The organism is Bacillota bacterium (genome assembly GCA_012842395.1).
In the GTDB taxonomy this organism is placed as follows: Bacteria; Bacillota; SHA-98; order UBA4971; family UBA4971; genus UBA6256.
This window is the reverse complement of record DUSX01000020.1, coordinates 1-115343: the sequence shown is the minus strand read 5'-3', so window position 1 is coordinate 115343 and position 115343 is coordinate 1. Positions and strand designations below refer to the sequence as shown.

At 62.1% G+C, this 115343-nt stretch carries 81 protein-coding genes, 5 tRNA genes, 5 pseudogenes and 3 riboswitches (1 of these 94 running past the window's edge); of the genes and pseudogenes, 54 read left to right on the top strand and 37 right to left on the bottom strand.

Annotated elements, in window-relative coordinates:
- The 5 genes from folP to GX515_07645 form a co-directional block, all read left to right on the top strand.
- On the top strand, nt 1-1047 hold the 3' portion of the coding sequence (gene folP / locus GX515_07665) for a dihydropteroate synthase (GenBank protein HHY32877.1). 177 nt of this gene lie to the left of the window's left edge; only the last 1047 of its 1224 coding nucleotides appear in the window; its start codon lies beyond the left edge, outside the window; it ends in the stop codon at nt 1045-1047.
- Nucleotides 1037-1408: a dihydroneopterin aldolase gene (folB, locus tag GX515_07660; protein ID HHY32876.1), complete on the top strand. Its 372-nt coding sequence runs from the start codon at nt 1037-1039 to the stop codon at nt 1406-1408. Before folP ends, folB begins: the two co-directional genes overlap by 11 nt.
- On the top strand, nt 1408-2889 hold the full coding sequence (locus tag GX515_07655; GenBank protein ID HHY32875.1) for a biotin--[acetyl-CoA-carboxylase] ligase: 1482 nt from the start codon (nt 1408-1410) through the stop codon (nt 2887-2889). The genes folB and GX515_07655 overlap by 1 nt, the downstream gene beginning before the upstream one ends.
- Nucleotides 2890-3118: 229 nt before the next feature.
- The gene (locus GX515_07650) at nt 3119-3562 is read left to right on the top strand and encodes a DMT family transporter (protein ID HHY32874.1); all 444 of its coding nucleotides are present in this window, start codon (nt 3119-3121) and stop codon (nt 3560-3562) included.
- A gap of 710 nt (nt 3563-4272) precedes the next feature.
- Nucleotides 4273-6489, top strand: a complete 2217-nt coding sequence (locus GX515_07645; protein HHY32873.1) for a hypothetical protein — start codon at nt 4273-4275, stop codon at nt 6487-6489.
- Nucleotides 6490-6597: 108 nt separating this feature from the next.
- Here the strand turns inward: GX515_07645 and GX515_07640 are convergent, their stop codons facing one another.
- Complete coding sequence (locus GX515_07640) at nt 6598-7449, bottom strand: DegV family protein (protein HHY32872.1); 852 nt, start codon at nt 7447-7449, stop codon at nt 6598-6600.
- 183 nt (nt 7450-7632) lie between these two features.
- Here GX515_07640 and GX515_07635 point away from each other — a divergent pair, with 183 nt between their 5' ends.
- A complete protein-coding gene (locus GX515_07635) occupies nt 7633-9456 on the top strand; it encodes a glutamine--tRNA ligase/YqeY domain fusion protein (protein HHY32871.1) in 1824 nt (607 codons plus the stop codon).
- Nucleotides 9457-9581: 125 nt separating this feature from the next.
- Here GX515_07635 and GX515_07630 read toward each other — a convergent pair whose 3' ends face one another.
- Both GX515_07630 and GX515_07625 read right to left on the bottom strand, forming a co-directional pair.
- A complete protein-coding gene (locus GX515_07630; protein ID HHY32870.1) occupies nt 9582-9992 on the bottom strand; it encodes a type II toxin-antitoxin system VapC family toxin in 411 nt (136 codons plus the stop codon).
- The gene (locus tag GX515_07625) at nt 9989-10345 is read right to left on the bottom strand and encodes a hypothetical protein (GenBank protein ID HHY32869.1); all 357 of its coding nucleotides are present in this window, start codon (nt 10343-10345) and stop codon (nt 9989-9991) included. Before GX515_07625 ends, GX515_07630 begins: the two co-directional genes overlap by 4 nt.
- Nucleotides 10346-11003: 658 nt before the next feature.
- Here GX515_07625 and GX515_07620 point away from each other — a divergent pair.
- The 8 genes and pseudogenes from GX515_07620 to GX515_07585 all read left to right on the top strand — a co-directional run bounded on the left by GX515_07620 (nt 11004) and on the right by GX515_07585 (nt 22843).
- Nucleotides 11004-12374: pseudogene (locus tag GX515_07620) on the top strand (S8 family serine peptidase).
- Between the two features lie 1056 nt (nt 12375-13430).
- Nucleotides 13431-13970 (top strand): annotated as a pseudogene (locus GX515_07615) (PKD domain-containing protein).
- Between the two features lie 285 nt (nt 13971-14255).
- Nucleotides 14256-16643: pseudogene (locus GX515_07610) on the top strand (PKD domain-containing protein).
- A gap of 315 nt (nt 16644-16958) precedes the next feature.
- A pseudogene (locus GX515_07605) lies at nt 16959-18035 on the top strand (PKD domain-containing protein).
- A gap of 141 nt (nt 18036-18176) precedes the next feature.
- Nucleotides 18177-19583, top strand: a pseudogene (locus GX515_07600) (PKD domain-containing protein).
- 147 nt (nt 19584-19730) lie between these two features.
- Entirely contained in the window at nt 19731-20189 is a 459-nt protein-coding gene (locus GX515_07595; protein HHY32868.1) for a T9SS type A sorting domain-containing protein, read from the top strand.
- 154 nt (nt 20190-20343) lie between these two features.
- On the top strand, nt 20344-21216 hold the full coding sequence (locus GX515_07590; GenBank protein ID HHY32867.1) for a UPF0164 family protein: 873 nt from the start codon (nt 20344-20346) through the stop codon (nt 21214-21216).
- 415 nt (nt 21217-21631) lie between these two features.
- Nucleotides 21632-22843 carry a DUF362 domain-containing protein gene (locus GX515_07585; protein ID HHY32866.1) on the top strand — a complete coding sequence of 404 codons (1212 nt, stop codon included), beginning with the start codon at nt 21632-21634 and terminating at the stop codon, nt 22841-22843.
- Between the two features lie 103 nt (nt 22844-22946).
- Here GX515_07585 and GX515_07580 read toward each other — a convergent pair whose 3' ends face one another.
- From GX515_07580 to GX515_07560, 5 genes are all read right to left on the bottom strand, one after another.
- Entirely contained in the window at nt 22947-23681 is a 735-nt protein-coding gene (locus GX515_07580) for an energy-coupling factor transporter transmembrane protein EcfT (protein HHY32865.1), read from the bottom strand.
- On the bottom strand, nt 23653-25494 hold the full coding sequence (locus GX515_07575; GenBank protein HHY32864.1) for an ABC transporter ATP-binding protein: 1842 nt from the start codon (nt 25492-25494) through the stop codon (nt 23653-23655). Before GX515_07575 ends, GX515_07580 begins: the two co-directional genes overlap by 29 nt.
- 87 nt (nt 25495-25581) lie before the next feature.
- Nucleotides 25582-26841, bottom strand: a complete 1260-nt coding sequence (locus GX515_07570; protein ID HHY32863.1) for a hypothetical protein — start codon at nt 26839-26841, stop codon at nt 25582-25584.
- Between the two features lie 135 nt (nt 26842-26976).
- Nucleotides 26977-28026 carry a hypothetical protein gene (locus GX515_07565; GenBank protein ID HHY32862.1) on the bottom strand — a complete coding sequence of 350 codons (1050 nt, stop codon included), beginning with the start codon at nt 28024-28026 and terminating at the stop codon, nt 26977-26979.
- A gap of 46 nt (nt 28027-28072) precedes the next feature.
- On the bottom strand, nt 28073-29572 hold the full coding sequence (locus tag GX515_07560; GenBank protein ID HHY32861.1) for a hypothetical protein: 1500 nt from the start codon (nt 29570-29572) through the stop codon (nt 28073-28075).
- 301 nt (nt 29573-29873) lie between these two features.
- A riboswitch (molybdenum cofactor riboswitch) is annotated at nt 29874-30004 on the bottom strand.
- Between the two features lie 546 nt (nt 30005-30550).
- Nucleotides 30551-30663, top strand: a riboswitch (TPP riboswitch).
- A gap of 239 nt (nt 30664-30902) precedes the next feature.
- Here GX515_07560 and cytX point away from each other — a divergent pair.
- The 11 genes from cytX to GX515_07505 all read left to right on the top strand — a co-directional run bounded on the left by cytX (nt 30903) and on the right by GX515_07505 (nt 49390).
- A complete protein-coding gene (gene cytX / locus GX515_07555) occupies nt 30903-32171 on the top strand; it encodes a putative hydroxymethylpyrimidine transporter CytX (protein ID HHY32860.1) in 1269 nt (422 codons plus the stop codon).
- 62 nt (nt 32172-32233) lie between these two features.
- On the top strand, nt 32234-33100 hold the full coding sequence (gene thiD, locus GX515_07550; GenBank protein ID HHY32859.1) for a bifunctional hydroxymethylpyrimidine kinase/phosphomethylpyrimidine kinase: 867 nt from the start codon (nt 32234-32236) through the stop codon (nt 33098-33100).
- A gap of 334 nt (nt 33101-33434) precedes the next feature.
- Nucleotides 33435-34274, top strand: a complete 840-nt coding sequence (gene thiM / locus GX515_07545; GenBank protein ID HHY32858.1) for a hydroxyethylthiazole kinase — start codon at nt 33435-33437, stop codon at nt 34272-34274.
- A 233-nt stretch (nt 34275-34507) separates the two neighbouring features.
- Complete coding sequence (gene thiE / locus GX515_07540) at nt 34508-35176, top strand: thiamine phosphate synthase (GenBank protein HHY32857.1); 669 nt, start codon at nt 34508-34510, stop codon at nt 35174-35176.
- A 1-nt stretch (nt 35177) separates the two neighbouring features.
- Complete coding sequence (locus GX515_07535) at nt 35178-36623, top strand: thiamine-monophosphate kinase (GenBank protein HHY32856.1); 1446 nt, start codon at nt 35178-35180, stop codon at nt 36621-36623.
- 791 nt (nt 36624-37414) lie between these two features.
- A complete protein-coding gene (gene brxF / locus GX515_07530; GenBank protein HHY32855.1) occupies nt 37415-37870 on the top strand; it encodes a BREX-3 system P-loop-containing protein BrxF in 456 nt (151 codons plus the stop codon).
- Nucleotides 37863-41474 carry a hypothetical protein gene (locus GX515_07525; protein HHY32854.1) on the top strand — a complete coding sequence of 1204 codons (3612 nt, stop codon included), beginning with the start codon at nt 37863-37865 and terminating at the stop codon, nt 41472-41474. The genes brxF and GX515_07525 overlap by 8 nt, the downstream gene beginning before the upstream one ends.
- 24 nt (nt 41475-41498) lie before the next feature.
- The gene (locus GX515_07520) at nt 41499-44045 is read left to right on the top strand and encodes a site-specific DNA-methyltransferase (protein HHY32853.1); all 2547 of its coding nucleotides are present in this window, start codon (nt 41499-41501) and stop codon (nt 44043-44045) included.
- 3 nt (nt 44046-44048) lie between these two features.
- The gene (locus GX515_07515) at nt 44049-46964 is read left to right on the top strand and encodes a DEAD/DEAH box helicase (protein ID HHY32852.1); all 2916 of its coding nucleotides are present in this window, start codon (nt 44049-44051) and stop codon (nt 46962-46964) included.
- A complete protein-coding gene (locus GX515_07510) occupies nt 46964-48511 on the top strand; it encodes a PglZ domain-containing protein (GenBank protein HHY32851.1) in 1548 nt (515 codons plus the stop codon). Before GX515_07515 ends, GX515_07510 begins: the two co-directional genes overlap by 1 nt.
- Before the next feature lie 60 nt (nt 48512-48571).
- A complete protein-coding gene (locus GX515_07505) occupies nt 48572-49390 on the top strand; it encodes a hypothetical protein (protein ID HHY32850.1) in 819 nt (272 codons plus the stop codon).
- 220 nt (nt 49391-49610) lie between these two features.
- Here the strand turns inward: GX515_07505 and GX515_07500 are convergent, their stop codons facing one another.
- The 4 genes from GX515_07500 to GX515_07485 all read right to left on the bottom strand — a co-directional run bounded on the left by GX515_07500 (nt 49611) and on the right by GX515_07485 (nt 53019).
- Nucleotides 49611-50576 (bottom strand): alpha/beta hydrolase, encoded by a 966-nt coding sequence (locus tag GX515_07500; protein ID HHY32849.1) that lies wholly within the window; start codon nt 50574-50576, stop codon nt 49611-49613.
- A 407-nt stretch (nt 50577-50983) separates the two neighbouring features.
- Nucleotides 50984-51142 (bottom strand): hypothetical protein, encoded by a 159-nt coding sequence (locus GX515_07495; GenBank protein HHY32848.1) that lies wholly within the window; start codon nt 51140-51142, stop codon nt 50984-50986.
- 2 nt (nt 51143-51144) lie between these two features.
- A complete protein-coding gene (locus tag GX515_07490) occupies nt 51145-51522 on the bottom strand; it encodes a nucleotidyltransferase domain-containing protein (protein HHY32847.1) in 378 nt (125 codons plus the stop codon).
- A 252-nt stretch (nt 51523-51774) separates the two neighbouring features.
- Nucleotides 51775-53019, bottom strand: a complete 1245-nt coding sequence (locus GX515_07485) for a hypothetical protein (protein ID HHY32846.1) — start codon at nt 53017-53019, stop codon at nt 51775-51777.
- Between the two features lie 340 nt (nt 53020-53359).
- On the opposite strand from GX515_07485, the gene GX515_07480 reads away from it, so the two are divergent.
- The 6 genes from GX515_07480 (at nt 53360) to GX515_07455 (ending at nt 59747) form a co-directional block, all read left to right on the top strand.
- On the top strand, nt 53360-53587 hold the full coding sequence (locus GX515_07480) for a hypothetical protein (protein ID HHY32845.1): 228 nt from the start codon (nt 53360-53362) through the stop codon (nt 53585-53587).
- 58 nt (nt 53588-53645) lie between these two features.
- Nucleotides 53646-53993, top strand: coding sequence for a hypothetical protein (locus GX515_07475; protein ID HHY32844.1), 348 nt, complete (start codon nt 53646-53648; stop codon nt 53991-53993).
- Nucleotides 53994-54741: 748 nt separating this feature from the next.
- Entirely contained in the window at nt 54742-55965 is a 1224-nt protein-coding gene (locus GX515_07470) for a DNA repair exonuclease (protein ID HHY32843.1), read from the top strand.
- Nucleotides 55962-58694, top strand: a complete 2733-nt coding sequence (locus tag GX515_07465) for an AAA family ATPase (protein ID HHY32842.1) — start codon at nt 55962-55964, stop codon at nt 58692-58694. The genes GX515_07470 and GX515_07465 overlap by 4 nt, the downstream gene beginning before the upstream one ends.
- Before the next feature lie 186 nt (nt 58695-58880).
- Nucleotides 58881-59270: a hypothetical protein gene (locus GX515_07460; protein ID HHY32841.1), complete on the top strand. Its 390-nt coding sequence runs from the start codon at nt 58881-58883 to the stop codon at nt 59268-59270.
- 306 nt (nt 59271-59576) lie between these two features.
- Nucleotides 59577-59747, top strand: a complete 171-nt coding sequence (locus GX515_07455) for a hypothetical protein (GenBank protein HHY32840.1) — start codon at nt 59577-59579, stop codon at nt 59745-59747.
- A 22-nt stretch (nt 59748-59769) separates the two neighbouring features.
- Here the strand turns inward: GX515_07455 and GX515_07450 are convergent.
- The 3 genes from GX515_07450 to GX515_07440 all read right to left on the bottom strand — a co-directional run bounded on the left by GX515_07450 (nt 59770) and on the right by GX515_07440 (nt 62994).
- A tRNA-Leu gene (locus GX515_07450) sits at nt 59770-59857 on the bottom strand.
- Nucleotides 59858-60386: 529 nt separating this feature from the next.
- Nucleotides 60387-61553, bottom strand: a complete 1167-nt coding sequence (locus GX515_07445; protein HHY32839.1) for a carbohydrate ABC transporter substrate-binding protein — start codon at nt 61551-61553, stop codon at nt 60387-60389.
- Between the two features lie 388 nt (nt 61554-61941).
- Nucleotides 61942-62994, bottom strand: coding sequence for a glycosidase (locus tag GX515_07440; protein ID HHY32838.1), 1053 nt, complete (start codon nt 62992-62994; stop codon nt 61942-61944).
- 569 nt (nt 62995-63563) lie between these two features.
- On the opposite strand from GX515_07440, the gene GX515_07435 reads away from it, so the two are divergent.
- From GX515_07435 to GX515_07380, 12 genes are all read left to right on the top strand, one after another.
- Nucleotides 63564-64118: a helix-turn-helix domain-containing protein gene (locus GX515_07435; GenBank protein ID HHY32837.1), complete on the top strand. Its 555-nt coding sequence runs from the start codon at nt 63564-63566 to the stop codon at nt 64116-64118.
- A 419-nt stretch (nt 64119-64537) separates the two neighbouring features.
- Nucleotides 64538-65188: an NAD(P)H-dependent oxidoreductase subunit E gene (locus GX515_07430; protein ID HHY32836.1), complete on the top strand. Its 651-nt coding sequence runs from the start codon at nt 64538-64540 to the stop codon at nt 65186-65188.
- Nucleotides 65189-65373: 185 nt separating this feature from the next.
- Nucleotides 65374-67338, top strand: a complete 1965-nt coding sequence (nuoF, locus tag GX515_07425; protein ID HHY32835.1) for an NADH-quinone oxidoreductase subunit NuoF — start codon at nt 65374-65376, stop codon at nt 67336-67338.
- A 163-nt stretch (nt 67339-67501) separates the two neighbouring features.
- Nucleotides 67502-69526 (top strand): 2Fe-2S iron-sulfur cluster binding domain-containing protein, encoded by a 2025-nt coding sequence (locus GX515_07420; GenBank protein ID HHY32834.1) that lies wholly within the window; start codon nt 67502-67504, stop codon nt 69524-69526.
- Nucleotides 69527-69643: 117 nt separating this feature from the next.
- Nucleotides 69644-69931, top strand: a complete 288-nt coding sequence (locus GX515_07415) for a (2Fe-2S) ferredoxin domain-containing protein (protein HHY32833.1) — start codon at nt 69644-69646, stop codon at nt 69929-69931.
- Between the two features lie 144 nt (nt 69932-70075).
- Nucleotides 70076-71968, top strand: a complete 1893-nt coding sequence (locus tag GX515_07410) for a PAS domain-containing protein (protein ID HHY32832.1) — start codon at nt 70076-70078, stop codon at nt 71966-71968.
- Nucleotides 71937-73103 (top strand): SpoIIE family protein phosphatase, encoded by a 1167-nt coding sequence (locus tag GX515_07405; protein ID HHY32831.1) that lies wholly within the window; start codon nt 71937-71939, stop codon nt 73101-73103. The genes GX515_07410 and GX515_07405 overlap by 32 nt, the downstream gene beginning before the upstream one ends.
- A 315-nt stretch (nt 73104-73418) precedes the next feature.
- A complete protein-coding gene (locus GX515_07400; GenBank protein ID HHY32830.1) occupies nt 73419-74108 on the top strand; it encodes a TetR/AcrR family transcriptional regulator in 690 nt (229 codons plus the stop codon).
- Nucleotides 74109-74308: 200 nt separating this feature from the next.
- Entirely contained in the window at nt 74309-76795 is a 2487-nt protein-coding gene (locus GX515_07395) for an RND family transporter (protein HHY32829.1), read from the top strand.
- Between the two features lie 84 nt (nt 76796-76879).
- Nucleotides 76880-77725, top strand: coding sequence for an outer membrane lipoprotein-sorting protein (locus tag GX515_07390; GenBank protein ID HHY32828.1), 846 nt, complete (start codon nt 76880-76882; stop codon nt 77723-77725).
- Between the two features lie 203 nt (nt 77726-77928).
- On the top strand, nt 77929-79338 hold the full coding sequence (locus GX515_07385) for a hypothetical protein (GenBank protein HHY32827.1): 1410 nt from the start codon (nt 77929-77931) through the stop codon (nt 79336-79338).
- Nucleotides 79339-79835: 497 nt separating this feature from the next.
- Entirely contained in the window at nt 79836-80546 is a 711-nt protein-coding gene (locus tag GX515_07380) for a lipid-binding SYLF domain-containing protein (protein ID HHY32826.1), read from the top strand.
- A gap of 236 nt (nt 80547-80782) precedes the next feature.
- Here the strand turns inward: GX515_07380 and GX515_07375 are convergent, their stop codons facing one another.
- Entirely contained in the window at nt 80783-81850 is a 1068-nt protein-coding gene (locus tag GX515_07375; protein ID HHY32825.1) for a hypothetical protein, read from the bottom strand.
- A gap of 12 nt (nt 81851-81862) precedes the next feature.
- Nucleotides 81863-82099, bottom strand: a complete 237-nt coding sequence (locus GX515_07370) for a DUF5320 domain-containing protein (GenBank protein ID HHY32824.1) — start codon at nt 82097-82099, stop codon at nt 81863-81865.
- Between the two features lie 608 nt (nt 82100-82707).
- Between GX515_07370 and GX515_07365 the strand changes: the two genes are divergently transcribed.
- Nucleotides 82708-83232, top strand: coding sequence for an ECF transporter S component (locus tag GX515_07365; protein ID HHY32823.1), 525 nt, complete (start codon nt 82708-82710; stop codon nt 83230-83232).
- A 107-nt stretch (nt 83233-83339) separates the two neighbouring features.
- A complete protein-coding gene (locus GX515_07360; protein ID HHY32822.1) occupies nt 83340-83858 on the top strand; it encodes a hypothetical protein in 519 nt (172 codons plus the stop codon).
- Between the two features lie 264 nt (nt 83859-84122).
- Here the strand turns inward: GX515_07360 and GX515_07355 are convergent, their stop codons facing one another.
- The 6 genes from GX515_07355 to GX515_07330 form a co-directional block, all read right to left on the bottom strand.
- Nucleotides 84123-84422 carry a spore coat protein gene (locus tag GX515_07355; GenBank protein ID HHY32821.1) on the bottom strand — a complete coding sequence of 100 codons (300 nt, stop codon included), beginning with the start codon at nt 84420-84422 and terminating at the stop codon, nt 84123-84125.
- A 111-nt stretch (nt 84423-84533) separates the two neighbouring features.
- Nucleotides 84534-84743 (bottom strand): hypothetical protein, encoded by a 210-nt coding sequence (locus GX515_07350; protein ID HHY32820.1) that lies wholly within the window; start codon nt 84741-84743, stop codon nt 84534-84536.
- Nucleotides 84744-84807: 64 nt separating this feature from the next.
- A complete protein-coding gene (locus GX515_07345; GenBank protein ID HHY32819.1) occupies nt 84808-85137 on the bottom strand; it encodes a 4Fe-4S binding protein in 330 nt (109 codons plus the stop codon).
- A gap of 54 nt (nt 85138-85191) precedes the next feature.
- Nucleotides 85192-85956, bottom strand: a complete 765-nt coding sequence (locus GX515_07340; GenBank protein ID HHY32818.1) for a pyruvate oxidoreductase subunit gamma — start codon at nt 85954-85956, stop codon at nt 85192-85194.
- Between the two features lie 205 nt (nt 85957-86161).
- Nucleotides 86162-86905, bottom strand: coding sequence for a 2-oxoglutarate synthase (locus GX515_07335; protein ID HHY32817.1), 744 nt, complete (start codon nt 86903-86905; stop codon nt 86162-86164).
- Between the two features lie 178 nt (nt 86906-87083).
- On the bottom strand, nt 87084-88169 hold the full coding sequence (locus GX515_07330; protein ID HHY32816.1) for a ferredoxin oxidoreductase: 1086 nt from the start codon (nt 88167-88169) through the stop codon (nt 87084-87086).
- Nucleotides 88170-88625: 456 nt separating this feature from the next.
- Here GX515_07330 and GX515_07325 point away from each other — a divergent pair.
- Nucleotides 88626-88713: transfer RNA gene (locus GX515_07325), tRNA-Leu, on the top strand.
- Between the two features lie 247 nt (nt 88714-88960).
- Here GX515_07325 and GX515_07320 read toward each other — a convergent pair.
- From GX515_07320 to GX515_07285, 8 genes are all read right to left on the bottom strand, one after another.
- Nucleotides 88961-89803 carry a hypothetical protein gene (locus GX515_07320; GenBank protein ID HHY32815.1) on the bottom strand — a complete coding sequence of 281 codons (843 nt, stop codon included), beginning with the start codon at nt 89801-89803 and terminating at the stop codon, nt 88961-88963.
- Nucleotides 89804-90191: 388 nt separating this feature from the next.
- Nucleotides 90192-91400, bottom strand: coding sequence for an FtsX-like permease family protein (locus tag GX515_07315; GenBank protein ID HHY32814.1), 1209 nt, complete (start codon nt 91398-91400; stop codon nt 90192-90194).
- Nucleotides 91397-92167 carry an ABC transporter ATP-binding protein gene (locus tag GX515_07310; GenBank protein HHY32813.1) on the bottom strand — a complete coding sequence of 257 codons (771 nt, stop codon included), beginning with the start codon at nt 92165-92167 and terminating at the stop codon, nt 91397-91399. Before GX515_07310 ends, GX515_07315 begins: the two co-directional genes overlap by 4 nt.
- Before the next feature lie 79 nt (nt 92168-92246).
- Entirely contained in the window at nt 92247-93782 is a 1536-nt protein-coding gene (locus GX515_07305) for an efflux RND transporter periplasmic adaptor subunit (GenBank protein HHY32812.1), read from the bottom strand.
- Nucleotides 93779-95341: a TolC family protein gene (locus GX515_07300; GenBank protein HHY32811.1), complete on the bottom strand. Its 1563-nt coding sequence runs from the start codon at nt 95339-95341 to the stop codon at nt 93779-93781. Before GX515_07300 ends, GX515_07305 begins: the two co-directional genes overlap by 4 nt.
- Entirely contained in the window at nt 95338-96501 is a 1164-nt protein-coding gene (locus tag GX515_07295) for a TolC family protein (protein HHY32810.1), read from the bottom strand. The genes GX515_07300 and GX515_07295 overlap by 4 nt, the downstream gene beginning before the upstream one ends.
- A gap of 493 nt (nt 96502-96994) precedes the next feature.
- Nucleotides 96995-98812: a cell wall metabolism sensor histidine kinase WalK gene (locus GX515_07290; GenBank protein HHY32809.1), complete on the bottom strand. Its 1818-nt coding sequence runs from the start codon at nt 98810-98812 to the stop codon at nt 96995-96997.
- The gene (locus GX515_07285) at nt 98813-99442 is read right to left on the bottom strand and encodes a response regulator transcription factor (protein ID HHY32808.1); all 630 of its coding nucleotides are present in this window, start codon (nt 99440-99442) and stop codon (nt 98813-98815) included. It lies immediately after the preceding gene.
- A 661-nt stretch (nt 99443-100103) separates the two neighbouring features.
- On the opposite strand from GX515_07285, the gene tdh reads away from it, so the two are divergent.
- From tdh to GX515_07260, 5 genes are all read left to right on the top strand, one after another.
- Nucleotides 100104-101141, top strand: coding sequence for an L-threonine 3-dehydrogenase (gene tdh / locus GX515_07280; protein HHY32807.1), 1038 nt, complete (start codon nt 100104-100106; stop codon nt 101139-101141).
- 510 nt (nt 101142-101651) lie between these two features.
- A complete protein-coding gene (locus GX515_07275; protein HHY32806.1) occupies nt 101652-102836 on the top strand; it encodes a glycine C-acetyltransferase in 1185 nt (394 codons plus the stop codon).
- Nucleotides 102837-103135: 299 nt separating this feature from the next.
- Nucleotides 103136-103211: transfer RNA gene (locus GX515_07270), tRNA-Met, on the top strand.
- A gap of 71 nt (nt 103212-103282) precedes the next feature.
- A tRNA-Met gene (locus tag GX515_07265) sits at nt 103283-103359 on the top strand.
- Between the two features lie 65 nt (nt 103360-103424).
- Nucleotides 103425-103500: transfer RNA gene (locus GX515_07260), tRNA-Lys, on the top strand.
- 90 nt (nt 103501-103590) lie between these two features.
- Here the strand turns inward: GX515_07260 and GX515_07255 are convergent.
- The 6 genes from GX515_07255 to GX515_07230 all read right to left on the bottom strand — a co-directional run bounded on the left by GX515_07255 (nt 103591) and on the right by GX515_07230 (nt 107797).
- Nucleotides 103591-104778, bottom strand: a complete 1188-nt coding sequence (locus tag GX515_07255) for a site-specific integrase (GenBank protein HHY32805.1) — start codon at nt 104776-104778, stop codon at nt 103591-103593.
- Between the two features lie 567 nt (nt 104779-105345).
- On the bottom strand, nt 105346-105675 hold the full coding sequence (locus GX515_07250) for a hypothetical protein (protein ID HHY32804.1): 330 nt from the start codon (nt 105673-105675) through the stop codon (nt 105346-105348).
- Between the two features lie 112 nt (nt 105676-105787).
- Nucleotides 105788-106012 carry a hypothetical protein gene (locus GX515_07245; protein ID HHY32803.1) on the bottom strand — a complete coding sequence of 75 codons (225 nt, stop codon included), beginning with the start codon at nt 106010-106012 and terminating at the stop codon, nt 105788-105790.
- 109 nt (nt 106013-106121) lie between these two features.
- On the bottom strand, nt 106122-106613 hold the full coding sequence (locus GX515_07240; protein ID HHY32802.1) for a hypothetical protein: 492 nt from the start codon (nt 106611-106613) through the stop codon (nt 106122-106124).
- Between the two features lie 98 nt (nt 106614-106711).
- Nucleotides 106712-107152 (bottom strand): hypothetical protein, encoded by a 441-nt coding sequence (locus GX515_07235; GenBank protein ID HHY32801.1) that lies wholly within the window; start codon nt 107150-107152, stop codon nt 106712-106714.
- A gap of 156 nt (nt 107153-107308) precedes the next feature.
- The gene (locus GX515_07230; protein ID HHY32800.1) at nt 107309-107797 is read right to left on the bottom strand and encodes a hypothetical protein; all 489 of its coding nucleotides are present in this window, start codon (nt 107795-107797) and stop codon (nt 107309-107311) included.
- A gap of 92 nt (nt 107798-107889) precedes the next feature.
- Nucleotides 107890-108017: riboswitch (SAM riboswitch) on the bottom strand.
- Nucleotides 108018-109315: 1298 nt separating this feature from the next.
- Here GX515_07230 and GX515_07225 point away from each other — a divergent pair.
- From GX515_07225 to GX515_07215, 3 genes are all read left to right on the top strand, one after another.
- Nucleotides 109316-109792: an EVE domain-containing protein gene (locus tag GX515_07225; protein ID HHY32799.1), complete on the top strand. Its 477-nt coding sequence runs from the start codon at nt 109316-109318 to the stop codon at nt 109790-109792.
- Between the two features lie 86 nt (nt 109793-109878).
- Nucleotides 109879-112416 carry an adenine methyltransferase gene (locus tag GX515_07220; GenBank protein ID HHY32798.1) on the top strand — a complete coding sequence of 846 codons (2538 nt, stop codon included), beginning with the start codon at nt 109879-109881 and terminating at the stop codon, nt 112414-112416.
- A 1153-nt stretch (nt 112417-113569) separates the two neighbouring features.
- A complete protein-coding gene (locus GX515_07215; GenBank protein HHY32797.1) occupies nt 113570-115138 on the top strand; it encodes an IS1634 family transposase in 1569 nt (522 codons plus the stop codon).
- Nucleotides 115139-115343: the final 205 nt, after the last annotated feature.

Sequence of the window (115343 nt, the reverse complement as noted above, 5' to 3'; positions counted from 1 at the left end):
GTCGCGTCGCTTTCCACCGACTCGACGGACGTCCTCCTCATGGGCACAGTGGCCATCCTGCGGCGCGCCGCGGAAGGGCTCGCGCGGCAGCCGTTCGGCCTTCGCGAAATCGCCAGCGAGATCCTTGACGTGCTCGAGGACGCGGTCGACGTCCCGGAAGCCGCGGGGCTCAAGGCGCCCGCGGAGTGGCGAACGCTCCGGCTGCGGGGGCACGTGCTCGAGCTGGGCAGGAAGACCTACATCATGGGCATTGTGAACGTCACGCCCGACTCGTTCTCCGACGGCGGACAGCACGCGACGGTCGATGAGGCCGTGTGTCACGCCAAGCGTCTCGTAGATGAGGGCGCGGACATCATTGACATAGGTGGCGAGTCGACGAGGCCCGGCGCGGACCCGGTCCCGCTTGAGGAGGAGATCCGCCGCGTCATCCCCGTGGTCGAACGCCTTGCCGGAGAGCTTGCCGTCCCGATATCGGTGGACACCTACAAAGCCGAGGTCGCCGAGGCGGCCGTTGCTGCGGGAGCCCACATGATAAACGACATTTCCGCGCTGCGCCTGGACGAGCGCCTCGGCGAGGTCATCGCGCGGGCGGGGGTCCCGGTGGTGCTCATGCACATGAAAGGCGTTCCCCGCAATATGCAGGAGAATCCGCGGTACGACTCGGTCATCGGAGAGATCCTCGGTTTCCTGCGCGATGCCGTGGCGCGGGCCCAATCGTGCGGCATACGCCGCGAAAACATCGTCATCGATCCCGGCATCGGCTTTGGGAAGACGGCAGCCCACAACCTTGAGATCCTCAGGCGGCTGGGGGAGTTTCGCAGCCTTGGCCTCCCCTTACTCGTGGGGACGTCACGCAAGTCTTTCATCGGAAAGGTGCTCAACCTCCCCGTCGACCAGCGGGCGGAGGGCACCGCCGCTACGGTGGCGCTCGCTGTGGCATCCGGAGCGGACATAGTCCGCGTTCACGATGTGCGATATATGGCAAGGGTGGCTCGGATGGCGGACGCCATCGTAAGAGGAGGGGCTTGGCGTGGCGGTGTCGACTGACAAGATCGTCCTGCGCAACATGGTGTTCTACGGGTATCACGGGGTTTTCCCGGCGGAGAAGGAGCTTGGCCAGAGGTTCGAGGTCGATGTCGAGCTGGTCACCGACCTCTCCAGAGCTGCCCAGGCTGACGACCTCGACGCGGGCGGGATCAATTACGTGGACGTGTACACGCTCGTCAAGGAGATCGTAGAGGAGCGGGAGTTCAACCTCATCGAGGCCCTCGCAGAGACGATCGCGCAGGAGATCCTGTCAGCTCATGACGTGGACGAGGTCACGGTGAGGGTTCGCAAGCCCGAAGTCGCCATTGGAGGCGTGCTCGATTGCGTCGAGGTGGAGATCGTTAGGAGGCCCGAGGGCTGATGGCAGCCGTCGCGTATCTCGGGCTTGGCTCCAATCTGGGCGACCGCCGCGGGTATATCGCGCGCGCCCTGAGAATGCTCGGCGAATCCGGCCGCGTTAGGGTGGAGAGGGTATCCTCTCTTTACGAGACGGACCCTGTTGGCTACACCGAGCAGGGGCGCTTCCTCAACGCCGTCGCTGCAGTCTCGTGTGACCTTCCCCCCACCGAGCTGCTGCGCCTGTGCCAGGCGGTCGAGGCGAGCCTCGGGCGCGAGCGGGTCAGAAGATGGGGCCCGAGGACCATCGACATAGACATCCTGCTTTACTTCTGTGATTTCGCCGGGCGCGGCCTGACAGGGCCGGCACGTTCCGTGACGGTGCAATCACCGCAATCACCGCCCTCCTCGCCGTCCTCGACACCTCCAGCCCCGGGGGGCGACGACGAGGGCCTTCAGATCCCTCATCCCCGCATGTGGGAGCGGGGCTTCGTCATCGTGCCCCTAGCTGAGCTAGCCCCCGACCTCACGGGCCCCGACGGACGGAGCGCCGCCGAGCTCGCCCGTGACCCGAGGATGCGTGAGGGAGTGCTTCTCCGCATGGCCGGCCCATGGTGGCTGAAAGAGAGCAGCACGACGCAACAAATGGCTTTCGCTCAGGCGGCGTGCCGGGCAGCCGGCGGGCGCACCCGCCCTGCCGACCCTACCGGCCCCGTCGGCCTGTGCTGGGACGTGCTTCGTTTCGCAGAGGTCGACTCCACGAACGAGGTCGCTAAGCGCATGGCGGACGCGGGAGCGCCCGAGGGCACGTGCGTCGTGGCCGAGGTCCAGACGGCAGGGCGCGGCAGGATGGGGCGCGTGTGGCACTCGCCCAAAGGCGGGATGTGGCTCTCGACGGTGCTCCGACCTGCGCTTCCCCCGCGCGACGCTGGCAAGCTTTCGCTTGTCACTGGCGTAGCCGTGACCCAGGCCGTCCGCGAGGTGGCGGGCCTGCCTGCGATGATGAAGTGGCCGAACGATGTGGTCCTGCACGGCAGGAAGGTGGGCGGCATCCTCGTGGAGAGCAAGTGGACCGGAGAGACGCTGGACTACATCGTGGATGGGATAGGCGTGAACGTTGCGGTTGACGTGGCTGCATTGCCGCCGGAAGCGCGGTGCATCGCAGGCACGCTCGTGCCGCCCTCGGACCCAGAGGGCGCGAGTCTTCGCGAAAGACTCCTCGAAGCGATCCTGGACAAGCTCGGCCTTTTCTACAGGCAGTTTTTATCCGCTGGGTTTTTGGGGATACTTGAGAAGGCCAGGGTTTACTGCGACACCCTTGGGCGCGAGGTGGAGGCCACGTGCCCGGGGGGAGGCCTCTTGCGCGGAATGGCTGTGGCTATCGACGCCGACGGTGCGCTGGTGATAAAGACACCTTCGGGCGACGTCCGGTTGGTCTCGGGTGATGTGACCGTCCGCGGTGCCGGTGGGAGCTACTCGAGCCGAGCCCGCCAATTCGACGCCTAAGTATGGCGCCATGAGTTTCCGTCTCCTTTCTTGACGGCGAAAGGGTTGCCGGTGCTTGAACGACGGGGCGTGGAGAATTCGGCTATCTCGCGCGCCGAATTCGAACGAGGCGCGCCGCAAGCGCGCCGTCCCCGGAGAGCAACACCGGCAACCCTGGGTAGGACCCCTCCGCAGAAAAGCAGCGCGAACTCTGGCAAACGGGGACCTATGTGGGGTGTCGACTCGGAACATGACCGCCAAAGTCATTCCCCTTCTCATAGCCCTCATCTCCGGGGTATCCATGGCGATCCAGGGGTCGATCAACACCAGGCTCAGCAAGGTTGTGGGCCAGTGGGAGGCCGTATTCGTGGTGCACGTCGTCGGGCTCGCGGGCGTGTCTTTTCTCCTATTCGCGCTGAATATGGGACGCGGCGACCTCGGACGGATCATGAAGGGCCCGTGGTACACCCCGCTCGGTGGCATCATCGGCGTGCTCATCGTGTGGGGCGTGATGGCGAGCATACCGAAGCTGGGGATGGCGGCGGCGACCACATCGATAATCGTTGGTCAGGTCCTTACAGCCTTGCTCATAGACCACCTCGGCCTTTTTGGCCTCCGCGCGATGCCTTTTACGTGGCTGAAGGGCCTGGGCCTCGTGCTCCTCGCGGCGGGGGCGAGACTTCTCCTCGGATGACACGCATGCGGGAAGCGGCAGAACAGGCCAGTTCACGGGCGGCATATAAATATCGGCGATGGCAGGAAATACTAATGCATCGTCGAATACTCTTTCTGGTAAAAGCAACATGCTCTGTTCTCGCTGTGGTTGAGCCCGGCTGCCACCACCTTTGTTGCTCGTGGCGATGGGGCGGCATAGTCACCCCTTGAATTGCGTCAAGAGTCACAGCTACCGCTGGGCCCGGATAATCGCTCTCGGCCAGAGGCGGGCTGGCGGGGAGAGCCTGGAGCACCACTGTCCGAGCAGTGGGTGAAAGCGAAAGGTTTCCGGGCAGCGCTTGCTTGGACCGGTAGCGGCGAAATCCACGACCATCGGTGGTCCTGGTCCGATGCTGCAGAAGAGGCCCTGGATGCTGATGGTCGTCGTGTGTTTGCCGGCACGGGCTCTCGCGTGTGGAGCTTACGCCTTTCGCGTCCGCGACCGCGTGGTTCTCGGTTGAGGTTCGGGTACTCCAGGCCCGGACTCCCCGCCAGCCGAACGACGGCAAGAGGGGGTTCGAGAAGTAGCGAGGTAATGCCACTGTGACTTCAGCCAGACGCCGAGACAGGGGACAACCGGGTGTACATCGCGCCGTGCTCCCGGGAGCAGTGCGCCAACCCCTGGAGTTATGCTGGGTTCCTCTCTCAAAAGATCTTCTCGCACTTGATGGCCCTAGAGACTGGGTGGTCTTGTACCGTGAGCTGCTCCGCATCGTCGTCCTAGCCAGCCAGGCAGACCACGCTTTGCTCGTGGAGGTCGATGCCACCGCGGTGTCGGCAGGCCGGCCTGTGTTCAATGTCTACCCCGAACCTGCTTCGGAAGGAGAGGGACGGCTATGGGCGTACGCAGCAGGGTACATAGCCTCCGCCGTCCGGGAGGGCGACGAGGCGCGTCTGCCGCGCGATCTCAAGGACGCGCTGGATATAGGGTCGATGGTAGTCGTCCCCGTCCTCGTCGAGAGCGGATCGTGTGCCGCCGTCGCGGTCTTTCGTGGAACGTCCTCGCCGCCGTTTGGGCCCGAGGCGAGCCAACTCCTGCAGGGCCTTGCGGACCAGGTCCCGGACGTTGTGCGGCGCGCAACTCATGACGCGGAGATCCGTCCGAGAGCGTCCCGCTTCATGAGGCTCGTGCAGGCATTGGGTGCTCTTCGAACCGCCGGCCGGTTGTGCTGTCTCCTGGATGCGGCTGTGCTCCTCCTCGGAAGGGCTGGGGCCGGCGAGGCTGCCGTGTTTCGAGTCTTCAATCCCGAGTTGGGGGAACTCGAGGTCGTGGCCTCGTCAGGGCGACCGCGTTCTCCAAAGGCGACGGATCCGGTGCCGGCGTCCCGCTGCCGCGCAATCACGGGCCTTGCAAGTTCAGGTATGGGGCGAGGCGTCGGCGGCGTCGGCGTCTCGGGCCGCGGTGAGTGGCCGCGGTGCCCGCTGCTGTGCAGCCACAAGAGGCATGCGGACGACGGGGTCTTCTGCGTGCCGGTGCGGTGTGGACGGGACGTCGTGGGCGTCCTGGAGCTTTGGATGCCTCTCGGAGAGATGCCGGGTGAAGGGGACGTGCGCCTTGTAGAGGCGGTTGCCACGGCCATTGGGAGGGCCTTCGCCGAAGCGGGCGTCGTCGGTGGCACGACTTTTGAGTCCGGGCCCGAAACGGACCTTGTAGAGAAGTTCGCCGTTGTCAGCAAGACATCAAGCGATCCCGCTCACGTGGCGAAGGTCCTTCTCACGCTGCTCCGCGCCGCTGTTCCGTTCGACGTGGGCGCGATTGCGGAGCGCCTCGGCGATATCGACGCGAGAGAGTTCGCGGTCCTGCAGTCGTGTTCGTTCCCTGCCGCGCCGGGGCGGGCCAATGGCGGGCCAGAGCACCATGAGGCCCCTGGAGGCACGGTGGGTTCCAGGGCTTCTGCACCGCGGGGAGGCATTCCGCAGGCGGTGGCCGACGGGCCTGATGCGGAGGCGTGGACGCGCCAGGTATTGCAACGCGCGGGAATGTTCGGGAATGCCGTGGGGATGAGGCGGTTGTATCTGCCCCACACGCGCTGGCAGGTGGGGCTCGTTGTGCCGCTTACAAGCGCCGGCTCCGTGGGAGCTGTCCTGGTGTTGGGCAGGACGGCCGCGGATCCGTTTTCCCAGGATGAATTGGAATGCCTCGACGGTGTGCGCGAAGCCATCGCTGAGCTCTGGGAGAACATGGCGCTGAGGACCCGTCCATTGGCAGACACTGCGCAGGAGGCAATGGCTGAGCGGATCGCGACTCTCGAGCAACTCGCCGCGGGCGCTGCCCACGAGATCAAGAATCCCCTGTCTGTGATGAAGGGCTACCTCCAGGTAATGCAGTCTGATGAGAGCGCCTCGGAGGCGATCAAGAACCGGATAGACCGTCTGCTCCGCCAGATCGAGCAGATCGGCGCGGTCGTCGAGGAGTTTGCGCAGATCGCCAAGCCTCTCACCGGGGAGCTCGCGCCGCTTTCCGTCACAGGCTTGCTTGAAGAAGTGCTCGAAGTGATCGAGCCTCAGGCGTCGAACATCGGGATAACAATCGTGAGGGCCTACGCCGAGGACACGCCCGAGGTGATGGGCGACGGCGGCAAGCTGGAGCAGGTGTTCCTGAATCTCTGCAGGAACTCCCTCGAGGCGATGGCCCCCTTGGGCGGGGGCGAGCTGCGAGTTTCGACCCGGACCGCGGAGGATGGGCGTTTCGTCGAGGTCGAATTCCGTGATACCGGGCCGGGTATGAGCGCCGAGATCATGTCGCGCATCTTCCGGCCATTCTTTACCACGAAGAAGCATGGGACAGGCTTGGGGCTTACCATATCCATGCAGATAGTGAGGCAACACGGCGGCACGATCCGGGTGGAGAGCTCTCCCGGAGCCGGCGCTACGTTCACCGTCGTGTTGCCCACCGCACCAAGGTAACGGAGGCGCCCTTCGGCTGCATGCCTCGCCGTGCCTCGCGGCGTATCCTGCTCATGCCCTCTTCCAGGCCCTCCCTGAACTGAGGGCGTTACCTGGGCGTTACGGAAGTCACTCGACTATGTAGAGGATACCGATGGTGTTCGGGCCGCAGTGGCTCGCCACGACAGCACCTGCGGTGGTTTCCAGCACTTCCCTCACCGCCGGAGCCGCTTCGCGGATCCCGTCCATCAGGTAGAGCGCGTCTTCGTGGCAGCCGGTGTGGGTCACAAAGACGCGGTCCGGAACGAGGTGGGACGAGTTGGCCCTGAAGTCGCCGAGCAGCGTGTCGAGGGCCTTCTTTCTCGTGCCTCGCACTTTCCCCGCTACGACCATGCCCCCGTCGACCACGGCTATCACCGGCCGGATCCGGAGCAGGTTTCCGACGAGCGCCTGAACGCCGGAGCATCTTCCACCCATCCTGAGGTAGTCAAGGGTGTCGATGATGAAAGACGTCCTCACGCGAGGGATGACGGCGGTGACGGCCGACGCTATATCGCGAGCCGTCTTGCCGGCCGCCGCCAGCTCGCATGCGAGAAGCACCTGGAGGCCGATACCGGTGGAAAGGTTGGCCGAGTCGATGACTGTAACCTTCCCATCCGGAAGGTCGGCCGCAGCGAGCTTGGCGGTGGGGGTTCCCGACGAGAACTTGCTGGAGATCCCTATGTAGACGACTTCGTCCGAATCCTTCAAGGCTTCTTCGAAGACGCGGCGGAAATGCCCGAGGCTTGGGGCCGAGGTCTTCGGGAGCATTCCCCGCCTTGCGACCATCTCGAAAAGCTTGGGGGTGGAGATGTCCACCCCGTCCTGAAAGCTGTCGGACTCGAAATTGACCACGTACGGGACGACGGTGACCCCGTACTTCTGGATGAGTTCCGGGGAAAGGTCGGACGTGGAGTCGGTGATGACTCTAACACGGGGCACGAACGGACACCTCCCACAGCAGCTACATGGCGCTCAGGGACCTCTTATGCCAGATATAGGGCGGATAGTGTACCTGAGAAGAGTATACGCTGACTGCGAGCGGGTGTAAAGCCGAGGCCACCGCAGCCGCCACCTGGACCGCGCTGCAGCGGTATGGTAGAATTTAGCCCGAGGCAGCGCCACATGTTATACGTGGGAGAGCCCATCTTGAGCGCTGGGCGCGGCCATGCGTCCATTGGAACGTTCGGGGAGGTTCATATCGTGACGACACCCTCTGCGACTCCTTCCAACTTCATCGAGGACATCATCGAGGAAGACTTGAAACGCGGCAGGAATGACGGCCGGGTCCATACGCGCTTCCCGCCCGAGCCCAACGGATACCTGCACATAGGCCACGCCAAGGCCATTTGCCTCAATTTCGGGATCGCGGCCAAGTACGGCGGCCTCTGCAACCTGCGGTTCGACGACACCAACCCGACAAAGGAGGACGTCGAGTACGTCGAATCCATCCAAGAGGACATACGCTGGCTGGGCTTCGACTGGGAGGACCGGCTCTTCTATGCGTCCGACTATTTCGAGCAGCTCTACGAGTTTGCGGTTGAACTCATCAAGGCCGGCAAGGCATACGTGTGCGACTTGAGCCCCGATGAGATCAAGGAATACCGCGGCACGCTCACCGAGCCGGGCAGAGAGAGCCCATACCGCAACCGTTCGGTCGAAGAGAACCTCGACCTTTTCCGGCGCATGCGGGCGGGGGAGTTCCCCGACGGCTCGCGGGTCCTGAGGGCGAAGATAGACATGGCGTCGCCAAACCTCAACATGCGCGACCCGGTTCTCTACCGCATCCTGCGGACCACTCACCACCGTACTGGCGACAAGTGGTGCATATACCCAATGTACGACTTCGCCCATCCACTCTCCGACGCGCTGGAGGGAATCACCCACTCCATCTGCACGCTCGAGTTCGAAGACCATCGGCCGCTTTACGATTGGCTCATCGAGAACGTGAGCGTCCCGAGCCGCCCACGCCAGATCGAGTTCGCCCGGCTCAACCTCAGTTACACCGTGATGAGCAAGCGCAAGCTCCTGGAGCTTGTGAAGCGTGGGATCGTGTCTGGGTGGGACGACCCCCGGATGCCCACCATCTCGGGCCTGCGCCGGCGCGGCTACACGCCGGAGTCGATCCGCACGTTCTGCGAGCGCATCGGCGTCGCCAAGGCCAACAGCGTCGTGGACATCGCCTTGCTCGAGCACTGCGTCCGTGAGGACCTGAACCGGCGGGCGCGGCGGGTGATGGCGGTCCTCCGCCCGCTCCGCGTGGTCATCGACAACTACCCCGAGGACAAGGTGGAGTGGCTTGAGGCCGTGAACAACCCCGAGGACCCGTCCATGGGCACGCGAAAGGTGCCGTTCTCGCGAGTGCTCTACATCGAGCGGGACGATTTCATGGAAGACCCGCCGCCGAAGTTCTACCGCCTTGCGCCCGGACGCGAGGTGAGGCTGAGGTACGCCTACTTCATCAAGTGTACGGACGTGGTGAAAGACGAGAGGACGGGCGAGGTGACCGAGCTGCACTGCACGTACGACCCGGACACGCTCGGAGGCTCCGCCCCTGACGGGCGCCGCGTCAAGGCCACGCTGCACTGGGTGTCGGCGACGCACGCGCTGGAGGCCGAGGTACGCCTGTACGACCGGCTTTTCGCGAAGGAGGACCCCGGGGCCGAGGAGGATTTCCTCTCGTGTGTGAACCCGGACTCCCTGAAGGTGCTCACCGGGTGCAAGGTCGAGCCGTCGCTGGCAGGGGCGGTGCCTGGCGACCGGTTCCAGTTCGAGCGCCTCGGCTATTTCTGCGTGGACCCGGATTCATCGGAGGCCGGGGGACGCGCTGCTGGGGACCGCGCATGTGGCGAGAGCGCGGCGAGGCGGCTGGTGTTCAACCGTACCGTGGACCTGAAGGACGAGTGGGCCAAGCTCCAGAAGGGGAACGGTGCCGCGTCCGGACGGTAAGACTGAAGCGTCCCGGAAGCATGCCCCGAAAACGGTAAACCGCCCGCGAGTTCGGCGACGGCCAGCTCATGCCGCAAATCCACAGCTGGTGCCGCTCCAGAATCCGGGTCGAACGGTGCAAACGGTCATAGGCTCCTGACAAACGGATATCTCGGTGACGCGGCGCGGGCGAAGCGACAGTCTGCCGTCCACAGCTCGCATTGCTCCCTGGCGGCTAGCGCGAGGTAAGCGGTGTCGTAGGCTGTCGGCTGGTCGAGCTCACAGGCCAGAGCGAAGGCTGTCTCTGTGAGTTCCTGGTCCCACGCGAGGCTGATGTTGAGGGAGTTCAGGAGTCGCAGCGCTTCCACACCGTCCTCGCGGGTGATCTCGCCCCGACGCGCCTTCTGGCGTAGAACCGAGGCGACCTCCATAGGGAGGTGCGCCGGCGCGATGAACTGAACGTCGGCATGTGTGGCAAGCCACGCGATGGCCTCGTCGCTCCCAGCCTCGTACGTCAAGCACTTCAAGACCAGGCTCGCGTCCACGCAGACCATCATCGTTTCCGCCTCCCGACATCGGTCCCGTCATTGCTCCCGCCCTCGCTCGCGTTGTCGCTTTCGCCACCGCTTGCGCCATCGATCCCGCCAGCGTGCGGCCTGCGGTTCACGGCTTCCTCGTGGGCTGCGCGCGGCTTGCCATCGAGCGGCTGCTGATCAGCACGGACCTGCCGTATCTGGCGAAGCAACTCCACAGAGTCGGTGCCTTGTTTGTGAGCGTCGCGAAGCCGACGCTGCAAGGCACGTATCCGGTCAATGGCCTCGCGACGCTCGACCCTCGCCTCATACTCGGCGATGGCTTCAGCTACTACGGAGTTCAAGGAAATATCGCGAGCAGCAGCGTGCCTTCTCAAGCGTTCATACTCGTCCCGCGGGATACGTACTGTGATCGGTTTCAATGAACCGTCATGTGACTTCATCATACGCATCACCATATGAAGTATATCCTGAGGCATAGAGGAAGTCAATACCTAAGTCTGCTAGGGCATGAAAAGGGATCGGCCGCCACCTTTGTCTGCTTCTCGACACTAAATCCGTATTGCACTCTGCAATCGCGGTCCCGACGACACGCGTGACGAACCCACTAGTTCCGTCTGCATCAATCCAAGCATTTCGATTCTAAGCATTTATTAGTAACAAAAAGAAAATTGTGAATCGACGCGCTTCACTGAAGGGATCGACATGACGCGGGTGGTAATCTCAGGCGGTAGGACAGTGCTTAGGACACTGCCGAGTCTGTCCGAGTCTGCGAAGGCGCCCGAAACGCCGATTCCGCCCTCTGGTATCGGCGGGCGCCGCGGGGCGCGTGGCCCAGGTGTCCTCGAGATACGCCCCAAGACCGCCAGAGGCGGCGTCGCGTGGCTGGGGCGGCACCTCTGCCGCTCTGGAGCGTCGCCTTTCGCAGGACCTACACTTCCACGGAGGTGATGAACAAGCCGAGAGCACAGGGGTGCTTAGGGAACCGTTCCGGATGAACGCGGACCGAGTCTTAAGATTGGGAGGGATGCGGGAATGGCGCACAGCCACCGGAAGATTCATCTTCTGGTCATGGCAGCACTCATGGTCGCGGCCGTGCTTTCAGCAATCGCCGCGAGTGTATCGGCCCAAGGGCAGGGCGCGCAGCCGGGCCGCGGCGGATGGCAGACCCATGAGGAAGCATACCACCCGTCAAGGGTGATAGTCCGGTTTGCCGACGCCGTACGTGCCCAAGACGCCGAGGACGCAGTCTCGCGACTGGGTTACTCGCTTTTGAGGACGGCTCGATTCGAGCCGAGCGCGGCTTTCCCGAACGGCGTCCGGTTCGGGATAGTGGAGCTTCCCAAAGGCGAGAGCGTGGAAAACGCCCTCGGCAAGCTGGGGGCTGCCCCTGGGATCATGTACGCGGAGAAGGACTTCATGCGTTATCGTGACCAGTCCCCTGTGATACCGAATGACCCCCGGTTTCCGGAAATGTGGGGGCTACAGAACCAAGACCTTCCGCCCGAGCTCAAGGATCCAATGATGTCCGGCGATCCCGTGGATGACGCGGACATAGACATGCCTGAGGCCTGGGCAAGGCACACCAACTCGCAAGAGGTGATCGTCGGCCTCATCGACACGGGCGCGTACATCGAGCATCCGGACCTCGCCGAAAACATCTGGGTGAATGACGAGGAATTCAACGGCACTCCAGGTGTGGACGACGACGGGAACGGATACATAGATGACATCCACGGCTGGGACTTCTTTAACAACGACAACACGGTGTGGGACCGGGACGAGCGCGACCAGTGGGGATACCTGAATGACGAACACGGGACACACACCGCGGGCACTATAGGGGCTATTACGAACAACGCCACCGGGGTGTCCGGCATCAACTGGGACATCCAGATCATCATCCTGAAGTTCCTTGGCCCGGAAGGCGGGTACACCTCCGACGCCATCCTCGCGCTGGAGTACGCCGTGGACAAAGGCGCGAAGCTCACCAGCAACAGCTGGGGCGGCGGCCCGTTCAGCCAGGCGCTCAAGGACGCCATCGAGGCTTCTGGAATCCTTTTCGTCGCAGCGGCCGGCAACAGCGGGGTCGACAACGATGTGTCGCCACACTATCCATCGAGCTACGATTCGCCTAACATCATCGCCGTCGGTGCCAGCGCGCAGAACGACCAGAGGTGTTATTACCCTGGTTGGTGGAGCAGCAACTGGGGCGACACGAGCGTTGACCTCTTCGCGCCGGGCGGGTTCATTCTGTCCACGATCCCTCCGGACCCACCCCCAGCGCCGGGCGAGCCTCCAGAGGAGGCGTATGAGTTCTTCTACGGGACGTCGATGGCGACTCCGCACGTGTCCGGCGTCGCCGCGGGCCTCGTGAGCATGTACCCGGACCTCCCGCAGTATCCAGGTGCGCCGGGCTGGGTTGAGGGGAGCCCCTCGATCAAAGGCATCATCCTTGACACGGTGGACGTGAAGCCGGCGTTCGAGGGCCTGTGCGTTTCGGGCGGCAGGCTGAATGCTGCAAACGCCTTCGCTATGTCGCTTCCGCCTATCGTGACGTCGGCAAACGCGGAACCGCGAGAGGGTGAACCGCCGCTCCTCGTGACGTTCAGTGCCTCAGCAACAGACGTTGATGGCGAGATCGCGGATTACTGGTGGGACTTCGGCGACGGGAGCCCCGTGGTCCACGAATACAACACTACCCACACATACGAGGATCAGGGTTTCTTCGACGCCTCGTTTCACGCGGTGGACGATTCCGGCCTTGAGACTACCGCTGTCATCACCATACACGTTTTCTACCCGCCCGAGATCGAGGTCAACCCGCTGTCTTTGGAGTCGTCGCTTGATTGGGGCGAGATGGAGACCAAGACGTTCACGATAGGGAACACGGGTGAGGGGGACCTGCACTACAACATAGAGGTGGCCCTCGCCGGCATGGGAGCGCCTTCGGCGGCGGTTGCGTGGCCCCACATGGAGATCGCCAAGGGCGAGGAGGATCCGCGCCGTGGCGAGCCGCAGACGCTGAGTTCTGGCGGACCCGACCTCTTCGGGTACATGTGGTTCGATAGCGACAGCCCCACCGGGCCGCCGTTCGTCTGGCGAGACATATCAGGATTCGGGACGCCGGTTGCCCTCGGCGACGACGATGAGATCGTAGTTCCGCTCCCGTTCGCGTTCCCGTTCTACGGCCAGACGAAGGACCAGGTGCGGATAGGTTCCAACGGGTACCTGACTTTCGGCACGACCGGTAGGGACTGGAGCAACGATCCGATCCCGGACACGGCCCAACCCAATGATCTGCTTGCTACGTTCTGGGACGACCTTGATCCCACTAGGGGAGGGACTATCTACTACGCCGCCACACAAGACGCGTTCATAGTCCAGTACCAGGCCGTGCAGCGTCTCTCAAGCGGCGGGCCGTACACGTTCCAGGTCATCCTGTCTCCCGACGGGACGATCATGTACAACTACCTCAGCATGCAAGGTGACAGGCTTGACGAAGCCACCATCGGCATCGAGAACGCAGCTGGCGACGACGGCCTGCAGGTGGCCTTCAACCAGGAGTACGTGCACAACGAGCTTTCCGTGCTCTTCGTGCCCAGGTGGATAGAAGTATCGCCTACGGATGGCACCGTGGCTCCTGGCGCTACCGAGACAGTGAACGTGACCTTCCGAGCCGACAGCCTCCCCGAGGCGGATTGGCTCGCGGACATCATCGTTCACAGCGACGACGCCGACGAGCCTGAGGTCGCCATCAACACGGTGCTGCACGTGAACGCGATCCTGCCGCCCCAGATCGTTTCTCTCATAGCCGACCCTTGGGCAGGCACACCTCCGCTCACGGTGCGGTTCCGAGCCTCAGCGGAGGACCCCGATGGGGTCATCACAAACATCGTATGGGACTTCGGAGACGGAAGCGATCCCGTGACGGGGACGCTTGAGACCACGCACACTTACTCACAAGAAGGAGAGTATGATGCCACCCTCACCGTGACCGACGATGAAGGGCTCTCGACGTCGCAGTCCGTACACATCGTCGCCGAGCCGCTTCCGACGGTGGGTGTGAGTCCGCGGTCCTTCACGGCAACGGTGCGAGCCCACCGGACCCGCACAGAGACTCTCACGATCAGCAACACCGGTGATGCTGATCTGAGCTTCACAGTGCATGCCGCTACGGGCCCCGTGTCCGAGCCTAGCCCTGATGTGGGTTCGGCTGTCGAACCCTGGGAACCTGCGTCCAAAGACGACAGGGATCCTCGCGAAGGCCGCGTTCACCCGGAGGGAATGGGTGGGCCTGACGCGTTCGGATATATCTGGGTAGATAGCGATCAGGCGGGCGGGCCCGCGTTCGACTGGGCTGAAATCAGCGGCATAGGCACGGCCCTGAGCCTAGGTGACGACGGGTACGCGGTGGCCGCGCTTCCATGGGAGTTCCCGTTCTATGGCGAGACGAAAACCGCTGTCACGATAAGCGCGAACGGGTACCTCACGTTCGGAACGAGCGGAGGAGACTGGTCGAACGATCCGATTCCCGCCACATACTCGCCCAACGATCTCCTCGCTGTGTGGTGGGATGACCTCTACCCGCAATCAGGCCGCGTGTTCTACTACTATGACACAGTGAGAGACGCGTTCATAGTGGAATGGTACCAGGTGCCCAGAACCACCAATCAGGGAGCCTACACATTCGAAGCGATGCTGTACCCAGACGGCACCATCATCTACCAGTACCTGGACATGGTGTTCAACCCGGCGACCAACGAAGCGGGAGCAACTATCGGGATCGAGAATGCCACTGGCACCGACGGGTTGGAGGTGTTGTTCAACGCAACAGGCTACATACATAACGGACTTGCCATCAAGTTCTACCCGTTCGAATGGTTGTCGGTCGATACCGAGACCGGCACAGTCGCTCCAGGTGAGAGCGTGGACATAGGCGTTACGTTCGACCTCACGCCGATTGCAGGCGGTGCTCTGGACGGGGCGGTGGTCGTCGAGACGAACGACCTCCTGACGCCGCGCGTCGACGTGCCTGTTCACGTTGATGTGCTCCCCAACCGGCCGCCGGTGATCTCCGCTTGCGGCGTGAACCCGGCGCAGGGTCCGGTCGAGACCGAATTCCAGTTTGTCGCGGCTGCCAGCGACAGCGATGGGTACATCAGCGACAAGTACTGGGACTTCGGTGACGAGAGCGAGCGCGTGCACGAGTTCGTGGCGTTGCACACCTTCGATGAGGAAGGAACGTACGTCGCGACGTTCCACGCCATCGACAACGACGGTTACGAGACCACGACGCAAGTGACCGTCCGCGTGCAGCAGCCGCCATCAGCAAGCTGGTCCCCCACCCAGCTCTTCTTCACGGTGGCGCAGGGCCAGTCGGCGTCTGGTGCCTTCACGCTCTCCAACGCAGGCCCCGGGCCTCTCGTGTTCAGCGACGAGGGGCTCGAAAGCGCGGTTGGCCTGCTTGAGCGACAGATAGCGCCCGGAGAGATCAAGGACACCAACGCCATCAAATCGACGGGCGTGTACAAGGAACGCGATGCGGTCAAATCGTCGCCATGGCTTCCCGATGCTGTCGGCGACGTGATCACGTCCTGGCACTCTCCATCGCCCATCGGCCTCACTTGGGGTGTGGCTGTCGACTGGAACACCGGGAACGTGATCATATCCGATCCAGAACAGCTGAAGGACTTCGTGGTCACGCCAGACGGGCAGTACACCGGAACGAGCTGGACAACGCCCTGGGCAGGCGCTTGGCCTGCGGACGCGGCGTTCGACGGGACGTACGTCTGGCAGGTGAACGTGGGCGGCGACAATGGCCTGTATCAACTTGATCCGCAGACCGGCGAGGTCGTCGGCTCCATCACGAGTGTGCCGTGGACGACTTCCCAGCGCGGTGTCGCCTACAACCCGGAGGACGACACTTTCTACGTAGGTGGCTGGAACGAGGACGTCATCTACCATATAAAGGGCCTAAGCTGGGATGACCCTGGCGGGCTGCTCGAGAAATGGTCCATGCCAGTGGGCATAGCCGGGCTCGCGTATCACCCCAATGCGAACGTCCTAGTGGTGACGAGCAATGCCGCACCCGACATGGTGTACTTCGTCGACCCGGTGAGCCACGCCGCCATGGCCGAGTTCCCGCATCCAGCTGGCGGCGATTACAGCGGTGCGGGCGTGGAGTTCGATGCTGACGGAAACCTCTGGATTGCTTCGCAGAACGACAACTCGATGTATCTCGTGGAGTCCGGCCTCGGTTCGATCGGCGGCTGGCTCACCTGGGAGCCTGCGAGCGGCATGGTTCCCGCCGGCGGGTCGATCCCGATCAATGTGGAAGTGGACGCCTCGCACCTACTGCCTGGCGACTACACGGGCAGCGTCGTGCTGTTCACGAACGACCTGGAGTATCCGATGATTGTGGTGCCGGTGCACTCTCGTGTAGCCTACCCGCCGATCATCACGGAGGCATACGCCGAGCCAACCCTGGGGGAGCCTCCGCTGACGGTCACGTTCCATGCTCAGGTGCAAGCTCCTGAAACGCCCATCACGAGCTACGGATGGGACTTCGGGGACGGGGCTCAAGCATCCGAGCTTGACACGACACACGTGTACAGCGCTGAAGGGTCGTACCTCGCCACTTTCCACGTAACTGACGAGCTAGGTGGCACGGCGACTGTCACGATTCCCATCGAGGTCAGGCTCCTGCCGGCAGCGACGGTTGAGCCTGAGTCCCTCGAGGTCAGCCTGCCTTCCAATGGGGTCGAGGAGCGCACGGTTACGATAGGCAACGTGGAAGGCCACGCGGCGCTCGAGTTCCGGGTGAAGGTGCGAGGTGGGCTTGCTCCGGCTATCGCTCTGCCGAAGAGGCAAGGCAAGGTCGCGGACGCGAATGCCCGCACTGCGGAAGGCCTGTACGAGCCTCTTGCCGCGGAAGCGGCTGAGAGGATAGCCGCGAACGTAAAGCCCGACGCCGTGGGCGACGTGCTCATGTCGTGGCCGCTGCCTTCGGAGATTGTGGTCGGATGGGGCGTGGGGTTCGATGACGAGAAGCTCTGGATCTCCGATCCCGAGCAGCGGAAGGACTTCTGGACCACTCAGGACGGCGCTCTGCTCGGCTCTGTCAACACGCCCTGGGCTGGGGCATGGCCAGCGGACATGGCGTACGACTCCAACCACAATCTCGTGTGGCAGGTGAACGTGGGCGGCGACAACGGCCTTTACGGCTTGAATCCCGAGACCGGCGAGGTCGTTGCGACGCTGCGCGGAACCCCATGGACGTATGTTTCGCAGCGCGGAGTGGCGTATGACCCGAACACCGACACGTTCTACATCGGCGGCTGGAACGAGGACGTCATCTACCGCGTGAAAGGCCTTGACTGGGATGCCCCGGGGCAGGTCATCGAGGGTTGGACGCTAACAGGAGCAGGCATCAGCGGGCTTGCGTGGCATCCCGACGGAATCCTATGGGTGTCCACGAACTCACCGGGAGACTACATCTACGGGCTGGATCTCGAGGCTCTTGAGATCGTGTACCAGTTCCCTGGTCCGGCTGGAGGGAGCTACCTGGGCGCCGGGCTTGAGATCAACAGCGACGGGAATCTCTGGGCCGTGACCCAGGACAACATGGCCTGGCTCGTCAGCACGGAGATGCCGATCGCACGAGGGATAACGGTTGAGCCGAGTCGTGGCACGGTCGAGCCGGGCGATAGCATGGACCTGAGGGTCACGATCGATGCTGCTGAACTTGGCGCGCCAGGTGAAAGCGTAGCGAACTACCTGGAGGTAGTGACCAACGACCCGAGGAACCAGGTAGCGTTCGTCAACGTGCTGACTCACATCCTGGCCGGTCCCACCATATCGAACGTTACGGCCGAGCCGACCATAGGTGAGCCGCCGCTCGACGTAAGGTTCAACGCCACCGTGACAGCCGGCGCGGCACCGATAACAGACGTCTGGTGGAATTTCGGCGACGGGAGCGAGCCGGTACACCAGCTCGAGGTCTCCCATACGTATACGGAGCCGGGAACGTACTCGGCCAGCGTCCACGCGCTCGATGAGTACGGAGTCGAGGCTGTGCAGACGGTTGAGATCCAGGTGAAGTGGCTGCCGGCTCTCGAGGTGCAGCCCGAGAGCTTTGACAAGGTCATACTTGCTGGCACTCAGGACCAAGAGCGCCTTACCATCGGCAATGCCGGCAACGCACCGATGAACTTCTGGGTGAGTCTCGCACCGAGCTTCGCGGGCAGCCCGGAGTGGCAGCGGTACGCCGCTGAGGCACACGAGAAAGGCGACTTCGCGAACGAGCCGCGCGGGTTCGCGGGTGCTGGCGCGGGCGGGCCCGACGCATTCGGGTATATCTGGATGGACAGCACTGAGGACAACGGCCCGGTCTTCGACTGGTTCGAGATCAACGGGGTCGGAACGCGCGTGCCGCTCGAAGACGAGTCAGGCCGCACAGTGGCGCTTCCGTTCGGGTTCCCGTTCTATGGAGACGTCAAGACCCAGGTCGGGATAGCATCCAACGGGTACCTGACCTTCGATCCGAGCGCGCTCAGAGGGTACTGGACGAACGGGCCCATTCCGGATCCCAACGACCCGAACGACCTCGTGGCGGTGTTCTGGGACGACCTGGATCCGGGCAGCGCTGGCAACGTCTATTACTACTACGACGCGGCGAACATGCGCTTCATAGTCGAGTTCGAGAACGTGCCGCAGTGGGGCAGCTCGGCGGGCAACACGTTCCAAGTCATCCTGAAGCCTGACGGGACCATCGTCTACCAGTACCTCGCGATGAACGGGAATGTGAGCAGCGCGACGGTGGGCATCGAGAACGCGTCCGGCAGCGTCGGATTGCAGGTGACCTACAACGCGCCGTACATCCAGAACGGTCTTGCGGTCGCCTTCTCGCCCGTGGGGTCAGTCATCGCGGTGAATCCGACCTCCGGCTACCTGCTCCCGAACGAGCAACAGGAGGTCATGGTCACGTTCGGGTCACCGGAAGCGGCCCCCGGCACGTACTCGCTGTACTTGCACGTGTCGGCCAACGATCCGTTCCGTCCGCTCGTGGCTGTCCCGGTGAGCATCAAGCTCGACCAGGCCCCCGTTGTCACGCTCACCGCTCCGGCTGGGGGCGAGGAGTGGTCTGGCGAGCAAGACATCACGTGGACGGCGGTCGACGCGGACGATCATGCTGAAAGCCTAGTGATTGACCTGTACTATACGCGTGACGGGGAACACTGGCACGTGATCGCCGAGGACCTCGCCAACACCGGAACGTACCGGTGGAACACGGCGTCTGTCGGCGAAGGGGGCGACACGTTCAGAATACGTGTTGTCGCCACTGACCCGGCGGGTGCCGTGTCTGAAGACACGAGCGAGCCCTTCGCGATCGCGAACGCCGCTCCTGTCGCCGCGTTCACGTTCGCTCCGTCTCCAGCCACGGTGCAGGACATCGTCCACTTCACGGACGCGTCCACGGACGACGGGCACATAGTGAGCTGGCTCTGGGAGTTCGGTGACGGCGGGACCAGCATCGAGCAGAACCCGGCTCACCAGTACTCCGCGAAGGGCAAGTACACGGTGCGACTCAGCGTGGTCGATGACGGCGGCCTCGTGGGTCGCACGGAGCAGACCATCGACGTCGTGAACACCGGCCCGGTTGTCAAGATCCTCGAGCCGGAGGCAGGCGTGGTGTGGACGGGGACGAAGGCGATTAGGTATGAGGTCACCGATCCGGACGACAGCGCTGACAAGATAACCATGAGGTTCGAGTACGACCGCGTCGGAGACGACGAGGGCTTCAACCTCATTGCGAAAGACCAGCCCAACACCGGCGAGTTCCAGTGGGATACCTCGCAGGTCAAGAAGGGAGGCCTTTACAAAGTGAGGGTCGTCGCCGTCGACCCGGATGGCGCGTCCGGCCAGGCGACGAGCGGCGAGTTCACGATCGTCGTTCTCTTCCGCATGGTGGTCGCCTCTCCGAATCCGGTCTCGGACCGCGTGAGGTTCTTCTACGACATTCAAAGCAACGGGACCTTATACGTCTACGACATCGCTGGCAGGCTCGTGCACACCGCAGACCTCGCCAGCAATGTCAACGTATACGAATGGGACCTCACGTCCGGCGGAAGGCCGATAGCGAACGGGCTGTACCTCTACCTGGTCGTGACCGAGGACGGCGATAGGTCCGAAGTAGGACGGCTTGTCGTAAGCCGCTAGCGCAGGTGAGTGGTGCCGCGCCGGCGTGACTTGGCGCTGACGCGCTATGCGGCGCGGCCACGCGACCGGCGCAGCACCACTGGCCGGTTGACTCGATATGAATGAATGCGACCCGGGATCTCCTGAGGCTTCAGGCAATGAGGAGGGCGACCAAATGCGAGTCAAGATAGCGATATCGGTGTTTGCGGTGGTTTTCGCCCTGTTGCCCGCAGGGGTGGCGTGGGCCGAGCAAGACCCCGTCGGCACAGCTGCTATGATGGACATCGGGGTGGGCGCGAGAGCCCTCGGGATGGGCGGGGCGTTCATCGCCGTGGCAGACGACGCGTCGGCGTTCTACTACAACCCCGCTGGTCTCGCGTTCGTGGAGGGGCATCACGTCACATCGCTCTATACTAGCCAGTATGGAGCGGTGAACTACATGGCCTTCGGATACGCTCAAAAGAGCATAGGGGCGGGAGCACTTCTGCTTGACGCGTCCTCCATAGAGAGCACCGACGAATTCGCCAACGTCACCGGTTATTTCGGGATGCGCGAGTACACGGCAGTCGCCGCGTACGGCGCCGAGGTGCTCCCCAGACTGGGTGTGGGCGGGTCCGTCAAGTACTACTCACAAACCCTGCCCGACAATGCGGGGTCCGGGTTCACGGGAGACATAGGCCTTGTGTACGACACAGGGATGGTAAAGGTTGGCGCTGTTGCCCGCAACGTGGTCGGAGGCGTACGCTACAGCAGCGGCAGCGAGGACGCCTTCGATCGCTCGTGGGGCGTTGGAGTCTCCGCGAAGCCGATCGAAGACCTCCTGCTCGCTGCTGACGCTGTCGTGAAAGGCGACTACGAGCTGCGCGCCGGCGCGGAGTACATGATCGGCCACGTAGCCGTGCGAGGCGGGTGTTCCTGGGGCGCGGGGCAAACCTCGCTCACGGCGGGCTTGGGCGTCAGGTTCAGCGGTTTCTCCGCGGACTACGCTTACCAGGCCCACAACGTGCTGCCCGACAGCCACAGGCTGTCGCTCAGCATCGCGTTCTAGGCCCGTCTTCCGACGAGGAAAGGTCCTTCCGGCTAGAGGGCGGCGTGGCGGTCGGGTGACGCAGAGAGGTCGTTTCCATCCCGGGTGTCCCCATCCCGACTCCGGGTTACGCGTGAGAGCTCGTTCCCATCGGGGAGCGGGCTCTCTTCATGTCAGGCATGTCAGACAAGATGAGCCTGGTCTTGGTTGGAGGTATTACGTCCTTCGTGAAGAACTGGTATCGGGGCTATCGGGGGGCTTTCGTCGAGGGCTATCGTGGCGCCACGGATCGCGCCAACTGAGCATGTCGCTCTCGCCAGAAGTTCGCGCTGCTTTTCGGCTGAGGCGTCCTGCCTGGGCGTGTCCCGAGGATCGTGCTTGAGGAGGCGTGATTCTGTGAATACTGCAGAACATGCAGATGAGTCTCTGCCAGTAATTGCCATGGATGCGGACTGGAGGGATCACGCTGAAGATCAAGGTTGCTCTGGCTACATGCAGGTCATATTCGCAGGACAATGTCTCCCACGCGGTTAGGTTGGCCACTGACCTCCTCGGCGGCGTCGAGGCGTTCTTGCCCCGTCCGCGTGACGGGTTTGTGGTTGTCAAACCGAATATGCTCTCGCCCTACCAGCCCGAGAGGGCGGTGACGACCCATCCCGCTGTCGTAGGCGCCGTTCTCGATTTGTTCAAGCAGGCCGGGGCCAAGGTCGTGGTGGGAGACAGCCCCGGACACGGCAGCGTGTCCGGCGTCGCGGCGAAGTGCGGGATAGCCGCGGTCTGCCGTGAAGCGGGCGTGGACCTCGTGTCCTTCGACGACGGGGTCGCGCGCAAGCACCCGGCCGGCCGGGTATGCAAGGAGTTCGTCCTTGCCCGGCCGATCGTTGACGCCTCGGCCGTCATCAACATCGGCAAGATGAAGACCCATGGGTTCATGACGTTCACGGGCGCCGTGAAGAACCTCTTCGGGTGCATCCCAGGGGCCGAGAAACTGCGCATGCATCTGAGGTACAACGATCCCCGCGCCTTTTCCCTGATGTTGTTGGACCTTGCCGGCCTCGTGAAGCCCCGCCTGTCGATCCTCGACGCGGTCGTAGCCATGGACGGCGACGGACCTTCGCACGGGCGGCCGAGGCACATCGGAGCCATACTGGCGTCGGAGGACCCGGTTGCCTTGGATGTCGTGGCCCTTCGGCTCGCCGGGGTGGACCCCATGCGCGTGCCGTACCTGCGCGCGGCGCGGGAGGTTAGCGCTGGCAGCACGCGGCCTGAAGAGATAGAAGTGGTGGGGGCGCCCCCGGAAGAGTTCCACGTGACGGGCTTCGCCTTGCCGCCCGCGGCGCGAGCCACTTCGGGCATATTCACGGTTGTCAGGGCTGTCCGTAAGCACGTCACCGCAATCCCCTGGGTGGACGCTGCGAAGTGCGTCGCGTGCGGGGTGTGCGCAGAGTCGTGCCCGCCCGGCGCCATCACTGTGGGTTCCGCGGGGACGGCGGCGGGGACGGCGGCGATCGCGCGGGGGACTGCAATGATAGACCGCCATCGGTGCATACGGTGTTTCTGCTGCCACGAAATGTGTCCTGAGGGAGCCATTTCCCTGCGCCGCGGTGTCATCGCCTCCATCGCGGACCGGGCCCTCGAATGGCTATAGCTATAGCCCGCGAGAGCCGGCTGGTTCGGCCCCAACGCGGTCTGCACACGGAGATCGGCGGTCCGTCCCCGCCTGTTACCTAGGCGAGCGCGTCTTGGGGCACTCATCTGGTGAGCAGCGTGGCTGTGGCTGCAGCCGCGGCGGCCGCGATGGCCGCTGCCATGACGACGGCATCGGCCGGGCGGAACGGCACGGTGCGGAGGAACGTCCGTCGTGGGTGCAGGCCGAAACAGCGGCCCTCCATGGAGATGGCCAGGCTCTCCACTTTGCCGAGCGCAGTCACGACAAGCGGAACCAACGTGTACCTGGCCATGCACCAAATGCCCCTAAGGGACGGGCGGTCCACGCCGATGCCGCGCACCATTTGGGCCTGCAACACCGTGTTCGATTGCAGCCGGAAATAGGGGACGAAGCGCATGGCGATGAGGAGGGTAAATCCATACCGATAAGGAAGCCCCAGCCGCATGAGGGTATAGGCGAGATCCTCCGCTGAGGTTGTGCTAACGAATAAGTGGCTCGCTAGGACGATGTTGAGGAAGCGCAGGGACATCTGGATCCCGCTTGCAGCGCGGGCGCCCCACGCCACCTCTCCGCCGCTTGCGAGGAAGAGCTGGCTGAGGAAAAGCACGAGCGCAAAGATAACTATCCCGCGCACTCTGCGCCACAGGATCGAAGGCGGGATTCGGCTCGCCACATGGCCGGCGAGGACCGCCGCAAATAGAATTCCTGCTTGTGCAGGGCTTTGCGCGCAAATGGCGAGCACGCAGAAGGAGACCAGTAGCGTCAGATTGGCGAGCGGGTTGAGCCTACTAAGCCCACGCCCTTGGCACGTAGTCACACAAGCCCATCCTCTCGAAATCAGCAAACGCTTCCCGCGCAGGCGCGTCCACCACGATCCGCCCGCCGTCCATGAAAATCAAGCGGTCGCAACACTGTGCCATGATGCTCGGCTCGTGCCCCACCAAGAGGATGCCCTTGCCCGAGCACGCCAGGTCATTGAGGAGGCGCGCCAAGTCCCGCGCCCGCGGGGCATCCTGTCCTACGAACGGCTCGTCGAGTAGCAGCAAGCTAGGTTCGCTCACCATGATCGCCGCCAGGTTCAGCCTGCGCTTCTGCCCGTAGCTAAGGGTCAACGGGTGGCTCGCGCGAAGCGCGAGGAGGTCAAACCGGTCGAGAAGCGCCTCGGCCGCGGGACGGCACGCCGCCTCCGGCACCCCACGACTGAGCGGCCCCGCGACCACCTCGCGCCAGACTTGGTCGGTAAAAAGCTGGTGGTTGGGGTTCTGGAACACCATCCCGATCCGCCTCGCGCGCGCCGAGACCGGGACGTTCGTGATGTCCTCGCCCTCCAGCATGACCCTCCCGGAAACGGGCCGGAGGATCCCCATTATGCTGAGGAGCAAGGTCGTCTTGCCGCTCCCGTTGTCGCCCATCACTCCGACGATCTCGCCGCTCCGGACCTCCAGGTCCACATCCTGGAGGACGATCTTGTTCCCGTATCTCTGGGTGAGGCTGCACACCTGCAGGAGAGGCGGGCCAGGCGTGCCAAGTCCCGTGTCTTGCCGCGCGTCCCCTTGGCCTGGCCCGGAGCCTGGGCCTACACCTGCGCCTGTGCCTGGGCCTGCGCCTGTGCCTGAGGCCGGGCCCGCACCTGGGCGCGGGCTTGGTGCGCCCTGCGCATCGTCGCCGCCGTCGTGCGCGAGGCATTGCGCGTCGCGGCCTTGCGGGCGGCCCTGAACGCCGCCCAGAACCGGAGCGCGAACCGACGAGGGGTGGCTGGTCCAGGGGCACGGTCCTTCGGCGTCTTCTTCGGCGTCTTCTTCGCCGCCCTTCTCGGCGACCGCGGCGCGTCCAGTACGCCGAGCGAGGAGCCCGCCGCCACCTGGCGACCTTCTGCCAGATGCAGTGTCGCCGCATGAGAGGCACGCGGGGTTACCCCATCGCCCGGGCCCGGCGAGCTCGCGCGGCGGGCCGTCGAAAGCGACGGCGCCCTCGGATAACCGCACCACCCGGTTGGCGATGCCGAAAAACCGCTCCGGCCTATGTTCCAGGATGATGATCCCCAGGCCGAGCTGCGACTGCATCTCCCCGAGGAGGCGCACGAGCGCCCCGGTGGCCCTCGGGTCGAGGTGGGCGGTGGGCTCGTCAAGAATAAGCACGCTGGGACGCATGGCGAGCACGGCCGCGAGGGCGACGCGCTGCTTTTCGCCCCCGGATAGCTCCGCGAGCCTGCGCCCGCGAAGGTGAGATGCGCCCGCGGCCTCAAGCGCCCACGTCACGCGGCGAGCAATTTCATCAGGCGCGCACATCAGGTTCTCCGGCCCGAAGGCTACTTCGTCGTCCACACGCATGGTGCAGAACTGGGCCTCTGGGTCCTGCTGCACCAAACCAACGAACTCGGCAAGATGATAAACGCTGGTCTGCGCTGGATCGAGACCGGCCACACGCACGGAGCCGGTCACGTCCGCGTCGATGGCGTGCGGTATGAAGCCCGCAAGGCACAGTGCGAGCGTGGACTTGCCACAGCCACTCGGACCGCTCACGACCATGCATTCACCGGCCTCGAGCGCTAGGTCGACGCTATTCAGTGCCGGTGCGGCGTTCCCTGGGTACCGGACAGTTAGGTTCGAGACTCTGACAACCTTCTCCATGCTCTCAAAACGCCTCATTCCGCCACGATCCGGGATGAGCCGGTCACCACGCGCCTCATTTCAGCGCAAGCTGCGTCATCGCACGGTTCACTCTACCACCAGCCGCGTTACCATCCGTACCCAGCACCCGCCCTCGTAGCCCGTGGCGATGAGCCGCAGGTTTTCGGCGTCCCGGACCAGGATCACGGCGCGGTTCTTCATGATGTCATCGAGACCGAACTCGGCCTCGTACCCGTCGGACGCCAGTACGCGCACGCGTGCAGCTGACACGTCGGGGCGGGCTTTTTCGATGATCCGAGCGAGCGGGACACCCGTGTATTCGGTGGGTGGCACGTAGGTGACCTGCCCCTTGAGCTCAGCCATCACCGTGACGGCCTCATTCTCGAAGTCTGCAGGCCGGTACACATAGGGATTGGCCACCTTGCCTTCGACTGAGCATGTCGGGCCGGTCCAGAAGGGCTCGAAGACTTCGACGTAATAGTAGACGGCGCCTCCAGCCAGCGCCAGTGACATGAGGAGCGTCAGGGCGAGTCGGGTTTTGCTAGACCGCCTGGACGATCGCCTTGCGATAGGCTCGACCTCAGCTCTGGCCCGAGCCCGGGTCCCGGCCGCACCCCACGCCTCCGCCCCGGTCCCGGCGGCCGCACCGGCCGCGGTAGGCGCGCCGGACGCGGTCGGAGCCATGGCTGCGGCCCCGGGGGCATTTGCCTCAGGGGCCCCGGTGCTTGCCGCGGGCCCCTGCGTGCGCGATGGTGGCATACCTGCCGCGCTCGACTTCGCCTTCAGCCGTATGATGCGCGCTTCTTCGAGTATGGCCAGCACGCCGTCGGCGAAGTAGCCCCCGAACACAACTCCCGACCCGAATGCGAACAGGGTCATCAAGGCGATGTAGCCCCAGGACACGCCGGAAAAGTAGAGCGCCTGGAACACCAGGACGTTCGATGCCGAGGCAACTCCCCCCGCCAAACAGAGCGCCGGGAGCGACGGTCTCCGGAACGGAAGAAGCACCACGTCCACCAGGAGGCCCTCGACGGCCGAGATGAACACTATGGGCAGCCCGTGGGTGCTGCCCGTGAACATCTCAACCACGCCCTTGATGACGCCTGCCAGGGTGCCGGCGCCCGTCCGTCCCACGGCCACGCGCACGAGCACGAACCAGAACACGTGAAGCCCCGCCATCCACTGCCCGGCGCCGAACGGCACGCCGAAAGCCTTGTTGAGCAGGTTCCCCAGATACCCCACGTAGGTACTGAGGACCCCTCCCGCGGCGCTGACCACAGCGATGAGGACGAGGTCGCGCGTGCTGAAATAGTAGTCCCGTCCTCTCACAGATGTTCTGGACGTCACTGCCCCGTATGCCTCCTTGGCTTCATTGGCCCGGCGATTCCTTGGGGAGGGAGAGACCATGCCGCAGCCCTCATGGAACTTGGCGGCGCTCCCTGTAGAACGCGGGCTGCACCGCCGCGCCTGTGCACCGCAGAGCTACTTCCCGACCGGCAGGTCCACCAGGGACAGCTCGGCGATCTGCTTGACCATGTACTTTCGCGACGGCAGGTCTTTGCCGGCGAGCATGAGAGGTGCGTCCTCTTCGGGCAAGGGCTCGCCGTTCTTCTTATAGGCCAGGATGATGTTGTTGTTACGCGCCACGAGCGAAGCCTCGAGGTCCACGCTGTAGCCGTCCCTCGAGATCACCCGCACCTTGTACCCTTGGCGCGCAAGGTCGTCGTTGAACAGGTAATGCCCTCCGGGCGCGTCGCCCCCGTCTATCATGGAGACGACGATCCAAAGCGGGAGACCCTCATATACTTCTTTGTTGCCCTCCTTGTCAGTGGTCTCCCACACCACGGCGGGGTGAGGCGTCGAGGGGCAGGTCACAGTGCTCTCGAACGTGGACCTGTCCAAAAGCGCCTGCTCCACGCCGCTGAGCTTGATCGACCAGTCCTCCACGCCCGAGACGACCTCGATCTTCGCCACGGCCTTCGTCCAGAAATGGCCGTCGGTGATGGGCGGGCGCGCAGAGCCGTCCTTGGCGATGTACACGATTCGCGGCAGCTTCTCGGCGGCCGCCGCGTCGCCGCCCGACTCGTACGCGAGGATCATGGCGAGTCCACCAGTACGGAGGACCTCGCCGCTTTCATTGTAAGACAGGACGTTCCCGCCGACCTGGGAGTAGGTGTAGGTCATCGCGTAGCCGTCGCGCGCGGTGACGCGGATCGCCTCGGACGGGCTGATGCCCCCGACCCTCGCGAGGATGTCTTCCATGTATACGCCCTTGAATTCGAACGGTCCCTCGATCTTTCCCGTGGTCTTCAGGAACGCCGCCTCTGCCGTCACCGCCGACATGCCCTCCAGATCGGACTGCGTGAGCACAACGGTCTTGCCGCCGCCCAAGACCTCGACCTGCCACGCGTCGTCCGAGGCCAACGCGACGCTTGGGAAGAGTGCGCCAGCCGTCGCCACGAGGGTCACGAGGGCCGACGCCAGGGTCGCGGCAAGCACCACACGCACACGGTTCGCTCGATTCCTTCTCATCCCTCATCCTCCTTTGGTCTGGTGAGACTTGCTCTGTGATTCTATGTCACGGCCTGACCTCGATCACCGACACGTTGCGCGCCCAGCGCCCGCCCGCCGACTTGTAGACGTTCCATCCCTGCCCGGGAAGGGACGTCAACCGGCAGTCGTCGTTGCCGTACACGCCGTCAGGCGGCGCGAAGATCAAGCGCGATCCCTCGGCCCACTCAGGGGGAGTCTTGCCGTCCTTCTCGTAAGCGAGGACCATGGGGCCCTGCAGCTTGGCCCAATCCTTCGAGACATGCACGTTCTCGTATCCGAACTCCTGCGAATAGCCATCGGTGCAACGGACCACGAGGGTCTGGCCTGGGCGGATGCCTCCGACCTGCTCGAGGAGGGTCGCCACGAGGACGCCCTTGTAAGTACCGCCGCCCGACACGTTTCCGAATTGGTTCTCGAACGCGCTCGCGGCCTCTACCGACGGCAGGAGGGCCAGGTCACCGAGGGTAAACTCCTTTTCGCCCTTCGGCCCGATCACCCTGACGCGAGGCTCCTCTATTTTGACGGCGACCTGCTTCGCCTCGACGCTCACCCGGTTGCCGCTCACACGGACGAGCGCGTAGTGGTAGAACCCGCCCTCGGCACGGGACGCATAGAGAGGCGCGCCGGCGCCGCCTGTCGTCACGTACGTGACGCCGTCCAGCGTCCGGCTGCTGAAGAGGTGGACGTGTCCGCTGAAGACCGCCAGCACCTCGTGGTCCCGAAAGAGGCGCTGGAGGCGGCGCGCCTGTTCGGCGTCAAGGAAACAATGATCGCCGCCCGGACGAGGGTCGAAGAGAGGGACGTGCATGAATACGAACTTCGGGCCGCCTTGCGCGAGCTCTCGCTCGAGCCACGCCATTTGCTCGGCGTCGAGCGCCGCCGCGGAGCTATCCAGCCCGATGAAACGGTAACCCTTCTCCACGAACGAGTAATATCGGTTCTTGCCGGTGAACTCCGTGAACAGCTTCGCGCCCTCCCCGCGGACGTCGTGGTTCCCCGGCACGGCGTACCAGGGCATGCGGAGCCTCTCGACCTGCTTAACGAACTCCTCATACTGCTCGCGCGCTCCCGACGCGACCATGTCCCCGCAGTGCAGGACGAAAGCGGGGCGTGCCGCGTTGAGGGCGTCCACGATGCGTTCCCAGACCGGGGTCCTCCCTTGACTGTCACCCACCACGGCGAAGGTGAGGCCGCCCTGCGAGAGGCCGGGAAGCCCAGGGAAGCCGGGTAGGCCGGACAGGCCTGACAAGCCGGACAAGCCCGGAAGGCCAGATAGACCGGGTAGGCAGGACAGGGCGGGCAGGCTGGATGCGCCGGATAGACCGGATAGGCCGGCGCAGTGTCCCACCAGAGCCACGCCGAGGACGCACGCTGCGAGCACCGCAAACGAGACCAGCAAGACTAGCGCTGGCCTCGTGGCCTTCTTGCAGGAAAAGCCGGCCCCGTTCCGTACGACTCCCTCGGGTGCCCGCGACATCAACATCGTGGGTTGGCACTGGAACACCGCATCGCTAGGACGTCGCATCTCGCAGCCTCCTCGGAACAGCATCTTTTACAGATAACCAAGCTCGAAGTTAGACCGCGCACAGCAAAAGGAGCCGCGGTATACGTACGAGGGCACGGAGAAAGCGCCCGATGCTCGTTTGATTTCGAGGTTGGCTATCTATAAAGCCCCGGAACAGCGTAGCATAATGAGCCGGCCCAAAGGTCGCACAGCCATGCTCTCTCGTACCCGTCCCGGAGACAACGAACTTACCCCGGGAATAGCGAAGGCCGGGTGCCACGAAAAGGCGGCAGGGCCCGGCCGAAACACAAGGCGCGACCCAGTCAGGATTGCCTGCTCTCCTTTCCGTGATGGGAGGCGTGTCCGTTTCCCGACACACCCTGCCGGTCCGCCCGCCATAGCTGGAGCTATACGCCGAACCTTAGGCCGGGGGACTCGGAGAAGCATGTAACTCTTGCTAGATACTTCTTGTTCAACCTTTCTGGAATTTCGACGCGGGGTAACGGATTCCTCCTCTTCCGTTCTGGCCCTGCGGTCCTGGCTCTGCCGTTGTAGCAAGATCGAGGGTCGAAGGTCGGAGGTCGAGCGTCGAGGGAGGGTTGAAGCAAGGGAGGGGACGGAGGGAGGCTCGGTCGAGCGAACCGCCTGTTGCCTGCTAACGTGAGAAGGCGGTCGCACGAAGACGTGCTCGGAGGGGGCTCGTTGGCTCACGGGGGAACGTACTCGTGGCGGCGACCCGAGCCCCCATGGCGTGGTGCTTACGCCGCCGGCGTGTTATGCAAACGGGGTCCCATGCCTTCTCGAGGGAATCATTGACGCGAGAGGAAACGCCGGGCTATAATCCTAGTGAAAGATGCATACGTGACCGTTCCGTGGGGGAGCAAAAGCCACCACCAAGCCAACGGGCGGCGCTAGTCGGCGGCCAGGGCGGCCGCGCGGAGCTCTAGTGACCAAGCGACGCAGCGCGCGGCACTGCCCAGCAGCACCGCGACAGAGCGACGGTGCCGAGTGGGGCGCGGCGGTTTGAGGTGGCTTGAGCTGAGACGGGTGCACCCGAACCCCTTGAACCTGATGTGGGTAATGCCACCGTAGGGAAGCGGGCGGCAAGACAGCCGGCGGCCCTTGCTTCACATCCTCTTATGGTTTATGGTCCGAGCGTGGCGCCGAGCTCGTCGCCGAGACTGCAAGTCTAGGAGCCGTGACCCAAGTGGCACGGCTCCTTTGTTGTGTTCGTCGACTGATTGCCGGCCATCGGGTCAGGAACCCTGCAAGAAGGGTCGCGCAAGTCTTTGAATAAGGAGGGACAGGCGTGGCAACAGAGGTTGAAGCAATTCCTGTGGACCAACGAACCATGGGTCCGGGGGCATTCTTTTTCATATGGGTGGGTGCGGGCATATCCCTTGCCGAGGTGCTGGCAGGCGGCTTTCTGGCTCCAGCCGGTCTTCTGGCGGGAATAGCGGCGAACTTCTTGGGACATCTTCTGGGCAACACGCTCCTCGCCCTCGGTGGTGTGGTTGGCACGGATCACGGGATCCCGTCGATGGTCTCGGTGAGGCCGTCTTTCGGAGTCAGAGGCTCGTATCTGGCGGCTGTGTTGAACGTGGTCCAGCTCGTAGGATGGACGGCCGTGATGCTGGTCGTCGCGGCTAAGGCACTGAACGCTCTGAGCTCGCAGCTCTGGGGCTTCTCAGGCTACCTGACGTGGGTGGTAGCGATGGGCGCGGCGACGACCGCCTGGGCGTGGTCGGGCCGTAAGGGTTGGAGATGGCTCGAGCCTATTGTCTCTGGTCTGCTTCTCGTGCTAAGCCTCTATGTGGGGTACAGGCTCCTGTCAACGCGCGGTCTAGGTGGCCTCCAGGCGGCAAACGAGGGCGGAGGCATGGGTTTTGGGTACGCGACTGACCTGGTAATAGCGATGCCTCTATCATGGCTTCCCTTAGTCGCCGACTACTCAAGGTTCGGAAGAGGGGGGACAGGGTCGTTCTTCGGATGCTGGATAGGATACTTCGTCTCGAGCTTCCTCATGTATGCGATTGGCTTAATCTCTTCTTTAGCCGCGGGGACAGCAGATGTAGTCGAGATTCTCACAGGGCTGGAGATTGGAGCAGTTGCGTTGGTCATAGTGGCTTTCTCTACGATCACAACCGCTTTCCTCGATGTGTACTCAACTGCCGTGTCCACTCAGAACCTATTCCCGCAGTTGCGCGAGGGGCATCTCATTCTTGCGGCTGGGTTCATCGGCACCCTGGTGGCGGCCGTCTTTCCCATCGAGCGCTATGAAAGTTTCCTTCTGCTCATAGGGGGCGTTTTTGTGCCCTTGTTCGGGATCGTCTTGGCGGACTATTTCCTTCTTAGGCGGAGGAAGCTGTCGGTTCAGGAGCTCTTCAAACGCGGAGGCGCATACTGGTACGTCCACGGCGTGAACCCCATTGCCATGATTGCGTGGGTCACAGGTGTGGTCACGTACTATGCGTGTACTGAGAACGGCCTCTCCACGGGGGCATCGATACCGAGCCTTACAGCCGCTAGTGTGATTTATGTATTGGGGATGATCCGGTGGGCGTCCAGGTTTAGTACGCCAGCGGATAGTGCTGTCGCATCTTACTCTATGCCGCGCTGAAACAGAGCGTATTTTCGTTTAGGAAAGCCCGAGGTGACTTCACAGTGAGGATCTCGAGATACATGGCACCCGATTTCGCGCGCACCGAGCCCGAGCGAGTCCCCGTGGCTCTCACGATCGCCGGGTCGGACAGCGGCGGAGGAGCGGGGATAGAGGCGGACCTCAAGACATTCACGTCTCTCGGCGTGTTCGGGGCGGTCGCGCTCACCGCCGTGACCGCTCAGAACACCCTCGGCGTGCCGGGGGTCTCCGTGCTCGACCCGGGCTTCGTCGTCGCCCAGCTGGACGCGGTCCTGACCGACTTGCAGGTGGACGCTGCCAAGACCGGAATGCTTGCCACCGCAGCCATCATAGATGCGGTAGCAGACGCCATCCAGCGGCACTCGGTGCGGAACTTGGTCGTGGACCCCGTGATGGTGAGCAAGACCCGCGCGCCGCTTTTGGCACCCGACGCGAGAGACGCTCTCGTCCGGCGCCTGCTGCCGCTCGCCACCGTGATCACTCCCAACATTCCCGAGGCCGAGGCTATCCTGGGCGTTGCGATCAAGAGCACGTCGGACGCGCGGCTTGCCGCGCAGAGGCTGAAAGACATGGGGCCGGAGTGGGTCGTGGTGAAGGGCGGCCACCTGCAGGACCAATCCGGGGATTCGGTGGACATAGCGTTCAACGGCGAGGAGCTCATCGAGCTCTGCGCCAGGCGTTACGCCACCGCGAACACACACGGCACCGGATGTACGTATTCCGCGGCCATAGCGGCATATCTCGCCCTGGGCCTGGAGGTCCCGGATGCGCTGCGGGCCGCCAAGGACTACATCACCTGGGCGGTGGCGAACTCGCTTTCATTGGGCCACGGATGCGGGCCCACCAACCACTTCTACTTCCGGCGGTCGGCCGGGCGAGCGGCCAGGCGGGGGCGGGAGGCCAGGTGAGCGGCGAGTAAGTCAGGCACGAGGCAAGCAGGCAGGCGCGGAGCGGGTTGCGAGCACTTCGGGAGCAGATGGGAGGCGGGCAGGGAGCGGTCGGTGAGCGGGCAGTAGCGGACGGGGACGGGGACATGGGCAGGCACCTGGCAGTGGGGAGGTGGCAGCGGCGTTGAAGAGGGTCCGGGCCTTGGCCATGGCTGGCTCGACAAGACATCTCACATGAACCCGAGACGGTTCGACGAGGTCGGATGTGCGAGATGAGGTTGGGGATATGCGATAGGGGGTGCGAGAGGACGTGGGAAAGCATGCAAAAGATGCAGATGAGAAGACATCGCAGAGGATGAACGAGGCCGTAACGACGAGCGATCTGAGACAGCGTGCTCCTGAAGTCCTTCGAAGGGTGAGGGAGCAGGCTCCGCTCGTGCACCACATCACGAACGTCGTCGTCACGAACATAACGGCCAACGTCACCCTGGCCGTGGGTGCGTCTCCCGTGATGGCGCATGCGCTGGAGGAGGTCCGGGACATGGCAGGCGCGGCGAGGGCGCTCGTCCTCAACATCGGCACCCTTACCCCTGAGCTCGTCGAAGCCATGATCCTGGCGGGGAGGGCCGCGAACGAGCGCTCGGTCCCGGTAGTGCTCGACCCGGTGGGCGCGGGCGCGACGCCCCTGCGCACCGAGAGCGTGCGGCGCATCCTGTCCGAAGTGAGGGTTTCCGTCCTCCGCGGAAACGAGGCCGAGGTCTCGGTCATAGGCGGGTTTGGCGGCACGATCAAGGGTGTGGACTCCGTGAGCGGGCACCACGACAAAGCCGCCCTCGCGTGCGAGACCGCTAGAAAGCTCGGGTGCGTCGTGGCCGTTACGGGAGCGACGGATTTCGTGAGCGACGGACGCCGCTTGGCACTCGTAGAAAACGGCCATCCTATGCTGCGTCACGTGACGGGCACAGGCTGCATGGCCACGTCTGTCGTGGCGGCGTTCGCGGCGGTCGAAGAGGACGCGCTCGTCGCCGCGGCGGCGGGTCTCGCCTACTACGGCTACGCGGCCGAGCGGGCAGCGGCGAAGAGCGAGGGGCCGGGGAGCTTCCAGGCGGCGCTGTTCGACTGCCTATTCAACATGACCCCGGAGGAGCTCGCGCATGGCCTCAAGGTGAGGATGGAAGCGGGGTGCGAGAGATGAGGCCTTGTGGAAGCGAGAACGGCAAGTGGGGCAGCGGAGGAGGCGGCGGCGGAGACGGAGGCCGAGGCGGGTGGTCCCCGGACCAGCGCAGAGGCCAAGGCGGAGGCGAGGAAGGGCCGGGAGGCCAAGGCGCACCAGGCGGACAGGGACGATGGCCAGGGATGCCAGTGCCGGCGCAGCCAGGGCCAGGGCAGCCTGCGCCCGCGGTAGAGGCTACCGGGGCGATGCAGGCAATGCGGGCGAGGCTCTTTCAGGGCCTTAGGCTTTATGTGGTAACCGATAGAAACCTTGCGAGGGGGCGGGAAGAGGAGGAGGTCGTGTCGCTTGCCATCGCTGGCGGCGCGACAGCCATCCAGTTCCGCGCGAAGGACTGGGACGCCGGGCGCATGGTGGAGGTAGGGCTCAGGCTGCGGCGCATCACGAGGGACATGGGGGTCCTGTACATCGTGAACGATCGCGTTGACGTGGCCATGGCCGTGGACGCCGATGGCGTCCATCTCGGCCAGGAAGACTTCCCCGTGCCGCTCGCCCGCAAGCTTCTGGGACCCGGCAGGATAATAGGCCTGACCGTGCACAACGCCGAGCAGGCCGCGGAGGCGGAGGGGCTCGGTGCGGACTACCTCGGGACCGCGGCGGTGTTCCCGACCGACACCAAGAAGTACGCCGCAGTGGCCCCTCTCGGTCTCGCGGGCCTGGAGGAGATCGTGCGCGCCACTCGCCTGCCCGTGGTCGCGATAGGCGGGGTATCGAAGAGTAACGCCGCGGAGGTGATGGCAACGGGGGTCGCTGGAATCGCCGTCGTATCGGCGGTCGTGGCCGCTGACGACATAAGGGGCGCGGCCCGCGATCTTCGGACAATCGTGGATGAAGCTCTTGGAAGGCTTGAAAGGCGGTCGAGCTAGGATGGAACGTGAGGCGCAAGCGGGAGGAAGCAGAGGAAGCAGAGGGGATGCCGGGCGGGAACGTGGCGTGCGCGGTGCTGGTGGCATCGCGGGGGGCGAATTCGGCCTCATCGGCCGCATAAGGCGACGCGTGGCCGCGGCGCACTTGGGAGAGGCCGGCAGCCTCGGCAAGCCTGGTGGGCCGGGCGGGTTTGCCGAGCGTGATGCCCCGCGGCATGTGTGTGATGGCCGCGGCGGTCACGGTGATCATCACCGCATCGGCGATGTTGGGGCGGGCCTGCTGGACACAGTGATCCTGGGGATCGGCGACGACGCCGCGGTGCTGCAACCGCCTCGCGGACGCCTCCTCGCCAGCATCGACATGCTCGTCGAGGGCGTCCACTTCGATAGGCGGCTCATCACCCCTTGGCAGCTCGGATGGAAAGCGCTTGCAGTGAACGTGAGCGACATCGCCGCCATGGGCGGCGTTCCGCTCTACGCGCTCGCTTCGATTGGGCTCAACGAGAGCGTCGACGACTCCTACGTGGACGCCGTATACGACGGCATGCTGGCTGTCGCGGAGCGCTTCGGCGTTGAGATCGTGGGCGGAGATACGGTCAAGTCTCCTCACGCGATCGTCATAGACGTTGCGATCATAGGGCAGGCGGACTCGCCCGTCACCAGGGCGGGCGCGCGGCCCGGCGATCTCGTGGCCGTCACGGGACCCCTGGGCGCCTCCGCGGCGGGACTCGCGTGGCTCCTTCACTGCCTGGAGAGGGAGGAGGGACATGATCGGCGAGATGTCGGCGGCGAGGACGCAGGCCGGGGTGGCGCAGGCGTCGAGATGAGCGACTACCACCACCCGTCCCAGTTAGGCGCGGCGACCGCCTCTCACCCGCCTCAGACGCGCGGTGGGGCAGCGCGCTCTCATCCGTCAGCACTAGAAGGCGGGGCTGAGGGCTCTCATCCATCCTACGTGGGCGGCGGCCCGGCGGTCGGCGCCCACCCCTCGTGGGCGCAGGAGCTTGTTAGGGCGCACCTTGAGCCCATGCCGCGGGTGCCCGAGGGCCACGCGCTCGCCGCGAGCGGAGCGGTCACCGCTATGATGGACATAAGCGACGGCCTTGCCAACGAGGTCAATCACATCGCCGAGGAAAGCGGCGTCGGGGTCGTGGTGTACGCAGCGGATGTGCCCATCAGCGAGGCCACCGCGGCGGCGGGACGCGCGCTCGGCCGCGATCCTCTCCACTGGGCGCTGTTCGGCGGCGAGGATTACGAACTCGTGTTCACTTTCAAGCGCGATCAGACGGAAGCCGCCTCCCGCTGCCTGGCCTCGGTAGGGGGGCGCCTTTACGTCGTTGGCGAGATCGTGCCCAGCGAGAGAGGGGTAAAGCTCGTCACCGCGAGCGGGAAGACTACGGACCTGTCCCCGGCCGGCTACGACCACTTCGCCACTCGCACTTCGTAGGGTGGGCTCGTAAGGCGGGAAGCGTTGCCGTGGCTGAGACGTTTGCATGTTCGCCAGAGTAGGATGGGAGCGCCGGCCAACATGTAGGTAGTACGCGCCCGCGCCACAAGAGATCAGCAATTCACACCGCATCTTCCGACCAAATCTGTGGTGCCAAAGCACGTTGCATCGTAACGTGCCATAGAGAACCACTTCCCCGGCAGCGCGCCAAGCAGGGCAACTATGCTCTCAGAGATACACTTTGCACCGCACAGCAGAGGAGATCATCCTCTCCACGTCCCTAAAGTGTCGACACACGAGCAGACGCCTCCGTTGCCTGGCGAGTAAGCGCAGCAACAGCGGAATGAGGAGGATTCTGCATATCCATAAAGAATACCGAATTTTGGGGTAGCACTCTCTATGTAGGAAGAATGAGGGAACCCATCTGGGGGACGAGTCAGAGCAACCTGTCGGAATGCTCGAAACGCTCAAGTTCCGAATGGCACAGAGGCAGTGCGCGCAGCAACCTGCGATGGCTCTGCAAATGCATCGTTCGTCAACTGCTCTGCTCCTCGCGCAGGCCGCGGCACTGGTTCGCTAGTGGAGAACCGCCTCGATGCGGAACTGTACCTGACTACGCACAGGCACTAACATCATCGGAATCATCGGTCTAGCCCTCAACTGCGGGTAATGGGACTTGCACGGGAGTACCGTACGGGCCATGCCAGGTAGAGTCAATGGTACCCTGAGGCCTCGACAGTGCATGGTGACGGCGACTTGAGGATTCGATTCTCTCTGGGACGGAGGGCCTTATGAGACTGCACGACCTAATCAAGCAAATGGAGACCAATTACTACAAAATGCTGGTAATAGTGGACAATGGACACCAGCCGGAGAAGATCATTGGTCCCCTGCAAGCAGAGGGCTGGACCGCGGTTGATGTGACCGATGCCGTGCTCAAGCTTATTGAAGGAATCCCCGGGGAGAAGGTGAGAGTGCGGATTGGCGGCAAGCTGAAAGAATGGTTCCATTCCCTGCCGGACAGGCTTGTTCTCTACAATACTAGCATTTTGTACTCTCCGGAATTGGGCAGACTCAACCCGGTGGGTGCGTTCAAATACAAGTCCCGGGAAAAGGAAGTTGTCGTGCTCCTGGAAGGTCGTCTGGCCTGCAACCGGATCCAGTATTCCCAGTACGGCCGGCCCGACTACGCGGAGATGGATGTGAGCGAGGTAATCCACGCCAGAATGGAGGATATTGATGGCTAAGGTAGGCGAGCTTCTCAACTTCGAAAGGATTAGGGAAGTAGTTGACATAGATTCCATTGTCGACAAGAGAGCGATGGTCGAGAACTATGTCATTTCCCCATCCCTGGAGGAATCCCTGGTTCACCTTTTCCGAGACCTGAACTCCAGCACGCACAAGGCTGCCCAGATCATTGGTGGCTACGGTTCCGGCAAGTCGCACCTCTTGGCCTTCATTATCTCCCTGCTGACCGAGCCTGGTCTGGCCAAGTATGTGCAAAACGAGCACGTCAGGGCGGCCGTTGAAGCCCTAGGGCGGGATTTTGCGGTAGTGAACTGGGAGCTGCAACCGAATGACGTGAGTTTGAGCGAGTATTTCTATGATCAACTGGAAATCCAGTTGAAAGAGAAATACGGCCTCTGTGTGAATTTGCCCACCACGGGCGTGATCGACCATAAGAAGACAATCCTTCAGGTGCTGGAAAGGGTGAAGGAGGGCCATCCCACCCGGGGCTTGGTCGTGGTGATAGACGAGATTTCCGACTTCCTGAAGCAGAAGTCCAAGGAGAAGCTCAATCAAGACGTCCAATTCCTGCGCGTGCTGGGCCAGGTGGCGCAGAATAGCGACTTCATGTTTATCGGGGCCATGCAGGAGCACATCTTCACCAACCCCAAGTATGTGGACGAAGCTGAAAGCTTCGGCCGGGTGGCCGAGCGCTTCCAGGTCATCACCATCAAACGAGAAGACATCAAGCAGGTGATCGCGAAGCGGGTCCTCAGCAAGACACCTGAACAGCGTTTGTGGCTAGAAGAGCTCTTCAAGGAGTACGTGCACTACTTCCCTCATCTACAGGCCAGCCTGGATGAGTATATTGGTCTTTTCCCGCTCCACCCTTATGTAATCCAGGTGTTTAGCGAACTACCCTATTTCGAGAAACGAGGCGTGATCCAGTTCACCATCCAGGAAGTAGAACAGATACTAGACCGCGACTTCCCCTTCTTGATCACCTACGACCGGATCTACGACGAAATCGCCTCCAAGCACACTGTGAAGAACCTGGAGACTGTATCTCCAGTGGTCAACGCCATTCAGACCCTGGAGAGCAAAGTGGATCTCCTGGACCGCCGCCACCAGGACACTGCCCGGAAAATCGTCAAAGCGCTGGCTGTACTAAGGCTGTATGGCAAAAGCGTCAGCAACGGGGCCACCGCCGAGGAACTTGCGAATACCCTCCTCATCTTGCCTGGCAACAGACTGATGGAGGCCGCGGATGAGATCTCCCTGGTGCTGAGCAACTTCCGCAAGGTTACTGACGGGCAGTTCATCAACGTGACTCGGGATGGCTATTACTTTCTGGACCTCGACTTGGCAGTGGATTACGACCAGGTGATCCGGCGCCGCGCCGAAAACCTGCCGGAAGACAGCCTTGACGAGGAGATCGTGTCCATCCTGAAGGAGCAGCTTCTCCTTGAGGAGGGCGCGGCGCGTTACGCTTTTCGCGACAGTTGTGAATGGTCCAGCCGTCGCTCCTTCCGAGAAGGCGTGTTTGTCTACGAGACCGGCAAGGGCGACCTCGTTGAGGCCGACGGCGACTACAGAATCGTCTTTGTTTCTCCTTTTTGCGCCGGGAACCGTTATGCCCCAGCGGAGGACTGCGCGGTGATTAGCGGTTCCCTGTCGCCTGAGGCCGTGGAGCTCCTGAGGCTGACCACTGCTGCCCACCTCTTGGCCAAAGACAACTACCAGCGCAGTATCATGGAGAAGAAGTACGCCACGTTGAAGAAAGGTTTTGTCGAGATGTTCGTACGTGCCTGGTTGGAGACCGGCCGGGTGGATATTGGCAAGAACCAGAAGGGCATCAAGGCATTGATAGCCAAGGAGTTTAGCAACTTCGACGAGCTGTTTACCGAGGTGAAGCCACAGTTCTTTGAGGACTATTTCAGTCGGAAGTACCCTAAGCACCCCAAGTTTGGCCAGCGCATTACGCGTGAGAACATCGCCGGTGAGTTCGGCGCCGCCATCAAGGAGCTGCTTAGCAGGGGCAACGTCCAATCGATTTTCTCTGGCACCAAGTCTATATTGAGCGCTCTTGACCTGCTTGACGCCCAGGGTAACCTATCCACCAGCTCTTCGGAGGTGGCGTCCGAAATCCTCGAGACGGCAAGGGCCAATGCGGGAAAGGTCGTGTCGGTTGAGGAAATCCTCAACCGGTTCGCGGGGCCTCCGTACGGCTACGACCGGTACATGACCGCCTTCGTGATGTTGATATTGACCTACAATGGTGAGATCGTCCTCAAGGCCGCCGGCGGCAAGATGATTACCTCATCCGAGGTGCACGAAACCTTTGGGACAGGTCTGGAAGCCTTCGAGAGCGTTAAGTACCTGGCCATAGAAAGTGACTTCAACCCCCAGCCGGTGATCGACCTCATGCTCGTCCTCGGCATGGATCACGCCAGCGCTGCCAAAATGCGTGTGACCGCCAGGCGGGGCGAGGCAGTGCGCGACTTTCGCACCCGTTACCTGGAGATCAGGGAACAAGTGGACGTTGTCCAGAGAAGGCTCGAGGCCTTGGCCCTGGATGCCGCCGGGTTCGTTGACGTTGATGGTTTGAGGCGGTACCACCAGGTCTTGGCGGACATCCCTCTGGCCAACTTCGAGCAGGTAAAGACACCCAGCGATTTCAAGAAGATTGTATACGATGATGCAACGATCCGCAGAATCGGTGAAGCCTACAAGACCCTCCAGGACCTGAGCCACTTCTACAAGACGTACACGGAACAGCTAGAGAAGGAAGTGACATATGCCCGGCAGGTTAAGAAGGTCGTTGAGGACTACCCGAGCCTATTCCCTGCTGACGACCTACAGGAATTCCTCCAAGGAGCCTTTGCCATCCTAGCGGACGCGAGCCGCCTCTTGAACCGGTCCGAGCTGCTGTCGCTCTTGGGCAAGCTGGAGCAGGTCCGTCGAAAGTACGTAGCCGCTTACTTCGCGGCACACGAAAGGTATGTGGGCGGGAAGGCAGGCTGGAACAGGCTTAGTGAGCTGACCGCCAGCCAGACCTGGCAGAACCTTCTCCTGCTAAAGAACGTCGCCGTCTTGAACAAGTACCCTCTCAACATGGTGGAAAACGAAATCTCAGTGCTCGCCAACCAGCGCTGCGATGGGTTTAGGGTCGAACTCATCGAGAAGACCCCTTTGTGCCCGCGCTGCAACTTCCCCAAGGGCTTCATCGGGAGGAGCATTGCCCAGCGGATCGCTGTCCTGGAGGACAAAGTGGAGAGTATGAGCCGTGAGTGGGGGGAAACCATCCTTGCCGAGATGAGCAACTACCGGGATAACCTGGACTACCTGCAGGCGGGCGAGAAGGAATTGATTCTGAAGGTAATGGAGAGCGGGAAGCTGCCGGCGGTGGTCACCGAGGATCTGGTGGTGGCCCTTAACAACCTTTTCAAGGAGGTAGTCTCGGTAGAGGTCGACGCGAAGGGGCTTCTGGAAGCGGTGTTCGCCGGCGCCCGGGTCATGGACTATTTCACCTTTGAGCGAAAGCTGAATGAGTGGAAGCAGAAGCTGGTGGCCGGCCATGACCTGGACAAGGTGCGCATCAAGCTATCCGGCGAAGACGTGTAACAGGTGAAGAACGGAGGCAAAGAGATGGATTGCGTGACGAAGAGGCTGTTTGAAGTTGACGGGGGGGATCCACAACCAGAGTTGGAGGATGACTTCGCCCGCTCCTGCCGCCCCCTTTCCGAGTTGCTAGACACAGTACGCCAAGTGGAGGGTTTTCCCCTTGGGCGAGACGAGGACATCCTTGCCCTCTCCGACCCTCCCTACTACACTGCCTGTCCCAATCCCTACCTGGGAGAGTTCATCAAGCGGTACGGCAAACCCTACGATGAAGCCACCGATACTTACCAACGCCCGCCCTTTGTGGCCGACGTGACTGAGGGGAAGAACGACCCCGTCTACAACGCCCACTCCTACCATACCAAAGTGCCTCACAAGGCCATAATGGAATACATCGAGCACTACACCGAGCCGGGCGATATCGTCTTCGACGGCTTCTGCGGCAGCGGTATGACCGGCGTGGCGGCGCAGCTTCTGGGCCGGCGAGCCATCCTCTGTGACCTCTCGCCGGCCGCTACGTTCATCGCCTACAATTACAACACCCCGGTGGACGTGGCTGAGTTCGAGCGCGAGGCGAAACGGATCCTTGCCGAAGTGGAAAAGGAATGCGGCTGGATGTATGAGACCCTCCACACCGACGGCCGCACCAGGGGGCGGATCAACTATACCGTCTGGTCCGACGTCTTCATCTGCCCGTACTGCGGCAACGAGTACGTCTTTTGGGACGCGGCGGTGGATAAGGTGCGGGGGAAAGTGCTTGAGGAATACCCCTGCCCCTCCTGCGGGGCACGCGTATCTAAACGCGAATGCGAGCGGGCATGGGTGACCTTTTACGACCAGGCCATCGGCCAGCAAGTCACCCAGGCCAAGCAGGTGCCAGTGCTAATCAACTATGCCGTGGGGAAGAAGCGGTTTGAAAAGAAGCCGGACCAGTTCGACCTGGACCTGATCCGCAGGATCGAGGAGAGCGCCATTCCGTACTGGTTCCCGACAGACCGGATGCCGGAGGGCTACAATACCGAGCAGCCCAAGCGGTCCCACGGCCTTACCCACGTGCACCATTTCTACACCAAGAGGAATCTGTGGATTATGTCCAGCACAATAGCTAAGTTCCGAGAGCGATTGTCTTCCAGATGGTTACTGTTTCTTATGACATCGTTTATTGTCAAGACTGGGAGCAAGCTCCACAATATCGGGCTAAAGAATGGTAGTCTCAATCTTGCCGGACAAGTGCCAAATACTTTGTACGTCCCAAGTTCCGTTGCTGAAAGGGACATATTCGAACTGGCACGTGGTAAAGTAGAAGACCTTCTTCCTGCAATGAGTCTTGAGAAACAGGAAGGTTTCATCGTGCTTGGATGTCAATCAACTACTAACGTGGTTTCATGTGACAACTCGGTGGACTACATCTTCACCGACCCGCCTTTTGGCAGCAACCTGATGTACTCCGAGCTCAACTTCCTCTGGGAGGCGTGGCTAAGGGTTTTCACCAACAACAAGCCCGAGGCCATCATCAACGAAACCCAGGGTAAGGGTCTGGCTGAGTACAAGGAGCTCATGACTGCCTGCTTCAAGGAGATGTACCGCATCCTCAAGCCCAACCGCTGGATGACCGTGGTCTTCCACAACTCCAAGGCTGCGGTGTGGAACGCTATCCAGGAGGCCATCACCAAGGCTGGCTTTGTTATTACCCAGGTGACGGTCATGGACAGGAAGCAGGGCACTTTCAAGCAGGTCACTTCCGCCGGCGCGGTGAAGAACGACCTCATCATCAACGCCTACAAGCCGAAGAAACGGATGGAAGACAACTTCCTGCGCCGGGCCGGGGCGGGCCTGGAGCGGGACTTCGTGACCGACCTCTTGGAGCACCTCCCCGTGGCCCCCAACGTCGGCCGCACCGAGAAGATGCTTTACTCCAAGCTTCTGGCCTACTACGTGCAACGGGGTTACGAGATCCGCCTGGACGCGAGACAGTTCTATACCCTGCTTAAAGAGAACTTCAAGCTGATTGACGGCTACTGGTTCACCGACGAACAGGTCTTGAAATACGATGAATGGAAGAGAAGGCAGAGGCTGGATGGCATCAAGGAGGTGCGGTCTGGCCAGCTAATCCTCCTTGTGAGCGACGAGCGGTCGGCCTTGACTTGGCTCTACAACTTCCTGGAGAGTCCCCAGACCTACACCGACATCTACACCGCGTACAGCCGGGCTCTGGTGCAGAGCGACGACGCCATCCCGGAGCTGAGGGAGCTTCTGGATAGCAACTTCATCCTGGAAGGCGGGCGTTACCGCCGCCCGCAGACAGAACAGGAAAGAGAAGCTGTTGAGGCTCAGCGAGAAAGGGATCTGGACAGGGCGTTCGACCGCCTCCTGGCCGAGGCCAGGAGCGGGGTCAAGAGGCTGAAGGGGGTGCGCAAGGAGGCGCTCATGCTCGGTTTCACGAGAGCTTATCGAGAGAAGCGCTACGGCGACATCCTGGCCGTGGCCAGGCGGCTAGACCAGGACTTCTTGGAGACAAACGGAGAGATCAACGACTTTGTGGAAATCGCCAGGCTAAAAACGGGAGAGGAATAACGGATGCAGCCAGGGGTGCAGGTGCGCAGCGCCGCCTATCCAGAAAAGGGGACGGGCGTGGTCCTGGGGACCAACGAGTTTCTCGACCAGGTCTACGTGGACGTTTTCTTTGAAAGGACCAGAGAGCGGCTCACGCTGCCTCTAGGCGATCTCAGTCTGGTCCTAGACCCGCTAGCGAAGATCAGAGCAGGCAGTTTTTCCACTGCTGCTCGCTTCAGGCTACGCTGGCTTGTGGAGCAGATCCGCGCCGAGAGCTCCGGGGAGGACCTCGTGGCCGCCGGGAGCTTCAAGATCATCCCCCTACCCCACCAACTCCTGGTGGTGAGCTTCGTCTTAGACCAGTTCAAGCCACGCGTCCTGATCGCCGACGAGGTGGGCCTAGGCAAGACCATCGAGGCGGCCCTGGTATACGAGGAGCTGAAAGCCAGGGGCATGGTTAAGAGGGTACTGGTGGTGGTACCGTCGGGGCTTTGCCCGCAGTGGCGAGAGGAAATGAAAGTCAAGTTCGGCGAGGATTTCGTCATCTACGATCGTGCCACCGTCCGGTCCCTGCAGCAGCTTCACGGCGAGATGACCAACGTATGGACGCTGGCAGACCGGGTGATTACCTCGCTGGACTTCATCAAGCCCAAGAGGATCACCGACGACCTGGACGAGCGTGCGGCCCGGGCCCGCCGGTGGCACAACGAGCGTGTTTCTGCGGCCGCAGCAGCGGCCAGGTTTGACATGGTCATCTTTGACGAAGCCAACAAGTTGACCAAGGACATGGCTGGCGAAGAGACAGCACGATACAAGATAGGCAGGTCTCTGGCCGAGGCGGCGCCCGTGGTGCTTCTGCTCAGCGCCACCCCGCACCAGGGAGACCAGCACAAGTTCCGTAACCTGCTGCGGCTGATAGATCCCTACTCATTCTCCGGCGACGGCAGGGTCACGGCTGAAGACGTCAAGAAGGTGACAGTACGGAACAACAAGCGGGCTGTGATTGACTTCCGTGGAAACCGCCTCTTCAAGCAGCGGGTGGCCACCCTGTGCCTGATTCACCGGGATGAGGTGGCGGACAAGGTGGAGCTAGACCTCTACCGGTCGGTGACCGACTATGTGACTACCTTTTACGAATTAGCCCGGCAGCAGAACAACCACGCCATGATGTTCTTGCTGCTCATTTACCAACGCATGGTGAGCAGCAGCTCGAGAGCCATCCGGAAGTCCCTGTCCGCTCGCCTGGCGGCTTTGGAGGAGCTGCGCCACCGTGCGATCGCTCAGGAGCCTGGAAGCGACTGGGAGGAACTCGACTGGGATGATATGCAAGAATTGACGGCGGAGGAGCAGTTGGCCGAACTCACGCGGGCTGGTGCCATTCGTTGGGGCGGTATCGACCCGGTTGCCTTAGAGGTTGAGATCGCAGCCCTGAGAAAATGCCTTGCCCTGGCGGAACAGGCTACGGTTGGCCGCAATGACGTCAAGTTTGCCAGGCTGCTGGAGATCGTCAATGAACTCAGAATTCAGGAGAACAATCCTCGCTTGAAGTTCATCATCTTCACCGAGTTTCTCGAGACGCAGGCCTATCTGCAAGAGCGCCTGGCTAGCCTGGGCTACCGTACGGCGTTCATCAACGGCGGCATGTCCACTGCTGAGCGAGTCGCGCAGGTGGAACGGTTCCGCGGTGAGGCGGAAGTTCTCATTTCTACCGACGCCGGCGGGGAAGGCATAAACCTGCAGTTCTCCCATGTCCTGATCAATTACGACCTGCCCTGGAACCCCATGCGCTTGGAGCAACGTATCGGCCGCGTTGACCGCATAGGCCAAGAACACGATGTGAAGGTAATCAACCTCCAACTGGCGGACACGGTGGAGAACCGGGTGCGGGAGGTAATCGAAAACAAGCTGGATATCATCCGCAGGGAGTTCTGCGCTGGCGAAGACAAGCTGGCCGACATCATAGGCGTCCTCCAGGACGAGTTCGATTTCGAGAGAGTCTACATTGAGGCCTTGCTCAAACAAGGCCGCGAGACAGCCGATCTGGAGGCGGTGTCCCGGCAGATTCTCGAGCGGGCCCGCGCAGTCGTTGAGGAAGAACGACTAGCCATGCCTATCTCCAGCTTGTCCGCGGAGTACGCTGTGGCGTCGCAGCGAAATCTGGAGAGGAGAGCAAGGCAGGCGCAAAGGTTGGTAGAGCAGTACCTTCAGGTCTACGGCGTCAACCTGCACTCTTACAAGGAGAGGGAAGGGGTCTATTACTTTCAGGACCCCAGGAGCGGAAGGCGCCTGCACAATGTGATCTTCGAGCAGAAGCACACCCTGGACAATGAGGGGAGCGAACTCTTGAGTCTTCAGCACCCCTACATGGTGGGGCTGTTATCTGACCTGGAGGATGCCTTGCGGGACGATACCACAGCTAAGCTGGTAGTACGCGAGAGCAAGTTCAGCGGGGAAAAGGGGCTCTTGTTTGTCTACCGGTTGACTCTCACAAACTGCCTAGACCCTGCGGGACATCATCTAGTGCCTTGTTACGTGAGCGTTGCCGGGGGCATAGGGCGGGTGAACGGTAGGGTATCCCGCTATTTTCGGGATTGTGAGCAGCTCAACTGCACCGACCTTGCAGATGGAAACGTGCCCTATGATCTGTTGGAGGAGGCCTGGCATCTAGCCCGCGGAGCAGCGCAGCAAGAGGCGGCCGTCCTGTTTTTCCAGGCAAAGGAACGTTTGGAGAAGAGGCTGAGGGATGAGGAGGCGAAGTTTGAGAGGTTCTACCAAGACCGCAAGCTTGCTATCGAGAGGATCGCCGTGGAGAATATCCGAGCAGCCAAGGAAGAAGAGCTGGAGGATGATCGGAAGGCCAGGCAACAGGAGTGGTTGCGCCGAAGGCAACTAGCGCCCAGCCTGAGTCTGGAACAACTTGCGTACGTGGAGTTTGTGTAATGGGTGAGAAATGGTACGCGAAGTTGGTCAATAAGATAGCGCGGTCCTACCACGACGTGATTGTGGTCATCGACCACGACCGCCTCGGCCGATTGGCCGAACTACGGACGGCACTGGCGGGTGCTTTCGCTCTCCATGATTACAAAGGAGAGCTGTCTTTGCGGCGTTTCCTCAGGGAGAATGCCAGCAGACGCATGCTTATCTTCAAGCCCCCAGAGCACGGCCACCTTCCTTACGACGTGGAGAGCAGATCTGATGTGATCTCGTGGCAGCTCGCGGAGGTCTTTCCGAAACTCCACCCTGCGGCACTCGCAGACCTGCCAGAAGAGCAGTACCAGCGGCTCTATGAGGTCTACGAACAGCGGGAGCAGATGCTTCGGCCCTTGGACGTAGAAGAAACCAAAGCAGTGCTCATCGAGTGGCTGGATGGGACGGCAGCGCACGCGAGGCGCGGTGAATCTCACAGCGCTGACGAGGCCAGACCTTGCACGCATGAGGACGGCGACGTAAAATGTCGCTGTCAAGCCCTGGTCCGGGAGATCGAGGGGCTCCTGGCGTGCCGCCCGGTCGACTGGCGCGCCGTAGCCCCCCTGTGGGGAGAGTTATCTTATTGTTACTGCCAGGCGGGGACGAAACCACCGGAGATTGATGCTTTGGACCAGAAGATTAGTGAAGCATTCGCTGAATACATCCGGACTTGTTACTGTAAGCTCTTCTACGAAGGCTATCTCACCAGGCCGGCCACCGTTGATAAGGTGCTGCACTTCTTGGCCTACCAGCCGGCTGCTAAGAAGGCCCTAATCTGTATGGATGGCATGGGGTTTCAGGAATGGTGCTGCCTGAGGCGGTATTTGACGAGTCACGGGTTACATAGATTCGACGTAGTGGCCGTCTTCGCCCTCCTGCCCACCTTGACCCGGACCTCACGGCGCGCCCTGTTTTGTGGCCTGCCTGCACCCGAGGGCCACCTAGACGAAGAAAAGGGCTTTCTGCGGTTTGTCCGGCAGAAATGGCCCGATGGAGAGCGCCGGTCAGCCTGGATATTCACGAATACCAACCTCAGGTGGCGGGACGAGTACCTGAGTTTTGACTACCTCGCCATGTCTTGTAACCTGGTGGACAACCTAGCACACGCCGCCGTGGGTGTGCAGGACAGCAAGGAACCGATGCAGACGAACCTTCTTGTGGAGCTGGACAGATCTGGGTTTGCCGACACGGTGCAGAGACTGCTAGAGGTGGGCTACCGAGTCTACGTCACTGCCGATCATGGTTCGGTGTGGTGCCGGGGCAACGGCCACCAGGCCAGCAAGTGGCTGGTGGAAGAGAAGGCCCGGCGGGCGCTGCTGTTCCCCAACAAGATCCTGGCAAAGGATTTCGCGGAAGGGAAAGACGTGCTAGTATACGAGAACGGTTATCTCTTTGGAGATGCGGTGGCCATCTTTCCAGTCGGCCGGGAGATGTTTGCACCGGCAGGAGAGGCGGGCATTAGCCACGGCGGTATTCACCCAGAGGAAGCGATTGTGCCTTTCATTGAAGTGCAGGGGTGAATTCGGTCCGAGGCTGTACATACCCACCCGGCGTTTCGTTTGGCGGGAGGAAGACGATTGGTGAGAGACACGCTAGTCGGCTTTGATCGGCCGCTCAGGCCGCACTGGATCTACGAAAGCCTACGCCTGGCCAGGCCGGGCCAGAGGCTGTCGGAGCTGAATGCCCCGTTCGAGCACATAGTGCGGGAGCTAACCGGCAGGGAGGGGAAGCGCAAAGTCCGTACTGTGCTTTTCCGGTGTTTCTTGCGCGATGACCAAGACAAGTCGAGGGTGAGACAGAATCTGGTATTAAGGGATTTGAGTCTGCAGCACGACTTGGCTTTCATGACGCCAATCTACCTCTTCTACTTGGTGGCTCGGACAGAGGTGTTGCGAAGGATCTCCGACCACATTTTCCGGCTTTACGATTTCGGCAGTGAGGTCAAAATGGCGTTTCTGAAGGCGAAAATGACAGAGAGTCTAGGCGAGCGGGACGTGGTGGTCCGGTCAACGAGAGCCTTCATTCAGACCCTCGAGCATTTCGGCGTAGTGGCGAGACGCGACGGTCAGCCGGCTTTGTGCAGGAGACTCCCGGTTGGCGAGGACCAAGCCCGGATCATACTGCAGCTTTTCGCCTTGGAGATTCTGGGTGCACCGCAAGTCTCCTTGACTGACCTCCCCCGAGCCGTGTTCGACTTCTTTGCCCTTCCAGATCTAAGGACGCTGGCACAGAAATACAATGGCCAGTTGTGGGATTATCAGCACCGGGTGACGGATGATTTGCTGATGGTGTACCTTAACTCATTCTCTGCAGCAACTCGAAATGAAGATTGGCGTGAGTCAGAGCCGAGCCACCCTCTGTCAGGGCGCCGGAGCCAACGACCACATTCCCGCTCTTAAGCCCAGTAGCTGTGCGCCTCACGTTGGCCGCCAAGCGCACGCCTCGCAGCGGGCAACGCGTCGTGCTGCCGGCCGGGTCATCCGGCGTTGCGCCAGCCGTGCCCCCCGCTGGGTCACGTACGCTGCGGTATGCCACGGCAGCCGGCGGTGCTGCTGGCCGGCCCTGTTGCCCGCCGCCGGGGGCCGCGCGCGGCGGCCACTTGTTTTGCCGACCATCCTGCTACCTGAGCAGGCATCTCTTGAACCACTCGACGGTCTTGCGTATCACTTCGGCCTCCCACACCGCCGAATTGAACGTGTGGTCCGCCCCGGCGACAATGTGCACCTCGACGGTCCCGCCAGCCTCCTTTATAGCCCTCTCGTACATCGCGCTATGGCTGACCGGAACAGATTCGTCCTGGTCGCCGTGGATCACGAGGACCGGGGCCTTGCACCTGCGCACAGTCTCCAGCGGCCTCGCCTCGGTGAGGGTCAATATGAAGTCCCTTCCAACCACGTTGCCCCTCACGTCCGCCCTTCGCGGTATCGCGAACGGGGGTATCTGGCCGTTACCCCAACTTTCAGACTGCGTGCGGTTCTTTCGTTCATCTCCACCCGCTCCACTTGCTGCGTCCACTCCACCGGGTCCGCCCGCGCCGCTCCCGTCACCGGCTCGATTTGCGGTCGCCCGGTCCGAGCTTTCCGCGTCCGCGTCGCCAACGCCGGAGACTTCCCGCCATGCGCCCGACTTCGCAGGCACCAGGAACGTGCTTTCCAAGTCCGCCACCGCGGACCACAACACCACGGACCTGACCCTCGGATCGTCGCTGACGGACGCGGCCACAGCCCCGCCCATGCTGAGGCCGAGTATCCCAATGTTGTTCCCGTCCACCCCCGGAAGGCCGGACACGTAGTCCAGCGAAACCCTGGCGTCCGAGATCTCTCCCGGCAGAGTCATGTCCTCGAAATCTCCCTCGCTGTCGCCCGAGCCACGGAAATCGAACCGCAAGGCGACGATCCCTGCACGCGCCAGCGCCTCCGCGGCCTTGACGAAGATGCGATGTGGCTCGACCTTGGTTCCCGTGAACCCATGGAATAGGACCACTGCCGGAACCTTGTCCTGGTCTGCCGCAGCCGGACGATGAATGACACCTATGAGCTTCTGGCCCTCGTTCACAAACGTAATCGGCTCTCTCGTGGTCAGCATGCCCACCCCTCCCTGAACGTCTCGCTCTGTTGTGACGTTCAGCAGGGAGGCGCCGATTCCTTCTCGAAGTGGCTCGGTCGGACGCAACTCGCTCAAGGATGACGTGCACACGCATGGCTTCCGCGAGAGCAACCTGCACAAGCGCAAGTTGCACAAGACGGGGCTCTGGGGCCAAGCCCTATTCGGCCAAGCTCAATTCTAAACGAGACACGGGAGGGAGAGCTGCACATCTGATGGCGCGCGGGGTGAAGGGGGACGCGGAACGAGGCTCGGAGGGACGCGCAGACCCGGGGTAGAATGCTGGACGGCGCGCTGGGGTCGGAGCCAAATACTGAACGGGGCCCGGAGGACGAAGCTGGATGCTGTATGGCAAAGAGGCGCTGGGCACGAGGCCCGGTACCGACCCGCTAGACCTGTGCGTCTCCGGCAGCCATCCAGTCTTCGATCCTGTCTAAGAAAGCCTGTGCACGAGAGAACTCGAGATCGCTGAATTCTCCGAGGTCCCCGAGCTCTGTCCTAGCAAACTCAAGCCTCCTGATTATGCTGTCCCTGGAAGTCCGGTCCACGTCTAGGCGCCCACGTGTTTGTGCTCGGCAGTCCGACGGTGTGCCCGCCGGAGTCTCCACGGGTCATTGAGCAACTCGCTGAAGTCTTCCGCCTCGCGCGAGACATCAGCATGTACTGCAGATAGAATGCCCTGTCGCGAACGACGAGGGGGTATGCCTCTCAAAGCTGCCCACGCCACTGACGCGTTTGCTTCGTTCAAGACGATGAGGTCGACATCTTTGCGAAGGAGCGCCTCGAGCTCTGCTGCGATGCCGTTGACTGAGGTCAAATCGTGTGCGTCGGCGAAGTATACTGCCACATCCACGTCTGAGCGTCGTGTTGCCTTACCCCTGGCATGCGACCCGAACGGGTCCCGAACCTTTCGTTCAGGAGGCCCCAAAAGACTCCCGAAGACTCCCGGACCTCAGAAGGAGCCTCATGAGTCACGTCCCGCCTACGGCTTGATTGTACCGGCAAGTCGCCCCGGAAGCAATGAGATCCGTTCTCCTTCTTCTAATCAAACGACCTCCGAACGAGACTGCATCTGAAAGGAAAGCGCGGAGGGGACGGAGATTCTTCCTTTTCCCAGCCATCACCGCCCCCCTGGGAATAACGTTTCTGCCGTCAGCGGATCCGCTGACTTTCCGTTGGCTCAATTCCTCGACAGCATGCACGCTATCGCGCATGCGGCAAGGCCTCCTAGCAGGGCTAGCGCCATGATGCTGGCCGCACATCCGGTTCTCCCAGGTTTTGCTCCGGCCTCCTCGTGGCTGTGCGGGATTGGTTCGCTGGCGCGGATGCTAACACGCTTTCCTGAGAGCATTGTCTTCAGGTACGTTTCCCCATCCGCATTCGTCAGAGACAGTAACTGGAGGACAGCACATGCATCCGAGGCCGCCCTGTGTTGCTCATTTGTCCTGATCCGGTGGTATTCCAAGAGGTAAGGCAAGCTCCGTCGCTTACATCCGTACTTCGTCCAGTCCACGCACGACATCGAACAGAACCACGGTTTTTTCGGCAGGTACCGCTGGGCGAAACCGCAGTCGAATTCGGCGTTGTGTGCTATGTAGAACTCAGCACGGCTAGCAATGGACCTTATTCTGTCTTCATCGAGGGTTTTGCCCTTGAGCACTTCTCGTGTAAGGCCGTGCACCCAGGTGGCATCCGGCGGAATCGGACGCCTCGGCTCACGCTGTCCGACGTACTCGTCAACGATTCCCATGATTTTGCCCGTTTCACGCTCGAAAGCGAATAGCACGACGGCCAGTTCTATGAGTTCGTGGGTCGCCGGGCTTAGCCCAGTGGTTTCTACGTCTACACAAGCAGCGATCCCCCACGAAGGGTCAATGGAATCCTTGGATAGCACGGGCACCTCTGGGGGCTGTCCAGGGGCTTCCCCCATGGCGTAGAGTGCAGTCATGCTACCGTCCTTGGGTTTCTCAATCTGCCATGAGTACCTCGTGAACCATTTGAGGGCCTCTCGATCGACATGTGGCAGCAAGGAGTACAACCGTTTTGAGCTAATGCCAGGGTGCTCCTTGATGCATTGAAGAGCCCCCTCTGCAGCCTCCTTGCACTTCATTATCCACGCAGTTGTCTCATCATAGTGCTCAGGGTCCATTGCACCTGCCTCAAGGACGGAGTGTACGACACGGATGGCATCGTCCCAACGCCCAAATCGCATGTAGACATTGGGCAGTTCATCTCTGCAAGGGATGCAAGGCGGGACCTCTATGTGTTGCAGCCGCCAGTAAGAGATCGCGTCAGGCAATGCTCTAAGACAGTCCTCGCCGACCCGGAAATACCCAGACGGATTTGCGTAGGCGCTGTGCGGCTTGAAGCGCCGCATCGCAGCAAGACAGGCGCAGTAACGATCATCACTGGGCTTGCTAGGCACCGTGTGCCCCCTCCTATCATCTTACGCGAGGTGGACGACTCCTCATCTTCCCCAGCGACCAGTCTTCTCCCCCGCGACCAGTATCTCGTTACTTGAGCGGGGAGTTGCTCCGGTGTCGTGGACACTTCAGGGCCACGCGACGGACTGTCTGGTCTCGTTGTGATTTCTCTCTGTGATGGCCCATCTCCTTTCGCAGCCCGCAGGACTAAGATATCCGACGCAGCAAGCACGGCGAGCCAAGGCGGTTGCCCAACCGCCCCTGCTGTATGCTGTATGGACTCCAGGACGCGTCGCCCCAACCGGACACCAAACGGTGAGCGTCGCCCCCGGGACGTATACCGTGGGTGTTCAGAAGGAGGGCTACGTTCCCCAGGTGAAATCTAGTGTGGTTGTGACGTCCGGCAAGACTACTCAGGTGGACTTCAGCCTGAGAAAGGCGAAGATACTGGTCTACGATGATGGCGAGCACCATTTCGCGACGGAAGCGCTGATGAACCTCGGATACACGTTCACGGAAACCATTGTGGGGAACGCTCGGGTCAACGTCAGGTGCAGCGCCAGACGGTGACGCATATCCGATCTACAGATGGGTGGCGGCGCACCCCATCTTTAGCACGCCGAACGATGTGCCCGACTTCACAGCGCTCTCAGACGCATGGTACGGCGTCGACACATTCCCTGGAGATCCTACGGGCACCGGAATCGCCCTGGCCGGCACGACGGAATCCTCCGAACCGGGCAAGGCAACCATATTCATCGCAAACGCGGGACGCACCATCTTCAATGCATTCCTGTTGGATGATGCCGCGGACGATGCGAATGTGGCCAACGATGTCGACGCCGATGGAAAGGCTGACGCCGTCGAGTACTGGGAGAACCAGATTGTCTATCTCTTGAGCCAGGCCGGGATACGGACTGTCAGGGTCGCCCCCGTTTCCGCGAGGTACAGCGGCTCGGGGCCGAGCAACAGGTAGAAGTAGAAGGCACCTCGACGCGGTGGGGATACACAGATCGCTTGAGAGCCCCCGGGCCTACGGTTGGGGTTCGCGGATGAGCACAGAAGGGCAAGGGCCTGCAGCCCTTGCCCTTCTGGTAACGTGGTCAACGTTATCGAGTCTGTGGTTCCGTATTTCCGAGGAGGTTAGCAAGACTACCGCGAAGTGCTCCGCCCCGACCCGTCCCGACCCGGCGCGGCGACCGGGGCCTGACGGATGTATCCTGCCGCTCGGCGGTCTATATCCCTTCACGCTCCCCGGCATCGATCTCAGCGTGCCTGGTCCAGTTACGCAGCGACTCCCTTGATACCCGATGTCTCTTGCAATCTAAGCCATATGCTTCCCGCTCTCGCGTATCAGGCAGACTGCCTCTGCCCTGAACTGTGGCAGACATGGTGGTTTCGTCTGTGGAATGTGCCCACAAGACCAGATCAAGCCCACCCCGCGCTGTAGTGAAGAGGTCTTCACGTCCAGGCAGGAGCACATCGCGTCGGTCATGTCGTGGGGCCGGCCGTGGACTAACAGCGGTCCCCTGAGCGGTTGCGGATGCCCTTCCAAATAGGCGAAGAATATGGAACTACTGGAAGGATTTCGACACATCGTTGGAGAAGGCCTATGTCCGATTTCATGAAGATGCGTCTATAGCCTGGTGTTTCTCTTGGAGGAGCGCAAGTAGGCGAGTCCACCAAGAAGACGAGTGTATGCGGTTGACGCGGGGGGAGCCCAAATGAAGTTCTTGCACACTGCCGATTGGCAGTTGGGGATGAAGGCAGTCCATGTGGCGGAGGCGGCGGATCAGGTCAGGAAGGCCAGGTTGACCACGGTTGAGCGGATCATGGAGCTCGCCCGCGAGGAAGACGCGGACTTCATCATCGTTGCGGGCGATCTCTTTGAGGACAATCACGTGCATAGAGACCTCGTGGAAGCGGTCGTCCGGTGTCTGTCAGCCTCGCCGACGGATGTGTACATAATCCCCGGAAACCACGACCACTTCGGGGCCGACTCCATCTACCAGTCGAGGCTCTTCGCCAATCTCCCCGAGCACGTACACGTGCTGACTGAGCGAAAGCCCGTGGAGCTTCCGTCCCTCAACTGCGTCCTGTTTCCGTGTCCGGTGACCCAGAAGTTCACCATGATCGACCCTACGGAGTGGATTCCGGAGGAAGGGTATGAGGGCAGGATACGCATAGGTATTGCGCACGGCTCACTCGAAGGCGTCGGTTCGCAGAGAGGTTCGCAGGGTGACAACCCCATCGCCTTAGGCGCTCAGCAGAAGAAGAGGCTGGACTACCTAGCTTTAGGCCATTGGCACAGCGTGCGTCAGTGCTCAGAGAGAGTGTTCTACAGCGGCACCCCTGAACCCACAGCCTTCAACGAAAGAGACAGCGGCAATGTGCTCCTCGTCGAGATAGACGGCCCGGGTGTGCTGCCGAGAGTCCGCTCGAAACCGACAAGGCATCTCACCTGGCTCGAACGTTCCACTGAAGTCCATGAACCATACGATGTCGCCGTTGCTTCCTTGCGCCACGACCTGGAAAGCATCGCGAACCCGGAGCGGACGCTTCTGCGCCTGCACGTGGCGGGCTCTCTCTCGGCAACGGGATATGAGGAGTTGCACAGGGTCGCCGATGCGTTGAGCGGGCGTTTCCTGTACTTCGAGTTGAGAGAAGAGAGGCTGTTACCTGAGGTGTTGACGGGAAGGCTGGAGGAGTTCGCGCGAAGTCACCCAGTCACGGGCGGAGTGTTCGCTGACCTCAGAGCTCTTCTCGCAGACGCGGAGGGCAGGGGCCTTGACGCCGACGCGCAGATGACTGCCACGAGCCTTCCTGAACTCCGCAGGATTGCGGAGGAATCGATTCCGCCGAACGACGAAGAACGCACGCTCGGCAGAGAAGAGATAACGGCAGCGTTGCTTGAGCTGGCGAGAGCGCTCGGGGAGGTGGAAAGATGAGACTGCTGTCCATCGAGGTAAAGGGGTGCAAGTGCTTCAGGAACAGGGTCAGACTCGATGACATGGACCCCGGAATCAACGTGATCTATGGTCCCAACGAGTGCGGGAAGAGCACGCTGATAATGTCCCTCGCCAGGGCTCTCTTCGACAAGTGCACCACCGTCGCCCGGGAGATCGAGGAAATGCGCCCATGGAACACCCGGCTGGCGCCGGAGATCGCCGTGGAACTCGTCCTCGACAAGCAGTACAAGCTAGAGAAGGGCTTTCTCGATAACCCGTATGCCAGACTATACGAGATGACGGATAACGGCTATCAGCTGTTTGCCGACGGCGATCGCGCCGAAGCGGCGATAAGAGAAATGCTCGGCAGCACTCTGCCTGGAAGAGGACCGACCAAGCTCGAGCACTGGGGGATCGCTCGACTCCTGTGGTTTCCCCAGGACCAGCAGCGGTTCAGCAAGCCGACGCTGGAAGGGAGCTTGCAAGATCGGCTGAGCAGCATTCTTGGGGTAACCGGAATCGACGAGACGGAGGCGAAACTCATAGAAACCATAGGGCGCAGGTATGGCGACATATTCACCGAGAAACGCCGCAGCTACAGGGCGGGCTCAGACATCAAGATCCTCATGGACGAGATCGATGAGACTGAGAAGGAGATCCGTGATACCGAGCATAAGTTGCAGGACATCGAAGAAGATGTGGCGCGTCTGGAGCGGTTGGCGACTGATATTCGGGATCTGGAGGAGCGTAAGCGGGACATTGAGAAAGAGCTTGAAGATATCAGCGCGAGTGTAGAGGAAGTCAAGCGGTTACGTGCGGAACTCAAGGTTGCTGAGACGGAGTTGGGGCGGCTCAACGAGAGGCACGCAGCTCTGTACAACGATAGGCAGGCCGTCAGGGACCTCAAGAAGGAGATCGGCCTCAGCGAGCAGGACATAGCCCACTTTGTGAGCGAGCTCAAGAGCGTCGATGATCTGGTGGCGAGCCTGGGACAGCGCGAAGTTGAATTGCGCGAAGAACTCGGTGCCGAGAAGGATCGTCTTGCGGCGGCACGCAACAAGCGAGAACGAAACCAGCAATTGTCCAAGGCTGTGGCGATGGCGGCCGAACTTGGCTCCATCAAGCAGAAGCTGGACAAAGTAGCGGACTTGACCCGGCAGCTTGACGAGGAACGAGAGCGACGCCGGTCGATGCTGGTTGTCAACAAGGGTGACTTGGAGAGAGCGCACAAACTCAACGAGAGCATACGCGACCTCGAGGCCAAGCTGCGCGCCACGGGGCTCACGTTGTCTGTGGAGGCAGAGCAGGAAGTAGACGTCTGCTGCTTTGTGGGAACGGGGAAGACGGAGAAGCAGAGCGCACGCGTTCACAAGGGCGAGAAGGCGGTGTTCGCCGGCGCGACCGAGGCGACACTGCTGATACCTGGAGTGGTTTCCATCAGGGCAACCACGGGTGCCTCGGAGGTTGTGAACACCCAAACCGCTCTTGAAGCCGCCAAGAGAGAATTCCGAGAGCTGCTGGGCAGGTACGGCGTCCGGGATGTGACGGCCCTCGAACAAACGAGGGTCCGGGCGCAGGCGGCGGACGACCGCATCTTACATCTGCAAGAGGCGATAAAGGCCCTTGCCGGTGACAAAGAGGACAAGAGCGGGCTGGAGAAAGCCATCGCGATGATGGAGACCGCTCTCGATCACTTGCTCGAGGAACTTGAAATCGGGAAGGATCAACTGTCCGGCATACAAGTGCAGGAAGACGCGACGCTTAAGAACGAAGTGGCTCGGCTTGAAAAGGCCGTGAACAACCTCGAGACGGAGTTGAAGCGATGCAACGAATCGTTAATCGTTGCGAACAAGAAGAAGGCCGATATCGAAGTTAAGAGGGCAGGTGCGGAGCAGAAGCTGAGCAGTGCCAGACTCAATCTGGAGAGGCTGCTCTTGAAGTACAAAGGCGGGGAGAACGAGCTCGAGGAGATCTATGAGGCTGTCGGCCGCGACATCGATATCCAGAGACAAAAGGTCAACGGGATAAAGGCCAAGCTCCCAGATGAGATGGACGACCCCGAGAAGAAGCAGCAGCGCCTGCAGCGGGCACTCGAGAAGGTCAGCGAGGAACACAAGTCCGCCAGCATGGAAATGGCCAGAGTCGATGAGAGATTGAAGTCCGCTGGCGTGCAGGGGCTGTACTCGCAGAAAGCCCGCCTCGAGGAGAGGCTGGCCGTGAAGAAGCAGCGCTTGCAGCGTGAGAAGACGAGGGCAAAGGCCCTGAGTCTCCTGTGCAGCCTCTTCGAACTGAGACAGGCCAGGAGCAGCGAGGCTCTTGTAAAGCCGGTCGAGGACAAGATCACCGCCTACTTCGCAAGCGTTCGCGGCAAGGGCGGTGCCAGAGTCCGGTTCTCCAAGGACCTGACCCTGGACGACATCGAAGTGGACGGTAACCTCGTGGTGTCCGCGGATCTGTTCTCGGCCGGGGCTCGAGAACAGCTATACGTGGCGGCGCGTCTGGCAGTCGGCGAGATTCTCGCCCAAGACAACAGGTACCTGGTCGTTCTTGACGACGCACTGGTATTCACCGATCGCTACAGGCACGATCGAATGCTCGACCTGATCCAGAACGCGTCCAAGAGGCTCCAGATAGTCATCCTGACGTCGCATGCAGACAAGTTCGACGCGCTGCCCGCGAAGTTGTACGATTTGGAACAGCTGAAGGCAGGGGAAGTCCCTCGTCGTTGAACAGCGCGTGCTGCCGTACGCGGGCTTAGCGGCTGGGCATGGTCCGAGGATCTTAGTACGAGGGTAGGTGGCCTACCGCGGGAGAGCGAGGCTCGTTGGCAGCGGGCGCCGCTGCATGGACTTCGAGGGTTCGGCCATGCAGCTGTGAGACGGGCGACCCATGACAGGAGAAGGGGGGGACGCTTGGTGTCATACTTCGAGCTCGTCAATTCATACGATGAGATCGTTGAGAATGTCCGGCAATTCAACGCTGACTTGTCGAGAGGAGAGCCCGGGATCACCTCCTTGTGCCTATTCCGCCACTGGTATTACATCCCTGAACTAGACGCCTTCGGACCTCGCAAGTTCATCGGGTACAAGAACATGCGCGCAACCCGTTACAACCACGGGCATAGCAAGGACGGAAGGGATACAGAAAAAGTGCTCCCGAGGTGGTTCCTGAAGTTGCCTAGGGAGTCTGGCATCGGCAAGCAGCTCATGAGCAAGCTCTCCAACACCTTGGCGGCATACGGCAAGTCCGTGCGCCGGGACGCGTGTATTCACGTCCCCAAGGAGTGGTTGAAGCACGAGAAATGACGGCAAGACCGAGCGCAGGCGCACGATTGGGCCATTGCCCTGGGGGCTTGAGCGCAGTCCCACGATTCAGGCGTAGCTCCGCCACCAACTCCGCGCTTCGGTCACCTCACCGGGAAAGCAGTAAGGCGGATATGCGAGATAGCGAAGGCACGAACATCGACGTGCGTCGTTTGTAATCGACGTATCGCTGGCCGAATTCCTTCTTCATATCTTGCTCCTCTTTTCGCGCGAGGCGATTACACCACTGCCAAGGTTGGCCACATGATCAACAGCGGCAGTGTCGCCCACTCGAGAAGCATTCCGAGCGTGATGAGAAAAAAAGACGAACCCTGCATAGACTCCTGCGGGCTTGACTTGGCTCTTGCGATAGAACGAGACGAAGGCGCTGACACAGGCAGTCAAGTGAAGGGCTTGCCGAAGCCTTCGTTTTCAAGAGCGGGCCTGGTGTTCGGTCCCGAGGAGGCCATCGGCTCGTGAAAGTGCAGCCCATAGAAATGATTGGTGCCGAAGCGGGGATTTGAACCCCGACGGGCGCAATGCCCACTAGACCCTGAATCTAGCGCGTCTGCCATTTCCGCCACTTCGGCACTGATTCTGCTGGGACCCCGGTCCTGACTGCGCTCTGCAGCCCTGCGGTCGCCCACACGAGGGAGGGCCGTCGCCGTCCTTGCGCGGCGCGCCGCACCGGGCCCCGTATTAGGCTGTTGAGGTATCCACGCGTGGGAGCGGATGTAAGCTCTCTGGCCCGCGCACCCTGATAATAGCAGAGCATAGGCCGCGTGTCAAGGCCAGCCCGAGGACGAGTGCGCGTGGCGGGCCCGCGGTCATCCGCGGCTCATATGCGACGAGCCCGCGTCAACCCATGCGGCGGCCTCCGTTTCCTTTCGTGGCCCGCCCCTCGTTTCGTCCCGTGCGGTCTCGCGTCGTCTCTCCCGTTACATTGGCTCATCCGTTGCGTCGACTCGCGGCGCCGCGCAACATGTCACGAGATGTGGCACGGGCACGGCCGCCGCGCGCCTTCCGTCGCGTGCCTGCGACCGCGCCCGTACTCACCAGGTTTCGAGCCGACCGCTCGAAGTCGAGGCATTGCCGAGATCTCGCGCCACGGATACAGCCCTACTTGTTCGCCGAGGCTTTCCGCTCGAGGGTTTCGAGGACCTCCGAGGCGCGTTCAGGTCTCACCCAGAGCAGCTTCAGCTGATCCCAGAATGTGGCCTGGAACTCGCCGCCCACGGTGTCATCGAGATCTGCGAGGGCCACTCGACCTTGGAGGAGCTGGGCCACTTCCTTGTCCACGGGCGGGTATGAGTCGAGGTCCACGCGGGCGTAGGTGGCGATGTGCCCGCCCTTCGAGACCTGGATTTCCTGTCCCTTGGTGGCGAGGAATTTGAGGAGTGCCTTCGCCTCTTCCGGATACTTGGTATATGCGGGCACGAACGCGAAATCAGGTGCGAACACGATTCCCCTCGCGCCCGGGAGCGAGAACACACCGAGGTCGCTCGGGTCCTCTACCATGCCGGTTATCCAGCTTCCCATGAAGTAGAGGCCGTAGTTGCCTTGCCACCAGAGCTCGAGGGCCTGCGTCCATTCGATGGGCTCGCTGAACCGTTTGGCCTGGAGGAGCGGGACGAGCCTTCCCTCGAAGATGCCCTTGACCACGGGGTCAGTCCACGCTATCGTGCCGGCAGTGAGCTCCTTGTGGAGCTGCGGGCCGCCGAAGGTAGCGATGAAGTGCTCGGTGACGTCTGACAACGGCCAGCCGACGCCGTCCCCGCTCGCTATGGGCGCCTTGATGCCGGGGATCTGCGAGATCTTGTCAAGCAGCTTGTTGAACTCCTCCCACGTAGTGGGGACCCTAAGCCCGTGCTTCTTGAAGAACGACTTGCGATACCAGAATCCTGGCTTGACCTTGCCGGTATACACACCACCGTAGAGCTTCCCACCGGATTTCACGGGGTCCAGGGCGCCAGGCAGGAAGTCCTCGTCGCGCAGAAGTCCGGTGACGTCGAGCACGTGCCCTTCTTCACCCTGTTTCGTGATGAACCATGCCCACATGAAGATGACATCGCCCGGCGCCGTCTTGGCGGCAAACTGCGCTGGCAACTGGGCTGCGAGGTCCTCAGCCCTGTAGATACGGTAGTCGACCTTGATGCCAGTCTCTTTCTCGAATGCCTGCAAGACCGGGAGGAATGCTTCCATCTCAGGACCGGACCAGCCAGATATGCATGTCAGCGTCTTGCTGGCCGCGGCAGAGACGGTTAAGGTCCCCAAAAGCAGCACCATCAGTACGCCAAACGCGACCTTCCTGAACATTCGTCATAGGCCTCCTCCCACCGTGGATTTCGATAACCTCTTCGAAATCGCGCGTCACTGCATGCCTAGTCCGTGTGCAACCGCCAACGTTTCAGCCCTATCGCGACACCACCCCCTGGCCCCATTCGTCTTGTCATCCGCACGACGTATCCAAACGACCTGGTTGTCGTCCGCGGCCCCGGACGCTCACCCTACGTTCAGCACCGACATGTGCAACCGGTTGAACGCACCCGCAGGGAACTGCCTCTAGCGAGGGCGCTTCATTGCGCGGCAGCTGTCGCCGCTGTTGCGCAATCGGTTGCACATCCCACTGCTAAGAATTCGCAACACTCGCGGAAAATCCTTCTTTTCTTGCGGATTACCGGAGGGAATCCACTAGTTCGTCCAGCCCGATCTCAGCCAGTGCAACCACATGGTCCGCGGCCCCGTAATAAACGAGTACCCGGCCGTCTGCACGGCAGGTGGCCCCGCAAGCGAATACGACGTTGGGATAGAAACCGTGTGTTTCGTAAGGGGCTTTGGGGGATAGGAAGGGCTCGTGCGATCGGGCGATGATCCTGGTGGGGTCGTCGAGGTCCAGGAGCAAGGCTCCGAGGGAGTACGCGTTGGTCCCGGGGGCCGCGCCGTGGTATATGGCGAGCCAACCGTGGGGCGTCTTGAGCGGAGGCGCGCCCGCCCCAATGCGCGCGCCGTCCCAGGCGCCGCGACGCGTGCCTGCGAGGAACCGATGGTCGCCCCAGTGCATCAGATCATCCGAGAAGGCTAGCCATATCCCGGATGATCCGAACGGTTCCGAATTCGGCCGGTGCATCATCACATAGCGTCCGCCTATCTTTTCGGGAAACAGAGCAACGTTCCTGTTCTCGGGGGGAAGGACGATCCCGAGGCGCCTGAATTCGGCGAAGTCACGGGTCTCAGCGAGCTCTACGCACACCCCGTGTTCTGAGACCGCCGAGAAGCTCACGATGAAGCGGCCGTCGGGGATTCGGGTGATTCGTGGGTCCTCGACGCCGTACGTTTCATACGGCGTGGCTGGGGCGAGCGCGGGACGCCTGTCTACCTGAAAACGACACCCGTCCCGGCTTCTCGCGATGCGTAGGTGCGACACCGATGTCAGGTACACCCGCCCCCTGTGCACCACCAGCCTCGGGTCCGACGCGTCTACATCCGGCGAGCTTCGGGGCAAGCTCACGACGCGCACCTCGCGGGAAGCCGGGTCGACGACGGGGACGCTCACGTAGCGGGGGTCGGTTTCCCGGGCCGCCTCTGCGACCCGCATCAGGAGAATCGTCTCTTCTCCTACCTGCGCCACTGCCGGGTTGAAGACCCCCACGACTTTCAGCGCTTCGGAACTTGGCGCGACATCGTCGGGACGGATGATGGGGTTGTGCTTGTATCGGGTAGCCTCCATAGAAACCTCCCACGGCAACCTCTCCGGGATTGGATATAACGATATGAACGACGCGGGCTCTCGAGAACCCAGACCAGTCGGGGGAGACAAGTCCGCGCGAATGACACATTCAACGCCCGTCTGCGGAACCCTCCCGGCGGACCACGAGGATGAGGTATCCTCCGGGCATCCTTGCATTTCGACCACGCTGGATCGGGCCGAGCGTGCCGTGCTGCGGGTGCCATCGTGTAAATTCCGAAACCACTACTTGACATTTGTGAAGTAGCGCTCTATAGTCGTAGTGGAGGGTTCTACATAGGGTAGCAGACCTATCCTGGTACGCACTTTGAGAAACGATGCTTGCACCATCGGTCTCCTCAGCGGTGCAGCGCCCTGTGACGGGACCCTGTGTTTGCCCCAGCCGGGCGATTCGTGCGAGCCGTTCGTGCGAGCGATTCGCGGGAGCGGGTGCCCGACGGCGACGCCGCACGGTCCGGAAGGGCGCGGCGACCAGCCCGCGGATAGGCACGGATAGGCCTGCCGGACATCGGAGCCGAGCCACACGTGTGGCATCATGGGAGGGTGATCCTATGGACTTCGGAGAGCGACTGAGGAGGATGCGGACGAACGCCGGCATCAGCGCGAAAGCCCTCGCGGAAAAGGTGGGAGTGTCGCCAAGCTTCATTTACCAGCTCGAGCGAAACGAGGCCACCCCGTCCTTTTCTACGCTGAAGCGCATCGCTGCCGTTCTCGGAACCGGCGTGTCGATGCTCACGGACGACGAGTTTCCGGAGGAATGGGTGGTGGTGCGCAAGAACGGGCGGCGGAATCTCGTCACGGAATGCGAAGGTGTGAAAATCGAGCTCTTTGCGTTCCTTGGCTCGCGCAGCAAGCGGATGCAGGCGTGTGTCGTCTGTCTCGAGCCTCGGGCCAGCTATTCTACGGAGAACTTCGTTTACACCCATGAGAGGGACGATTTCTTGTACGTGCTCGAAGGCGCTATCGAGGTGTCGAGCGGAGGGAAATGGTACCAGCTGGGACCTGGCGACGCCGCGCACTTCTCCATCCATAGTCTGGACGGCCTCCGCAATACAGACAACGTGCCCGCCGCGGCTCTGTGGGTGGTCTCACCCTCAGGAGTATGAGGGCACAGAGAGAAACAGCGCGGCTGCGGGTCACGACGTCGAGGCCGTGGCGGGCCTGCGGCCTGCGGTATGCCGGTAGCGAGCAGCGGTGCGCGTCGCGAGGCCCGGCAGACCGGGCCATCGGCACGGCTAGGAGACTGCGAGGCGGGCTTCGACAGTTGATGCGTCGCGGGTTCACTCAGCCTGTGGGCTGGCTCGAGCGCCGGGAGATGGGTGATTCGGCCTGGCGGACGCGTGCTCATGCCGAACTTTGTGCGCGGTTTCACAAATACGGGATCGCAGCTTGGGATGTGACCCGGTGTCCGGGTTCTTGAAGAGCCCAGGCTGAAGATGCGGGTGCAGAGGTTCAGGGTTTCAGGTAAGGGTTCGGATCTCGGGTGGGGTTTGGAAAGAACGTGAATGGTCCGGAGGTGGCGCTTATGCCAGCAGCGCAAAAAGAGGCGTTTCAGCGCAAGTTTGACAAGGTCAACAGCATCATCGAAAGGCACGGCGGCAAGGTATCCAACCTGATAGCCATCCTCCAGGAGATCCAGTCGGAGTACCGGTATCTTCCCGAGGAAGTGCTGACGTACGTCGCGACGGCGCTGGGGATCCCCCCCGCGACCGTGTACGGGGTCGCCACGTTTTATGCGCAGTTTTCTCTGAAGCCCAAAGGCAAATACGTCATCAAGGTGTGCGACGGGACCGCGTGTCACGTGCGGGGCTCCGAGAAGCTGCGCTACGTGATCCGCGAGAAACTGGGCCTCGACGAGTCCAAGGACACTACAGACGATCTCAAGTTCACCGTGGAAACGGTGTCGTGCATCGGAGCTTGCGGGCTGGCGCCGGTTGTGATGGTGAACGATCGCGACGTATACGGTCAGCTTACTCCGGAGGCGCTTTCGATAGTCCTTGACCAGCTAATAGCGAAGGAGAAAACGAGCGACGCAGGTGGGGACGGTCCAGCTGGGCACGGTACGGCAGGTAACAAGTCGCCCGCGAGTAACGCGGCGGGGAACGACGTGACCCGGGGCGATGCGACCCGGGACAGCGCAGCCCGGGACGGCAGAGAAGAGGGGGGTCGGAGATGACGGTGCGGCTCAACACGCCACAGGACGTAGAGTCGTATGCAAATGACATGAAGACAGCACTCGACCGCCAGAGGGTGCGCGCCCTCGTGTGCGCGGGAACCGGGTGTCTGGCTAACGGTTCACTTAAGGTGTACGAGAAGCTCAAGGACGCGGTCAGGGAGAGAGGCCTCCTGGTCGAGCTCGACATGGTGCTAGATGCGTGCAAGACCGAGAGCGTGAGCGCACCCGAGGAGAGCGCACCCGAGGGAAGCACGCCCGAGGGGAGCACGGACGAGGGGAGCACGCACGGCGTGTCCGGCGAGGAATCATGCGCCGACGGTCGCACGGGCCCGGCCCGCGGTGCGTCCACATCTACCGCTGCGGATGCGCCCGCGCCTCAAGCCGGCGTCGCGCCCGCTGCCTCAGCTGGAGCGGCGTCCACGCCTGCGAGCGGAGCTGCGTCCGCGCATACGGCCACCTCCGCGTCTACGTCCGCCGGGGTGGGCGTATCCATCAGCGGCTGCCACGGGTTCTGCCAGATGGGCCCGCTCGTCCGGATTGAACCGCAAGGCATCCTTTATGTGAAAGTAAAGCCCGAGGACGTGGACGAGATCGTCGAGAAGACCCTCGTCCGGGGCGAGGTAGTCGAACGGCTCCTGTACCACGACCCGAGCACCGGCGAGCCCGCCCGCACGGAGGACTCGATCCCGTTCTACCGTAGGCAGGTGCGGGTGGTCCTGGCGAACTGCGGGCGCATGAACCCGGAGGACATCCGGGAGGCCATCGCCCACGGCGGGTACCAGGCCATTGCGCGTATCCTCAGGGAGATGACGCCGGAGCAGGTGATCGACACGGTGAGCGCGTCGGGCCTTCGAGGACGCGGCGGAGCCGGGTTCCCAACCGGGCGCAAGTGGACTTTCGCGCGCGCGGCGGTCTCCGACAAGAAGTACGTGATCTGCAACGGTGACGAGGGCGATCCTGGCGCGTTCATGGATCGCAGCGTCATGGAGGGCGACCCACACAAGGTCATAGAGGGCCTGATGATAGCGGCGTACGCCATCGGCGCCGACGAGGGATTCATATACGTGAGGGCGGAGTACCCCGTCGCCGTGAGCCGCCTCAAGAAGGCGGTCGCGCAGGCGCGAGAGCACGGCCTGCTCGGGCGGAACATCCTCGGGAGCAGCTTCTCGTTCGACATAACGATCAAGGAGGGCGCAGGGGCGTTCGTGTGCGGCGAGGAGACCGCGCTCATCTCGTCGATCGAGGGCAGGCGCGGAATGCCGAGCCCAAGGCCTCCGTATCCCGCGACGAGCGGCCTCTTCGGGAAGCCGACCGTCATCAACAACGTGGAGACGTTGGCTAACCTGCCCGCCATCATCACGAAAGGGCCGGAGTGGTTCAGGTCGTACGGCACCCCGAAGAGCCCGGGCACGAAGACCTTCGCCCTCGCGGGACAGGTGGCCAACACCGGCCTCGTCGAGATCCCCATGGGGCTTCCCTTGCGGGACCTCATCTTCGACATCGGGGGCGGCATAAGGGGCGGCAGGAAGTTCAAGGCCGTCCAGATAGGCGGCCCTTCGGGCGGTTGCCTCGGCGAGGAGCACCTTGACGTGGGCCTCGACTATGAGTCGCTGGCGAAGGTCGGCGCCATGGTCGGTTCGGGCGGCATGGTCGTCATGGACGATACCGCGTGCATGGTGGAGGTCGCGCGGTTCTTCATGAAGTTCACTCAGAGCGAGTCGTGCGGGAAGTGTGTCCCGTGTCGCGAGGGCACGAGACAGATGCTCGCGCTCCTCACGAAGATCACCAAGGGCGAGGGGACGCCTGAGGATGTGGACCTCCTCCGGGAACTGGCGCTTGCGGTGAAGGACGGCTCGCTGTGCGGGCTAGGCAAGACTGCTCCGAACCCTGTGCTGACAACGCTCAGGTACTTCCGGAAGGAGTACGATGCCCACGTCGTCCAAAAGCGCTGTCCGGCCGGGGCGTGCCAGGCTCTGCGAGCGTATTCCATTGACGCCTCGAAGTGCCGCGGGTGCACCTTGTGCGCGAAGGTTTGCCCCGTGGGGGCCATTTCTGGTGAGCGGGGCAAGCCCCACGCGATTGATCCTGAGAAGTGCATCAAGTGTGGGACGTGTGCTGAGAAATGCAGGTTCGGCGCCATACGCGCCTAGCCCCGGACGGCTGAGCACATCGCCCAACCCTAGCGCGGTCAAGGGCCGTGGGGTTAGTCGCGGGAGGTCAGCCACGAGAGGTTAGCCGCGTGAGGCTAACCACATGAGGCTCGCCACCCGCGACGGGTGGCTGCCAACACGGACTGAAGGAGGGAACCAGGCTATGCCGCATGTGACGGTTGATGGCCAAAGGGTTGAGATAAACGGCGAGAAGAACATCCTCGAGGTGGTGCGCAAGGCGGGAATCGAGCTCCCCACGTTCTGTTACCACTCGGAGCTCTCCGTCTACGGCGCGTGCCGGATGTGCGCCGTGGAGGTGGACGGCATGGGGCTCGTCGCGGCATGTTCCACGCCGCCAGCGGACGGAATGGTGATTCACACGAACACCGAAAGGACGCTGAGGCTGCGCCGGATGGTGATCGAGCTCCTCCTGGCCAATCACCATAGGGATTGCACCACTTGCGAGAAGAACGGCATGTGCAAGCTGCAGAGCCTCGCGTACCGGCTGGGCGTGAGAAAGGTCAGGTTCGGGGAGCGGGAGGAGATGCTTCCCATAGACGACGCGAACCCCTCGGTCGTCCGGGACCCGAACAAGTGCATCCTCTGCGGGGACTGCGTGAGAGTGTGCTCCGAGATCCAGGGCATAGGCGTCCTGGACTTCGCGGGGCGTGGGTCCCGCACGTGCGTGAGCCCGGCGTTCGGGCGCAAGCTCTCCGAGGTCGAGTGCGTGTACTGCGGTCAGTGCGTAGCTGTATGCCCCACGGGAGCGCTCACCGGCAAACCGGAGGCTGAGGCTGTGTGGTCGGCGCTTCACGACCCGTCGAAGACCGTGGTGGCACAGGTGGCGCCGGCGGTGCGCGTCGCGCTGGGCGAGGTCTTCGGCGGCAAGCCCGGCGAGATCGGGACGGGCAAGGTGGTGGCTGCCCTGCGGAGGCTGGGCTTCGCGAAGGTGTTTGACACCGTGTTCGGGGCCGACCTCACGGCTGTGGAGGAGTGCCACGAGTTCCTGGGCCGGCTCGAGAAGGGGCAGGACCTCCCACAGTTCACGTCATGCTGCCCGGGATGGGTCAAGTTCATGGAACAGTACTACCCTGACATGCTGCCGAACCTGTCCACGTGCAGGTCGCCGCAGCAGATGTTCGGTTCGGTCATAAAGCGTTTCTACTCGAAGGAGCTCGGCGTGCGGCCGGAGGACGTCTTCGTGGTCTCAATCATGCCGTGCACGGCGAAGAAGTTTGAGGCCACGAGGCCCGAGTTCGCGTCGGACGGCGGCGTTCGCGACGTGGACGCGGTTTTGTCCACGAACGAGCTTGGCATGCTCTTGAAGCAGGCCGGCATAGTCTTCGACGAGCTGGAGGAGGAAGGCTTCGACCAGCCCTTCGGCCTTACGACCGGCGGCGGGGTCATATTCGGCGTGACCGGCGGCGTGGCCGAGGCGGTCCTGCGGACGGCAGCCGCTTGCCTCGGGGTCGAGCCGGGCAGGGTAGACTTCCAGGAGGTGCGCGGGTTCGAGGGCACGCGCGAGGCGACGGTGCGCCTGGGAGACGTCGAGATACGTGTGGCCGTGGTCCACGGCCTCGCGAACGCCCGGAGGCTGGTCGAGGCGGTGCGGAGGAAAGAAGTATGTTACAATCTGGTTGAGGTCATGGCTTGCCCCGGCGGGTGCGTCGGAGGCGGCGGGCAGCCGTACCCGAACGACGTCGCGGCCCGAAAGGCAAGAGGGAAAGGCCTCTACCGGGCGGATAGGACCATGCAGCTCCGCAGCCCCAGCGAGAACCTGGCGGTTGCGAGGCTCTACGAGAGATACCTGGGCGAGCCTGGGAGCGAGGCCGCCCACAAGGCGCTCCACACGACGTACGGTCCGCGCAGGCGGATATCCGGCGACATGAGGCTGAATGGCGCGGTGCCGGGAGCCCTCGACGTTTCCGTGTGTGTTGGCACCGGGTGCTACCTGCGGGGGTCGTACGACGTGATCGACACGTTCACGAGACTTGCCGAGAGCGACGAGTTCGCGGGGCGCGTCAACCTGAGGGCCACGTTCTGCCTGGAGCACTGTGACCGCGGGGTCTCAATCAAAGTTGGCGACGAGATCATCACCGGGGTCACTCCGGAAAACGCGGAGCGTGTCTTCATGGAGCAGGTCGCGCCGCGGCTGCCGGGCGAGACATGCCGGGCATGTCGAGCGTGATGCCGTGGGCCGTGCGCGCGTCGTTGGCTGCGTATCGTTGGCCGCGCGCCGTTGACGAGGGCCGTCGGGCCCGGCGGGCGGGCGCGCGGCGACGAAGGAATGCGAGGTGCCGTCTCTGTGGTAACGATCTGGGTCTGTGTTGGTAGCTCGTGCTTCCTGCGAGGCGCCCCCGACGTGATCAAAGCGTTTGAGGAGGAGATCGAGCGGAGGGCGCCGCGCCAGGTTGAGCTCAAGGGCACGTTCTGCCAGGACCTCTGCACCATGGGGGTCACGGTGAGGATCGAGAGCAAGGTTTTCACCGCCGTGAAGCCCGATGATGTGCCGAGGCTGTTCGAGGAGGAGGTCGTGCCCCTGATCGAAGGCGGTTGCGGAAGGAGCTGTGGCGGTTCGCTGGGGGACTCGTGATGCACGTCATCCAAACCGGGATGTGAAGGCCGCGAGCCATGAACTGGGGGCCTGCACCTGGGAACCGGCAGCTTGGGAGCGACCGGCCGATAGCCGGCAGCCGGGAACCGGGCGCTATGAGCCGAGGGCTGGGAGAGTGGTAGAATGAGCGTGATCGAGACCATAGAGGCGAAATGCAAGGACTGCTATAAGTGTCTCAGGTCGTGCCCGGTGAAAGCCATCAGGATGGAGCGGGGAAGTGCGCCCCACGAGCTCCACGCCAGGGTGGCCGAGGAGAGGTGCATTTTTGATGGCACGTGCGTCCTCGTCTGCCCGCAGAAGGCCAAAAGGGTCGCGAGCGACCTCGACAAGGTGCGATCGCTCATCGCAAGCGGGGTGAAAGTCGCCGCAAGCCTCGCGCCTTCGTTTGCGTCCGCCTTCCCCGCCGCAAACCCGCTGGCCATCCCGGCGGCCCTTCGCCACCTGGGTTTCCACATCGTGCAGGAGACCGCCGTGGGCGCCGAACTCGTGAGCGCCGAGCACGCACGGCTTTTCCGCGAGACCGGCGGCCCCCTCATCTCAAGCTCCTGCCCGGCGGTGGTGAACCTCATCGAGCGTCATTATCCCGAGGCCATTACATACCTTGCGCCCGTCGTGTCTCCCATGATCGCCCACGGCCGCTTTCTCAAACGGCTCGTGCCGGGCGTGAAGGTGGCCTTCATCGGCCCGTGCATCGCCAAGCACCAAGAGCGGGCGGTGCCAGGGGTCGACGACGCCGTGGATTTCGTGCTCACTTTCGACGAGCTTGCGGGGCTTTTCAAACGGGACGGAATAGACCTCACGCGGGTGCCGCCAGGAGAGTTCGACGGGCCACTGCCCGACCTCGCTCGCCTCTTTCCCGTAGGCGGCGGCCTCCTGAAGGCCTCGCTCCTCAGCACGGACATGCTCGACTGCGGGGTGTTGTCGGTGTCAGGCGTGAACAACTGCCGCGAGGTGCTGCGCTGGTTCGTCGAAACCCTCCACGGCGGGGATTACGAAGCGGTCCGCGGCGCGACCCGGCAATCGCGCTCAGAGCTGCCGCGCTTGGTGGAGATGCTCGCTTGTGAAGGCGGGTGCATCAACGGGCCCATGAACCCGGCCCGCGAGGACATCTACGCGCGCAGGGCGAGGGTGCTCGAGTACGTGAGGTTGCGGTCTGGGTCGCGGTCCGGCTCGCGGCCGAGCGAGTCTCGTGTGCCCGGCGATCTCGGCTGCGATGACGAGCAGCGGGCGGGGTCCCGCGTACGGGCTCTCACGGAGCCGGCGATCGAGTTACCCAGACACCTCCTCCAGAGGTCGTACCGGGACCTTCGCCCCGAGGCGTTCGTCCCCGACGAGGACGCCATCAAGGCGGTCCTCGCCAAGACCGGGAAGTTCACGCGTGAGGACGAGCTCAACTGCGGTGCGTGCGGCTACGATTCCTGCCGCGACAAGGCCATCGCGGTTCTTCAGGGGATGGCTGATCCGGAGATGTGCATCCCGTACATGCGCGAGCGGGCGGAGTCCATGGCGAACGTCTTCGTGGCTTCCGCGCCATACGGGATCATCGTGGTGGACGAGGACGAGGTGATCCGCGACCTAAATACGGCGGCCGAGCGGATGTTCAGGCGGTCCAGGCACGAGGTAGTGGGCGGAAAGCTCGCCGCGCTCATGGACCCCTCGACCTTCCGGCAGGTCCTCGCCGAGAAGACCGCCGTTCAGGTTGAGGTCGCCTATCCCGAGCTTGGCCTCGTCACCAGGCAGACCATATTCTACGAGCCTGACGAAAGGCTCGCGATGGGGGTCATCGCGGATATCTCCGACGAGAAGAGACAGGCGGCTCACCTTCAGAAGCTGCGCGCCGAGACCCTGGAGAAGGCGCAGGGTGTGATAGACAAGCAGATGGAGGTCGCGCAGAAGATCGCCGGCCTTCTCGGCGAGACCACCGCTGAGACCAAGGTCCTCTTGACGCGGCTGATGAACGTGTTCAGGGAGGAAGGCACGCAGAATGGTGGACCTCAGCACAAAGCTCCGGGTTGAGCTCGGAGTAAGCCAGCTGAACAAGCACGGTGAGGAGCTCTGCGGCGACAGCGTCGAGATCGGCGAGGGGCCCGACTCCACCATCGTGGTCCTATCTGACGGGCTCGGGAGCGGGGTCAAGGCCAACATTCTGTCCTCGCTCACCGTCAGGATGATCGCCACGATGCTCAAGGGCGGGCTTGCCCTCGAGGACGTCATCGATGCGCTTGCCCGCACGCTTCCCGTGTGCGAGAAGCGGCACCTTGCATACTCCACGTTCAGCATCCTTCAGATCTTCTGCGATGGCTCCGCTCACATCGCCGAGTACGACGGCCCGCCCGCGTTCATCGGGCGGGGGCGCGACCTTGTGTCCGTGCCGAGATCAGACCGCGTGGTCGGCGGGCGCGTGGTCAAAGAGGCTTTCTTCTCCGTCCAGGACGGGGACTGGATCGTGATGGTGAGCGACGGGGTCCTGCACGCTGGCATCGGCGGCGTGTGGAACATCGGCTGGGGATGGGACAGGGTGGCGGAATACGTCAGGTCCGTGGCGGGCTGGGCCGAGACGGCACAGGAGTTTGCCGAGGAGATCGCCAGGGTCACCGGCAAGCTGTACGGCGAGAAACCCGGCGACGACGCTACGGTCGTGGCAGTGCGCGTGAGGCGGGCGCGAAGCCTGACGATGCTGGTGGGCCCGCCCGTTGACCGAAGAGACGATCCCGAGGTTGTGGCCGAGCTCATGCAGGAGACGGGGAAGAAGGTCGTTTGCGGCGGCACCACCGGGAATATGGTCGCGCGCATCCTCGGGAAACCCATCACGGTGGACCTCAGTTCCGAGGATAGGCGCGTGCCTCCCACCGCTGAGATCGAGGGCATAGACCTCGTCACCGAGGGCATGCTCACGCTGTCGTACACGCTGGAGAAACTCAAGGCGGGCACGAGGCTGCGCGACGTAGCGTGGAAGAAGGACGGGGCGAGTCGGCTTGCCGCCGCGCTTCTAGAGGCCGACAGCGTCCGCATCATCGTGGGGCGGGCCATCAACCCCGCGCACCAGAGCCCCGACGTGCCGGTCACCCTCGCGCTGAAGCAGAAGATCGTCGACGAGCTGGCCCAAGTCCTCAGGGGGATGGGCAAGAGAGTGGTCGTCGAGTATCATTGAGCACTACAGCGCGACGATGCTGCTGATGCCTCCCACGTGACGTCACCCGACTCCATCACCACGCTCCAATGGAATCCTGCGCGGACGTCCCCATGCGTCGGCGTGCCGTTCACGACTGTGTTCAAATACGGGCTAGTGTAGAGCCTAGTGGGCAGGACACCGCGGCCAGACTTGACACTGCGGTCTGAGCATGGTAATTTACCAAGTGTGGCGAATGACTGACCGGTCAGTCAGCTGCCGCGAGACGCTCAAGCCTGCCTGCCGGCTGCCTAAGGGAACTATCCGAGCGGCCGACGGAGAGGGAGTGCCGTATAGATGGACATGGACACGGACATGGAAACGGGCGAGCGCTCGGACGTGGGCATGGGCGCGGAGGAAGCGCGGCCCTCTTGCGAACCCAAAGATGCGCGGAAGCGCGAGCTCATCCTGGACGCGGCTCAGCAGGTGTTTTCGAAGAAAGGCTTTCACCAGGCCACCGTCGAGGAGATCGCGGATGCGGCAGGCGTGGGGAAGGGCACGGTCTATCTGTATTTCCCAAGCAAGAAAGAGATCCTCGTCGCCATGATCGAGGAGCGGCTCAGGGAGTTCACGAGAGAGCTCAAGGAACGCGTCGAAGCTGTTGCGGCTGGCCTCCGGACATGCACTGAGAAGCTCCGCCAGGCGATCCTGTTTCAGATGGAAGTCCTCCGGAAGTCGCAGGACTTCCTCACCGTGATGTCAGGGGATATCGGTGAGCTCGGGCAGGAGCTTGACAAGCGCACCAAAGACGCGCGGCGTGCGTTCGTCGGCGTGATGGAGGCGATCATCAGTGAGGGGATGCGTAGCGGTGAGTTCCGGAACATAGACCCGCGCTTGGCCTCATATGCCGTAGAAGGGATGATCATACACGGCGCCATGGGCTTGACCATAGGACAGGGTGCCCAGATGTCAGACGAGCACATCTCGCAAGTGGTGGACCTCTGTCTCAACGGCATAGCCCTTCAGGAGGGCGATGCGCGCGTGTGAGGCAGGATCTGGCTGGACATCTCACGCGCCAAATCCGAGCGAGGCGCCCGCAAGCGCGCCGTCCCCGGAGCGCAGGGCCGGTTGCCCTAGGCAGGGCCACCGCGCCGAATAGCAGCGGGAACTTCCGGCGATATGCGTAGTCGCCGGATTCGGCTTGGCGGATCGGGGTTCCGAAAGCGGGTTTCAGGGGGTACATAGTTGTGGAAAGACTTGCGCGGGCTATTGTGAGACACCCCGAGAGGGTTGTTATCGCGCTCTGTGCGTTGACGCTGGTGTTTGCCTGCTTCCTACCGCGAGTGCACCTGAAGACGGACACTGCCTCGTTTGCTCCGCATGACGACCCAGTCATCAAAGAGCTTACCGAGACCGTGGAGGACTTCGGCTCGCAGGATGTCATGATGGTCGTTCTCGAGGGGGACGTTTTCACGCCGGAGGCCCTTGCCAAGGTCCGCCGCCTCGCAGACGGCATCGCGGGCCTGGACGGGGTGGACCGGGTGATGACCCCGCTTGATGCGGATGTCGTCCGCGGGGACGAATTCGGCCTCCAGATCGCTCCCGTTACCGACCACGTACCTGAAACGCCGGAGGAGGTGGAGGCTTTTCGGGAAGCCCTCGCGTCCACAGCGCAGGGCTCTGCTATGGTCGCCTCTAATGACAAGGCCATGGCCATATTCGTAACCCTTGAGCCTGATGTGATGGCCTCCGACAGGGCTCAAGAACTGGCAGGCGAGATAGAGGCCCTGGTGAGATCGGAGGAGACCGAGGGACAGAAGATATACATAGTCGGCGAGGCCTACATGGGTTACTGCGCGTCCCGGAACATGCGTCGAGATCTCAAATTCCTGTTCCCGCTCGCCATCGCCGTGGTGGTGGCCTCGCTCTATGTGAGCTTCGGAAGCATGTCCGACGTCGGTGCGCTCCTCGGGAGCATCGTGATGAGCGTCATATGGACCGTAGGCCTCATGGCTGCCTTGGGCTACGACATCACAATCGTGTCCATGATGTTGCCGACCATCCTCGTATCCATGGGCAGCGCCGCGGGCATCCACATCCTCAACCGCTTCCACGAGGAAACGAGGTTGGGGACGCCCGTCGATGAGTCGATCGTGAAGATAGTAACCCAGCTCACGAGCCCGATATCCATGACGACCCTCACCACCGCCGCGGGCTTCGCGTCCTTCGTCACGTCCTTCGTGCCCCCTGTTAGAGAGTTCGGCGGCTTCAGTGCCGTCGGCATCATCCTCAACATGCTGATCTCGCTTACCTGGATACCGTCGGTGCTGGCGATACGGGCGAAGCGCATGGCCGTTCACGCGCGGCAGGAGCAGCCCTGCCAGCGACCTGACCTCAGTGCCGCGGCCCTCCGCACGGACGTTGCAGGGGTCGTGGTTGCCGGAGACGGGGGAGACGTGCCGGCTGGGGGCGGCGGTGCGCCGCACAGTGAGGGCAGGGCGTGTAGCGACAGCGAGGGCGATAGGCGTTCTCCACTCCAAAGACTGCTTGACGCCACCGGAAGGCTTGTCGTGACGCATCCATGGGCGATAATATGCGGAGCGGTCGTGGTGACCGCGGTCTTTGCCGCCGGGATCCCCGGGCTTGTGGTGGAGACGAACTTCCTCCAGTACTTCAGGCAGGATAGTCCTGTAGTTCAAGGCACCAAGGCCGTGGAAAAGTATTTCGGCGGGACCCTCGGCCTATCCGTGATGGTGGACACGGGTGAGCCGGACGGCGTCAAGGACCCGGCGATCCTCAACCGCATGCTGGAGTTGGAGGACAGGCTCAGAGAGCTGCGCGAGGTAAGCGAGCCGACCTCAGTGGCGGGTCTTATCTGCGATGTGAACCAGGCCCTGAACGGCAACGACCCGGCATACCACAAGATCCCGGACAGCCGGGAGGCTGTGGCCCAGGAGCTCCTGCTCTTCACGATGCAGGGCGGCTCGGGCCTCGACACGATGGTGAGCTACGACTTTCAGAAGGCGCTCGTTAGCACGAGGATCGTCAATCTTCCCACGTCCCAGCTGCACCGCGTGATAAGCGCGGTCGAGGATGTCGTGGCTGAGGTCTTCGACGGCACGAATGTCAAGACAACGGTGGTGGGGTTGCCCAAAGTCCTGCAAAGGCTCATGGACAGGTTCATGGACAGCCAGATCAAGAGCCTGGTCGTGTCCATGGTGGGCGTGTGGGCTGTCGTTGCCCTGATCACGGGTTCGGCGTGGCTCGGGCTCCTGTGCCTCGTGGCTCTCTTCATCACCGTGATCGTGAACTTTGGGTTCATGTCCTTCATCAACATCCCCCTCGACGTAGTGACGATAATGATATCGGGCGTAGCCATCGGTGTGGGCGTCGACTACTCGATCCACGTCCTGAGCCGGTACCGTCTGGAGCTTCGAGGTGGAATGGGGAGAGAGGCCGCGCTCGCAAAGGTTGTGGGGTCCACGGGCCGGGGCGTGTTCTTCAATGCCGCTACCTTGGTCCTTGGGTTCGGGCTCCTCGTTTTCTCGAGCTTCAAGGCGATCTCCATATTCGGCCTTTTGGTGGCGGCTACGATGTTCACGAGCGCGCTCGGTGCCCTGCTCGTGCTGCCCGCGGTGCTGAGGCTCGTGGCGCCCGAGAGCGTGCGTGACGCAGGGTTCGGCGGAAAGCGGGGGCGCGCGCTGCCGGGCGCAGCCGGAGGCGCGGCGCACTGAAGGACTGGAGAATCGATCACTGGCGCACCCTCACGCGGGGCGAGTCAGAGGAAGGTGACATCTGAATGATGGTGGTGATTCACGGTGCTCTGTGAGATGCGACGGCAACAAAGGGGATCGGCCAAGGCAGCATTGGCGCGGGTGGCGGCCTGCGCACTGCTGACCGGGTTGTTGGCTGTGGCGTGTGTCCCTCTGGCCTCGGGCCGGGCGGGCGCGGCGGATCTGACCGCTCAGCAGATCCTGGACAAGATCGAGGGCACGACCATGCTCACGGGGAACGGGTCGGCCACGATCGAGCTTATCACCGAGAACAAGCGTGGCCAGCAGAGAAGCAATAAGCTCAAAGTCTACCGGGCCAAGGACTCCGACGGCACGGATAAGCAACTCCTCGAGTACCTGTCGCCTGCGGACGTTGCGGGTACCAAGCTCCTCAGCATAACCGGGGGCGGCCAGGAAAGCCAGATCTGGCTCTTCATGCCCGCCCTGGGGAGGGAGCGAAGGATCGCTGGCACCGAGACGCGTTCCAAGTTCATGGGGACGGACTTCACGTATGAGGAGATATCCGGTGGCTCTACATACAAAGAGAACTACAAGGCCGAGAGATTGGCGGATGAGGATCTGGGCGGCCGTGGCTGCTACGTGCTGCGCCTTACGCCTTCCACGGAGAGTGACTACGCTTACGTGAAGATGTGGGTTTGGCGTGACGAGTTCATTCCGCTAAAGATCGAGTTCTACAACAAAGACGGCAAGGTGCGCAAGGTCCTTTCGAATCTCGACCTCAAGAAGAACAGCAAGGGCAAGTGGGAGCCCTCGACGCTCGAGATGAGCGATGTTGCTGCGGGGACGAAAACGACAATAAAGATCCTGGAGATCTCGGACAAACCTGTATCCGATGAATACTTCACCGTCCGTTACTTAAGGCGACGCTAGTTGCGACGACGCATTGGCGGTTCCGGTTGCGCGTCGGGAGCGCTTCCGCTGGTGCGTGGGAAGTGATTCGGGTTGTGCGTGTGGAGTGTTCCTGGCTTTGCGCGTACCCGCGTCAGTCGAAGGCTGATAGTGCTCACGATGACGAACTTGCGGCGCCCCCGGCTGGGGCGGGGGCGCCGCCGGTCCCAAGGAGGTTGAATGTCATGATGCTACGTAGGAACGGTGGGTGGACCAAGTGGGCGAGTGTCGGCGGCTTCGCGCTTGCCGCAGTGCTCGCGCTCTGCGGCGCATGCGCGGGGATCGTCCTGGCGGAGGAGGCCGGGCCTGGGCTTACGGTGTCCGGGGACGTCGAGTACGGTCTCGCGGTTTCCCTGCGAGGTGACGGCGTCACTGCCAACACGGTTGGTTACCATCTCTCGCTATCAAGCGGGTTCGGTGGGGCCGGGTGGCTTCCTTCCGGGAACGCGTACATATCTCTTAAGGGCTCGTACGACCTCCAAAACGAATCAGGCAAACTTGTGGACCTCGACCAGGCATACGTCGACCTATACCTCACCGGCGCTGACATGCGCCTTGGGCAGCAGGTTGTGAGCTGGGGCACGGCCTACGGGCTCAACCCCACGAGCTATGTGAACCCGGTGCCTAACCCCGTATCGGAGGCAGGCGGCACGAGCCTAGCGGGGGTCATAGGAAGCACCGGCCTCGAGCTTACAGGCCTTGCCGTGCCCGCGGCGAGCGCGACCCTGTACCCGTCCTGGGGCGAGGTGGGGTTGGTCGCTGTGGTTAACCCAAGACTGCAGGGCATACCCGTCCCCGGGGACACGCAGGCCGTCATCATGCAGATGGCCGCCGGTAAGATCATGCAAGATTGGCCGGGCATCCAGGCGATCCCATCATCTTTGCGGTTTACCGTGGAGCCGCCCGAGTCGCTCTCCGATAGGCTGGAGTACGCGGCGCGCGTTGGTGCAAGGATCGGCAGATGGGACCTCTACCTGAGTGGGTACAGGGGATGGGAAGACTACCCCGTGCTTTGGGTGAGTGCGACGCCGGTCTCCCTTACGCAGGTGACGGTCGATCCAAACGCGGCTTACAGGAAAGAGACAAAGGCGGGCCTTGCCGCGAGCTGCACGTGGGGCCCGTACACGCTTTGGGGCGAGGGCAGCTATGCGTGGCCCGACAAGGTGGCCGGGCTCGACGATTCAGACAGCACGGTGTTTTCGCTCTCGTCCAACGACCCGCACTGGCAGGCGGTCGTTGGAGCGGATAGATCGTTCGGGGATTCGAACGATGTGTACGTGATGGCCGAATACATTTATAATTCGAGCGGGTCGATCCTCACGCCCTACCAGTTCGCGCCAGGCGAGAGGGAAGCGAAGCAGTACCTGGCCGGCGCGGCGCGATGGCAGCCGGGGCAGGACCACAAGTTCGAGCTCTCCGCCGTTTACTGCATGAACGACCGGAGCTACGTCGTCGTGCCGAGATACACGTACCAGGTGGATGAATCCACCAGCGTATGGCTGGGTCTCGCGGTGCCCGGCGGCGCCGCGGACAGCGAGTTCGGCAGCTTCAGCGACGGCCGCTCGGCGAGCCTCGGGATAAAGCTGGCCTTCTAACCCGCCATCCTTGCCGGGGTGTGCCGGCGGGCCTGCGCCTGCGTGCGCCGGGTCCCGTGCCATTGTCCGGGGCGGGACGCCCGGGGGCAACCGGGGCGAGGCGCAGGCTCATGACTCACAGTTTCATGGTGGCCCGAAGCTCTATTCCATGATGATGCAGGCCTCGCTGCACGGCATGAAGGGCTTACGGGCGAGCGGCGCAAGTCCTCCTCGAGACGATCGAGGGGGACTTGCGCTGTCTCGCGGTTGTGAGCTCTCGAAGCGGCTGGCGGCGAGCAAGCGTGTCGGACGCCTCCCGCAAACGCAGCCCGTGAGCCTCCTTTCCGCCCATGTGCACGGGCAAAGCTCGCGACATGTTCGCAGGAACCGTGGTCGGCTCCGGTTTCCGCAAGACCCCCGATCTGATACAATCAAATGTGAAGCCGCTTTCGAGCCGGGAGCCATCTTGGCCCGGGGTTGCTTCGAGCGGATTTCACTCTGAAGGGGGGCAGATCATGATGGAGCGGAGCACACGGGGCCTTGCGAGGAGCCTTGTGGCGATCCTCTGTGTCGCGGTCCTGGCGACGGTTGGCTGCGCCGGGACGGCGCTCGCGAGCTCTCCCACCGAAAGAATCGACGAGGCCGTGCAGGTCCTCAGGGAGATGTCCGCGCAGGAAGACTACGAGGCAATGGCCTACATCCTCAAAAAGGCGCACGGCGTGGCCATCTTCCCCTCAGTGTTCAAGGCCGGCCTCATGATCGGCGCGAGGCACGGGGAAGGCCTTGTCCTTCGTCGCGACCCGCGCACGGGCACGTGGTACGGCCCGAGCTTCGTCACGATAACAGGCCTTTCCTGGGGTCCCCAGATAGGCGTTCAGTCCACGTCGCTCGTGCTCGTCATCACGAACGAGCGTGGGCTGAAGGGCTTCCAGGAGGGCAAGATCACGCTCGGAGGCGAGCTTTCGGTGGCGGCCGGCCCGGTAGGTCGCCATGCTGAGGCTGGCACCGACGTTGAGCTGAAGGCGGCCATATACAGCTACTCCATGAGCAAGGGCGTGTTTGCCGGGGCGTCCCTGGAGGGCGCGCGCATCGCCACGGACGACTCCGCGAACCAGCTTTACTGGGGCGCCAAGGTGGCGGCCGACTCGATACTCGCACGCAAGGCCGTGGACGGAAGGGTCAAGCCGCTCGTGCAGCAGCTGAACCGTATGATCTCGAACGCGGCTTAGGGAGCCAAGTAGATCATCAAGAGTTCGCGCTACTTTTCAGCGGGTGAGCGCTGTCCAAGGTTGCCGGTGTTGCCCTCCGGGGACGGCGCGCTTGCGGCGCGCCTCGTTCGAATTTGGCGCACGGGCCAGCCAAATTCTCGACGCCCCGTCGTGCAAGCACCGGCAACCTCAACACGGTCCGGAAAGATGGCGCAAACGCCAGGTGGGTCGCCTTGCCCCCGGGCGGGCTCGCGCATTCAGGGCCGGGCGTTTTCAGGCAGGCCGCGCAGGAGCGCGTATGTGAGAGCGAGCAAGAGAAGGAGGCCGGCGTACCCTACGGCTGGGTAAAGCGTCCTCACGATGCTACTGAAGCCGAGCCGGCCCGCAAGGAGCGCGACGGCGCTGGTGGCGACTACGAGCCACCGAAAGGCCGCGCTGCGCGGCTTCGCGATGCGGACGACGAACCCGTAGAGGTTGCCGACGGCCGTGGTGTATATCTCGAGGAGCAGGACCACGCTGTAGGCCACCTGGACGAGCGCGGGGAAGCGCCCGGCGATGTAGATCATGGGCACCTGGAGTCTTGCGGATTGCGGGAGCGTGGCAAGCAGCGCGAGCTGGATGGCGAGTGCCCCTACTCCCAGGCCAAGGCCTCCGAGGAGGGCACCCAACTGGAGAGCGCGCGGGCTTGCGGCTATGGCGCCGAGCGGGGCGAGCACCCCCACCGCGAGGACGATGTTGTACGAGACGTACACTACCGCGGAGAGCGGCCACGACGGCACGGGGGCCCGTGCCCCCTCGAGGGCGCCGATCGCGGCTGGGTTGAGCGGCGCGCGCAGGAGGGTGGCCGCGCTTATCCCTACGACCGCGACGAGGAGAAGCGGAACCACCAGGCTTATGGCGGTCACGACCCCGTGGATCCCCGCGAGGACGGTGAGGAGCGCGGCGACTACGAGGAGCACGTTTCCCACGGAGGACGGCAGGCCGAACTGCTCGTCGAGAACGGCCCCAGCGCCGGCGGTCATGGCCACAAGCGCGCCGAAAAGGAAGAACGTGATCACGCCGTCAACCGCCGTCCCGACTATGCGCCCGCCTGCCGCCCGGACCACGGGCAGGTGCGACTTAGCGCCGAGCTTCCTGCCGAGCTCCAGGATCAGATACCCGTATAGCGAGAACAGGGCGACGGCCACTGCTATGGCCGGGATGCCTCTCAGGCCGAAGTGCCCGAAGAACTGGAGCACCTCCTGTCCCGAGGCGAAGCCGGCGCCCACGACCGTGCCAATGTAAGTGGCCGCCACCCCGAACGTGGAAACGCGCTTGTCGGCCATTCCGGTTCGCGGCTACGTGGTTGCCGCGCCCCCAAGCTCAGCGATGCGGCGTTTGACGCCCTCGACCTCAGCCTGGAGATCGCTGAGATATTCCTGAAGGAACTCTCTCTCCTCCTGCTCGCTCAGGTAACGGCGGTGAGCCACGCCCGTTCCCCCGCACATCGGACACGGTCCGCCCATCCCCATCATCGCCGGGCCGAAGTGGTGCATCCGGTGTCGCATCATCGGGCGACGCATCTCATCCTGCATCGAACAACACCTCCTATCAGCTACGCCAGCGCCCATTATCGTGTAGCCTACTGTATATGCCTACTGTGGATCGCCCTTGGACGTAGGTATCTTTGTGCGCTATCTTTCATCCGCCTCTCATAGTCTATCCGCTGCGTCGGTGGCTTAACACAGGCTCGCAGCGAGTGGGCGGACCTAGGACCGAAGGACGGCCGCAAGAGGCGACGCGTGCGGGCCGCACGGCGTGCAGTTGGGCGGCGGTGGAGCCTGTCTCCCGAAAGCCTGCCTTCGTAAGGGAGGAGGCAGACGCCGGGCGTCGAAGATCACATGTGTGGAAAGCGCGACCAGGAGCCTCCTCGTGGCCGCGTGCGCTGCCGCGGCGAGCGCGGACGGCGCAGTCGGCAGGAAGGGAGAGTGAGCGCCGGTCGGGGAGGCGGCCTCGCGTGGCGCCGGCGCCGCCCGGGCTGGGATACCGCACTGCCAGGCGAAACGCAGGCCTGTGCACGTATGGCCTGGCATGAGGGTGATTGGTTTGAGCCACCGCCCAACGGCGACCGTAGGGCATGCCGGCGCGGCGGGCTCGTGGGGCGCGGGGCTCACGATAGACCGTAGACTGGCGCGATGAAGAGATGAACAGAAGCGTTGTATTTCTTACTCGGACCGCTGTGTTGCTGGCACTCACGCTTGCGATTCAGATGATCGGGATGCCCCAGTATGCCACGGGGCCGCTCGTGAACACGATGCTCTACATCGCCGCCACGTTCGTAGGCATCGGTGGCGGGGTGGCCATCGGCGTGGTGACCCCGGTCATCGCCTTCTGGCGCGGGATCCTACCGCCGCCCCTGGGGCCGATGATACCGTTCATAGCCATTGGAAACGCCGTGCTCGTCATCGTGTTCGGTCTACTCGAGCGGCGCGGCAGGCTCGCGGCCATAGTGGGCATAGTGGCCGCCTCGGTGCTGAAGTTCCTCGTCCTGTCGGGCGCGGTTCGGTTCGTGGTTCAGGTAAAGCCAGCCATCGCGAATATGATGCAGACCCCGCAGCTCGTGACGGCGCTCGCCGGCGGCGCCATCGCGTTCGTGGTGAGCGAGGCCCTGCTTCGCACGGGCGCTGTGAAGCGCCTGTCAGACCTGAGCAAGCGTCGCGAGAGCTGACGTGTCATGCGCCGCCGCCTCGGGGCGCGCAACGGCAACGCTCCTTTGCCACCCTTACGTGTGGCTGGCGAGCGGGAGGACGAGCGTCCGGGAAAGGAAGGAACAGGTTGGCCCGCAACTTCTTTTTGACTGGCGGCAAGCATGTGGGGAAGTCCACGATCCTCTCGGACGTGCTTGGCGCTCTCCCTTGGCCGGTCGGTGGCTTCCGCGTCGAGAGGGTCTTTGAGGGAAGACGCCTCCGTGCGTTCCGCCTTGTGGACCTCATGTCCGGCGAGGCGGGGCTCATAGCGTCCGCGCGCCGGGGCGGCTGGGATGTTCACGCCGATGTCTTCGAGCGCGTGGGGGTTAGGGCGATTAAACGTGCCTTGGCGGCCGCACGCGTCGTCGTCATGGACGAGCTCGGCCGCTTCGAGCTTCGCGCGCCTGCTTTCATCAAAGCAGTCATGGACGCGCTTGACGGGCCGGTCCCGGTGGTCGGCGTCCTCAAGGCCGATTCCAATCCGTTCCTCGACGCCATCCGCGCCCGGAACGACACGGAGGTTGTTGAGGTCACGCCCGAAACCCGGGGAGAAGCTGCGCGAAAGCTCAGGAGCTTCCTCGCGGATATCGCGATGCCAGTCGACTGAGGCTGGATGTGACGGGACGCCGCTGACGCCACACGTCGTGCGGTGGCGGCATCATGGGTGTCAGAAGAGCCGGCCGCTCACCGCAAATGGCCGGCTCTTGGCGAGGTGCGCCCCGCCCGGATGCAGTTCCCGAGCGCGCCACCCGGCTGCGCTGAGCCGCGGGTGCTCTCTGGAACAGGCGGTCACATGTAGACGAGGCCGTTGAACCGTCCCACATTATGTCACCGCGTCATGGGGGAGTTCAACGGTCCCGTGACAAGTTAGCTAGACATGCTGCTGCATGGTGCTCACGAAGTTCTGAACCCTCGCGACGTCCTGGGGCTGGGCCATGGCCGGTTGATACCAGCCCTTCCTGTTCATGAGATCCCAGATCTCCTTCTGGTGCTTGAGGTCTGTATCGAGGCTGCTCATGATCTGCCGCCTCAATTCGGGGCTTGACGCCTCGATGGCGCCCTTCGCCAGGTTGCTTATGCAGAGCTTGTGCTCGTCTAGGAGCACCTGCATGAGGTCCCGGTCGGTGAAGCCGGCGTCACCCCTGCGAACGTTGATATTCGGCATGTTCAAGCTGGTTCCCCCCTTGGATGCTGGATTTGATGGGCGGCTGCGCTGTGGCCCCGGTTCGTCCGCGTCCGCGTTCGTCCGTGTCGTGACACCCAGGGTGCCGCCACCAAGATGCTACTGCAAGTTCGGACGAGCCCCGATGAGCGCCGAGTAAGCGTTCATCTCGGCCCTGTGGTCCTTCGCGAGCCGGTCGCAAAGGGACTTGATCTCCGGGTCCGCGCTCACCTGTGAGGCATAGTCGAGCAGTTTGGTCACGGACGCCGAGGATCTGAGGTGTTCCTCAATGAACATCAACTCCTGCGTGGTCAATCTCTCCTGAGCCACCGTATCAGCCTCCCTTCATGTGACGGTTCGTGTGCGGTCGCGCGAGACGCGCGTGGGACCGCGCTTAGTTTGCTCCCGAAACCCCCGCGTTTATTCGGGTTCCGTTGCCCTTCCGGGATTCTCCATCGGTACGCACCCCGGCCTTGGGGGTCGTTCGGTCGACGTCTAGGGCGCAATCCGGACAGCGGTCGGCACACGTGCGGCACGCGGTGCATGCTGACGCGTCCACCTCTACCGTGGGAGTGCCGTACGCGCCGAGTTCCTTCGACCAATGGATCACGTCCTCCGGGCACGCCTCGATGCAGAAGCCGCACCCCTTGCACAACTCAGGAAAGACGATCCATCTTCCGCGCGGGACCTTGTAGATCTTTGCGGTAAACGTCTTCTCGTCCATGGTCGGTCCATCCGTGCCCGCAGGGTTGTCGCGAGCCATATGTGCACCAGCCTCTCACCAGTCTCCGGTCTCGAGTCTCCGGCTTCCAGCCTCGGGCACGTCCCGCGGCCTTGCCTTTGGGGCCGCTGCCCCGCGGCTGCGCTCCTCCCGGATGATTGCCGCTCCGCGTTGGAGGGCCTTGTGGTTGATGTCGCGGAGGCGCGGGTCGTCTTTGAACTTGTGCCCCAGCTTGAGGTCGAGTGCTTCCTTTACCTTGTCCATCCCGAGCATCCCGATGACCTCCACTACCGCGCCCATCACGATCACGTTGAACGCCCGTGGAATAAACTCGCGCCTCGCGATGTCGGCGGCGGGCAGGCCCACCACAAACGGCGCCGCGCCCGTCCACTCGCGGCGCCCGCCTGCGCCACGCCCTCCGTTGTCACGGGCTGGCTCGGCAGCAGCCGTTCCCGTCATGCTCGCGAAGGCCTCGGGAGCCACCGTGTCCCAAGCGTGAATCCCGATGGCGTCGTCGTCGATCACGGGCGGCCGGACGCTGGAGCTATCGTAAACGAGAAGCGTGCCCGGGCCCACGAGTGATCTCGTCCTTTCGATGGACCGGTCGCTCAAAGCGACCAGGACGTCGGCGTGCCTGAATTTGGGGGAGCCTATGGGGTTTCGGCCGAGCTGGACGTACGCGAGCGACACCCCGCCGCGCTGCTCCACGCCGAAATTGGGGATATAGAGGGCGTGCAGCCCGGAGAGAAACCCCGCCAGAGCGAGCACCTCGCCCACTAGCTGGACGCCCTGCCCTCCCTCGCCGGCAAGGGCGATCTTCATGTTATTGAAAGCGGCCGATTCATCCGGAGCCTCGCCCCCAGTGCGTTCTTCCGTCCGTGTTACAGGGTGTGATGACACAAGCTATCGCCTCTTTATGGCGGCGGTGGGGCCTGCCACGGGGATCGGCCCCCCGGGACCGCGCGCTTGGCTCGCCGCTCCGCGCCTCGTTTGGATCGATGGTGCGGGCCGCCGGCCCCATCTTGCCCTACATCTCCGCTTTTTCCCCGGCGAACTCGCCCACCTTGAACGTTTTGCCCATCTCGTGTTGCAGGAAGTGCCACGTCTCCCCCGGGCCCGTCCGCCAATTGGTGGGGCACGTGGAGAGGGCCTCTACGAAGGAGAGCCCGTATCCGGCCAGTTGGTGTTCGAGAGCGCGCTTTATGAAGAGCTTAAGTTGGCGGAAGTTGGCCACGGTGCCGCGGGCCGCGTATACTCCGTCCTTGCGGATACACGTCACGAGCTCCGGGCCTGACACGGGAAGCCCTGTCTCTTCAGGATCGCGGCCGTCCGGAGTGGTAGTCGTCTTTTGGCCAGCAAGCGTGGTGGGTGCGAGTTGTCCGCCTGTCATGGCGTAAACCGTGTTATTGCACACGATCACCGTGATCTTCTCATTGCGGATCGCGGCGCTCACCAGGTGTTGCGCGCCGATGGCGTAGGCTCCGCCATCGCCCATGTATGCTATGCCCACGAGGTCCGGCCTCGCGCGCTTGATTCCAACTATCACGGGGATGGTCCGGCCGTGATGGGTCTGGACCGTGTCGAGGTTAAAGAGATTCCAGCTCAGGAGCGAGCATCCGATGTCGCAACCGTACACGGTCCTCTCCGCTATGCCAAGGTCGTCGACGGCCTCGCCCAGGGCACGCAGGATGATGCCATGTCCGCAGCCTGGGCAAAACGGGTGGGGCTTGGTCTCGGCGCGCCACGACCGTGGCATGCGCCCAGGCCGCATTACGGCGGTTTCGACGGGCCCGCCGCCTGCGCCGCCGCTGCCCAGGCCGGGCGCCGCCGCGCCCGCCAGGGATTGTGCCGCGGCTCTTGACGAGAGCGCTTCACGAAACGTCCCGCCGGGTCCGTCCAATGCGTCGGTGTGATCCAAGCGTTCCACATCCTCTTCGCCCGTCGAGGGCTCACCGATGGCCATCCTTGACGGAGTCCACGAGCTCCTCCGCGGTGATCCCAACGCCCGGCTTAAAGTAAGTTCGCACATCTATAGCCGCGCGCCCGTACAGTCCCTCGCGGACCAGGCCTGCAAGCTGACCGCACGCCGACTCTACCACGAGCAGCCAGTCAGCTTGCCGGGCAGCGTCGGCGAGCGCTGTTGCAGGAAACGGACGCAAGGTGATGGGCCTGAAGTATCCGGCCCGCACGCCCCGAGCGCGCAGCGTCTTCGCGGCCTCGCGGGCGGCTCGAGAAACGATGCCGTGGGCGACCAGTATGACGTGCGCGTCCTCGCAGCCCTCTTGCTCGAACTCAACCACGGTCGGGGCCATCTCCTCATAGTCGCGGATGTTGGGCATGAGGGCGTCGTATAGCTCCTCTTCGATGCTGAAGGTGTTCCGGAAATGCGCCGGCGGCCTGTCCTGGCCCGGGATGCCGGGTCTTCCAACGAAGGGCTCTTGGGCCGCAAGGGCGAGGCCCCTGTCCTCGGGGTTATAGAGGGTAAGGGCCTCCAACATCTTGCCTTGGTAGCCGTCGCCCAGCACGAACGTGGGGAAGCGTGTCCTCCACGCCGTGGCGAACGCCTTGATCGTGTAGTCGAAAAGGTCCTGGTGGGAGGCGGTAGAGTATACGATACGATGTCCCTCACCGTTGCCTCCGGTGCATGTGAGCCGGACCTCCTGTTGGCTGTAGATGACCGTCGCCGTGGATGGACCTCCTCTTTGCTGGATGATCCACACCACGGGGATACGCATCATCTCGGCCATGGTGATCGGCTCCTGCATGAGGATGTTGCCGGGGCCGGCCGTTGCGGAGAATGCTTTTCTCCCGGCCATGACCGCCCCGATAGTTGCGAAGCCCGCGGAGAGCTCATCCTCGGTTTGCAGAAACCCGAGGGAGTGCTCCTTGGCAAGGGCGGCCCAGGTGTGCATGATCTCGTTCTGCGGGGTGATCGGGTAGCCGCACATCATGTCAGCGCCGGCGGCAGCCGCGGCCCATGCCACAACCTCGTTCCCCGTCAGGAATCTGCGCTGTTCTCCCTCGACGAGTCTCATCGTTCGTTCTCATTTCTTCTCATGTTCCGCCAGCGCGAAATGGGTGAGCCTGGCGGCAGCAGCGTTCCAGGCGCGGCGCCAGCGGGCGGGCGGCCTCGGCGGCCCCGGTGGTGGCCCGGTTGCACCTATGGGCCGGGCGTGGCTTAGCGCCGGACCCGCGCGGTGTCTCGCCAATTAGGAGTCTGCTCGAAACGGGTGGGCCATATGCACGTGCCGGGGCACTCTCTTGCCAGTAGTCGAAGCACCGGACGCATGTGTATGGCGGCGGACGGTGAGGCGCGGCGAAAACTCCTAGCACGGTTTCTGGACGACGTGGTATAATTACGATAGGCAGTGCGGACGTAAACGCAAACCGGGGCGCCGGGGAGTGGTGGAACGCCGAGGTCGCGAGCGCCCGAGGGCGGCGCGGAGGTCCCCGGGGTTTTGGGGCGCAAGACGAAACTGAAGCACACGAGTGCCGGAGTGGCGGAACAGGCAGACGCAAGGGACTTAAAATCCCTCGGGCCCTAGGCCCATGCGGGTTCGAGCCCCGCCTCCGGCACCATTTCCATGTACCGACCTGCTGGCCCCCCTATTGAAGGTTGCCGAAGCCAACAATGGCTAACGAGATATAGCGATGGCAGCGGACTTGCCGGCCTTGCACGACGGGGCGTGGAGAATTCGGCTATCTTGCGCGCCGAATTCGAACGAGACGTGCCGCAAGCACGCCGTCCCTGGCGGGCAAGGCCGGCCCCTCCACCAGGACGGAGGTGTCCACGCATGCGCGCGCCTGCGCGTCAGCCTCCGCCGCGCTATGCCTTGATGCCCGCCTTTTTCTGGATGAAGGCCTGGAACTTCTTGTAGAAGTCCGCGAGTTTCTGGGCGTTTTCCCTTGCTGTCTTTATGAGCCTCTGCATCTCTTGCTGGCTCGGCGGACTCCATTGCCCCTGGTTTTGGTTCTGCGCCACCTGCGGGCGAGCCCCTCCCAGCCTGGGCGCCAGGCCGTAGTCCGCTGGGTTGAAGTCGAAGTTGTCGACGTACGCGAGCTGCTTCGCCGAGAGGGTCTTCTCTATGTCATCGATGGCCTGCCGGAGGGCTTCCTCCCTTGCCTGCCGCTGCTTGCGAAGCTCCTGGGCTCTCGCGCTGTCTACCTGTGACGGGCCGCCGCCCTGCCCTTGGGTTTGACCCTGTGTCTGTCCTGGCACCGGGCCTTGCCATCCAAAACGATTTCCGAACTCGAACTGGGCCGGGTCAACCTCCAGGCGGATGAGGCCTTTGTCAGCGAGCGACTTGAAGGTCGGCCAAATGTCCGCCGCCTGCTTCCGGGTCAGGGCGAGCTTCTTGTCGCGGTCCATGTCCATGATGCCGGCAAGAAGCCAAACGAGGTCCTGTTCAACGGCTTCTCTTTGCACCACCAATTGGCCGCCTCGCGTCGCCGGCGCTTGAGCCTGGACCTGGACGCCGGCTTGGGCCAGCCCCATGGCCGCGGCACGCGCGGCGGGCTCGTCGGCGATCACGCTTGCCGTGACAGCTATCATGGTCAGCGCCAGTGCCGCGAGCACCGTCTGCGCGCCCCTGGTCCCGGTTCTAGCGCTGCCCTTGCCCTTGCTACTGCTACTGCCCCTGATGTGCCTCGCGGTGCTCCAGGCCGTCACGAGCCTGCGTGCTTCGGCAGTGGAGCCGACAGCGGGGCCGGCCGGACGGGCTGGCGGCGCCCACGGTGTTCCATCCGCTCCTCGCGCGCATTCCTGTGCTCGCGCACAACGCGGCAGGTTTGCGATTCCCGCCGTTTCCGAGTCCAAGCCACGCTTCGCACGAACCATTTCGCGTTCCACTTCGCGTTCCACCTCCTCCCCAGGGAGCGAGGCCAGCCACGGATCGGGAGAATCCGGCCAGTTCAGCCGCCAACCGAACCGGCCGGATCCCCGAATTCCGCGCCCTTCTCCGCCGGCCATTACTGCCATTACTTATCACTTGCTCACAAGACCGCTGAACCTCAACGTGGGAGCTGTCAAGAGTCTCACTCGCGTTTGGTCTTCGTGCTCACTCATAGCGCAAGGCTTCAACGGGGTTCAGCCGTGCCGCCCTGCTCGCCGGGTAAATCCCGAAGAACAGGCCGACGGCAAGCGAGAAGCAGAACGGCACCAACACGGCACCGACAGAGACGGCCGACGGCCATCCGGCGACGCGCGCCGCGATCCTCGACCCTGCGATGCCGACGATGATCCCGACGACTCCCCCCACCAGGCTGAGCACGATCGACTCTATGAGGAACTGCATCAGGATATCCACGGTCCTCGCGCCGATGGCCTTGCGGAGCCCTATCTCTCTCGTTCGTTCGGTAACGGACACGAGCATTATGTTCATGACTCCGATCCCGCCGACAAGCAGGGACACGCTGGCGATGCCCGCGAGAAGCACCGTGAACACGCGCGTGACGTCCTGGGCGGCGCTGAGGACATCGGCCTGGTTTCTCACGTAGAAAGCGTCGGTGCTACCCAAGCGGGCAGCGAGGACCGCGCTTATCTCGTCATTGGCCGCGTCCATGGATTTCGCGTCCTTGGCCTGGGCGTAGATTGTGCGCACGTACTTGGTCCCGAGGAGGCGCCTCTGCGCGGTCGTTATCGGAACGTATATGGCATCGTCTATGTTGGTCATGCCGCTTTGTCCCTTGGACTCCATGACGCCGATGACCTTCAGGCGTACCTGGCCGACCTTGAGCTCCTGCCCGATGGGGTCAGCGCCTGAAAAGAGCTCGTCTACGACGCCTTGCCCCACCACGGCAACTTTCGTGGCGTACTCAACGTCTTGTTCTGTGAAGAACGAGCCCGAGGCGACGTTGAACGCCCTGACCGTCAGGTAATCCGGGGTCGTGGCCACGACCTGCGTCTGAAGGCTGCTCGTTCCGTACCTTACAGTGGTGCCTCGTGAAACCTCCGGGGCCACGGCGCTTACGGATGGGCACTCGTCGCGTATCGCCTGGACGTCGTCCATCGTGAGGACGTCCATGCTTCCGAACGCTCCCCTTATCTGTGCACCCGGCTCCCGGGTCCGGCCAGGCATGATGACGAGGAGGTTAGAGCCGAGTCGCTCTATCTGCGATGACACCTGGCGGTTTGCTCCCTCGCCGATCGCTACCATGATGACCACTGCGGCAACCCCTATGATGACCCCCAGCATCGTGAGGCCCGAACGCATCTTGTTGCTGGTGATGCCGAGGAGTGCGGTGCGGACGCTTTCGAGCAGGTTCATCCAGCCTTCACCTCCTCCTCAGGGGCGCGCCCACGCGTGAGGCCGGCGATCGACGCGTCCAGCGCCTCGTCCCGCTCCGCTATCGTCCTCGAGGCGACCGGTTCATCCGCGACTATGACGCCGTCGCGAAAGCGGACGATTCTCTTGGCGTACTGCGCAATGTCAGCATCGTGGGTGACAAGGACCACGGTGATGCCGGTGTTGTTGAGCGCCTGGAATATCGCCATGATCTCCGCGCCCGCTTTGGTGTCCAAATTCCCCGTGGGTTCGTCCGCAAGGATTATCTCTGGCCGCGTCACTAGGCTTCGCGCTATGGCGACCCTCTGTTGTTGCCCGCCCGAGAGCTCCGAAGGTTTGTGATGGAGACGCTCCGCGAGCCCCACCGCCTCAAGAGCCTTCATCGCAACGAGCCTCCGGGTGTGCCTCGGGACGCCCGCGTAAACCAGCGGCAGCTCGACGTTGGCCACAGCATCCAGCCTCGGGAGGAGGTTGAACGTCTGAAACACGAACCCTATGCGCTGGTTTCTCACGCGGGCGAGCTCAGTGTCGTTCATGTCGCTCACGAGCACCCCATCGAGGGAATAAGTCCCTTCCGTGGGCTGGTCCAGGCAACCGAGGATGTTCATGAACGTCGTCTTCCCCGAGCCAGACGGGCCCATGATAGCGACGAATTCTCCCTCGTCGATGCTGAGAGACACGCCCCGGAGCGCTTCGACCTCGACGCTGCCGAGCTTGTATGTCTTTTTTAACCCGTCAACTCTGATCACGCTCAACTCACCCCATACGTGCGCCGCCGGGACGGGTCACGGGCCGGCGCGGCCCGCGGCCCCGGCGTGCCGTTCGCGTCTATCGAGGTCCCCCCATGATGAACATTCCCGGGCCCTCCGGCATGCCACGAGTCGTGCGGTTCGAGTTCCGCTGATTGCTCGTTCCGGTAGTACCCGTGGAGGCGGCAGCAGAGCTTCTGACTGCTACCATGTCGCCCTCCGCGAGCCCCGATATGACCTCGGTTGTGGTCCCGTCAGTTATGCCGAGCTCAACCCGCTTGAAGAACGGCTCACCCTTTTCATCCAGGGTCCGCGCCATCAGGCGCCCTCGCCGCTCCTCCAGCGCCGCGTTGGGGATCGTGAGCACGTTTGTGCGGCGATCCATGACGATGTCGACGTCGGCCGTCATCCCGGGTTTCAAGGTCCTGGTGTCGTCGGTGACCTTGATGGTTACCTCGAAGTAAACCACGCTGCTGATGACCTTGCCTTGGGAAGCAACGCTTTCAACTACACCGCTAAAGACCTTGTCCGGGAGGGACTCCACCTTGACATCGGCCTGTTGGCCGACCTTAACGCTGTGGACGTCCGTCTCATCCACATTCGCCACGACCTGAAGGTACGTGAGATCCGCCACGGTCGCGAGGACGCTCGATTGTCCCACAACCTGTCCTACCTGCGCCGAGACCTGCGTGACCGTTCCATCTATGGGAGACACGACCCGCGTGAGAGCGAGGTCACGCTCTGCCGCGCTCACAGCGTTTCTGGCCTGCACTACCTGAGCCTGCGCGGTGAGGAGCTCTTGCTGGGCGCTCGTTGTATCGGCGTTGGCCTCGGCGAGGCTTAGGTTCAGCTTGGCCTGGGACACCGCCGCCTCAGCCGCCGCAAGCTCGTCAGGATCTGGCCCCGCAAGCAGCGAATCGAGCTTCTGCTGCGCCGACTTCAGCGATTCAACGGCGGTAAGATACTTGTTCTCGGCGCTCTCCAGTTGCTGCCGCGTCACCGCGCCCTGTTCGAAGAGGGTCTTGTTGCGCTCGTACTCCTTATTCGCGGCATCCACCGAGAGCTGCGCTTGGGTGACCTGGGACTTGGCCTGCTCGATGTCCTGGGTCGTTGCTCCCTCTTTGAGCTGTGCCAGCTTTGCCTCAGCGTTGAGCAGGTTTACCCTGGCCTGCTCGACAGCGAGCTGGTTCTGCGTGGGGGCGAGCTTCGCCTGCGTTTGAGCCTGTACGAGCTTCGCCTCTGCAACTGCCAGGTTATCCTTGGCTTCCTGGAGACGCTGGCGGGCATCGGTATCATCGAGAATGACGAGCTCCTGGCCCTTCCTCACAGCGTCTCCCTGTTTAATCAGGACCTGCGTGACGGTGCCGCTGACCTTGGGAGCCACCTCGTAGGTCGAACCTGCGCTTACGGTGCCCGAGGCCGTGATCTTCAGGGTGATCGACCCTCTCTGCACCGGGACAAGCCGGTACAACTGCTGCGAGCTTGCGGCACCCCGGTTACCGGCGAAGAATGCCCTATAGACGCCGTATCCCGCTATCCCCACCACGCACACGGCGACGACCATGACGACCGCTAGGCGGCGCTTGCCTTTACCTCTTGTGCGATTTGCAGTCATAGCTTCCACCCCTCATGTCCCAACAATCCCACCGCCTTGCCCAAGCGGGCCCGTGCGAGGTAGCAATCGAACAAGGCCTGGATCTGCTCGACTTTTGCGCTGGCGAGAGATTGGGTGGCGTCGATGACCTCCGCCATGACCGCCGCTCCCGCATCAAAACGCGCCTTGGTCACGCGGAGTGCTTCTTCCGCCTCGCCCACCGCTTTCCCGGCGAGCTCCAGCTTTTGCACGGCCTGCTTCAATCCCACTGCGGCCGCGTACACGTCCTCGACCACCGCCTGCTTCTGACGCTCCAGCGCGTCCTGTTGCATCTTCAAGGTCGTCTCGGCCTGCGTGAGCTTCTCGCGGGTCACTCCACCGTCCCAGAGAGACCACGACACCTCGATGCCGACGTTCGTCACCGGCTCGGACGACTTGGACCCCAGCCCGATCCCGCCGGGCGTTCCCGCCGCGGAGCGAGAGTCTTCGGCGTCCCCTTTCGAGAGCGTGAGCGTCCAGCCTGCTTGCCCTGTTGTGAGGCCGAGCGATCCAGTGGCGGTGAGGGAAACGTCCCCGGGCTTAGAGTAACTTGCGGAAAGGCCAACCGAGGGCCACAGGGCGCGCCGTGCCGTGTCCACGGCGGCGCGGGCCTTTTCCACTGACAAGCTCGCCTGTTTCACCTCACTCCGGTTTTCGAAGGCGAGCTGCACGAGTTCCTCGAGGCTCTCGTCGTTCGTCTCGACCTGGAACTCGTTGACCAGGTCGAACTCAGTCTCGGCAGGCAGACCCAAGAGCAGTGCGAGGGATCGCATCGCGGCATTGAGGTCGTCCTGTGCTTTGAGCTGGTTGAACTTCGCCTGGTCGAGCTGGCTTTCCGCCTTCATGAGGTCGAGCTTAGTCGCCACTCCGAGCGCCAACTTGGTGTTCACCTCATCCACCAGGTTGGACGCGGACTCCACCGACCCGTCGCTCAAAGACCTCATCTGCTGGGCCCTGAGCACGCCGAGGTACGCGGAGATCACGTTGAACATCGTGTTCTGTTTGGCCTTGGCAAGTTCCAGCTCTGCTTCGTCCAGGTCCATGGCGGCGAGTTGGGTGGCCGAGAGCCCGACGCTGAACGGTGCCGGGAGGACACCAGGCAGCGTCTGGCTCACCGTGACGCTTACAGACGAACTCGCGTCCGATGCCGAGTCGAGGAATGTGTTACCATAATAGCCCTGGACGGCAACTTTCGGCTGCCTGCCGCCGCTGCTCTCGCGGAGCTTGGAGCGCCCGAGCTCGAGCGCTTGCATGCTGCTGACGAGGTCCGGGTTTTGTCTGGCGGCAAGGTCGAGCGCCTCAGCCAGCGTCAAATGGACCGGTTGCGACGCTCGCGACGCTGGAGTGGACGTCGACGGCGAAGTCGACGTCGGCGTCGACGGGGACGCAGGTGCCGGCGGCGCGGCGCTGTCTGCAGCTTCGACCCACCCGGTGCCCGGCGCAGCTGGGAAGGCGGTCCCCGCCGCAATCGCAGCGAGAATGAACAAGAGCGGGAGCAAGAGCCTGGGGAGGCGCTTGACTGTCGTTCGTATGTTCGTCACGACGCGGTACCTCCGTTTTCGGCGCTCGTGGTGTTGGTGTTCCCGACGTTCGTATCACCGCAAGCCCGCCTAAACTGGGATCTTGCGACGTTGTAGTCGTATATTGCCTGGAGCGCGTCGATTTGGCTTTGAGTATACTGGTTCTGAGCGGTCAGGACGTCCAGGTTCGTGGCCATGTCCGCGTCGAAAAGCAACTGAGTCACGCGGAGGTTCTCCTTTGCCTCGTCGACCTTCTTGGCCGTGAGGTCCACCTTGGCCTCGGCCTGCTTGAGGGAGACGTATGCCTGGCGGACTGCCATGGCTATCTTGTTGCGCTGGTCCGCAAGCCTCACCCTCGCATCGTCCGCTGCGAGCTTGGCCCGCTCGTATGTGAGCCTAGGCGTGAAGTCGTTGTCTGCGAGGCTGACCTCCATGTCCGCCACATCGACGCTCGATTGCGCTTGCGCGACCTCAACGCGGTTGGCGAGAGCGAATTCAATGCTCGCCTCGAGGTCGAGGTCCCCCGTCTTCTCGTAGGAGAACTCATCGCTCAGACGGAGGACCGTCTCCGGCGCGAGCCCGATGGCCTGATTCAGCGAGACCATCGCGAGATCCCTGTTGAGCGTGGCGCTCTCGAGGCTGTTCCGCGCTGAGGCGACCTGGTTCTCCGCCCTCATCAAGTCGAGCTTGGTCGCCATGCCCACTTTCTCCTTGGCCTTCGCCACCTCGAGCTGCTTCTCTGCGAGGGTAAGCGCCTGTTCGGAGATGTCCACCAGGTGTTCGGCCTTGAGAAGAGAGTAATAAAGCTGGTCTGTGTTGAGCACGGCGTCCTGCTTGGCTATCTCGAGATTCTTCTGTGCGACGGAAAGGTTCACACGAGCCTGATAGAGTGACGTTGGAGATGGCTTTGTGAGGTTGCTGGCCTCTGCCTGCGCCAGCGCGAGCTCGGCATCCTTCACTGCGTTCGCGGCAAGGAGCACGCTTGAGCTGGATTTCAGCGCGAGCTCACGGCATTCCTGGAGGCTCACCTCCCTCACCGCGGACTGAGCGGATTGGACTGCGTCATCAGCCGCCAGCGCTGTGGGCGAAAGCACCATCACACCCGTCACAAGGGACAGCGCGAGCACAGCAACCCAATCGAGCCATAACCTGTTCTCCGAGCGACGTCTGGATAGCGACATCCTGAACCACTCCTCCCTCCAACACCCGACGTTCCATATGATGTTTTCCACGGGACTTCCCAACAATCCGCCTCAGCGGTTCGCCTATACCACGCCTGCGTCCCCGCGCCCAAAAGAGGGGGGTGCCCGGAGGCAGCCCCCGACGAACGTGAAACCTTGTTTCTGACGCGGCGTGTCTCACGGGGCATTGCGGCATTTCGGACGAGCGGATTCAGGTATCGGCCGCTCGGCCCCAAGCTCCCACCTCCTGCCATCCCGGGCCAAACCTTGTCTGGAGGCCGCGGAATTGGGTTTTCTCCCTGAGGTTGGATTCTTCACTATGTATAACGCGCGGGATGTTAAGAAATTGTGACAGAGAAAGCAACGTTTTGTGAACGCCCGTCCGCCTGGCGTGTAAACGAGCGGCGCGGTCTCGGTCTGCGACGCCGTGTCACAGAGACTGGCAGGGGTGAGGGGTGCTTGGGGAAAGGCCAGCCGTCTCCTGTACCCCCACTTAGCACCGTGCTGCGCCGTAGGCTTCGCCGGTCCCGCCCGCCTCATCCGGCGGCACCGCCGGCAGTGTGAAACTGAACGTAGAACCCTTGCCCGGCTCGCTCTCTACGGCGACCCGGCCCCCGTGGCTAGCAACTATCTGTTTGACGATGGCGAGGCCGAGGCCCGTCCCGCCCAGAGCACGCGCACGCGACTTGTCAACCCGATGGAAGCGTTCCCATATGTAAGGGAGGTCCTCGGCAGGAATGCCGGGGCCGTGGTCCTGGACGCTCACGGTGACCTCGTTGCCCGAGGACCGGGCACGGATCGCGATCACGCCCCCCGGCTGGGAGAACTGGACGGCGTTGCCCAGGAGGTTGATGAGGACCTGCTCCACTCGATCTTCGTTCGCGAGTATGAGGGGAAGATCCTCTGGAATATCCCTCTCAACCCGGAGCTTGTGCTCCTGGAGCTGCGGCGTGAGCTTGGACACCACGCGCGCCGCGACCTCAGATGCATCAACGGTATTGAGGTCCCAGCTCACCTTGCCCGACTCCATGAGCGCAAGGTCGAGCAGGTCGTGTATGAGGCGGTTCAAACGCAGGGTCTCCCTGTGCATGAGCTCGAGGTATTGGTTCCTCACGGATTCGTCGGAGATCACTCCGTCCATCATGGCCTCGAGGAAGCCCTGGATTGAAGTCAAGGGCGTGCGCAGCTCATGAGACACGTTCGCGACGAGATCGCGGCGAAGCTGCTCGAGCTGCCGAAGCTCGGTGATGTCCTGGAATACGCCGACCGCGCCGTACACTTTGCCATCGGTCTCCTTCAGCGGAGCGACATGTACGAGGACGAACGTTTTGCCATCCCCAAGCTTGTACTCGGCCGCCTCTTCCCGGCCGGACTCCAACACGCTTCCGAAGATCTCGGCCATCCCAGGGCAGGCAGAGAGGTCTTTGAGCGACAGACCGAGAAGGCCGGTGTCTTGGTATCTCAACATGCGCGCGGCAGCGGGATTGGCGAGGATCAGCTTCCCGCGGTCGTCGGTGGCCACGACTCCCTCTGACATGTTGGACAGGATGTTTTCGATCCTCAGTTTCTCCTGGTGTAGGGTGCTAATGGTTTCTTGGAGGGCGTCGGATAGATGATTGAACCTATGGGCGAGTTCGCCCAGCTCGTCCTGGGAGGTCACCTGTATCTTTTGCTCGAAATTGCCCTTGGACATCTCCAGGGTTATCCTGCTCATCTCCTTGATGGGACGGGAGATGGAGCGGGAGAAGAAATAACCGAGGACCGCCGACACAAGTATCGCGATGCCTGCGGCGTATACGATGATGCGCTCAACGGCGCTTACCGTGGCCGCGATGTCGGCGACGGGCGTAAAGAGCAGGAGCCCGCCTACCACCTGGCCCCGCGCCTTCAGGGGGACGGCCACCGAGAGCACGACCTGATTGAAGCGGGGATTATAGTCACGCCTTGAGACCACCTCTCCCTGCAGGATCCGGCGGTTTTCCTCGGTCTCGAATTGGAGGTGCGGCGGGCCAGGCAGCCGGGCCCCGCCCGCGAGTATGAACCCCCGTCGGTCTACCACGGCCATGCGCACGTTCTGGGCGTAGGCGAGGGGCCCAAGTACGCTGTCCAGCGACGCGAGGGTCTCGCCATTCTCGAGGTGCGATTCCATCAGCTCCCCGATGGCCTTGCCTCGTTGAATGAGCTGACGCTCCCTGACGGAGTAGTAGTAGCTGGCGAAAAGCTGCGACATGACGATGCCTACGGCAAGCAATGTCAGCAGCGCCACCACAAGGTACGACGTCAGGAGTTTGCCGAAAAGGCTTCTAGACATTCATTCGCCCGCCTCGAATTTGTAGCCGCGTCCCCAGACCGTCTTAATGTACGTAACGTCGCCGTCGGCGTGGAGTTTCTCGCGCAAGCGCTTGACATGTGTATCGACCGTGCGTGCGTCACCCATGTAGTCGTATCCCCAAACTTCCGCGATGAGCTGTTCGCGGCTGTACACGCGGCCCGGGTGGCACGCCAGGAACCAGAGTAGGTCGAACTCCTTGGGGGTCACGGGTATCTCCTTGTCCTTTATGGTCACCCGGTTGGCGTCGCGGTCGATCGTGAGATTGCGGTAGGTGAGCACCCGGCCACTCGCCCCGGGGCTGGCACCGGCCCTTCGCAAGACCGCCCTCACGCGGGCCACCATCTCGCGGGGGCTGAATGGCTTGGGGATGTAATCGTCCGCGCCAAGCTCCAGGCCGAGCACGCGGTCGAATTCTTCAGTCCTGGCGCTGAGCATGATTATGGGTACGTTGGAGGTCTTCTTCACCTCTTTGCATACCGTCCATCCGTCGAACTTGGGCAGCATGATGTCCAGAATGATGAGGTCGGGCGGATCGATTCTGGCTTTATTGAGGGCTTCTTCGCCGTCGCTCGCGGTTTCGACGCGGAAGCCTTCGTTCTCGAGGTACATGCGAACGAGCTCCCGCACGGACTCCTCGTCTTCAACCACGAGAATGGTGCTCACTTCCTCAACGCCTCCCGAGAGACGGCAATAACGGGTCTCTCTAATCTTCGGACAGGAGACCTGCGCTGTCAATCATCCTCAAGAATGATTATACCTACCTCTTTTCAGGATTCTATGGAGAAAGTATGTCAAAACGTTGAGCTGCTGCGCGTCCCACGCATTGCCACGTAGCGCGTAGCACACGCGGGAAGGGGCGTTGGGCGTCGGCGTGGGACGGGTCTGGGCGAGCGGCGGGCTGGCGAGCGGGGCGGGCGGGTGGGCTAGTGGGCTGGTGGGAGGGCGCTCTCGCTGCCCTTTGTCCCTTTCGGCTGCATCCTTAACGCGAAGCGAGGAGTTCCGCGCCTTGCGGCGAATAATACAAAAGGGGGCACAGACGCGGGAACGTCTGCGTCTCATCGTCCTAGCCCCTCGGGCCGTCGGAGAGGGCGTCGCCGTCCGAGGGGGCTGAACGGCAGCGGCGATGCCAGCGGGCGGCCGCGCGGCGCCTTAGGGGGCGACCGGTGGGGCGGCGATAGGAGAGCGGCGCGGTGATGTGGCGGGCGGCAAGCCGGGTCAGGTCGGTGTGCTGCCGGGTTGGCTAAGGTGTAAAAGGGAGGCGCAAAGCGTAATGACAGGGGAGATGAGGGCCGTCATCAAGCCGACCGCGGGGCCCGGGGCGGCGATGACCAGGGTGCCGATCCCGGGCGTGGGTCCGAGGGATGTGCTCGTGAAGGTGAAGGCCACCGCTATATGCGGCACGGACATTCATATCTATAACTGGGATCCATGGTCGCAGTCAAGGATCCATCCCCCGAGGGTCTTCGGCCACGAGTTCTGCGGCGAGGTGGTCGAAGTCGGGCCGCAAGTAAGGTCCACCGCCCCGGGGGATTTCGTTTCCGCCGAGACCCACATCACGTGCGGGGTATGCTTTCACTGCCGCACCGGGAAAGGCCATATCTGCCAGAACGTCCAGATCATAGGCGTCGACAGGGACGGGTGCTTCGCCGAATACGTGGTAGTGCCCGAAGAAAACGTGTGGAAGGTCGCGCCTGACGTGCCGATCGAGATCGCGGCGATCCACGATCCCCTGGGGAACGCTGTGCACACGGTCTTCTCGGCGGACGTGGCGGCGGCCACGGTTGCCATCGTTGGGGTGGGTCCCATAGGCCTGTGCGCGATCCCCATAGCCCGCATGGCGGGGGCGACTCGCGTCTTCGTCGCGGATGTCAACGAGTGCCGACTGGACCTCGCGAGGAAGCTCGGAGCAGACCTCGTCATCAACTCCCGGCGCGAAGATCCCGTGAGGGCGATGACCGAAGCTACTGACGGGATGGGCGTGGACGTGGTGCTCGAGATGTCGGGCCATCCCGACGGCATCAGGCAGGGTCTTGCGGCGCTGCGAAAAGGCGGGCAGATGAGCCTCTTGGGGTTGCCGTCTCGGCCGGTCGAGATAGACCTCGCGGACGGCGTGATATTCAAGGGCGCTACCCTCAAGGGCATCTCTGGTCGTGAGATGTTCGCAACCTGGTACAGGGTGGCGGCCCTGCTGAGGGCGGGCCTCGACGTTTCGCCCGTCATCACCCACAGGTTCCCGCTGGACGAATTCGAGCAAGCCATGGAGCTTGCACGCTCAGGGAATTGCGGCAAGATCGTGCTCTTCCCCTGACGCGAGTAGCGTAGCATGGCGCGAGGTGCGTTGCACCTTGCACTTGCTTGGCGCCCGGCGCGTGACACGTGGCGGGCGGCGGGCGGTGCGGGGACTCCAGTGCGGCGCGGTGGGTTCTGGTCCGGCGGGGTGAGGGCGAACAGCCGAACAGAGCGCGGGTGCGGTGGCGCCCTGGCGACACTAAGGTCGCAACGTGCCAATGGTGCCATGGCGGTCCCGTTATGGTGACGCGGACGGGTGACAGCGCAGATGAGATTACGGGCAGTCTCAATGGCGTATCCGAATAACCTAATCGGAGGGAGGGAACGCCGCAGACCCTGAAGCCGGAAGCGCGACACGCAAAGCAGCTGCGCGGAGCGAGGCCGTCGGCGCAGGGCGGGGCCGAGCCGGGTGCCGGGCGCCGGGCGGCCCGCGTCGGGTCAGGTGGTGCCGTGCAAGGCCGCGCCGAGTGCGGCTGCCGCGGGCGGCGCTGGGAACGGGTGTAGCGGGGTCGTGCGGGGACGGAATTCCATGCAGGACGCACTGGCTTTCGTGCAAGAAGAGATCAACGAGCTCAAGAGGCAGGGGCTTTTTAGGCTTCCGCGGGTACTCGAGGGTGAGCAGCGGGCAAAGGCCGTTTTCGACGGACGGACCGTCGTGAACCTCTCGTCCAACAACTATCTCGGCCTTGCCACCCATCCGAAGCTGCGCGAGGCCGCGAAGAAAGCCATAGATGAGCTTGGCGTGGGCTCGGGAGCGGTCCGCACCATCGCCGGCACGATGGAGCTTCACGTGGAGCTCGAACGGAAGCTGGCGGAGTTCAAGAAGACCGAGGCTGCGCTCGTGTTCCAGTCGGGGTTCACCGCTAACGCCGGCACCGTGTCGTGCATCCTCGGGCGCGAAGACGTGATCATCAGCGACCAGCTCAACCACGCCAGCATCATCGACGGCGCACGCCTGAGCCGCGCGGAGATCAAGGTGTTCCCGCACCGGGACGTGGACGCCATGCGAAAGCTCCTCGAGGAGTCCAGGGGTGCGAGGCGCGTGCTTGTCATCACCGACGGCGTCTTCAGCATGGACGGCGACATCGCGCCGCTGCCCGACATAGTGCGTGTGGCGAAGGAGTACGGAGCCATCACCATGGTCGACGACGCTCACGCCAGCGGCGTGCTCGGCGCGAACGGGCGCGGCACCGTGGACCATTTCGGCCTCCACGGGCAGGTCGACATCCAGGTGGGCACGCTGTCAAAGGCCATCGGGTGCCTGGGCGGGTACGTGGCCGGGAGCCGGGCGCTCATCGAGTACCTGCTTCAGCGGGGACGGCCCATTCTGTTCAGCACGTCCCATCCGCCGGCGGTGACTGCGGTGGCCTTGGCAGCGCTCGACATTCTGCTGAACGAACCCGAGCTCATCGAGCGGCTGTGGGAGAACGCTAGGTTCTTCAAGAAGGGCCTGCAGGACCTCGGCTTTAACACAGGCATCAGCGAGACGCCGATAACACCGGTCATAGTAGGGGACGGGCCGCTCGCGATGAAACTGTCCGACCGGCTCTTCGAGGAAGGAGTGTTCGCCCAGGGCATAGCGTACCCGACCGTCCCGGTGGGCGCGGCGCGCGTGAGGACGATCGTGACGGCTGAGCACACGAAGGAGGACCTGAGCTTCGCGCTGGACGTGTTCGCGAAGGTCGGGAGGGAGCTTGGCATAATCGAGCGGTGACGAGCGGTTTAGAGCTGGCGGCGATGGCGGGTGGCCTCGGCGGCTTCGGGGATGCTGCGCGCTGACGACGCCATACGCTGACGCCGCCGCCGCGGCGACGCCGCTGTGACGGCTGCGTTGAATCGGCTGTGACGCTGTGATGGCTGCCGTACGAGCGCAGGACGCGTCGGGCGGGGCCGGGGCGGCAGCGCGGCCAGGCCGCATTTACCACTTGACGACACTGGTTCGTGTGTTATAATAACGAATGTAGCGGGGCGCCGTGCATAGAACGGGCGCGGTGCCGACGACAAAGTTTACGTCGCGGGGTAGAGCAGCTGGTAGCTCGTCGGGCTCATAACCCGGAGGTCGCTGGTTCAAATCCAGCCCCCGCCACCATTTTTCTTAGCGTGGGACGTGCGGAGGCGACAGCGTCCGACGCCCCACGCGCAGTCCATATAGGTTCAGGCGGCGGCGTAGCTCAGTTGGTCAGAGCACGCGGTTCATACCCGCGGTGTCACTGGTTCGAATCCAGTCGCCGCTACCATTTTGTAAGCGCGACACGACCGGGATTTCCCGGCCGTGTAAAAATGAATAGTCCAAAGTTTGGGTGCGCCACTAGCTCAGTTGGTAGAGCAGCTGACTCTTAATCAGCGGGTCGAGGGTTCGAGTCCCCCGTGGCGCACCAGCTATTTTGGGGTTTGGGCAGGCGATGAAGGTTCTTTCAGCAATGCTTGTGTGCCTATAGTGTGCCAGACTCCCAAGAGTGTGCTTGCCGTCACTCCACTCCCTTCTTCTTCGCTTTCGGGTTGCCGTCCGAGAACAGCAGGGCCTCCATGCCGTCAGAGACCTGCTGCTGCATGTCCGGCAGAACATGCGAGTAAGTGTCAAGCGTCAACTTCACCGTGGAGTGTCCGAGTAGTTCCGAGACTATCTTGGGATGCACGCCAGCCTTCAGCAACAGGGTGGCGCAGGTGTGTCGCAGGTCGTACAACCGGGTCTCCGAGGACAACCCCGCCTTCTGCAGGATGGGCTTGAAGTGACGGCGCACGAGGTTGTGCTCGTGCACGGGAAGCCCGAGGTCCGTCGCGAACACGAGGTCAAGATTATGGTACTTCTGGCCCGCCGCCAGCCTCTCTTCCGCCTGCCGCGCCTTGTGAACGCGCAGAGCCTGTAACACCGTGGGCGACAGTTTTATGCTCCGGCGGCTCCCAGGCGTCTTCGGCTCCTTGAAATACCACGATGGCACGGGGTCGTTCTCGTCCTGCCTGTCATGGCGCCTGGCGAGAGTCCGCCGCACGGAAACCTTTCCTGCCTCGAAGTCTACGTCCTTCCATTGCAGGGCTAGGTACTCCCCCGGTCTCATGCCCGTAGTTATGGCCACGAGGAAGAGGGTATAGAAAGGGTCGCTCTGCGCGGCTTGTAAGAATCTCTCCACTTCCTCGCGCGACATGGCGTGCATTTCCTTTGACGCCCGCCCGGGTAGTTCGACGTACTGAGCAGGGTTCCGGGCGATGAAACCCCATTTCACCGCCTGTTCCAGCGCGTTGTTGAGCACTGCGTGGACGTAACGCACGGTCCGGGGTGCTAACCCACGCTCGATCATAGTCGTGTAAACCTCCTGGATCTCCAGGGGTGTTACCTGGTGCAACCGTTTCGCGCCCAGGGGCTTTCGTACGTACCGTCTCAGGTTGCTGTCATAGTCCTCATATGTGCGTGGGCTTACCCGCGGTCTCGCAACAGTCGCTAACCATTTATCCAGGTATTCGTCTACCGTCATACGTGTCGGCTCGGCGAAGGTTCCGAGGTCCCTTTCCCGCAGAACGGCGGTCAGGTATCTTTGCGCATCCTTCTTGGTCCCGTGAATGGTCTTGTTGTGGTAACGCCGCTTCCCGTCCTTATCGCGCCCGAGAAACACCCGGACGAGGAAGATGTTCTCTCCGCGCTGAATGATCTGTCCCGCCACGAGTATTCCCTCCCTGTGTTTGCATACTCAGACTAGTTGCAATTGGCCTTTTACTGTCCGCGCTCGCGGTTGGATTCTTCGGCCCTGCGCCTCGCCTCGATGATGAGGTCCCGCGCCATGCGGGCAATGCTCTTGTGCTCCTCGAATGCAATGTCAAGCGGTCGGCGATTTCCTCGCCCGCGAGTTTCCGGAAGTCCAGACAGCGTTCATCTGCCTTTCAACGGAGGAATCGCTGCCGGAAGAAGCGGCGAACGCGGAGGCTCCGGCTCCGGCGCAACCTGTACCGGCGCCATCCGAATGATACCCTCCTGTGCCCTACCTCCTCAGCGGCACCTGCACGACAGCAGCTGGCAGTTCTTTCCTCAGACGCGCCGTCCGAAGGCACCACGAGCGCGCAGGTACGCGTTCGTGCGGTAGTTTGTTTGACACGCTAGGCGGCCTCGTAGGCGCGTCGGCGCTCTCTTTGCCCGGGCACCCTTCAGAGGCGCCCGTACGCCCTCCTGTGCGTCGCTAGGTAGCAATCTGCACGTCCTGTTGGACCGTGCGTGAGGTGGGGAAACGGTTTCCCTACTTTTCTCTGACCGTCTGGCTTTTGTAAAAACCATCGGCTACTTGTACGAGTCTGGCAAAAACCTTGGGATCATTGTCTTTTTTTACGATACAAACCTTTATGGTGTGGGGACATGGTCCATGTACGCCGCTGTGGGCAAGCTCTCCCTCTATCATGGCATCGCACTGAACATAGGCATGAATAAACGGTCTGGGAGCGGGGGCCTGACAACCCCCACTGACTACATCCCAATGGATGCCTGTTAAATCCTTTAATCTGTATGCCGCCTTCTGCCAGTGATTCCACTGCCTGCGCACCCATACGATGTCACTCGTAAGCTGATTCATCGATTGGCCTCCTTTCCTATCACCGCCGTCTGCGGTCCGAACTGCCGCGTCGTCGCAAGGAAGGGGCTTGCTTCGTCGGCCTCCCATGCGTCGAGGACGTGCCCGGCCTCAGCTAGCCAATAAGGCGCGCGAGCACTGCTACGATGACCAGCATTGCCAGAATACCGACCACAGCCACGATCCAAGCATCGACACGACCAGGATTGACTGCGAGTTGCCTGAACCACCAACGCTTCATGCCGGCTACCAGCCTGGCGTAGTCCCTGAGGATCTGCCATGCCTGCTCCGCGTATCCCAGTGTTTTGCCCGCACAGCCTTCGTATCCTGGCGCGTACACGACCGTGAAATGTTTCGACGACTTAGAAGGCCATCCACCCGCCCAAGCTGCTTGTTATTAGTGTCTCATTCTTTGAAGAATGAGACAGCGGGGGGACTGGGCTTATTACCTAACTAACCCCCCCGCTTGCGATAGCGGAGCCGTCCGCCCTGAAGCCTAGCTGCCCCAGAATTTCTTCACCTCTCTGGATGGCCCTGTTGCGCTCTCGCTGCCAATACACCTGTTCGCCGATGTAATCCTTATACCACTTGCTGCCGGTAACGCGCGGATCATCCCAGGCCGCCTCGCCCTTTTCCTTAAAAGCCTCCGCAACCGCCTTCTCCTCTATCTCATCATAGATGTACTGCCCAGGCGTCCAACCCTGTGCCTCGTGGAGCCTGTGCGCATCTACAGGAATCGCGGTGCCCCATTCCGGGTAGCCCGCTTCGTGCAGAGCACGCATTCCGGTCCGAATCCTCTCCACAAGCCTTTGCAACTCTTCAGGATGCGCGCGCCAGTATTCCACATCATGTTCTGCGAGGTCCACCTTGGCAGAACAAACATCCATGCCTTTCAGCACGGCGACGTAACGAGGTATGCCGGGTTTCCCCATCCCGTTCACCAGCCTTTCTCCCTCTTCCTCTCCCTCTCTTGGTCTTGCCGCGCAGCCTGGTCTAAATGCGGATCCTGCTGAAGGGAGCAGGGGCTTCTCGCCCCTGCTCAGACTTCCCCCTCCTGCAATGGCCTCTCCGGCCTTACCCCAAGGCGCACATACCGGCCTATAGTTGAGTACGTCCACCATGGCTCGGTGCCTGTTTTGCGCTTGAGGACCACTAGCACCGTGTCTCCGGCTCGGCAGTAGTCGCTGAGTTCATGGGGTAAGAAGAAGTCGAACCCTTTTTGGATCGCTACGATGTAATCTCCCTTGCGGATACCGGCTGAGTCGGCGGGCGAGTTCGGGAAGACGCCCTCGACGCGGACCGCTAGGGTTACATCGTACTTTGGCCGTGACCAGATGATGCCCAGGTAAGGTAGCCCGTACCAATAGGACGGGCTGTTTGTCTGCGCGATTGTCACGTAGTCCTGGGCAAGCGCAGGCCAGGCCACGAGCACCGCAAGCAGGATTGCCAATGCCGTCACTGTTTTCCCTAGACTCTTCATCTCAAGTGCCCCCTCTCTGTTCTGTGTTCGGCTCTTGAATACGGCGCGGGTGCGCACCGTTGCCGTCCATGTCTTCCCGGCTCCGGTCATGCGTGATAGAATAAAAGGGCAGGGCGGGTTATTCACATCACGTCCTGCTGGCAGGGGGCAGTTGGCTCACCACTTCGCGCCCTCTGCCTGCTTTTGGTCCAGGCGCCAGAGTTCGTCGTTCACCAGCTCTTCGATGGATAGGTAAACGGCCCACGCCTCCGGCGAGACCCGCTTTTGCAGCGCATCCTGCAATCTCCGGACAGCCTGCCGGTACTGCTGGTGCGCAAGCACGTCGCGGAGGTAGTCCACCTTCGCGCGCTGCTGCTTCAAGGCTTGCATTTCCTCGAACGTAAGAGCCCCGGAGCGGACGCACGCCATGCGCTCCTCGATCATGTCGCATATCGCGTCAAGCTCTATCCCCGCACCTTCCGCGCCCTTCAGAGTTTTCTCTTGAGCACGGTTCAGCGCCTGGGTGATGTCGTCTTCCCCTCTGGAAAGACAATCGAACGACGCGGTAAGAGCGGAACACACGCTGTCCGTGAACACTTCCAGATCATCGTGCTCGACTCCTACACTCGCCAGGGCTTTCATGACTACTTCTTTCAGACGGTCCATACCGTTCCTCCTCTCTTACATATCCCGCCCTGCCAAACACGAAAAGCCCTCTTCCGCCGAGGAAGAGGGCACGCAAGACAACCTGGTATTGCCTCTCATCTCTCAGCGGAGGATCTCCGCTGCCGGACTTGGCACCTTACCCGCGTCGCGCCACCACAGCGCGACCTAGGCAGGTTGCCGGGCTTCATCGAGCCGTTCTCTCAGCCACTCTTGATGAGATATGTTCCAATTTTTATTAAACCAGCTTCTTCCTAGTCTGTCAAATGAGAATACACGAGAATGCGAGAGACAGACAGATTCCGCACGAGTGACAACGCGCTCTTAAAGTGTTTCGGCACTTCTGTGGGGATTGGCGGGATAGGCGCTATCAAGGCCATACCGACAGGCGCTCTCCGGCGCACCTTACATTCCACGAATCCGATAGAGTCCGCCGTAGAAAGGGGAAGGACCAACCACCACGCAGAGTCAAGAGGTGGCGTAGTGGAAAGGGGTCTTGAGGAGGACGCTGGCGGGGCTCAAGGAAGCAGAGTCGGGGTTTCGACGCTTGGCAGCCCATGGGGAGCTGCCGCTCCCATGGATGCCTCTCAACGGCGAGGTTCTCTGCACCACCACGAGCGAGGCAACAAACACGTGACAAACCAAGCGGGGGTACGGTACGCGAGATTCCATGATGATCGCGACAACCTCTCGGGCGGCCCGGCTAGCCAAGCCGTCAGACTCTAGCCTCGGCCATCTTCGAATACATCGAAAGCTTCTATAACCGGAAGCCTCGGTACCCCGCCCTTGGATGTCTAAGTTCTCCGCAGCACGAAAGGAAATGGGCCATCTCAGAGAGAAATCACAACCAAGTTAGAGAGTCCGCAGCGTAGCCTTTGAGTGTCCACGAAACCGGATGAACTCCACACGACGGTGTCGCGGATGGGTGCCGTATGGACCTAAGAAGGTGGAGCACGAAGCCAAAAGGTTTGCTGAGGGGCTCTTGTGGGGAGGAGAAGAGTCGAAACTTGGCGAAACTATAGAGCGGTTCGCAGCTAGGGTCGGGCTGCCTGTGGGAATGGTGCGTTACAGGGTACTGGGGTAGCGACAGCGCTAAACCCGTTCTATGAGTGTACAGACAATGCTTGCTGCCCGCAGCCGCCTGTTTTCTCTCGCTTCAAGATCCGTGTTTCTCGAGTCATTGCCCGCTGCGGGCGGAGATAAGCCAGACGGGACGTCAGGGATTCGCACCATCATCGGCGCTAAGGCATGGGGCAGACGATGTACCAGGTTGATAGGCTGTCGAGCAGTCAACGGGTTGTGTGTGGCCAAACACACACTAGACCTGTCAACCCTGGCACAAACTGGGTTCGAGAGGCAACCTACGTGCCCCTAGGAACGATAGACGCGGCCGAAGTCAAGAGATGTATCCTGTCGCAATTCCCGACAATGGTGTGAAGCTTCGATTCCGAACGATGTCGGTTCAGGTCAGGTAAGGTAGGTTATTGGTTCATGAAATCGACAAGACAGGTGGTGGCCGTTATGGCAGGAAACTACTTTATCTTCGTAGCCAATGATGTGCAGATTTCACCAGAAGAGGTGGCTTCAGCCTACGATATTGCTGATGCATTATTGGGCCGAGGATTCTGGGCGTTTACGACACAAGCGCCTCTGCGGACAAAGCTAGTTAAGGGAGACGAAGTGTTAGTTTACCTCGCAGGACCTGGACGGAGGTACTTTGTCGCCGCTGCACAAGTAGCCGCTGAATCTGGCAAAGTGTCGAAGGAACAACGGGATATCCTAAGAGGCTTTGGTTTATCGTTTATGGAACATAGCATTGTGTTGAGCAATATCCGTCGGCTTGAGCCCTTTATAGAAATAAGACCCTTGATTCCAAATCTAGATTTCATTGTGAATAAGGAGAATTATGGCCTGCATCTTCGCCTACCCATCGTACAAATCAAACGCGAGGATTTTGACAGAATCATAGGCAAGGCAAGGATGGTAGCATGGAAGTAGCGGACTTAAAGGGGAGATCCTGCATGCGTAGAGGCGTTACTGCCAATAATAAGTAATGAAGAGGAGGAGGGAGAGGGTGAAGGTAAATGGCACCCATGAGACAGGGGATAACTGTTGAGCCCAAACTAGGGTCTATTTCCTGGTCGCTTCTTGATAAAGTGGAGTTTTTCCGAATCGCTGCGAATCAACAGATCGACAGATCTCAACGGAGCAAGATGGGCCAGTTTTTGACTCCGGCACCTGTGGCGGGGCGTATGGCCTCTATGTTTGATGCAAAACGGCCGGTTATTAGATTGCTAGATGCAGGTGCTGGTGTTGGTACGCTTTGTGCGGCGTTCGTGGCAGAGCTTTGTAACCGTGAGTATAGGCCACAAAGGATCGAAATAGCAGCATATGAAATTGAACCGGTTTTCCTTGAATACCTTAAGGAAACGCTTGCAGCATGCCAAGCCGAATGCCAACGCGCTGGCATTGACTTTAGTTCTACGATCCTCGACGAAGATTTTATCGAAGCAGGGGTCTCCCTGATTCGCGGTAATCTGTTTTCGTCGCATTTGACTGCTGGCTTCGACTGCGCGATTCTGAACCCTCCTTACCGGAAGATTCACAGCAAATCGAAGGAGCGTCTTCTTTTGCGGTCAATTGGTGTCGAGACAAGCAACTTGTATGCAGGATTTCTTTCCGTTGTTATTCACTTGTTAGGCCCCGAAGGCGAATTGGTCGCGATTACTCCTCGTAGCTTCTGCAATGGGCCATACTTTAAACCCTTCCGGAAGCTGTTTCTTAGCAACATGGTGCTGAGGCAAGTGCATTTGTTTAATGCAAGGAGCCAGGCTTTCAAAGATGATGGAGTGCTTCAGGAGAATGTGATTTTCCACGCTATACGGGGAGGTGAGCCACCGAGAGAAGTTGTTATCACTTCAAGCGAGGGGCCTGGGGATGACCTTATCACAGAGCGTCACGCAAGTTACTCTGAGTTAGTCACCCCTAATGACCCTGATTACTTCATCCATATTCCTACAGACCGAATTGAGCAACAGATAGCAGATAGAATGCAAGGGTTTAGATCAACGCTGGCAGAACTGGGCCTCGAGGTATCTACAGGGCGAGTAGTGGATTTTCGAACAAAGGGATTCCTGCGAGCAAACCCTGGGCCGGATACAGTCCCGTTGATCTACCCCGGGCACTTCGATAACGGAGGCATTCGGTGGCCGCAGCAGTTGAGAGGGAAGCCGAATGCGATAGTCAGAGCGCCAGAAACAGAGGAATTGCTTGTGCCTCCAGGTGTATACGTCTTGGTAAAGCGATTCTCAACCAAGGAAGAACGGAAACGTGTAGTTGCGGCTATTTATGATTCGGCAAAGGTGTTCCAGGGCGAGGTGGCCTTTGAGAATCATCTCAACTACTTTCATCAAAACGGTGGCGGGCTTGACGAGAACTTGGCCAAAGGTTTGGCCGTGTTTCTCAACTCCACAGTCGTCGATGCGTTCTTCCGTCAGTTCAACGGTCATACTCAAGTTAATGCAACGGATTTGCGGAAGCTGAGGTATCCAACAAAGCATGAACTAGAGGCTCTAGGAGTCAAGGTTGGGAATCAGCCATTGAGTCAAGACGAGATTGACAGATTAGTTGAGGAAGGTCTGGTGCGAATGGCAGATGAAGGGAATACAATTGGTCCTATTCGTGTGAAGAAAAGAATTGACGAGGCCATCGAGATACTCAAGGCTTTGGGGTTGCCCCGCAATCAAGTTAATGAGAGGTCCGCACTGACCCTACTCGCGCTACTTGATATGAAACCAGATACGCCTTGGTCACAGGCTTCGCCTGCTTTACGGGGCATTACAGAGATGATGGCTTTTTTCAAGGAACACTACGGAAAGGAGTATGCACCTAATACCCGGGAGACTGTGCGTCGTTTCACCGTTCATCAGTTCATCCAGGCGCGGCTGGTAGTGCAGAATCCTGATGATCCGGACAGGCCTACCAATAGTCCGAACAATAGATATCAGGTCGACCCGATGCTTCTCAACGTGCTACGGGCGTACGGTACAGCTGAGTGGACCTGTAGATTAAAGGAATATCTAGCTTCAGTAGGCACGCTGAGAGATAAGTATGCCAGGAGACGGAACATGCGGAAGGTGCCAGTACGACTTAAGCCGGGAAGGACATTAGAACTCTCGCCTGGCGGACAGAACGAGCTAATAAAGCAGGTCATTGAGGAGTTCTGCCCACGTTTTACCCCTGGTGCCGATGTCATCTATGTCGGAGATACTGCGCGAAAATGGGCCTATTTTGATCCTACGATCCTTGCAGATCTTGGTGTGATTGTTAGCGAACATGGCAAGATGCCTGATGTTGTCGTTTATCTTAGAGACAGGAATTGGCTAGTACTGATAGAGGCGTGCAGCAGCCACGGTCCTGTCGATCATAAACGCCATGTTGAGCTTAAGGAGATATTCGGAACTGCAAAGGCAGGACTAGTGTTTGTTACGGTGTTCCCTGATTCCCATGTGCTTGCGAAATACCTGAGGCATATTGCATGGGAAACCGAAGTATGGATAGCGGAAAACCCCGATCATCTCATTCACTTTAATGGGGAGCGTTTCTTAGGTCCGTATGAATAGGAGTGAAGTTTGCGGATGGCCTTGTTCTTCGAAGTGCTCACAGATCTTGGGGTCAAGAGCAGCCGGACTTGCGGAACGAATTCCGAGAAGAGGCTATCCTGAGACAGAGTTCGATATTCGAGTGGCCCCACCGGAAAGGTTTGCGTCCGTCAAGGTGCTCAAGTCTGGAGTGACAGCCTAGGCAGAGCGCATCGAGGTGAATACCTAGGGAGATTCGTGTGCGGCCTATGAAGCGGAAGTGGGTATGTTGCTCATCGTGAGGACGCCTCGTCTTCAGCACCGACCTTGGGCGCCAGCCGGTACGCTTCTTGGCGGAAGGCATCATCTACAAGCTGTTACATCTAGAGATCCCATGCTATGAGCTTCCATTTTGGGTGCAGGTGTGGGCTCACCTTTCTGTGCTGATGCCAAGGGCAAACTCGCGCAGTTCGACTGTGTGGCGGCTACACACAACATCGCGCTCGCCACGGAATCTCAGGAAGTGAGTCGAAAGAGAGTGTTGAACTCGCGCGGTCGCTGGGGGCTCTATATGGGTGCGTGCAGGTCTGCACCCTCGCCCTAGGATACCTAGGATACAAGGACGGTCCGAATCCGTTCGTACCACCTCGGATGAGGGGCTTTGTGAACCAGGTCAGGTGGCACCGTTAAGGGGCAGAGGGGAGTGATTCTAGTGACCCCAAAGGAGGAATTCTCGACCGACCCCATCGGGGGAGTTTCAGACCGGCCTTGATACCCACGACGACATTGGCGGGATACGCAGGGCCGCCACTTGAGCCGCCAAGGCGGCCATCTCAGCGCGCCTGTAGTGACAAGCCCTCTAATGAACCTAGTCGCCATTTCCGGACTTATCCTCTTTTGAATCAGCTGTTTCAGGTCGTCACGTGTGTTTATCTGCTTGCCACCTCCGTTTTGGCAGCACAAGGTCTCGAACCACCAGGCACACGAGCGCCCGCAGCATCGGCGTCTTACGAGGTCTCTGAAACTCATCTTCTACAGCAAATCGAGGTTTTGGGGTGATCGTTGACCCGGAAATGCAGTAATGGAGCCATTTCCGTTTCTGAGGCGCGGAAAATGCGGTGCCACAGCTGCGGCGGCTAAGCCTTGACATGGCCGTATGGGCATGCCATAATTGGGGTGACAAGGAGGTAGCCCCATGTTCATCCGCAAGAAACGCGCCGGCAAATACGATTACCTCCAGGTGGTGGAAAACCACCGCGAAGGTAGTCACACCCGCCAACGAGTAGTTGCAACTCTCGGACGGCTTGACCGCCTCCAGGCTGATGGGGACATAGATACGCTCATGCGGTCCCTCGAACGCTTCTGCGCCCAGGTCAAGCTCCAGGAGGCCCACTCGCGGGGAGAGCTCAGAGCTTTGGGAGCATGGAGCATAGGGCCGGAGCTCATCTTCGGGAGGCTATGGGACCGGCTCAAGCTTCCGGCGATCATAGGGGAGCTATTGGAGGGGCGCAAGTTCGAGTTCGACGTGGAGAAGGCCATCTTCGTCACGGTGCTGCACCGTCTGTTCGAGGCAGGCTCTGACCGACAGGCGGCGCGCTGGATGACAGGGGTGTCCGTGGCTGGGGCGGAGGGGATACAGTTACACCATCTGTACCGTGCGATGCGCTGGCTGGGAGGGGTCAAGGACCGCGTCGAAGATGGCTTGTTCTTTTCTCATCAGGATCTGTTCACTGAGCTTTCGTTGGTATTCTTCGACACCACCAGCATCTACTTCGAGGGCAGGGGTGGGGAGACGCTCGGGCAGCTTGGGTGCTCCAAGGATCGCAGAGGCGACCACAAGCAGGTGGTTGTCGGAGCGCTCCTGACCCAGACAGGGAGGCCGATAAGCTGCGATGTTGCTCCTGGCAACCAGACGGACGTGACAGCCCTCTTGCCGATGGTGGACAGGGCCAGGGCCCGGTTTGGGCTCAAGAGGGTGTGCTGGGTGGCGGACCGGGGGATGTGCAGCAAGGATATCATCGAAGGGCTTGAAGAGCGGCAGATGGAGTATATCTTGGGTGTTCGGATGCGTGCAGTCAAAGAGGTGTGGGAAGAGGTTCTCTCGCGGGCTGGCCGGTATCGCGACGTCGATGACAACCTCAAGGTGAAGGAAGTCTGGGTCGGTGACAGACGTTACGTGCTGTGCTATAACCCCGAGGAGGCAGCGAAAGACAAGGCAGATAGAGAGGCCATCATTGAAGCTTTGCAGGAGGAGCTAGAGAGGAATCCCAAGGCGCTGGTGAGCAATCGTGGGTACCGCCGGTTTCTCAAGATAGACGGCAAGGCCATCAGCATAAACAAGGACAAGGTGGCCGAAGAGGAGCGTTTTGACGGGAGGTTCGTGCTCAGGACCAACACCACGTTACCAGCCGATGAGGTTGCACTGAGGTACAAGGAGCTTTGGATGGTAGAGGCGTTCTTCCGGGCAGCGAAGAGCCTTTTGGAGACAAGGCCGGTGTACCACAAGTATGATGACACTATCAGGGGCCATATCTTCTCGAGCTTCCTTGCGCTGCTCTTAAGGCACGAGCTCATGAGCTTGCTCGCACTTCGCGGAGAGAAGCCCGAATGGGCCGACATCGTGCGGGACCTTGCCGCGCTGCAGGAAGTCGAGGTAGAGCAGGATGGTCGTCGCTACCGCCTACGCTTGCCCCTTCAGGGGGTTTGTGGCAAGGTGTTCCAGGCCGTGGGGGTCGCGGTGCCCCCTCATGTGCGGGCGGTGTAGTGTGGTGCCAAGGCCCTTCCGTGTACACGCAAACGCCCACCACACGGGCACTGCACGAAGCCAACTGTAGAAGATGAGTGAAAAACCCGATCAATTGCAGGACGTTGTACCTACGGTGGGTTGGCAAGGGATCGATTCAGGGGGAATGCGGTGTGGGGTAAAGGACCCCCCTTATTGTTTTCTCCCTTTCAGCAGGTCGCTCGAG

Coding starts and splice junctions, on each gene's coding strand:
- GX515_07655 (HHY32875.1), top strand. CDS start 1,408: ATGGCAGCCGTCGCGTATCTCGGGCTTGGCTCCAATCTGGGCGACCGC.
- GX515_07650 (HHY32874.1), top strand. CDS start 3,119: ATGACCGCCAAAGTCATTCCCCTTCTCATAGCCCTCATCTCCGGGGTA.
- GX515_07635 (HHY32871.1), top strand. CDS start 7,633: ATGTTATACGTGGGAGAGCCCATCTTGAGCGCTGGGCGCGGCCATGCG.
- GX515_07630 (HHY32870.1), bottom strand. CDS start 9,992: ATGATGGTCTGCGTGGACGCGAGCCTGGTCTTGAAGTGCTTGACGTAC.
- GX515_07595 (HHY32868.1), top strand. CDS start 19,731: ATGAGGTTCGAGTACGACCGCGTCGGAGACGACGAGGGCTTCAACCTC.
- GX515_07590 (HHY32867.1), top strand. CDS start 20,344: ATGCGAGTCAAGATAGCGATATCGGTGTTTGCGGTGGTTTTCGCCCTG.
- GX515_07575 (HHY32864.1), bottom strand. CDS start 25,494: ATGGAGAAGGTTGTCAGAGTCTCGAACCTAACTGTCCGGTACCCAGGG.
- GX515_07565 (HHY32862.1), bottom strand. CDS start 28,026: ATGAGAAGGAATCGAGCGAACCGTGTGCGTGTGGTGCTTGCCGCGACC.
- GX515_07560 (HHY32861.1), bottom strand. CDS start 29,572: ATGCGACGTCCTAGCGATGCGGTGTTCCAGTGCCAACCCACGATGTTG.
- cytX (HHY32860.1), top strand. CDS start 30,903: ATGGGTCCGGGGGCATTCTTTTTCATATGGGTGGGTGCGGGCATATCC.
- thiD (HHY32859.1), top strand. CDS start 32,234: ATGGCACCCGATTTCGCGCGCACCGAGCCCGAGCGAGTCCCCGTGGCT.
- thiM (HHY32858.1), top strand. CDS start 33,435: ATGAACGAGGCCGTAACGACGAGCGATCTGAGACAGCGTGCTCCTGAA.
- thiE (HHY32857.1), top strand. CDS start 34,508: ATGCGGGCGAGGCTCTTTCAGGGCCTTAGGCTTTATGTGGTAACCGAT.
- GX515_07535 (HHY32856.1), top strand. CDS start 35,178: ATGGAACGTGAGGCGCAAGCGGGAGGAAGCAGAGGAAGCAGAGGGGAT.
- brxF (HHY32855.1), top strand. CDS start 37,415: ATGAGACTGCACGACCTAATCAAGCAAATGGAGACCAATTACTACAAA.
- GX515_07525 (HHY32854.1), top strand. CDS start 37,863: ATGGCTAAGGTAGGCGAGCTTCTCAACTTCGAAAGGATTAGGGAAGTA.
- GX515_07520 (HHY32853.1), top strand. CDS start 41,499: ATGGATTGCGTGACGAAGAGGCTGTTTGAAGTTGACGGGGGGGATCCA.
- GX515_07515 (HHY32852.1), top strand. CDS start 44,049: ATGCAGCCAGGGGTGCAGGTGCGCAGCGCCGCCTATCCAGAAAAGGGG.
- GX515_07510 (HHY32851.1), top strand. CDS start 46,964: ATGGGTGAGAAATGGTACGCGAAGTTGGTCAATAAGATAGCGCGGTCC.
- GX515_07500 (HHY32849.1), bottom strand. CDS start 50,576: ATGCTGACCACGAGAGAGCCGATTACGTTTGTGAACGAGGGCCAGAAG.
- GX515_07470 (HHY32843.1), top strand. CDS start 54,742: ATGAAGTTCTTGCACACTGCCGATTGGCAGTTGGGGATGAAGGCAGTC.
- GX515_07465 (HHY32842.1), top strand. CDS start 55,962: ATGAGACTGCTGTCCATCGAGGTAAAGGGGTGCAAGTGCTTCAGGAAC.
- GX515_07445 (HHY32839.1), bottom strand. CDS start 61,553: ATGGTGCTGCTTTTGGGGACCTTAACCGTCTCTGCCGCGGCCAGCAAG.
- GX515_07440 (HHY32838.1), bottom strand. CDS start 62,994: ATGGAGGCTACCCGATACAAGCACAACCCCATCATCCGTCCCGACGAT.
- GX515_07435 (HHY32837.1), top strand. CDS start 63,564: ATGGACTTCGGAGAGCGACTGAGGAGGATGCGGACGAACGCCGGCATC.
- GX515_07430 (HHY32836.1), top strand. CDS start 64,538: ATGCCAGCAGCGCAAAAAGAGGCGTTTCAGCGCAAGTTTGACAAGGTC.
- nuoF (HHY32835.1), top strand. CDS start 65,374: ATGGTGCTAGATGCGTGCAAGACCGAGAGCGTGAGCGCACCCGAGGAG.
- GX515_07420 (HHY32834.1), top strand. CDS start 67,502: ATGCCGCATGTGACGGTTGATGGCCAAAGGGTTGAGATAAACGGCGAG.
- GX515_07410 (HHY32832.1), top strand. CDS start 70,076: ATGAGCGTGATCGAGACCATAGAGGCGAAATGCAAGGACTGCTATAAG.
- GX515_07405 (HHY32831.1), top strand. CDS start 71,937: ATGGTGGACCTCAGCACAAAGCTCCGGGTTGAGCTCGGAGTAAGCCAG.
- GX515_07400 (HHY32830.1), top strand. CDS start 73,419: ATGGACATGGACACGGACATGGAAACGGGCGAGCGCTCGGACGTGGGC.
- GX515_07385 (HHY32827.1), top strand. CDS start 77,929: ATGATGCTACGTAGGAACGGTGGGTGGACCAAGTGGGCGAGTGTCGGC.
- GX515_07380 (HHY32826.1), top strand. CDS start 79,836: ATGGAGCGGAGCACACGGGGCCTTGCGAGGAGCCTTGTGGCGATCCTC.
- GX515_07375 (HHY32825.1), bottom strand. CDS start 81,850: ATGGCCGACAAGCGCGTTTCCACGTTCGGGGTGGCGGCCACTTACATT.
- GX515_07370 (HHY32824.1), bottom strand. CDS start 82,099: ATGCAGGATGAGATGCGTCGCCCGATGATGCGACACCGGATGCACCAC.
- GX515_07365 (HHY32823.1), top strand. CDS start 82,708: ATGAACAGAAGCGTTGTATTTCTTACTCGGACCGCTGTGTTGCTGGCA.
- GX515_07345 (HHY32819.1), bottom strand. CDS start 85,137: ATGGACGAGAAGACGTTTACCGCAAAGATCTACAAGGTCCCGCGCGGA.
- GX515_07340 (HHY32818.1), bottom strand. CDS start 85,956: ATGAAGATCGCCCTTGCCGGCGAGGGAGGGCAGGGCGTCCAGCTAGTG.
- GX515_07335 (HHY32817.1), bottom strand. CDS start 86,905: ATGCGGCCTGGGCGCATGCCACGGTCGTGGCGCGCCGAGACCAAGCCC.
- GX515_07330 (HHY32816.1), bottom strand. CDS start 88,169: ATGAGACTCGTCGAGGGAGAACAGCGCAGATTCCTGACGGGGAACGAG.
- GX515_07315 (HHY32814.1), bottom strand. CDS start 91,400: ATGAACCTGCTCGAAAGCGTCCGCACCGCACTCCTCGGCATCACCAGC.
- GX515_07305 (HHY32812.1), bottom strand. CDS start 93,782: ATGACTGCAAATCGCACAAGAGGTAAAGGCAAGCGCCGCCTAGCGGTC.
- GX515_07295 (HHY32810.1), bottom strand. CDS start 96,501: ATGTCGCTATCCAGACGTCGCTCGGAGAACAGGTTATGGCTCGATTGG.
- GX515_07290 (HHY32809.1), bottom strand. CDS start 98,812: ATGTCTAGAAGCCTTTTCGGCAAACTCCTGACGTCGTACCTTGTGGTG.
- GX515_07285 (HHY32808.1), bottom strand. CDS start 99,442: ATGTACCTCGAGAACGAAGGCTTCCGCGTCGAAACCGCGAGCGACGGC.
- tdh (HHY32807.1), top strand. CDS start 100,104: ATGACAGGGGAGATGAGGGCCGTCATCAAGCCGACCGCGGGGCCCGGG.
- GX515_07275 (HHY32806.1), top strand. CDS start 101,652: ATGCAGGACGCACTGGCTTTCGTGCAAGAAGAGATCAACGAGCTCAAG.
- GX515_07250 (HHY32804.1), bottom strand. CDS start 105,675: ATGAATCAGCTTACGAGTGACATCGTATGGGTGCGCAGGCAGTGGAAT.
- GX515_07235 (HHY32801.1), bottom strand. CDS start 107,152: ATGAAGAGTCTAGGGAAAACAGTGACGGCATTGGCAATCCTGCTTGCG.
- GX515_07230 (HHY32800.1), bottom strand. CDS start 107,797: ATGGACCGTCTGAAAGAAGTAGTCATGAAAGCCCTGGCGAGTGTAGGA.
- GX515_07225 (HHY32799.1), top strand. CDS start 109,316: ATGGCAGGAAACTACTTTATCTTCGTAGCCAATGATGTGCAGATTTCA.
- GX515_07220 (HHY32798.1), top strand. CDS start 109,879: ATGGCACCCATGAGACAGGGGATAACTGTTGAGCCCAAACTAGGGTCT.
- GX515_07215 (HHY32797.1), top strand. CDS start 113,570: ATGTTCATCCGCAAGAAACGCGCCGGCAAATACGATTACCTCCAGGTG.